This window comes from Pseudomonas sp. E6002 (assembly GCF_013385565.1).
Classification (GTDB): Bacteria; Pseudomonadota; Gammaproteobacteria; order Pseudomonadales; family Pseudomonadaceae; genus Aquipseudomonas.
In genome coordinates, this window is record NZ_JACAPT010000002.1 from 1 (window position 1) to 115,343 (window position 115,343).

A 115,343-nucleotide genomic window follows, 5' to 3' on the forward strand; every position below is an offset into this window, starting at 1 on the left:
TGTGCTTTTGCTTTTGATCTTAGGCACCCCGTCAACCACGATGGCCGGAGTGCGGGCATGCCGAGCCTAAGCGAGGCACCGAGTGGTGGGGCAAAGACCTTTTACTTTTGGCTGGGCCGGCATTCCGGGCGTTTGCCAAAAGTGACTCGCTGTAAGAGCGGAACCATAAGTCGCCGTTACCTAAATAACGGATATGCCCCCAAGCAACCGCTCAGCGCCCCCTAGCGAACAATCTTGTCCACCTGAATCCCCAGCTTCTTCAACCGATACCAAAAACTGCGCTCGGAAATCCCGATCTTCTGCGCCGCTGCAGCCTGCACCCCGTTGCTCTCCTGCAACGCAGCCATGATGTAAGCCTTCTCTACCTCAGCCAGCGCCGCATCCAGATCCTGCGGCACACCCGGCCCGTTGCTGAGTATTGCGCCCACCCCATCCTCAGCCGGCGTCGAAGCAAACAGATACGCCGGCAAATCAATATCCTCGATCACCGGCGTCGCCGCGACAATGGTCGCCCGCTCCACACAGTTCTGCAGCTCACGAATATTGCCCGGCCAGGAATACGCCGCCATGGCCTGCAACGCCTCGGGGCTGAAACCGGTGATGCGTTTGCCCGCCGTGGCACTCAAGGTCTGGGCAAAGTGCCGGGCCAGCGGCGCGATATCTTCCACCCGCTCACGCAAGGCCGGCAGCGGAATCGGAAATACGTTCAAGCGGTAGTAAAGGTCTTCACGAAACTCTTTGTTCGCCACCGCATCCAGCAAATTCTTGTTGGTGGCAGCGATCACTCGCACATCCACCTTGCGCTCGCGCGGGTCACCCACCGGCTCGATCACCCGCTCCTGCAAGGCCCGCAGGATTTTCGCCTGCAACGCCAACGGCATGTCACCCACTTCATCGAGAAACAACGTGCCCTTGTCGGCCTGCATGAAGCGCCCGACCCGATCCGCCACGGCGCCAGTGAAGGCGCCCTTGCGGTGGCCGAACATCTCGCTTTCCAGCAAGCCTTCGGGGATTGCCGCGCAGTTGACCGCCACAAACGGCTTGTCGGCGCGGTTGCCGTGTTTGTGGATGGCACGGGCGACCATCTCCTTGCCGGTGCCGCTTTCGCCCGTCAGCAGCACCGTAGCGTTGCTGTCGCGCACCGAGTCCACGGCGTGCAGCACGCGGCGGAACGCCGGGCTGTCACCCACCAGGCTGTCGAACTGCGCATGTTCATCCAACTCGGCACGCATGCGCGCGTTGTCGCGCATGATGTCGCGAAACTGCAGGGCCTTCGCCACCGTGATGTCCAGCTCGTCGATATCGAAGGGCTTGGCGATGTAGTCGTAGGCGCCGTTGCGCATCGACTGCACCGCGTTCTTCACGGTGCTGTAGGCGGTCATCACGATCACCGGCAGTTGCGGGTAGCGCACCTTGATTTCCGCCAGCAGCGCCGGCCCGTCCATGCCGGGCATGCGCCAGTCGCTGATCACCAGGTCGATGTCTTCCTGCTCCAGCACCTTGAGCGCGTGCAGGCCGTTGCCGGCGGTAAACACCTGGATCCCGCTCTGGCTCAAGGCCGACGAAAGCAAGTCACAGAGCTTGGGTTCGTCGTCAACTACCAATACGTTATGCGTCATCACCATCCTCATCATCGCCGTCGTCTGCACCCTGGGCCGGAATGTACAGGCTGAAGGTGGCGCCGGCATCTGTCTCGCTGACACATTCGATGCTGCCGTCATGACTTTCCATGATCGAGAACACTTTGGCCAGACCCAAGCCCGTGCCCGAGGCCTTGGTGGTGACGAATGGTGTGAAGATCCGCTCGATCATGTCCGGCGCAATGCCCTCGCCGGTATCGCCGATGCTGATCACCGTGTTGCCGCCCACGCTGTGGATGCCCAGGGTCAGGCGCCCGCCTCCGGGCATGGCGTCGATGGCGTTGAGAATCAGGTTCAGGCACGCCTGCTTGAGCTGCTTGGCATCGGCATAAATCGTCGCGCCGGGAGCCGCATCATCAATTTGCGCGTCGATGTTATGGGTCGCAAGCTCAGGCCCGCAGAAGCCGAGGATCTCCTCCACCACCGGGCGTGCCGCCTGCACAGTGCGCAGCGGTGCACTGGGTTTGGCGAAGTCGAGGAATTCGGTGATCAGGTCGTTGATCCGGCTGACTTCGCTGATCACGTATTCGAGGTGACGCTTGTCGGTTTCCGGCAAATCGGCGCGGCGGTGCAGCAACTGGGTGGCCGTCTTGATAATGCCCAGCGGGTTGCGAATTTCGTGGGCCAGGCCCATCGCGACTTCGCCCAGTGCATGCAGGCGGTCGCGGCGGCGCAGTTGCGCTTCCAGGTGATGCAACTCACCGAGGCGCTCGGTCATGTGGTTGAAGGTGCTGCTCAGTTGCGCCAGCTCGTCGCCGCCGCTGACCGCCACACGGTGCTGATAGTTACCCGAGATCACCGCGCTGACGCCTTCGGACAGATCCCGCAATGGCCGGGTCAGGCGCTGGGACACCAGCATGCCCGCACCAAGGGACAATGCCGAACTGAGCAGGAAGATCAACACGAACAGATTGCTCTGGTTCACCAGGCCCACCAGGCTGGTATGGCGCAGCAAGCCACTGAAGATCACCCCTTGCAGCTCGCCGGCATCGTTGAAGATCGGCCAGTACAAACCGCTGTAGTTGTTGGTGAATTGTTCGCTGGGTTGCTTGGTGCTGCGCAGCGCGGATTCGATACTCGAAGGAATCCGCGTGGGGTGATCGACGAAGCGCTGGGTGGAGAAAATCTCCGAAAACCCGGTGGGGTTGGCCAGGTACAAGCGCAGGTCGAGGGAATGCACATCGGCCACGCTGGTCAGGAAACTGCTGTCCAGATAAGTGGCCACCAGCAGTTGATAATCGACGCCGTCCTCGCTGGTCTCGAAGGTGGACACCACAACCCCGGTGGTCACGCCACCCACTTCGACCGTCTGCAACACCGCATTACTGGCCAGGTTGATTTGCTTGACGATGTCGTCGGCGGCGGTGGTAAACACGATTTTGTGGTCACTGCTGCGGATCAGCGCGACCACGTCGATGTCGGTGGCGGCGGCAATATCGGCGGTCAGCTTGTCGTGTTTCTCGGCCTGGCGCGACGACGGCGGCTTGGTGTAGCGCAGGAACAGTTGGGCGACCCGGGCGTTGTCGTGGAGGATGTCGCCGATCTCGTCCTTGACGATCTTGGTCGACTCCTGCAGCCAGATACGCACGTTACTGTCGAAGATCTGCGACAGCGTCGTCGCGGCCAGCTCCGCCGCGATCATCGTCGGGATCACCGTCACCAGCCAGAACGCCAACACCAGCTTGCGCTGGACGCTCCAACGCGAAATGGCAAAGGGGCGGGCTTTTTGGCGGGTCTTGTTGATCATCAGGTTTCGCTTATCGCAGCAGCCATGGCAGGGTCGGATCGATCCGGTCGGAGAAACACTTTTGCAACGAACAGCGCACGGTTGACCAGCCAGTTACGGTGGCGGAAAAACATGCTGTTGCCCTGGAACTCGCAGCCCAGCAGCAACTTGCTGGCATAGCCGGCCTGACCACATTCATATAACGCAATATCGTTGCGAATACAGTAGTCGATGTTGGTTAACCAACTGCGCACCGCCAGGCTGTATTCGCGACTGTAGTTACTGTCTTCGCCGAAAAACTTGTCAATCAGGCGATCCCGGTTAAGCAGGATCAGGTTGAACGCCACCAGTTGCTCGTCCACCCAATAAAGCACACAGACCGCACGTTCCTGCAGCTGTTCAAGGATACCGGTGAAATAGCCTGCCGGCAGTCGCTCGAACTGCAGGTCGGAGCGTTCCAGGGTGGCCTCATACAGCGCCATGATGCGCGGCAGTACGTCGTCGATGTTGCGTCGCCACTCGACACGCGGCCCCGGCGCACGCAGTTTGCGGCGCAGGTCCTTGCGGGTGGCTTTGTCCAGGGAACCGAGGTAGGCGTCAACTGAACCAAAAGGGATCGGCAACAAGGCCGTTGGCAGGCTGGGCATGCTCTGGAAACCCGCGCCAAGGCAGCTGTTTGACCAGCCTTCGTCCCTGGTCGGTGCATCCTTGACCGCCACCAGCCCGACGCCGAACGTATCGGCATCCTGGCGTGCGGCGGCGAGTAACTGCGCAAGCAACGCCTCGCGCCCGGATTCGACAACATGACTGGCGACACCCGCATTGCACTGTTCCGCCACCGGCGAGCCGATGGCATACAGGCCCAGCTTCAAAACACCCGGCCACAGTCGCTCCAGGCGCTCGGTAAAGCGCTTGCCTACGCCTGACACGGTGGTGTCCAGGCGATACCGCGTAATGAACGCCGGCGCGACCGCTACCAGCGTTGCCTCGTCAAACACCGCGAGGTAGCGCCACTGGAAATCATCAATAGCGGCGTTTTCCACGGCCACGTAATAGTCCCAATCCTCCAGGGCATCGGGAAAACAGTCGTTCCAGGCACTGCGTTCGATGGCCCGAATGGTCGAAAAGGCTTGGGCGGTGATCACGTCAAATCCTTAGGGTTCAAGCCAGCTGTCGATAATCTTCAGGTGCCTCTGTGGCGTGTGCGTGCTGCCCGACAAACTCGGCACTCAACTCGATCACCCGACGGTATTGCAGGTCGACGGTGATCATGTGGTAGCAGTTGTCCAGCAGGATCTTGGTCACGGGGCCGCCGAGATGGCGTTCCACGTAATCGGCGTTCCAACGGCTGGTGATGTCATCCTCGATGGAATGCAGCACCAGGGCCGGGGTCTTGATCGATGGCATGAGCTTCTTCACCACGGCATTCATCCAGTGCAACTCGCGCACCGTGACGCCCTCCATGGTCAAGAGACCCGCCTCGCTGCTCTCCCCTTCCTTCATCTGCCGCTCGACGATCGCCCGCAGGCGCTCGTTCTTGATGCCGTAGGGCGGCTTTTCAGTAAAGCGGAACAGGCGCACACCGAAGGGAATACGGATCAGCAAGGGCGTGATGAACGCCATCTTGTTGATGCTCCAGCCGTCGTACTTCAACGTCGTGGAGTACATCAGCAAGCCGGCAACCTGGCCGGGGAACTGCGACGCCACGTACATCGACATCACCGCGCCCATCGACAAGCCGCCGACGAATACCTGCTCGTGACGCTGTTTCACCGCGACGAAGGTCTTGCGCACGCCTTCGTACCAGTCCTGCCAGCCGGTGGCTTGCAGGTCGCTGTTGTCCCCGCAGTGGCCGGCCAGGGTCGGCACGTACACCGTGCAGTTACCGACCTTGGCCAACCCCTGGGCCACCCGACGGAGTTCCGTCGGGGTGCCCGTCAGGCCGTGGATCAACAAGATCCCAATCGGACCGCTACCGAGAACGAAGCCGGCATCACCTTCACCGAGGTCGATCTCGTGGCTGCTCACCGTTTGGTCGCTCGCACAAGCAGTTGCTCGAGCAGCTTCAGGCCCAGGTCGATTTCCGGGTAGCTGATTTCCAGGGACGGTGCCAGGGTGATCACGTTCTTGTAGTAGCCGCCCACGTCGAGGATCAGGCCGAGTTTCTGACCGTCAACCACCATGTCGCCCTTCATGCCTTCCTCGACCATGTAGTCCAGGGTCGCCTTGTCCGGAGTGAAGCCGTCCGGGCCGCAGATTTCGCAGCGCAGGGCCAGGCCCAGGCCATCGACGTCGCCGATGATCGGGAAGCGCTTTTGCAGCTCTTGCAGGCCGGCCAGGAAGTATTTGCCCTTGGCCATGACCATTGCGCCGTAATCGACTTCGCTGGTCATCTTGAACATTTCCAGGCCTACCGCGGTGCCCAACGGGTTGGACGCGAAGGTGGAGTGAGTGGAGCCTGGCGGGAAGATCTTAGGGTTGATCAACTCTTCCTTGGCCCAGATGCCGCCCAGCGGGTTCAGGCCGTTGGTCAGCGCCTTGCCGAAGACGATCACGTCCGGCTTGACGTCGAAGTGTTCGATCGACCACAGCTTGCCGGTACGCCAGAAGCCCATCTGGATTTCGTCGACGACCATCAGGATGCCGTGCTGGTCGAGGACCTGCTTGAGCTCGCTGTAGAAGTTCATCGGCGGGATCACGTAGCCGCCGGTGCCCTGGATCGGCTCGACGTAGAAGGCGGCGTATTCGCTCTGGCCGACTTTCGGGTCCCACACACCGTTGTATTCGGTTTCGAACAGACGGGCGAACTGCTGCACACAGTGGCTTCCGTATTCTTCCTTGGTCATGCCTTTAGGGCCGCGGAAGTGGTACGGGAACGGGATGAAGTTGGCGCGCTCGCCGAAGTGGCCATAGCGACGACGGTAGCGGTAGCTCGAAGTGATCGACGAAGCGCCAAGGGTACGGCCGTGGTAGCCGCCTTCGAAGGCGAACATCAGGCTCTTGCCGTTGGTGGCGTTACGCACCACTTTCAGGGAGTCTTCGATGGACTGCGAACCGCCCACGTTGAAGTGCACACGACCGTCGAGGCCGAATTTTTTCTTGGCGTCGACTGCAATCATTTCCGACAGCTCGATCTTGCCTTTGTGCAGGTACTGGCTGGCGATTTGCGGCAGGGTGTCGATCTGCTGTTTCAGCGCGTTGTTCAGGCGCGGGTTGGCGTAACCGAAGTTAACGGCCGAGTACCACATTTGCAGGTCGAGGTAAGCCTGGTCTTCGGTGTCCCACACGTAGGAGCCTTCGCAGCGGCTGAAAATGCGCGGCGGGTCGATGTAGTGAACGGTGTCGCCGTAGGAGCAGTACTTGGCTTCTTTATCCAGAAGAACCTGGTCTTCTGCGGTAGCGATGCGGATATCAGACATGGTGGAAGAGTTCCTGATTGTCGGAAGAGGTGCTGAAGGAGGTGGCGTTGGCGGCGATGCCCTGAGGCAGCTTGGCCAGCAATGCCGGCAGTTCGGCGAAGGTGTCGAACCGCGCGTAAGGGATGTTGTTGGTTTCGCAGTAGTCGGCCAGGCTGGCCTTGGCGAAGACGAAGTCGGCGGTGGAGGCCACGCACATGTCGGACTTGCCGTCGCCGATCACCAGCACGCGCTTGTTGCGCGGCGTGGACTTGCACTTGCAGTTGCCGGAGGCGGCACGGCAGGCGTCGCTGGCATACGGGAAGTCGATGCGCCAGCTGTTCTGGTCGACCTGGCGCAGGCGGTTGGCGAGGATCGGCAGCAAGGTCACGTAGTTGCGCGACAGAATCCGCGCGATGCCTTGTTCGATGCCATCGCTGACCACTTCAATGGAAGCGCCCAGGCCCATGACGTGGTCGACGAAGTCCGGGAAGTCCGGATCGATCTCGACGCTGTCGAAATACGCCAGCAACTCGGCCGGGGTCGCCTTGATCAGCGCCAGTTGACGGCTCAGGCATTCGCGCGAACCGATGTGCCCATCCAGCCATTCCTGCTCGATGGTTTCCCACTCGGGGCCGGCGAAGCGTTGGAGGACGTTGTCGATGACGTCGGTAGGAGTGATAGTCCCGTCGAAGTCACACACGATATGCCAGTGGATCATCTGCATTTACCTATGAAGTAGGAACGCGCTGTTGCGCTTGCAGGGGATAGAGCATGGAGTGTGCCAAGTGCCACCAACCCCTGTTTTCAAAGGGTTTGGCGGGTATCGGCGTGTGGTTGTGTCGGAACTTGCTACAATTTTTGTAGCTCGCTACAACCTAGATGAGTGCTTGCCTAAGGCAGGGCGTTTGCGCGTTCATGCGCGCATGTTCACAAAAGGAAATGGCTCCATGTTCAGGGTTACTTTTGCTGTATTCACCGGCTTGCTGGGGCTGTGGGGCGTTTGCGGCGCTGCGCTGGCGGACGGAATTACCGGTGAAGCCGGCGCAGGCGTCAGCTATCAGCCCCACGATCCGACGGGCAGCCGCTACGAAACGCGGCCGATCCCGTATTTCGACCTGGATTGGGGGAGTGTCAGCCTGGGTACCGACGATGGGCTGACCTGGAGTGCCCTGAATACCCATGGCTTTACTGCCGGGCCTTACATCAACTACTTGCCGGGGCGGACGGCCAATGGGTCGCTGCGGGGCTTGCGTGATGTTTCGGATATGGCCGAGATCGGCGGCTTCATCCAATACGCTCCGGCTGAGTTCTGGCGGGTGTATGCGCAGGTGGGTCAGGCCGTGGGCGGGGCGCGTGATCAAAGCGGCGTGGTGGGCAAGCTCGGCGGCGAGTTGGGTTATCCGTTGGGGAGCGGCATTATCGGCAGCACCGGCCTGATGGCGCACTTTGCCGATGCCCGCCAGGCGCAGACGTTTTTCGGGGTGGATGCCAATGAGGCTGCGGCCTCCGGGTTTCGGCCGTATAACGCCAGTGCCGGGTTTCAGAACCTGACGTTGACGCAGAGTTTTGAGTTTCCTTTGGATGCGAAGTGGTCGCTGTTGACCAGTGCCAGTTGGATACACCTGGTGGGGTCAGCGGCCAATAGCAGCATCGTCAAGGAGACCGGGGATGTGAATCAGGGGCAGGTGCAGACTGCCATCAGCTATAAGTTTGATTGAAGCAACAGCAAAATCAAAGGCGGGCACGGTCCAAATGTGGGAGCGGGCTTGCTCGCGAAGGTCGTTAACGATGACGTGGGCATCCTGATTCAACGCGGCGCTCTCAGGTTTTTCGCGAGCAAGCCCGCTCCCACATAAAGCGGCTCTGCTTTTGCTTCTAACACTCAGGTCGGCTGCTTTTGATTTTTATCTGACAGCCCCATTCAGCCCTTGGCCTCACTGATAATCTGCCGAATCGCCCCGACAAACGCCTCAGCCGGCTGCCCACCACTCACCGCGTACTGATCGTTGAACACGATGGTAGGCACAGAAGTCACCCCGCGAGATACCCACAACTGCTCCTGCTCCCGCACCTCGGCGGCATATTCGTCCGAAGCCAGAATTTCCTCTGCCCGCACACGATCCAGCCCAACACCCTCGGCAATCCCCGCCAACGTCCCGTGATCAGACGGATCCTGCTGGTCAGTGAAATACGCCTTGAACAATGCTTCCTTGAGGTTGTACTGCAACCCCTCAATCCCCGCCCAATGCAACAGACGATGCGCATCAAACGTGTTGTAGATACGACTCTGCCCGTCAGTACGAAACGCAAACCCCAACTCCGCACCCATATCACGAATCCGCGCCCGGTTAGCCTGGGACTGCTCAGCCGTGGAACCGTACTTTTCAGTGATGTGCTCGGTAATGTTCTGCCCTTCGGCAGCCATGTTGGGGTTCAGCTCAAACGGCTGGAAATGAATCTCGGCCTGCACCTCCGGACCCAGTTGGTCCAGGGCCTCGGTCAAGCCACGCAGGCCAATGATGCACCAGGGACACGACACGTCGCTGACGAAATCGATTTTCAGGGGAGTACTCATGACTAGGCAACCTCGCTGGCATTAAACGCCGGAAAGGTCCCACGATACACCCCGTCAAGCCCTTACAAAACCTTCGCAGGCACCACCGGGTCGATCTGCGCCCAATGCGCCGCATCCTGCCGATGCGCTTGCAAGTAGGGCAAGACCGCCGCCAGCAACGGCGCCTTGAACGCCTCCTGGAAACGATGGGCCAGCCCCGGAATCAGCCGCAACTGGCTGCCCTGGATATGCGCCGCCAGGTGCACACCATGCATCACCGGCAACAACGGATCGGCCGTGCCATGCACCACCAGCGTCGGCACCCGCAGTTGATTGAGCAACGGCACCCGGCTCGGTTCGGCAAGGATCGCCATGATCTGGCGCTTCACACCGTCAGGGTTGAACGCCCGGTCGTACGACTGCGCCGCCTGCTGCAACAGCACCTTGCGATCATCCTTCACATAAGGACTGCCCAGCGCCGCCAGCAGGTCGGCCTGTTGTTCCAGGGCCACTTCACGATTGGGCGCGCTGCGGCGCGACAACAGCTGCACCAGCGCCGCACTCGGTGCCGGCAGGCCTTCGGCGCCGGAGCTGGTCATGATCAGCGTGAGGCTTTCCACCCGTTGCGGCGCCATGGCCGCCAGGTGCTGGGCGATCATGCCGCCCATGCTCGCGCCCAGCACGTGGAACTGCTGAATGTGCAAGCCGTCCATCAAGCCCAGTGCGTCATTCGCCATGTCGGTCAGGGTGTAGGGCGCCGCCACCGGCAGACCGAGCTTGTAGCGCAGCACTTCAAAGGTCAGGTTGGCGCTGGCCGGTGCCTGGCGCCAGGTGGACAGCCCGACATCACGGTTGTCATAACGAATCACCCGAAAGCCCTGCTCACACAGGGCCACCACCACTTCGTCCGGCCAGTGGATCAACTGACCGCCCAGGCCCATCACCAGCAGCAAGGCCGGGTCGGAGGCACGACCAATGCTCTGGTAGGCCAGGCTCACCTGTTCCAGATCAACCCGTTCAGTCGGGACATTCACATCACATCGAGAAGCCGCAAAGGACGGCAGGCCGAATAACAGAGCGGCCATGAAAAACAACACGCGCATGAAAAACACCGAAACGCAGAACCCCAGTAGAGCGCGAGTCTGATGAACTTTGTACAAGCGCGCTGCCACAGTTCAGTGACAGTTTGATGAAGGGCGCCCAACGGTCATCCGCGTATCTATCTATCACCTCACGCCCTGGCCCCGCCTTTTTAATGGTGCATTCACCGGCAAGCCCGGTCTCACCAGAGCATGAACACACCATCATGAGTGACCTCACCCTACTTCCCCCGTCTGCCACCCTGAGCGACTTCGCCTCACCGTCGCTTCCAGGCCAGGCCCGCCTCCAGGACCAGAGCCTGTCCCTGCAAGCCTCAGCGCGCTGGCGCGAAAGCCAACAGGAGCTGCATCAACTGATTGCCCAGGCACCCGGCGTGCGCGACTCCATCGAACAACTGCTCACAGAGCATTGGCAACTGGGCGCCGCACCGGTCGGCCTGGGATTTCTCAAGACCGAAGATCACGACGAGCACTTCGTCAGCCTGGCGGATGCCTGGGGATTTATCTGCCAGTTTCCAGACATCTCCCCCACCCTGGATGCCCGCAGCACCGTGGTCGGCCTGGCGTCCCACCGCCTGTCAGCCCTCACGCCCGTGCAATTGCTCAAGCGGCTCCAGGCACTGGGCCTGGGGAAACTGCTCAGCGCCCGCTGGGAAAACTATTGGAGTACCCGGGCGCCGGGTACGCCGTTGTCCCGTCGCGAGCGGGCGGCACAACTGTACTGCCAGCATTTCGAGGCCTGCGGGCAATCGGCCTATGCCCAGGGAAGGCTGGGTGCCCAACAACTGATCTCGTTGCAGACAGTGCTCAACCCGGTCACCACCCCCAATGGCGTACGCCCCGTCGAGACCTGCCAGCTGGCGTTGCTGCTGCCCGACCAGAGCAAGGTCAAATTGGCTGGCGCCTGGGTCATCTCCGTGGGCCAGGAGCCGCTGTTGACACAAACCCTGTACCTGCCCTGCCGGCAACCCGGCGTGATGGTCTTCAGCCAACGCCGCGACATGGAGCAGTGGCTGGTCGCAGCGCATCAGCAACTGATCCCGCCGGACGTCGCGGCTGACGCTGTCACCGTCGAATACAGCTCGCGCACCGAACCCCTGGAGCACGGCATTCTGGACCTGCTGTCGCACCTGCACGCGGCTCAGCTGGAAAGCCTGCGCAACCGTCATCGCAATGGCAGTGACCTGGCCCGTTACGCCAACCATGCCCTGGATGATGCCGACCGCCTGGACAGCCAGCGCCGGGAAATCCCGATGCTTATCGCACCGCATCAACAGGCAGCTACGCCCGGCCCGGACGCTGACGACCTGCCTCCTGCCCTGCCCTTCGGCCACCTCAGCGCCGACATTGCCCTGGGCCAACGCTGGGCCGCGATCAGGCTGCAACGCAGCGCACTGGAGCGCTTCCTGGGCGATGGCCCTGAGCAAACCGCCCGACTGGCGCAGTTGAAGGGTTTGATGCAGGCGCTGAAAGACGCAGAGCAGGCCGGCAATGATGCCGCCAGCGGCCTGCTGGCAAAAAAAGCCGCCTTCGATCAACTTGAGCTGCGGCAAAAACCCAATCCGGACTATGACGCGCTCTACCAGGCGCGGCTCGCCGCCCTGCGCGCCGAGGGCGCCATCCAGCATGCGCTCCAGCAGATCAGCGATGAAGAACACGGCCTGCTCCTGGCCGTCACGGAACACCCCGCGGCCCCGGAACTTCGCCCGGCTGTCGCGGTGACCCGCCTGATCCTCTCCAGCCGTGACCCAAGGGAAGGTTCCGAGGAGCTGACAGGCCTGTTGCTCATCACCCAGACCAGCGCGCTGACCTCTTCGGCGCCCCACAGCCTGTTGCTGTACTGGCCCGGCAATGCAGGGGGCCTGCAGCGTTTCGAATCCCGCCAAGCCCTGGAACACTCGCTGTTCAAGCTGTCGAGCGAAGCGCAGGACGTCACCCTGCAATTGTCGCTGCTCACCGGCGACCCGATTGAATACTCGTTGCAACAGCAGCTGTACGCCAGCGAACAACAGGCGTATGCGCTGATCTCCCTCTTCCCGGTGCCTCCGTTCGGCCAGGAGCGAACCGAAGGCCTGGACAGACTCAAAGAGCAAACCCTGTTTACCCTGCAAACCCCGGTGTGCCCGGCGCGGGAACTGGCGTATGGACAACTGCTCGAGCAACAACGCAGCAGCACCCTGGCCGGGGCACTGCCTGGGGAGTTGAGTCAGTTGCCGGCAGATGAACGCCTGGCGCTCAAGCACCTGATACACGCGCAGATCAGCGCCCTGCATCGCTCGCAGCAACTGCTCGAGCGCGAGCTGGAACCCTTCGACGACTTCGGCCAGCGCCGCCTGGACCAACGCCTGCGCGAAGACTTCCAGCTTGAACACACCTGGTCGGTGCAACTGGACCTGCCCGATACGGTCAGCCAGGAGCGCGAATACCTGTCCGAATACGCGGGCCCGGGTACACCGTTCAAGTATGTGACGGTGCCCAGTGCCCGCCGCAGCACCCTGTCATTGTTGCAACTGGCCCAGCAAAACATCGACCCGACGCTGGCCCAGCGCCTGACCTACATGAAGCTCGATGTCTCCGGCCCCAATGCCCCTGAAACCACCCGGCTGACCACCGGCCTGTCCCTGGAATACCTGAAGACCCTGGTCAAGGAGCTGGACCTCGCCGGGGCCTACGAAAGCTTGATCACCCGCACCTTCCTCGGTGATCCCGCGGCGGCGCCTTTCACCACGCAGCACCGTCGCGAATGCCTGACCGAGCCCCTGCGCCTGATGCTCATGCTGCAAGGCAAACGCGCGCGGGCCCTGGGGCGAGTCGACGACAACGATCTGCGGCTGCTGAGCATAGCCATCGACGCCGACAACGCGGATGCCTGGCAGGTGGAAGACAAGAAAATCGTGCTGCTGCCGGCCACCCTGAGTGCGGGCGGTGAAGATACCGACTTCGGTCCGACCACCCTGTCAGGGGTCACCTTCATCCAGGAACAAATCTCCGGCACAACCCTGCTGTACCTGCCAAACAGCCCGGACAACCAGGACCTGCGGCGCTACGCGAGCCTGGAACTGGCCCGCAAGGCGCTCTACGACCTCAGCCTGGTCAGCGGCATGAGCGCCTACCTGGCCGGCCTGGCCATCAAGGGCGACACCGCCGCCCACCTCGCCCGGATCGCTCAGGCCCAGCAACGGAATTTTGATCCGGTCTTTGCCGTCGGAACCCCGTGGCCGGCCACCACATCGCTGGCCGCCCATTTGCTGAACGCCCATATGGGCCGCGTCATAGAAGCGCATCGCGCGACCTCACGCTCCAACGCGGCCTTGTTGCTGGAGCAGAATGCGCTGCGCGCCGGGCTGATCTTCAACTACCTGAAAATCGCCCTGGGGCTGGTGCCTTTCGTGGGTTCGGTCGTCGCGTTGTATGACGCCTGGTCCAGTGCCAACCTGGCCACTGCTGCGTTCCTGCGCGGGAACGTCGGCCATGGCCTGGCCGAGGTCGAGGCGGTGCTGTTGTCGCTGATCGACTGCGCCATGGACATTCTGCCGGGCAGCCTCGTCCTGCCGGTCAACGCCCGCGCCGCCACGCGCCAGCGTCAATTGCGCCATCTGGCCAGCAGCGCCGCCAGCCTGCACCTGCCCTCGGTCACCCAGGCTCGGCGGGCGGCACAGCGTTTCGCCGGTTATGAATATGAAGGAGTGATCTCGCTGGCCGGGCTGCAACCGCAGACCCACGGTTTTTATCGCAATGTGTACCGGCATACCGAAGGCGACTTCATCATGCGGCGCGGGCGCATCTATCAGGTTGAGCTGGCCGGCGATCCCCTGGACTGGCGCCTGAGCCCGACCCGCAGCAAAACCTACAAGCAGCCGATTGCCCTGGATGAAAACGGCGAATGGGACACTCACTACGGCGTCTACGGCAGCGCATTCAAGGGTGGCCTGGCGGGTGGCGGCAGCGTGCTCGGGCATATGGCCGAAGTGCTTGATCCGATCTGGCCCCAGTCGATCCGTGATTACTTGCCACGCTGGTGGACCGACCGCGCCCTGCGCCGCCAACAGGCGCTGGCCAACAGTATCAACAGCCGCGAAGACCTGATTGCGCTCTCCATTAACCGAACCGAAGAACTGATGGCCCGCACCGACAGCGCAGGCCCGGCGATCCGCAGATCCTTCGAGCAGGACATCGAACTGTACAGCCGCCAGCATCAGGAACTGACGGAGTTCGTGCCCTTTACCAGCGGCAACCGCCAGCGCGCGATCAGAGAGGACATGAGCCGCAATGCGGCGCGCCTGACCCTCACCACCCTGAACCGGGCGCGCTATCACTTCAAGCAGATCGAGGCACGGATCCTGGAGCTTGGAACCCATAACATGACCGCTATCTCCCCCGAGGTTTTCGACACCTTGGCAATCGTTCCCGCCATGCTGGAGATCCTGCGGCAGCGTAAAAGGATCAGCAGCGAGATTCTGCGTGACCTGGACCGGATCGATGCCGACTTTTCCCAGTTCAACCGCTGGTTCGATCAGGTTACCGATGCCGCCCACCGTACCCGGCTAAGCCCGATGCTGGAGCAATTCCGACGTACGCTCAATGACAGCTACCGCACGCACCTGAAATTTTTACACCGCTTCGATACCCTTGAGACTTACCCCGAAGTTGCCGAGCTGTCTTGGTTCTACTTGCGGGCCCAGGCCCGGGACAGCTACGCCAAAGTCAACCGCGCATGGGCTTCGCATTTTGAACTGCCCAACGCCAGCGCCAACATCACACAGCGGCGCAAGGTGCTGGAAGACTGCATACAGGCCTATGAACAATTCCGGCTGACCATCCGCACCTGGAACCTCGGTTACCCGCAGCATTTCGACCAGGCGCAACTCAGTGCGTTTTTCGTCGACATTGACCAGATGATCGAACTCGCCCGCCGGGCCATCAAGGAGTCGCCGGCAAGCCGCCCACCGGCCGGGCAACCCGTGCGGCGGGTATTCGACACCGAGGACAATATTTCCCTGGTGGGCACCGAGAGCATCGACCCACAAACCCAAGCCACCACTTACCAGGTTGAGAGCGCCAGCGGGCGCGTCGAGACCTGGGTGAAGGGCCCCGGCGGCAAATCCCGACTCAAGGACAGTGCTGCCTCGGAACCCGCGCCGCCGGAGTCCAACGTCAAGCCGTTCGTGGTAAGCGAAGCCAGGGCTCGCCTCGACAACGTCGCGCAGTACGAAAGCCGCGCCATCGCCTACACCGAGCAAAAAATGCTGCCGGTGGACCTCGAACACCTGCTGGTCAGCGAAGCGGCCGAGTTGAACCTGCGGGCCAATCGCCTGGAACGCCTGGACCCCACCGAAGACCTCGTGCGCCAGTTGCGGGCCAAGGCCGCGGAGCTGACCATCAAGGGCCGCAACCTGCGAATCCGCCAGACCCTCGCCAGCAAAACCCCTACCGAAGGCTATCTGGACTACCTTCGCGAACAACGGGTGGTGGAGATTCGCAAGGGCGAACCGGCCCGCAACCTCAATGAAGGCAAGAAAGGACGGGCGGATTATCTTCAGGAATACGTGGTTCAGGACCTGACACAAACGCCGCCCGCCACCCTGTGGTACGCGCACTTTCATTACGACAAGGCCGGGGCGCAGTTCGACGAGTTCACCAAGGCCCACTTGAAGATTCCCGAGCAGCGCAACCTGGGCCTGCAATGGCAAGTCGCCCAGGCGCAAGCCGGGGCCGCGGTGGACCCTATCTGGCGCGGCAATATCGGGCGAGCGCTGGCCACCCGGCACTTTGCCGGGGTGTGAGGCGGCGGGACTTGAGCACGACGGTCGACAGGCCTATCAACATGAGACAAACTCAACCGGTCCGAATTTGTCACAAGTTATATTCATGGAGACCCCGTGCTCGAAATCCGCCATCTCAAGACCCTGCACGCCTTGCGCGAAGCCGACAGCCTGGTGGAGGCCGCTGAGCGCCTGCACCTGACGCAATCAGCGCTCTCCCACCAGTTCAAGGAACTGGAAGAGCGCATGGGCATGCAGTTATTCGTGCGCAAGACCAAGCCGCTGCGCTTCACCAGCGCCGGCCTGCGCCTGCTGCAACTGGCGGACGCCACCCTGCCCTTGCTGCGCGGTGCCGAACGCGACATCGCGCGCCTGGCCGGCGGCACGGCCGGGCGTTTGCACATGGCCATCGAGTGCCACAGTTGCTTCCAGTGGTTGATGCCGACCATCGACCAGTTCCGCGATGCCTGGCCGGAAGTCGAGCTGGACCTGGCCTCCGGCTTCGCCTTCGCGCCGCTGCCGGCCTTGGCCCGTGGCGACCTGGACCTGGTGGTGACCTCGGACCCGCTGGAGCTGCCGGGCATCACCTATGTACCGCTGTTCACCTACGAAGCCATGCTCGCCGTGGCCAACCAGCACCCGCTGGCGAACAAGCCGTACATCGTGCCCGAAGACCTGATCAGCGAAACCCTGATCACCTACCCGGTGGAACGGGATCGCCTGGACATCTTCACCCGCTTCCTGGAACCGGCGGATGTAGAACCGGCCCAGGTGCGCACCTCGGAACTGACGGTGATGATGATGCAGTTGGTGGCCAGCGGTCGCGGCGTGTGCGGCATGCCCCATTGGGCGCTGCATGAATACAGCTCCCGGGGGTATGTGAAGGCCAAGCGGCTGGGGGAGAAAGGTTTGTTTGCCACGCTGTACGCCGGGATTCGCGCCGACATGCTGGACGCGCCGTACATGCGTGATTTTCTGCTGACGGCCAAGGACACCTCGTTTTCGACCCTGGACGGCGTCAGCGCCGTTCGCTGACCTGTAGCGGATACCTGTGGCGAGGGAGCTTGCTCCCGCCGGGCTGCGCAGCAGACCCAAAAATCCTGGGGCCGCTTCGCGCCCCAGCGGGAGCAAGCTCCCTCGCCACAAGATCAGGCAGGGATCAGAGAGGCGCGGTAGAACGGCAGAATCAAATCCCGGGTCAGCGGCGCAAGCTGCAAACCGCCGTCGCCCGCCGGGTCGATCCAGCACACCTCTTCAATCTCGGCAGCCGGCATCACCGCCACGTCGATGTGCACCTGGAACAATTCGGCCTGCACCACAAACCCCGGCTCATTCGCCGCCGGCGCCGAGAACTGCCCAAGGTACACAGCCGCCGCCGGATCAACTCGCAGGCCCAGTTCTTCGTGCAGCTCACGGGCCAAAGCCTCTGCGGGTTGCTCGCCGGCATCGATCTTGCCGCCCGGCTGCATGAAGGCCTGGGTGCCGCGCTTGCGTACCAGCAGGGTCTGGCCGTCGCTGCCGATCAGCAGGGCGGCGGCGATGCGAATGGTGGAGGTCATGAAAAGGTCGCCTTGAATACAAAGGCGCAAGGATCCCATGAACCGGTCTCACCCCGAAAGCAGTGCCTCATCCGGCTCCTTGATGAACACGCTGTACTTCGCCCCTTCCATGGCCTCGAACGCAATCAGCTTGTCCACCAGCGGCAGGTTCAACACCTTGCCGGCGTTGAGCAGCAGCATGCCGTTGTCGGCGTTGAGGTTGCGCGCCAGCACCATGCCTTCGGCCAGTTCGCGGGTGGTCAGGACCTTCACCGACGGGTCGCCCAGGGTCACGTCGCTGAGGAACGCGGCGCACGCCTGGACGAAGTCCTCGACCATGTCCGGGTCGTAAAGGCGCCCGGCGTATTTGCGGATGTAGAGCAGCGCTTCGTCGCTGTTCATCTGCCGCTCGAGGATCAAGCCGCGTTGCAGTTCGATGAAGTCCACCGCCAGTTTCAACAGGCGCGAACCCACAGGTATTGCTTCGCCCTTGAGGTGGTCGGGAAAGCCGCTGCCGTCCCAGCGTTCCTGGTGATGGCGGATCAAGCGTGCCGCGTCTTTCATCGGTTCCAGGGTCATCAGCAACGATTCGCTCTGGGCCGGATACGCCCGGTACCGCTCACGGTAGGTGCTGTGCAGCAGGTCGCTGGGAGAGACCATCATGTTGTCGCTCCAACTCAACTTGCCGATGTTGTAGAGCGCGGCGGCCATGGTCAGGTCGCGATTACTGGCCTCATCCAGGCCGCGGCCGTGGCACCAGGTGCGCACCAGCTCGATGATCTGCCGGTTGGTTTGCTTGGCTCGGGGCAAGCGCAGGTTGGCCAGCAGCGAGAACACTTCGGTGCCGGTGGCGTAGCTGTGTTTGAGTTCTTCGTAGGCCAGGTCGAGCATGTCGGCGGTTTGCTGCAGCTCGCTGGTGCGTGAGGCCACGCGTTTTTCCAGGCTGGCGTTGAGTTGCTTGAGTTCGTCGTTCTGCTGGCGGGTCAATTGCTCCAGGCGCAGGCGCTCACGCTCGGAGTGTTGATGGGCCAGGGATTGCCGCAACGCCAGCAGCAGTTCTTCGTCTTTCCAGGGTTTGCTCAGGTAGCGGTAGATCTGCCCTTCGTTGATGGCCTTGATGATCAGCGTCAGGTCGGTTTCACCGGTCAGCAGGATGCGCACGGTGTGCGGGTAATCATGGTGGATCTGCGCAAGCAGGGTGGCGCCGTCCATGTCCGGCAGGCGCGCGGCACTCATCACCAGGTCGACGGGTTGCTGCGCCAGAATCGCCAGCGCGTGAGCGGCGTCGGTGGCGCTGCATAATTCAAAGGGTTCCAGGCGCAGCAACTGCGTCAGGCGGTCCAGCACGTCCGGGTGTGCGTCAATCAACAGCACTACAGGGCGGTCGGGATTTGCGAAGGTCACTGACTCTCCCATGGGGCACCTCGTATAGCGTCGATGTGCGTGTCCTACGGTCAAGGTAACAGCCTCCTGGCCATTACCCAGCAGTTTAGTCGGTTTTTCTTTGCAGTGATGGCCTTGCGATATCACTTCGTCAGATAGGTATAAAAAAGGGCCACTTCATTGAATGAAGCGGCCCTGAGGTAACGCGCGGTGCATCACGCCTCGGCGGTTTTACCGGCCGAACCAAACGACGCAAATCGCTTGTTGAAGCCGGCGATGCGGCCTTCGGACTGGGTCTTGCGCTGTTGGCCGGTGTACACCGGGTGCGAGGCACTGGACACGTCCAGGAGTACGTAGGGGTAAGTGTTGCCGTCGCTGTGTTGTTGCGTACGGTCGGTTTCCACGGTGGAACCGATCAGGAAGAAAACGTCGGCGGCGGTGTCATGGAACAACACGGTGCGGTAGTCGGGGTGGATACCAGGTTTCATAAGGCCTCCGGGGCGTCTGGGTGAACATCAAGTGTTATACAGTAACACAAATGATGCACCCAAACGAGAACCGATTGCAATAAGAATAGACCCCGAGCTTCTATGCGGCTTCCTGGAAGTCCATTTCCGGGGGCTGCCGGGAGAAGCCCCGCGTCAGGAAACCCAGGTACAGCAGGCCAATCGCCAACCAGCTCAGGCCCAGGTAAATCGCCAGGTGATCAAGGCTGACCATCAACCACAAATCCGCCATCAGGCCGATGGTCGGGAACACCAGGAACAGCACCAACTCCCGCAAACCGCGCTGCTTGGCACCGATCCAGTAGTGGAAGATCACCGACAGGTTCACCAGGCTGAAAGCCAGGAACGCACCGAAGTTGATGAACGAGGTGGAGGTGGTGACGTCCAGTCTCAACGCCAGTAACGCAACCACCGCGCACAGCAGGATGCTGTTGACCGGCGTACCGAAGCGCGCGTGCAAGGTACCGAAGAACGACTTGGGCAACACCCCGTCGCGCCCCATCGCAAACAGCAACCGCGAACCACTGGCCTGCGCCGACAGCCCCGAGGCGAACTGGCCGACGATCAGGCCGATCAGGAAGATCGACACAAACAGGTCGCCGCCAATGTTGCGGGCAATCTCGTAGGCGGCAGAATCCACGTCGGTGAACTCGAACGATGGGTGGGCGATCTGCACGAAGTACGACACACCGACGAAGATCAGCCCGCCGATCAGGGTGATCAGCATGATCGCCCGGGGAATCGTGCGGCGCGGGTCGCGGGTTTCTTCGGTCAGGGTGCTGACCGCGTCAAAGCCCAGGAACGAATAGCAGGCGATCGCCGCGCCGCTCATGATCAACGGCATTTGCATCTGGCCGTTGAAGAACGGGGTGATGGTCCACAGCGGCTTGCTCGCATCACCGCCGATGTAGTGGATGCACAGCGCGACGAAGGCGACCAGCACCAGGAACTGCACCAGCATCAGCAAGGCGTTGATGCCGTTGGCGAGTTTCAGGCCGATGATGTTGATCACACTGGTGACCCCGATAAACGCCAGTACCCAGACCCATTGCGGCACGGCCGGGAAGGCCGAATGCAGGTAGGCCGCGCCGATCAGCCAGATGGCCATGGGCAGGAACAGGTAGTCGAGCAACACCGCCCAACCGGCGATAAACCCGAGCTTGGGGCTGATGGCCTTGCGCACATAGCTGTAGGCGGACCCAGCCACCGGAAACGCCGAGGCCATGCGGCCGTAGCTCATGGCGGTGAAGAACATCGCCACCAGGGCGGCCAGGTAAGCGGCCGGGACCATGCCGGCGGTGGATTGCGCCAGGATACCGAAGGTGCCCAGGACAATGATCGGTGTCATATAGGCGATGCCAAACAGCACCACCGACCCTAACGACAGGGTGCGTTGCAAACGAGCCATGAGCGATTCTCCGCGCAATTATTAGATTTATGGCAGAACTGAAGTCGGTGCAGCGAACGCAATAATTTTTATGGTTGAAGCAGCTTTTTGGTGAAATGCAGCTTCTGTGGCGAGGGGGCTTGTCCCCCGTTGGGCTGCGAAGCGGCCCCAGAAAAAGCGGGAGCGCTTCGCACTCCAACGGGGGACAAGCCCCCTCGCCACAACAGCATCCTTGCCACGAGACCCGTGTCAGGGTTTGGGGATCAACAATTCCCGCGTCCCGTCCTCGCGCTCAATCACCTCCCCCGGCAATTTCAAGCGCTGGTCATCCAGGTAGCGATAGTCCTGTCGCGCCGCCGCCAGTTGCCCCAGGTCCAGTTCAACGCTGAACTGCCCTTCCCCACGCCCGGCTTCAAACAGCAAGCTGCCGAACGGGTCGACCAGCGCACTGCCACCGGCGAACATCAGGCCGTCATCGCCCTCTTCCACTCGGTTGACCATCAGCGCGAACGCCTGGTTTTCCTGGGCGCGGGCCATGATCGCAGTGCGGTGGGTGGGGCCGTACGGGTCCATGTTGCCGTTGGTGACGATCAACACTTCAGCGCCCAACTGCGCCAGGGCCCGGGCGGTTTCCGGGAATTCGATGTCGTAGCAAATCAGCATGCCCACGCGCACGCCGTTCCACACGCAGGTGGCGTAGCGGTCACCCGGGGTGAAGACGCCGCGGTCCGAGGCCCACAGGTGGGTCTTGCGATAGCGCAGGGCGATGCCGTCCGGAGTGATCATCAAGGTGGTGTTATAGAATTGGCCCGCGTCGCTCTCGGCCATGCCGATCACCACGGCGATATTGCGCGCACGGGCGGCCTGGATAATCGCCTGCACGGTCGGGCCGTCCACCGGCTCGGCCACCTCGGCCACGGTGCCGGCGGTCGGGAAGCCCATCAGGTGGGTTTCCGGGAATACGACCAATTGGGTATCCGCCGCACACGCAGCAATTGCCGCCAACGCGCGCTCAAGGTTGTAAGCTGTGCCGTTATCGCGGCCTGCCAGCTGGGCAAATTCGACCTTCATGGTTATTCCTTGTTCTTTATCTGTGGCGCAGTATGCGCAGCCGCGAACACTCGGGAAATCACGCAGCCGGGTTAACCCTATGGGGGTAGATGCATGACATTGTCGCTGGAAGACATCGCCTGGCACCGTTCGGTGGGGCAGATGATAGACGCCCTGGACCAGCCGAATTTCTGGACGCAGCTGGTCCGGTTGCTGGACCAATATGTGCCGTTCGACAGTTGGGTGGTGTTGCTGTTCAGCAGCGAGCACAAACCCCTGGTGTTCGCCGAATGCCCGGGCCAGGACGGCGAACCCGACCATCTGTTCCAGGATTACCTCAACGGTCTATACCTGCTCGATCCCTTCTACATCGCCAGCCGCGAACACTCGCGCACCGGACTGTTTCGCCTGGCCGAAGTGGCCCCGGAGCATTTCGAGCTGACCGAGTATTACCAGCGCTACTTCCGGTTGAACGTGGTGGCCGATGAAATCCAGTTCAATTGCCAGCAACCGGACGGGCGAACGCTATGCCTGTCCCTGGGCTCCAAACAGCGCTTTGACCCACAGCAGATTGCCCTGCTGTCGCTGATTCAACCGTGGGTACTGGGCTTGCTGCGCCAGCGCCTGCCCCATGAACTCAACCAGGTGAGCGCTCCGGAGCAGCCGATCCACAACGATGGCTGGGGCGCGCAACTCACCGCGCGGGAGCTGGATGTGGGCCGTTTGATGCTCAGTGGTTGCTCCAGCAAGGAAATCGCTCGTAAGCTGGAAATCTCTGTTGAAACCGTGAAAGTCCATAAGAAACACATGTACAGCAAGCTAGGGATCAAATCCCAGTCGGAGCTGTTCTCGATTTTTCTGCAGGCGCAAAACGCCTGATCGAGCCCTGTAGGAGCGAGCTTGCTCGCGAAAAACGTCAATGCACCGCGGTCATCCAGACAACCGCGCTATCGTTAACGACCTTCGCGAGCAAGCTCGCTCCTACAGGATAAAAACTAAGGAACCCTGTATGAGCCTGTCCTTGTTAAGCCGTTACGCGTTCTTTGCCGTCTGCGTCATTTTCACCCTCGCCAGCATGCCGTTTATCGAACACGAATGGCTGTGGCCGATCGCCGTGGTCACCGGCATCCTTAGCCTGATCGGCATTTTCGACCTGCTGCAAAGCCCCCACGCGGTGCGCCGCAACTACCCGATTCTGGGCAATATCCGTTACCTGGTGGAAGGCATCCGTCCGGAAATCCGCCAGTACCTGCTGGAATCCGACAGCGACGCCCTGCCCTTCTCCCGGGCCCAGCGCTCGCTGGTCTATTCCCGCGCCAAGAATGAAAGTGCCGACAAACCCTTCGGCACGCTGATCGACGTTTACCAGTCGGGCTTTGAGTTTATCGGCCACTCCATGCGCCCCGCGCCGCTGAGCGATCCCAGCGCGTTTCGCGTGATCGTCGGCGGCCCGCAATGCAAGCAGCCCTACTCGGCCTCGGTGTTCAACATCTCGGCCATGAGCTTCGGTTCGCTGAGCGCCAACGCGATTCGCGCGCTCAACCAGGGGGCCAAGCTCGGCAACTTCGCCCATGACACCGGTGAAGGCAGCATCAGCCCCTATCACCGGGAAAACGGCGGCGACCTGACCTGGGAGCTCGGCAGCGGCTACTTCGGCTGCCGCACCAGCGCCGGCCTTTTCGACCCGGAACGCTTCGCCGTGCAGGCGCAGAACCCGCAAGTGCGGATGATCGAAATCAAGATGAGCCAGGGCGCCAAACCGGGCCACGGCGGGATCCTGCCCAAGCACAAGGTGACCCAGGAAATCGCCGACACCCGCGGCATCATGATGGGCGAGGACTGCATCTCGCCGTCGCGCCACAGCGCGTTTTCCACTCCCATCGAAATGATGCACTTCATCGCCCAGCTGCGTGAACTGTCGGGCGGCAAACCGGTGGGCTTCAAGTTCTGCCTGGGCCACCCGTGGGAATTCATGGGCATCGCCAAGGCCATGCTCGAAACCGGCATCCTCCCGGACTTTATCGTGGTGGACGGCAAGGAAGGCGGCACCGGCGCCGCGCCGGTGGAGTTCACCGACCACATCGGCGTGCCGCTGCGTGAAGGCTTGTTGTTCGTGCACAACACCCTGGTGGGCTTGAACCTGCGGGACAAGATCAAGCTCGGCGCCAGCGGCAAGATCGTCAGCGCGTTCGACATCGCCAGCGTCCTGGCCATCGGTGCCGACTGGGCCAACTCGGCGCGGGGCTTCATGTTCGCCATCGGCTGTATCCAGTCGCAAAGCTGCCACACCAACAAATGCCCCACCGGGGTAGCCACCCAGGACCCGTTGCGCCAGCGCGCACTGGTGGTGCCGGACAAGGCCCAGCGCGTGTTCAACTTCCACCGCAACACGTTGAAGGCCCTGGCAGAAATGCTCGCTGCCGCCGGTCTCGACCACCCTTCACAACTGTCGGCCAAGCACCTGGTGCGGCGCATGTCGGCCACCGAGATCAAGCTGTTCTCGCAGTTGCATGTATTCCTGAAACCTGGCGAATTGCTCACCGGCGAAGTGAACGGCGAGTTTTATTCGCGCATGTGGCAGATGGCACGGGCCGATAGTTTTGAGCCGAATGAAATCGCCGCGGCCTGAGCCCGCACTGAACAACCCCGCTGAACCGGACCACCGAACGGCATCGTTGAAACAAGGAGCTTCACCATGCCGTTACTCGACTTCACCGCCCTTGCCGCCCAACTGCCGGACACCTGGAAATCCACCCGCGTGGGCCAGGTCGGCCCGGCGCGGATCAAGGTGCTGCGCATGGATGCACAGGCTTATGAAGAAGAAACCCACGACTACAACGAAGGGCTGTTGGTGATCGACGGTCTTTTGCGCCTGTCTATTGGCGAGGAGGCCATCGACGTCGGCGCCGGTCAGATGTACCTGGTTGAAGCCGGCATCGCCCACGCGGTACTCGCCGGCAGCCAAGGCACGCTGGTGGTCATCGACGTTTAAACAAAGCGATGAGACATTCAGCAAAAAACTCAGCTTTGCAATTGCTTACAAATACCGCCAACCTGCGCCCGCCCGACGTACGGCTCGACTGAAGCCGTCGTCCACTTGTCATTACTAAACCCCTTGTTCAAGAGCCCGCTGCCATGTTGAACGGACGCGACCCGCGCATCGATTTTTTTCGGGGCCTGGCGTTGATCTTTATTTTCTGGGATCACGTGCCCCACAACCCTCTGGGCCAGATAACCTTGCGCAACTTCGGTTTCAGCGACGCGGCGGAAGTCTTCGTGTTCCTGGCCGGTTATGCGGCCGTGCTGGCCTACGGCAAGATCCTGCAGCGCGACGGTTATCTGATCGCCTGCGTGAAGATCTGGCGGCGCACCTGGGTGCTGTACGTGGTGCACATCTTCCTGCTGGCGATGCTGATGGGCATCGTGTTCTTCGCCAACAGCCATGTGGAAACCCGCGACCTCGTTGAAGAGATGGGCCTGACGCACTTCGTCACTCATCCCCAGCAAGCCCTGGTGGATGAACTGTTGCTGCGCTTCAAACCCAACCTGATGGACCCGTTGCCGCTGTACATCGTGCTGCTGGGTTGCCTGCCGCTGGTGTTGCCGCTGCTGTTGCGCAAGACCTCGGCGGTGGTGGCTGTTTCGCTGGCGGTGTACTTGCTGGCCCCGCACCTGGGCTGGAACCTGGCGGCGATTGCCGACGGCGTGTGGTACTTCAACCCGGTGACCTGGCAGTTGCTGTTTGTGCTGGGCGGCGCGGCGGCGATTCATGCCGGGCAACCCCGCCCTGTCGAGACTCGGCGCCTGTTGCGTCAGCCATTGTTCGTCGCTGCGGCGGTGTATGCGCTGGTGGCGGGGGTTCTCACGCTCTCGTGGCGCTGGCCGGAAATCCACGACGCGCTGATGCCGTCGGCGCTCAGTGACCTGCTGTACCCCATCAGCAAGACCGACCTGTCGCCCGTGCGTTTGCTGCACTTCCTGGCCCTGGCCTATGTCACCGCCAAGCTGCTGCCTGGCCGCGAATGGACGCAGAACTGGCTGGCCCGACAAACCTGCCGTATGGGGCGCTACTCCCTGGAAGTGTTCTGCCTGGGGGTGCTGCTGGCGCCACTGGCAGACATGATCAATGCGATCACCGGCGATGCCTTCGCCATGCAGATTTTCACCGCACTGGTAGGCGCCGGGTTGATGGCGTTGCTGGGGGCCTGGCTGGACTTGAACAAGCGGCTCACGCAACCGGCGCGCGTTGCCACCGCCTGAAAAACAAAAAGCCCCGTAAGGGGCTTTTTGTTGAGCGCAGGAAACTCAGCTCGCGGTGCGTGCCGCCGCTTGAGTCGGCTGCAACTTGAACACGTAGAACAACACCGTCAGCAGCACCAGGAACACCGGCCCCACGTAGAGCGCCACACGGGTGTCCGGGAAGTACGCCATCAGGCCCACCACCAGCACCAGGAACGCCAAGGCCAGGTAGGAGCTGACCGGGTACAGCCACATGCGGTATTTAAGGCCGTCACGTTCGGCCTGGGTCAGGTTCTTGCGGAACTTGAGCTGGGCCAGGAGGATCATCAGCCAGGTCCAGATCGCGCCGAAGGTGGCGATGGAAGTGACCCAGACGAAGACTTTTTCCGGAACCATGTAGTTGAGCAGCACGCCCAGCAACAGCACGAAGATCGACAGCAGCAGCGCCTTGCGCGGCACGCCGTTGCTTGAGGTGGTACCGAACGTGGCCGGGGCCTGGCCGTTCTGCGCCAGGCTGTAGAGCATGCGCCCGGTGCTGAAGATACCGCCGTTGCACGACGACAACGCTGCGGTGATCACCACGAAGTTGATGATGCCGGCGGCGGTCTTGATACCCAGGCGCTCGAAGGTCATCACGAACGGGCTGCCCTGGGTGCCGATTTCGTTCCACGGGTAGATCGACAGGATCACGAACAACGCACCGACGTAGAACAGCAGGATGCGCCAGAACACCGAGCCGATGGCACTCGGGATGGTCTTCTGCGGGTTCTTCGCTTCACCGGCGGTGAGGCCGATCATCTCCACGCCCAGGTAGGCGAACATCACCATCTGCAGGGACATCAACACACCCTGCACGCCATTGGGCATAAAGCCGCCGTGGGTCCACAGGTTGGAAATGCCCAGGGCCACGCCATCGTTGCCAAAGCCGAACGCGATGATGCCGACGCCGCCGATCACCATGGCGATGATGGTGACGATCTTGATCAGCGCGAACCAGAACTCGAACTCACCGAAGGCCTTGACCGCGATCAGGTTGATGGTGCCCATGCTGATCAGTGCTGCCAGGGCCCAGATCCAGCGGGGTGTATCGGGGAACCACACGCCCATGTACACGGCGACGGCCGTGATTTCTGCCACGCAGGTCACCAGCCACAGGAACCAATAGTTCCAGCCGGTGAGAAAGCCCGCCAGCGGGCCGAGGTAATCCTGGGCGTAGCGGCTGAACGAACCGGCCACCGGGTTGTGCACGGCCATCTCGCCGAGGGCGCGCATGATCACCAGGATCGCCAGGCCGCCGATGATGTACGACAGCATGATCGCCGGGCCGGCCATTTCAATGGCCTTGGCCGAGCCTAGGAACAGGCCGACGCCGATGCATGCACCGAGGGCCATCAGGCGAATATGCCGTTCGCCGAGTTCGCGTTTCAGCGGACCGCCCTGAGCGGTCTCGCCGTGGGGCAGATGATTGCCAGCTGGCATAGGGATACAACCTCGTCTTGTTATTGGATATGAGCCACCGAGTCCGGGGCGTCATGGCGGGTCTGCCATGGCGTACCGTTGCCGGATCACCTTTTGGGTAAAACGGTCTGGCCGGGCCAGATCAGCGGGGGTGCAGTATAAAAAGCTAAACCCAGGGGTTTTCACTCTATAAACGGCAAGATTCAGCGGGAACTCTCGGTAAAGGCGCCTTTTGCGGAGGAGCATCACCTGGTTAGCGTAGGAATCATCGCCACCAAACGGCGGCGAGTATTGCACGGTAATGGTGCAGCGTCATGCCCCTACCTTTGGCGGGTTTACGGGTGGGGGAGGCTCTAGCTCGACGGTTTGGGGTTATGTGGCGGGGTTATCTGTGACGAGCGGGCTTGTCTGTGGCGAGGGGGCTTGTCCCCCGTTGGGCTGCGTAGCAGCCCCAAAACCTGCCATAAGTTCTATCCAGAAAATGCGGTGTCTTTACTGGGGCTGCTGCGCAGCCCAACGGGGGACAAGCCCCCTCGCCACAGACAAGCCCGCTCGCCACAAATCTACCTTCGAGAAACACGCCGACACTGAACTGCAAGAGAGCACTCCACAGCAGCTGCTAACGTCAATTGACTACTTCCCCTCAAGGAGCAAAGGAATGCTTCATCAACCCAACTCTCATCTGTTACGCCGTGGTCGACATTCAGAATCTGGCCGTCCTTATCTGATTACCGCCGTGGTTCACAACCGGCAACCCCTGTTCAAAGACTTCCATTTGGGAAGACTACTGGTAGCAGAATTCAGGAAGACCCATGAATTGGGAATGGTCGACTCTCTGGCATGGGTCGTCATGCCTGATCACTTTCATTGGCTATTTGAGCTGCAAGGCACAACGTTGTCGCAGGCTGTGGGACGTACCAAATCCCGCAGCACCCTCACCATTAATCGCGCACGCGGCAGCAAAGAACGATTCTGGCAACTTGGCTACCATGACCGAGCAGTGCGTAGCGATGAAGACCTTCGCAAAATTGCCCGCTACATCATCGCCAATCCTCTGCGAGCGGGCCTGGTCGAACATATTGGTGACTACCCACTATGGGACGCAGCCTGGCTCTGATTTTTCCTGTGTGGAGAGGGCTTGTCTGTGGCGAGGGGGCTTGCCCCCCGTTGGGCTGCGCAGCAGCCCCAGTAAACACACCGCATTTCTTCAGGAAGATCTTCATGGCAGGTTTTGGGGCTGCTGCGCAGCCCAACGGGGGACAAGCCCCCTCGCCACAAACAGCATCACACTCACAAATCCCCCCCACTCGCCCACCACCGTCTAAGCTTCAACCAAGTCCGATCAATCTACGTAAATGGATCAATCGACTATGGGCGCTTTATGGCAAAACGCTTCGACCAAGGCTGCGGTATCCACCGATAGCCCGGATGAACAGCCGTTGCCACAAAGCCCTCCTCCCCGCCGACGGTTGTGGTGGCGGCTGTTCTGGCTGGTGCTGCTGATTGCGCTGATCGCCCTGGGCTTTGCCGCCCTGCGGGAAATGCGCACTTCAAGGTTGCAGGCCAAAACCTTCTCCGACATTGCCTCAACCCTCACCTACCAAATGCATTCGGGCCCCAGCGATGCGCGGGTTTACCCTGGCGCCGGGCCCTTTGACAAGCGCCTGGGCTACAGCGCCCTCGGCGAGTTCCTGCCGCGCTTGATCAAGCGTGACTACCTGATCCAGGCTCAAGCGCGCTTCTCCCCCGACCTGATGGCCTACGCCCAGCGCGGCCTGTTCGTGCCCTACCCGGAAAAGATCCAGGCCGGCCTGACCATCACCGATTGCCGCGCCGCGCCGCTGTATCAGTTCACGTATCCACAACAGTTCTACCCAAGCTTTGCGGCGATCCCGCCGGTGGTGGTCAGCAGCCTGCTGTTTATCGAAGACCGCGACCTGCTGGACCCGAAAAACCCGCAACTCAACCCGGCCGTGGATTGGCCGCGCTTTGCCAAGGCCGCCTGGTCCCAGGTGGCGAAGCTTTTGCACCTGCCCGGCCAGACGGCAGGCGGCAGTACCCTGGCCACGCAGCTGGAAAAATACCGCCACTCGCCCGACGGCCTGACCCTGTCCGGCGGCGAGAAAATCCGCCAGATGATTTCTGCCAGCGTGCGCGCATATCAGGACGGCCCGCAAACCCTTGCCGCTCGCCAGGACATCGTGCGCGACTACCTCAACAGCGTGCCCCTGTCGGCGGTACCCGGCCATGGCGAAGTGCACGGCATGGCCGAAGGCTTGCGCGTGTGGTACGGCGCCGACTTCAACCAGACAAACGCGCTGCTCATCGGCACCGACCCCAAACAGCTGCCGCAAAAGGGTCTGGCGTTGCGCGAGGTGCTGTCGCTGATGATCGCCCAGCGTCGCCCGTCTCACTATCTGTCCAAGGGCCACAAGGAACTGGCGGACCTCACCGACAGCCACATCCGCCTGCTCGCACAAAACAACGTGATCGACCCGGCGCTGGCCAGCGCAGCCCTCGCCAGCAAAGTCACCTACCGTGACTGGCAGCAACAACCGACGATCCAGCCAATCGAAACCAACAAGGGCATCAGCGTCGCCCGCACTCGCCTGGCCGCCCTGCTCAACCAGCCGCTGTACGACCTCGACCGACTCGATCTCTCTGCCACGAGCACCTTGCAAGCCGACCTGCAAAGCCAGGCCAGCACGTACCTCAAGCAACTCGCCGACCCCGCCTTCGCCGCGCAGATCGGCCTGCTCGGGCCCACGCTGCTGACGCCCGCCAGCACCGCTCAGGTTCGCTACAGTTTCAACCTCTACGAGATGACACCCGACGGTGCCCGCGTGCGCGTGCAAACCGACAGCACCGACCAGCCATTCGACATCAACGAAGGCAGCAAGCTGGAACTGGGTTCAACCGCCAAGCTGCGGGTGATGACCACCTACCTGCAAATCGTCAGCGAGCTGCACGACAAATACGGCGCGATGCCGGCTGCCCAGTTGCGCAAGATTCCGGTGGACGACCAGGACCGCATCACCCGCTGGGCCCTCGATTACCTGATCCAGAACAGCGACCGCAACCTGCCGGCCATGCTCGACGCCGCCCTCAATCGCCAATACTCGGCCAACACCGGCGAAGGTTTTTTCACCGGCGGCGGCATGCACCACTTCCACAACTTCCGCAGCCAGGACAACGGCCGCAATCCCACCTTGATCGAGGCCCTGCGCGAGTCCATCAACCTGCCGTTCATTCGCTTGATGCGCGACCTGGTGCGCTACACCACCTACCAGGGCCCGAACAACAGCGCCGAGTTGCTCAAGGACGACAACGACCCGCGCCGCCAGGAATACCTGGCCCAGTTTGCCGACCGCGAGGGCACTACGTTCCTGCTCAAGTTCTGGAAAAAGTACCGCAACAAAGATACCCAGGCGCGCCTCGATACTTTCCTCGATGGCATGCACCCCACCGCCATTCGCCTGGCCGCCGTACACCGCTACCTGCTGCCCAACGCCAGCCAGGCGAGTTTCAACAGCTTCGTCCGCTCGCACTTGAGCAGCGTCAAAAGCCCTGAAAAACTCACCGACGAGCGCCTCGAAAAGCTCTACCAGAATTACGGCCCCGGCGCCTACGACCTGCCTGACCAAGGCTATATCGCCAAGGTTCACCCGCTGGACCTGTGGCTGATGGGCTACCTGCTGAACAACCCCGACGCCACCTTCACCCAGGCCACCGCCGCCAGTGAACACGAGCGCCAGGAGGTTTACAGCTGGCTGTTCAAGAGCCGCCACAAGAGTGCCCGCGACAGCCGCATCCGCACCATGCTGGAGATCGAAGCGTTCCTCGATATTCACCAGCGCTGGCAAAAAGTCGGCTACCCCTTCGACCATCTGGTGCCGTCGCTTGCCACGGCCATCGGCAGCTCCGGCGACCGCCCGGCGGCCCTGGCGGAACTGGTGGGGATCATCCTCAACGATGGCGTGCGCCAGCCCACCCTGCGTATCGACAGCCTGCGCTTTGCCGCCGACACCCCGTACGAAACCCGCTTGGTCAACGACCCCAATCGCGGCAAGCGCGTGATGCCTTCCGAGGTGGCCACGGCACTCAAGGGGGCGCTGTCCCAGGTGGTGGACGCGGGCACTGCACGACGCGTGTCCGGCAGTTTCAAACTGGCGGACGGTACGCCTTTGGCCATGGGCGGCAAGACCGGTACCGGCGACAACCGGATCGAAGCCATCGGCGCCGGTGGGCGGATCCTCAGCTCCAAGGCGATCAACCGCACGGCGACCTTCGTGTTCTACATCGGCGAGCATCATTTCGGCACGCTGACCGCCTTCGTCCCCGGCGCTTCGGCCCAGGGTTTCAAGTTCACTTCGGCGTTGCCGGTACAGGTACTCAAGGGCATGGCGCCGATTCTTACGCCCTATCTGCAACCGGGCAACAACAGCTTATGCAGCGTGCGCTGATGGGCCTATCCCTGCGCTTTTCACTTGCGGATTACTGAGGGATCCGCCGCGGTTTCCACCCACTATTCAAACTTATCCGCAGCCGTGCCGGTGCATAGACTCAAGCCTTCTTTTTGAGCTCTACAGGTTGCCCCCATGGCCGACATACCCGACCAGTCCCTGCACCACGCGTTTATCGAAAACGCCCTGCCGCACTGGCTGAAAACCACCTCGCCACTCCGCCTGCGCGCACTCAACGACGTCGCCCACCAAGGCATCCGCCACTATCCCCATGCCAGCGCCAGCCAGCATCAAGCGCTCAAGCCCGCGATCGCCGCACACTGGCAGCAGCAGGCTGCGATGGACCAGCGATTCCAGGCATTGACCGACGTGTACGCCTTCGCCGAACCGCTGCTGAAAAATGCCTTGAAGGCCTATGGCGAGATCGACGTCAGAACCACCTGCCTGCGGCTGTATGCCAGCGCCAAAGTTGCCTGGTGGGTGCACGATTTCAATCGTGGGGAGCAAAGCAAAACCCTGTCGCTGCTGGACGTCGCGCTGGCCAACTTTGCCGCCTCGGACACCTTCGTCGACTACGCCTTCCTGTCCGCCGAAGACCCACGCGGGCAGCGGGATACACTGACCTTGCGCCACTCCATCACCGGCGCGGTATTGACCGCTGAACAGTTCAAGCACATCTGCCGCACCCTGGACCTGGGCGCCCGCTACCAGAAAAGCCTGCGCCAGGCTTTGGGATTCTATGACCCGGCGGTGACCCGGGCCGTGCGCCTGCAGATGATTGCCACTCAGAAGACTGCCCTGGGTACGGCGGCGCACCTGGCCTTGATCAACCGGGACATCGACGCCGATGCCCACGGCGCCGTGCTCGACCTGATCGCCGGCCGCGTCGCGCTGCTGGACGGTCAGGCGCTTGGATGCCATACCCTGAGCCTGATGAACACGGCATTGACCGGAATCCTGTTGCTGTTTGTCCCGCAGCCGACCCGACCCGTCGGCAAGGTGCTGGTGTACATCCCCGCAGACCCCGAACACCCTCTGAAGCAATACCCTTCGCCTGCGGCCTTCCTCAGCCACCTCACGGAAAAACTGCGGGACAGCCAGCGCTACCAGACCTTCTTCAGCCAGTTCATCGACCACGCCAGGCGCGGTGAATTCTTTGCCGGGCTCAATACACGCTTGAGCCGTGTGCGCTGGCATCAAACCGCCCACACCGACCCGCGTCCCAGCTGGCGCGACACCCCGACCACCCAGCCAAACCTGCAATTCAGCGTGCAGGCTATCGGTGACGATCACGTCAATCGCTCAACGCTCGCCGCCGAAAATGACCTGTGGAATTACCAGTACCGCCTCAAGTTGAACAAGATCGTCAACGATGCCCTGGACATCGCCGTGCCCACCGCCACCGCCGACCGCCACGCGCGCTGGGCCTGGTGGGACAACCTGGAAAAAATCCTCGGGGATATCTTCAATGCGGCGCTGCTGGTGCTGACGCCCTTCGTGCCGCTGCTGGGGGAAGCGATGCTCGCCTACAGCCTGTACCAGATCACCGACGAGGTGTTCGAGGGGATTGTCGATTGGGCCCAGGGGCGCGGTGCCGAGGCGGCGGAGCAAGTGGTCGCGGTGGCCGACAGCGTGATCCAGTTTGCCTTGTTCGGTGCTGCCAGCCAGTTGGGCCATGTCGCACGGCTCAAGCTCAGCCCCTTCGTCGAAGGCTTGCGCCCGGTGGTGCGGGCCGACGGCAGCACGCGTCTGTGGCACCCGGATATTGCGCCCTATGCTGTGAAAAACCTCGACCAGCCGCCCATTGTCGACGGCCTGCACACCCATCGGGGCAAGCAGATCCTCGCGCTGCAAGGTACTCACTTCGAAGTGCAGGCAGACCCTGAAACCGGCGACACACGTATCGCTCACCCGGAGCGCGCCAACGCCTATCAACCCCTGGTGCGGTTCAACGGCGACGGCGCCTTCGTACATGAAGCCGAGCAACCGCGCACCTGGGACAGCGCCACGCTGATGCGCCGCCTGGGGCCGCGCACGGCGCCCTTCAGCAACCAGCAACTGCAGCAGATGCAACGCATCAGCGGTGCCGACGACGGTGTGCTGCGCAACCTTTACATGCAAAACCGGCCGACCCCGCCGCTGCTGGAAGCGACCCTCAATCGCTATGAAGCCCAGCGCGCTGCCACACAGACCGTGCACACCATTCGCGCCGGCGCACCGCTGCCGCTGGATGCGACGTCCGCCTGGTTCGAGCAGACCATCACCGAGCTACCGGGCTGGCCCCAAACCAAGGCATTGGAAGTGTTCGTGCGCTCGGACAAGAGCGGTGACTCCCACAAGTACGCCAACCCGCAGGCATCGCCGGCCGACACGCTGCAATTGAGCCTGGCCGAGGTGATGTCCGGCGAGTTGCCGGCGCGGGTGCTGGAGTTTCTCGATGAGCCGTCGATCAGGCACCTGCTGGGCGGCGACGTTCCGCAAGCACTGCGCGTGCAAACCTTGCGCGATCAACTGGCGGACTCGGTGGCGCGCCAGACCGGTGACATCGCCGACTACATCCATCAAGCCCGCCAGGTCAGCGCCGATCCCCATGGACGCCGTTTGCGCGAACAGGTCAGCCCGCTGGACCGGCCGCTGGCCGACACCCTGCTGGCCGGCACAACCCCGGCCGAACGGCAAACCCTGGACCACCACGTACCGCTGCGCCTGCTCAATCAGGCCAGGGAACTGAGCTTCGCCCAGCACAGTGTCCAGGCCTACGCGGGGTTCTTCCCGCCCTGGGCGATCACCGAAGGTACCGAGCGCCTGGTGCTCAATACCCTCAAGCGCTACAGCGATGGCTTTGGCGACCTGCACCTGCAAATCCGCGATCGCCTGGTCAGCGGTACGCTGCGTTGTGAAGCCGGGCCGGCCGATGCCCGCCGGCGCCGGGTGCTGGTGCGCCAGAACGACGTGGGCTACGAACTGTTCGATCAGCAGGGCCAGCGCCTGCATGGGCCGGATACCCTGTATGAATGCCTGTTGCGCGCGCTGTCCGAAGCGCAGCAACGTGAACTGGGCTACCGGCCCGGCCAGGGCGCCGGGCTCAAGCATTGGCTGATGGAAACCCTCGAACCCCTGGCCGAACGGCGCCGGGTGCTGGCCGAGCCACCGCTGCGCAGTACGGCAGATGTGCAGACCACCACCCTGCTCGGCGGCGCGGCCCTCGGCGGGTTGCGCCGCGCCCAGGAGCACCTGGGCCAGGCCCGCGCCCGGGAGGTGCTGGCCAGTCTGTTCCCGACCCTGGAGGAGGAACGCCTGCAGCGGTTCCTCAATGAGATCGGCCCGGGGCTGAACAACGATGTCCTCAATCGCCTGGTCCTGCAGCGGCACAACCTGTACCGGGAGCTGGAGCAATGGAAGCGCCTGCCCGGCCCCCATCCCAAAAACAGCCGCATGGCCCGGGAGGAAAAACTGCGTAAAAATATCATTGCGCACAAACTCTATCGCTGCTGGGAAGACCGCCTCGCCGAGCACCGCGACGACTTGGGCCAGGTGCAGAGCGGCGCGAGCCTGGACCTCAGCGCCCTCGACCTGCCCGGCAGCCTGCCGCTGCTGGGCAATGGTTTCGAGCACGTCACCCAATTGAAGCTGGCCAACTGCATGTTCAACGACAGCCAGTGGCCCTTTCTGCAGGCATTCCCGTCCCTGCGGGAGCTGGACGTCAGTGCGAACGAACTGACGCGGCTGCCCGAGCCCATCGCCAACATGCGCTACCTGCGCGACCTCAACCTGGGGGAAAACCAGATCACGCTGCTCAACGGCGACGTTGCGCGCCTGAAAAACCTCAAGCACCTGCGCAACTTGAACCTGTACCGCAACCCGCTGACGCAGCCACCGAACATCTCGAAAATGCCGCACCTGCGCCGCCTGTTCCTGAGCCGCACCCCCATCACCCAATGGCCCACCGGGCTGTTTGCCCACCCACGGGAGGAGGGCTTTTTGCTCGACCTGAGCCAAACCAGGATTGACCATGTGCCAGCGCTCATGGCCGATAGCGCCGAGGCCCGGACCGTCGCCCATACCCGCCTGGACCGCAACACCCTGCTCAACGACCAGCGCCTGCTGTACGAGCAGTACCGCGAAGCCGCCGGACTGGACCCCAACCGCAGCTATGAACCCCGTGGAGAGAGCGGCCCGTGGCTGGAACGGGTCAGGCCGCCGTTACTGGGCAGGCGCCAGGAGCTGTGGCAAGCGGTGGAGCGCGAGCACGGCTCCCAGGGTTTGTTCGAGGTGATCAAGGCCCTTGAAGCGCCCGACTTCTTCCAGCGGCCCCAGGACATGGACACCTATTGGGACAATCTTGAAACGTTGCGCGAGCGCGTCTGGCGTTTGCTGGAGGCGGCCCACAACGATACGGCGCTGCGTGAAAAGCTGTTCAAGATGGCCAGTTTTCCCGGCCTGTGCGCCGACGGCAGTGCACAGATTTTCAATGACCTGGGCATCGAAGTGCTGGTCAGCGAAGCCCAGCGTTACTCCGCCTCGGCCAGCGAGCGCGAGGGCAAACTGGTGACGCTGGCAAAGGGCAATGCACGGCTCAAGCAATTGAACCGCATCGCCAGCGAGGACATTGCCCATCGGCTCAAACCCGAAGCCGAAGGCGGCCTCGGCCAATGGCTGCGTTCCCAACGACGGGAGGGCGTGATGGGTAACGTGGACGACGTGGAGGTCTACCTGAGCTACCAGACCTCCCTGGCCAAGCGCCTCGACCTGCCCTGGCTGTCGGAACACATGCTGTACCGCGACACCGGCGACGTAAAACCCACGCAGATCGAACAGGCCTACAGCACGGTGCTGGAGCTGGGCGAAGGCGATGGCCTGGTCAACCAGATGTTGCTGGAGCCCTATTGGGAACAGTACCTGCACGACCACCACCCGAACACCCTTGAGGCCAATGCCCGGCATTTCGACGAACAATGCGCACGCCTTGATGAACTGCAGGAAGCCCAGGCCAGGCTGGCCCAGGCCAACGGCTTACCCGCCGAGCAGAAGGAAGCGTTGAGGCTCACGCTGATCGGCCTCGCCGACGCCCTGGGTGTACCGCACCCGCAGGTGCTGACCGGGCAACCCATGACGGACGACAGCTACAACCTGCTGCTCAACGAACTGGGCTACCGCGAAAAACAATGGATGCGCGAGTTGACCCACCAGGCTTTGGAACGCCACAGCCAACAACGTAACCGCGTCACGCGCCAGGTCTGACCGTATGGGTGTGTCATGGCACCCCCATTACCAGTACGCCGCTGCCGTTCAACGGCCCCTCGACAGGCAGGGACCCCGCCTGCTTGACCAGGGCGAACGTTACAACGTCGCTCCCGGAACTGTTGGTGATACGGGTCAGGAACGAGCCATTGACTCGAACCGCAGTCCCCTGACGGACAAGGGCCGTGCCCACGTTCGGATTGCTCATCACCAGCGCATTGGCGTTGAACGAGGACGGCGTGCCTTTGTAGGTAATGGTGATCGGCGTGGTAATCCCCGGGTCCGGGCACCGGTAGGTGAGCGTGCGATCGGTACGAACGGTGGTTGATACGGGGTCGGTGCCTATCGCCCTCTGGTGCACGTTGCCGAAGTTGATTTCGATCGGTTGGTTATTGTTGATCGTGCACGACGACGGGGAGATGGTGAAGTCGTTGTTGGCGATGTACGTAAGCTGCAGGCTCGTGGAAAAGGAATCGTAGTTGTTGGTCTGGTCGAGACGTAACACGCCCAGAGTGTCACCTATTCGAATGTCGATCGGGTTGGTCGGGTTGTTGCGGATCAATATATAAGGGATGACATCGATCGGGATCGGAGACGTATTGTTAGGCATGGTCGCAATCCTGATACCCGCCTGGATAGGCGTGTTCCAATAACTGCCATTGATACGCAAGCCGGTCGTCTGGCTGACGAACTTCGGACCAGGCGACCAGGCCGGGCCGATCCTCGTCCCGGTGGCCCAGTAGTCCTGCCGTCCATCCGGGGTATAGCTGTCCGGTTCAAACCGGCATTCGATCCTCACCCCGGACAGGAGAATGCGCGGCTCATTCACCTCCAGCCGCACATTCACCGGAACCTGCAGGTTCAACGTCCCGCCAATGCTCACCCGTTGCCAATTGCCGCCATTGACCCGGCAATCAGCCGCTTTCACGGTCGTCGTGACGCCAGCCAGGGCAAGCAGCACAACGGCTCCAAATAGTCGTTTCATGTTGTTCTCTTTCATCCCATGCATAACGGTTTAGCGTTACGGATAATCCAGCGTAAACGTCGAAGTCACACGGTAGCTGCCGTGCCCGATGGTCTTGTCCCGCAGGGCATCCGGCTCACCCTGCACATAGGCCTTGAGCAGGATTACGTTGTTGCCGGGGCTCAATTTCTGTTCGTCGCCGACCTTGTTCACCGGCACCGGCTTGTCGCTCAGTGTCTCCAAACCCAGCCCGATACCAGAGGCACCGCTGCCACCGTCCAGCGCAAACAAACCGGGCAGCGCGCGGTTTTCCGCACCGTTGAACAGGATGGTCACCGAGTCGCTGATGGTGGTATTGCAGTCATCCAGGTGCAGGGTGAAACGTTTGCCCACTGAGCGTGTGTTGATGTAGAGGTGCTTGCTGGTCAGGTCCCACAGCTCCAGGGTGATGGCTTCATCGCCCGGGCGGATGGTGCAGGCCTGTTCCACCAGGTTGCCCTTGAACCTCAGGTTGTCCACCGCCTGCGCCGTGGCCGCCAGGCCGAAGGTCAGCAGCAGGACCAGGCCCTTATGAATCATTGCGTGTCGCATACACTCGACTCCTACTGGTATTCAGCCAACAGCGTGGCCACCGCCGTGAACCCTTGGGCCTTCAGGACCGAACCCGGCCGTTTGACCGGCACCACTTCCAAGGTCGGCGGTGCCGCCAGGCTGATGTCCAGCGGCGTGTTGAGGCGAAACGGCGCGTTGTTCTGGTACAGCCGAATGCCCAGGTCAGGCGCAGTGGTCTGCAGGGCCGCGTTATCAAAGCTTGTCTCTGCGCCCTTGACGCTCAACTTCAACAGCCACGGCAGCGTGGAGGCACCGCAGCGGATGGTGTAGCCGACGGCCCTGCGATATTTCACGCCATCGACACGCTTGGTGCCGACATCCCCGAAATCGACTTCAATCGTGCTGCCCGAATCAATCGTGCAGGGCGGCGGCTCGTTCAGCGTTCCGTTGAACGTCAGGTTGGCCGACGCAGCACTGAAAAAGCCGAAGCAACACAAGCCGAGCAACGTTCGCTGTGGCCAACATTTCATTGATCGTTTCCTCATTATTGGTACTCGATCACGAGGGTGGCGGCGGTCGCAAATGCCCCGCCCGTCAGCGTGCTGCCTGCGCGCTTGACCGGCACCGCCTGCACGACCGGAAAGGTCGGATGGGTAAACCTGAGCGGCGTGTTCAGCGGCCAGTCCGCCCCATTGGCGAAGAGCTTGACCCCCAGGTCGGTCTTGGGGGTCGAGAGCACTTTGTTATCAAACCCGGCTGCCGCGCCCTTGAGTTCCAGGGTCATCGCGTTGCTGTAAACGGGAGGACTGCAGGTGACGGTATACGGCACGTCCCGTCGATAATTCACGCCATCAATCCGTGACGTCAGCAGGTCATTGCCGAACGGCACATTCAGTGTGCCGCCGCTGTTAATCACGCACGGTGGAGGTGCAATGATGGTCGCGCGGATCGTCAGGTTGGTATCGGCCTGCACGCCCTGGCTGACCACCCACAGCAGTCCCGCACCGATAAAAATGGCCCACGGGCCGGTTAACCTGGTCATTGTTCTGCCCTTACTCATAATTGAGCCTGAAATCCACCACGGCCCGGAATGCACCGCTGGTCAGGGGTGCCGGGGTGCGCGTGGGCTGGACGTTCCAGGTCTGCGTGTTGCGGCCCAAGGGCAAGAACAATGGCTCCCCCCTTGAACCCAGCTGTACATCGCGCCCCTGGGAATCGGTCAGGCGCAGGCCCATCCCGGTGATGCCTTGCACCTTGACCAGCCGTGAATCGTCGGCATCGGCTGGTGCGATGAACGCTACCGAGAGCACCGGTTGATAAGCACTCCATGTCAGGTTCCCCGTGCGCTCACTGGCGATGCGGCCGGCGGTGCGCCGACAATCCTCGAACAGCAGTTGAAAGGCCACGGAGGTCGCCTGGTCACCCGGCCGTTGCAACTGGCTGGCCGATACCGGGCCCAGGTCGATCGTCTGGTGCAGGGATGCCATCTCCAGGCTGCAGGGAGTTTCATGCATGGACCCGAGAATGTTGAGCATCCCGACCATGCCCTCCACATCCTCGTCATCCGCGGCGTGCGCCGGCCCCATCAGGGCCAGCAACAGACCGCCCAAGACCTTCACTGTGTGCAACTTCATGACGTTCTCCGGCAGCAGGCACTACTGATTGGCCACAGACAGTTGCGTGTTCACCTTGCATGTCTCGCCACTGCAGGTGAACGCCAGCAGCGGACGGCCACCGTAATCATTCACGTAGGACAAATAGGGGGTGGTGCCGAGCTCCTTGGCAGTCGGCCCCAGGGCCTGCGTGCCTTTGGGCGGGACCATCACCGGCTCGAAGCCCGGTATGGTCTTGCCGTCCTTGCTGCTGCGCGCATCCACCAGGGTCACGTAGTAAGGCGTGGGGTTATTCACCCGGTAGTGATCGCCTTGCCGGGTAAGGGTCAGCTTTTCCTGCCATGGGTTGGACAGGTCCTGCTGGGTGGGGGTAATTGCCTGCGGCCGGTAAAACAATTTGATCCGGGTTTGCAGGGCGATTTGCAGGGTGTTGGGCTTGTCGCTGCGCGGCGGAATTTCCCGCAGGTTGAAGTAGTAGACCGTCTCCCGATCCTGGGGCAGCGATTTGGCGGCCGGCAACGCCTGGACTTTTACCTGGCTTTGCTTGCCGGGCTCCAGGCGTTGGACCGGTGGCAGCACGATCAACGGCGAGGTGATCTTGTTGCCCTCTTCATCCTCGATCCAGCCCTGGGCCAGATACGGCAACTGGGGGTTGTTGTTGGTGATGTTGACGCTGGTTGCGTCTTTGCCACCGTCGAAAATCACGCGGGTACGGTCCAGGCCGACAGCGGCGTTGGCGCTCTGGCTCAAGACCGCCAGCAGCAGTGCATAGGTAAAACGTGTGCTGTGTTTCATGAGGATGGGTTCTCCATAGTGTTTCGCTGGCCGGTCAGGGTGGCTGGCTCGGGTGAGGCTTGATCGACGGCTACCCTCTGGCAGCGCAGTTGCAGGGCATCGGTGAACGCATCCGTTGGCAACTCGACGGGCAGCGTCAGGACGCAGCGCTCGGTGCCGCCCCAACTGACGATCATCTGCTCGCCGGCCTGAATGCCGCTCAGGTAGACATCCCCGCCGTCATTCACCACCCCGGTGTCCTGCTGCTTGCGGTTTTTCACCGTGGCGCCGAAGGGCGGTGCGCTGCCATCCGGCAGGCGAAGAACCGCCATGGCTTTCTGGCCGGAAATCACTTCCAGGGATCGGTAGCCAATGGCCCCTTCGGTGAGGGTCAGTTGCGTCACGGATTGAGTGGCCTCGACATCGCTGGGCAATTTCTCCAGGTCAACACTGGCCGCCGTACGCTGGTAGCTGGTGATGTCGGAGATGACCGCCTTGCCGAACGCGTTGCTGCGGGTCGGCGTGCCGTAACCCCGCACGGGCACATCGGGCACACCGGCGGTATCGACCAGCAGCCGGGTTCCGCCGGTACTGGTGGTTCGATGCAGCGCCCCACCGTAAGGGGTGAGCGTGCCGCCGCCACGCACGGATGCGCTGAGGGTGCGGTTATTGCCTTGTTGCGTCGTGGCGCTGAGGTCGATGTCGGCCTGGTCACCAATATGGCTCAGGTAGCCGCTGGCCGAGGTGTCGCTGGCACTGACCTGGTAGCTGTTACGTTCATCCAGGCGATCGGCGTAGCGTGTGGTAAAGCTGTTTTTGCCGCCGGCCCTGTTGGCATCCATCGACAGGGTGCCGGTGGGTCCCAATGGCAGGCTGACCGTCAGCGCTGCTCCGTTGTCCTTATATTGGTATTCATGGGTGCGATATAAATTCAGCGACAGGCTCATGTTCCTGACAGAGCCCACGTTGAAGTAACGAGACGCCGACAGGTTCCAGCGCTGGGTGTCCGGCCGGTTCCAATAGGTTTGTTTGTTGTAGCTGGCATACACCGTGGTGTTCAGATCGCGGAACTGTTTGTTCACCGTGACCGTATACAGCGCCTTGTTACCGCCAATGGGTTTCCAGTGTTCAATGAAGTTACCGTCTTCATCGAACACGCCGCGCCCACCCAATTCACCGTTCAGCCCATAGTGCCGAGCATCCAGGTATTGGCTCATGCTCAAGTAGTTCTTCTCGGAGAACCGATAACCGGCGAAGGTGACCTGGCTGTCGTACTCTTCAAAGTTCTTGGAATATTGAAGGCGGTAGGATTTGCCCGAAAGTGTCTGGTTCCACAGGCTGGCGCGAGACTGGGTGACGTCCAGGGAAACGGCCCCGAACGCCAGCAAATCCCGCCCCGCCCCCACCGACAGCGCACGGTAGTTGTTATCCGTTATCGCACCGCCCAGCAGCGACCAACCATTGCTGATCCCCCAGGAAAACTCGCCGGTGCCGAAAAAGTCACCGTGGGAGTGGTACTGCAGATTGGACGGCCGCCCTGCAGACAGCTTGTAACGGACCTGCCCGGGACGCGTCAGGTAGGGAACGCCGGCCGTATCGAGCTGGAATTTCTGTACCGAACCGTCCTGCTCCTCGACCCGCACATCCAGCGTGCCGGACACGGCGTCGTTAAGGTCCTGGATCCGAAAAGGGCCTGCCGCCACCAGCGTTTCATAGAGCACACGCCCCTGCTGGCTGATGACAACCTTTGCATTGGTCTTGGCCACCCCGACCACTTCCGGTGCATAGCCCCGCAGGTTGGGCGGCAGCTGGCTTTCGTCTGACTTGAGCCCGGCACCGGTAAAGCGGAAGCTGTCGAACAGGTCCGAATACAGGTAGTCCTCGCCCAACACCAGGCGTGCCTTCAGCGCAGGAATGGCGCGATATGCGTAATAGCGACTCCACTCCAGTTTTTGCCGGCTGGCCTGCGCCTCGCGGTCTTTCTCGACACGCCCTTGCCAATCCGCCCGCAGGCGCCAGGCCCCGGCATTGGCCCCGAGTGTGCCGTTACCGCTGAGGTCATTGCGCGTACCGTCACCTTTGCGGTAGCTGGACTGCGCCGTCATGTTGTAGTCGACCAGCAGCCCCGGCACCCCCTCGTCCCAACGTGACGGCGGGTCCCAGTTGATGGCGCTGTATTCCAGGTAGGCCTGGGGAAGGTTGATGTCCAGGGTGGACGTGCCCAGGTCGGCACTGACCTCCATGCCGGGCAAGCCCATGACATCCAGGCACTGCCCGCCCTTCCACCACTTCAGCTGGTCAGCACCGGACGCCTTGAGGCCCAGTTGCTCGACAAGCTCGCGCGATAAACAGGGCACACTGCCTTTGGGATCATCATCGGGGGCAAAGAACGCCACCGATTGTTCAGATATAGGTTGGGTATTGAGCTGGACCACCATCGAGTAGGTGCCAGGCAAGATAAACCCACTGCGTGCAAACTGAGACAGGTCAATATTGGAGCGATCAATCAGATCAAGAACGTCGGTATTAAACTCAATATCCCCGGCGCCCATTGCAGTTCCAGCCAGTGATATCAACCCGCCAAAGAGGCTGGGGCGCAGCGTATTCATGACTTTCGACGTATTCAACATACACGCAACTCAATCTTCAAAAGTATTCCAACTTGAACCGCACTGCCGCGCGGTGAGCCCCTGCCAACAGCGGCACTCCGTTGCCCACCAGGCGGAGCCTGTAATGAAGTGTCATGTCGCCATCAACCACCGGCAGCAGCGCCATCGGCACTCCCGGCACACTCACCTGGCCAGCGGCGTCCTCAATATGGAAAGCAACCCCCTGCGAGGCCCCAAAGGCCGCAAAGGTGCGCCCGCCCATATCGCTGGGCCCGTCGAACGTCACGCGAAGATGCTCCCAGTCCGGCAGCGTTTCGCCGGGGCGCAGCGGGTCGGGACGCGTCACGGTGCAGTTGACCAGCCGTAGCTGGAACGGCTGCATTTGCCCCGCGCCCTCTCGCAACAAGCGGCCGATGGGTTCGGGAGGCATGTCGATGGTCTGATCGGCAGTGACCGCTTCCAGCCCGCAGGCCGAGTCGATGATCTCGCCTCCCAGCGTGACGAGCCCATCGCCTTGCACACGCGTCTGCGCGGCATCACAAGGGCTGATGAACAACGTCAATGAAGAGGCAATAGCGAGACTTATGAATGTTTTCACCTTGATCTCCCGCCAGTTTTCCCCCGCCACCAGTGGTGGCGGGGGAAACACTTACTGATAAGCCAAGGTGAAGTTGGTGACCGCGCTGAAATCACCAGGAACGATGTCGCCTGTCGCCTGGCCTTGTACGTAGGCGCCGAACTGCAGGGTGTTATTACCGGCAACAATGGCCTGCGGAGTGGTTGGCACGCCCAGCTCAATCGCTTTGCCGCCGTGGGTCATCATGATGCCGATGCCGCCCGCGCTGCCGACCGTGCCGATGCCGCCAGGCACAACGCTGGACGGTGCACCGGTGAAGGTAGTGGTCACGGTGTTATCGGTGAGGCCAGACAGGTCGCAACCTTCAAGCTCGATCGCCACGGGGCGGGCGGTGGACTTGCCGCCGGATTGCAACTGATGCTTTGCAATAGCGCCAAGTGCAACTGACTGATCCACAGACTCAGGCTTGATAGAGCAAGCACCCGAATGGACCGAACCGGTAAATGTAATCGTCCCGTCCGCCGCATTAGCAACAGAGATCGAACCTGCCAACAGGCCGACAGTCAACAGCGCAGCTTTTACTTTAGTCTTCATTTGCAGAGGCTCACATGTATTAAAAATCAAAACAAAATCCTGGCTAAGTTGCGCACAGGACTTAATTAACCCAGCGCCAGAACAATTTCCTGAAGCAATGGAAATCGGATGCTTTCCAATTACTTGTATTGCAATTCAGGAGTTCGTTCGAGGCCGGGCAATTATCCATTTCGATTTTGAATATGAAAGCCGGTCGATTCGCTTATTCACGTAGCCTTGTCACACCAAGACACATAGGAAAATTATGGCACTTCGCCAAAACTTTTGAATCAACCGTAAGAAACGGACTACATCAACTTAACGAGAATGATTTGGTGCAGAACAAGTCCGTAAGAATAGGATTACATATTATAAAAAACAACAGTAATTACTGGGGCACGCCAACTAACAAGTTGGCGAATATGTCGAAAGGGTCAGTGCGTTGATCGGCCCGTTTCGAGTCCCGTCTCACAAGACGCGAGATGACCGTTCGTCTGCCGGGGTTGCGGCGGCAATAAGATATATCTTAAGTTGTATCTAAACCAAACGAGAGCACCCGAAATGAGAGACCATCATTCACACCGCGACCCCGGTGACAGCCGCGACGGCTTCGACAAACGTCCAGGCCGCGAGCGCGGCGGCCGTGGCCCACGGGTCTTCGCGCCCGGCGACCTGAAACTGCTGCTGCCGGCGCTGATCGCCGAACAGCCGTGCCATGGCTACGACCTGATTCGCCGGATCGAGACCCTGTTCGACGGCGCCTACAGCCCCAGCCCCGGCGTGATCTACCCCACGCTGACCTTTCTCGAAGAAAGCGAATTGATTACCGGCGACGCCGAAGACGGAAAAAAACGCTACACAATCACCGACGCCGGTCGTCTCTTCTTAAGCGAACAGGCGGTTGCCCTCGAAGGCATTCGCATGCGCATGGATGTGAGCAAACGTTCGCTGCGGGGCCAGGACCGTCCGCCGGAAATCCACGAGGCGGTGCATAACCTGCGCCACGCCTTGCATTCGCACCACGGGCGCTGGAGCCCGGAAGAAATCGTTCGTGTCGCGGCGCTGCTCAACAGCACCGCCCAAGCCATTGCCGACGGGAAAGCTCAATGAATACCCAAGCCATCCACCGCGTGACCCACGAAATCAAACGCCGCCGCCTCGAAGTGCTGCGGGTGGTCGACATCACCCCGCGCATGCGCCGCATCACCCTGGGCGGGCCGGAACTGGCGGGCTTTATCAGCCTGGGCAGTGACGATCACATCAAGCTGCTGTTCCCACAGAACGCCGCCGAACAAGCGGCGCTGGACAGCCCCGACTTCAACCTGCGCGGCGACGGCCCGCAACCCGCCATGCGCGACTACACCCCACGCCGGTACGACCTGGACATCGGCGAGCTGGACATCGACTTCGTGCTGCATGGCGATGGCCCTGCCTCCACCTGGGCCGAGCAGGCCAAGGTCGGTCAGCACCTGCACATCGGCGGGCCGCGTGGCTCGATGATCGTGCCGGATATCTTCGACAGCTACCTGTTGATCGGCGATGAAACCGCGATTCCGGCGATTGCCCGGCGCCTGGACGAATTGCCGGCGGGGCGCAAGGTATTGGCGGTGATCGAGATCGCCAATGCGGCGGAACAGCAGCCGCTGGCCAGCGCTGCCGAAGTGGAAGTGATCTGGGTGGTGCGCGGCCAGGATGACCTGCTCGAGACGGTGCACAACCTGACGCTGCCGGGCGGTTCGCTGTACAGCTTTGTCGCCACCGAGAGCAAGCTCTCGCGCCAGGTACGGCGGGTGCTGCTGGACACGCACAACGTCAATGAGGCATTCCTCAAGGCCGTGGGTTACTGGCAACAGTGATCCCTGTAGGAGCGAGCTTGCTCGCGAAGAACCTGAGAGCGCCGCGTTAAACCAGACACACTGCGTTATCGTTAACGTTCTTCGCGAGCAAGCTCGCTCCTACAGATTTTATCCAGCCCCACCACCCCCAGAGCAATCAGCACAAACCCCACCAGAATCCCCCCGGCATTGATGAACACCTGTGGATAACCCAGGGTGTCCACGTTAATGAACGGATACTGATACAGCCCCCACACATACCCGCGCAACAACACATAGGCGAAGTACACCACCGGGTAAATCACCCACAGCCCGATGTGTTTGAGGCGCAGGCTGCCCTTGGGCACGCACCACCACCAATACGCGACAAACACCAACGGCATCACGTCGTGCAGCAGCTCGTCCGCCACAAACTGCACCCCCGCAGGCTGCCACATGTGGCGCAACAACAGGCTGTAGGCGAGGCTGACCACGACAATGCTCACGGCAATCCCGCTGCTGACTACGGGCCCGAGGAAGAACCGGCTCGCCGCGGTTGGCCGTTGCACCCACGCATGGGTCAACACCACCGCCACCAGGGTGTTGGTGAGCACGGTGAAGAAGCTGAAGAAATTCACCAGGCCCGGCAACAGGCTGGCGCCATCGACCCAGCGGAAGTAGAAAATGATGTACTGCTGCAGCGCCAGGCCGGCCCAACCGCCGAGGGCTGCGAGGCCGATAAGGTGACGTTTCACCTCAGTCCTCGACCGGTCGCTTGGTGCGCATCAACTTCACGTACAAACCTTCGACCTTCTCCCGCGCCCACGGGGTCTTGCGCAGGAACGACAGGCTCGACTTGATGCTCGGGTCACTGGAAAAACAGCGGATGTTGATGCGCTCGGCCAGGCCTTCCCATTGGTAATGCGCCACCAGCGCGGTGAGGACCTGTTCCAGGGTGACGCCGTGCAGTGGGTCTTTGTTTGTCGCGGTCATGCCGGGCCTTTTGTGCAGAAAAGAAGAAAACGAAGCCGCGCACCTTAGCGGACGGGCCGTGCGGGTGGAAGCGTTGCCTTCACTATAGGCCACTGTTCGATCGTTCCCACGCCCTGCATGGGAATGCCGAATTGGACGCTCTGCGTCCCTCGGTCGACGCAAGTTTTAACCCTGCGCAATGGTGACGCAGAGCGTCACGGCATGCATTTCCACGCAGAGCGTGGGAACGATCAGCGTGGGAGTGATCGAGCGGGGTTTGGGAAAGTTCCCCTTGGCAGGGAAAAAAGTGATGTTATATTGTAACGATAACTATCAAAGGGTATCGAATCCCTTACCGTTTTCAGCCTTCTCTTTTTGCCGTTTGCCAAGGAACGACCGATGTCCCTCTCTTCTCTCTGGCGCCTCACCCCGCTGGCCGCCGCCCTGTTCATCACCTCCCAGGCCAACGCCCTGGAACTGCAACCTCAAGTCATCACCGGCAACCCGCTGGGCAGCGAAACCCTCGCTTCTCCCACCACCGTGCTCGAAGGCGATGACCTGACCCTGCAACAAAAAGGCAGCCTGGGTGAAACCCTGAACAAGCAGCCCGGTGTGTCGTCGTCGTACTTCGGCCCGGGGGCCAGCCGGCCGATCATTCGTGGCCAGGATGGTGACCGCATTCGCCTACTGCGCAACGGAGTCGGCGCGCTGGATGCCTCGTCGTTGTCCTATGACCACGCCGTGCCGCTGGACCCGGTCAACGTCGACCGCATCGAAATCGTGCGTGGCCCGGCCGCCCTGCTCTATGGCGGCAGCGCCATCGGCGGCGTGGTCAATACCTTCGACAACCGCATCCCCACCGAAGCCATCGAAGGCATTCACGGGGCCGGTGAATTGCGCTACGGCGGCGCCGACACCACCCGCAGCAGCGCTGGCAAACTGGAAGCCGGCAACGGCACCTTCGCCTTGCACCTGGACGCCAGCGCGCGGGAATTCAACGACCTGAAAATCCCCGGCTTTGCCCGCAGCCGCCATGCACCGCCAAGCGACGACGGTGAAGGCAAGAACGGTCGCCTCGGCAACAGCGACGGACGCCAGGACGGTGGTGCAGTCGGCGGTTCCTACACTTGGGACGACGGTTACGCCGGGCTGTCCTACAGCAACTACGACAGCAACTACGGCTCCCCGGCCGAGCAGGACGTGCGCATCCGCATGAAGCAGGATCACTACGCCTTTGCGTCCGAAATCCGCAACCTGCAAGGCCCGTTCACCTCGGTCAAACTCGACGCCGGCTATACCGACTACAAGCACATGGAAATCGAAGGCGGCGAGACCGGCACCACCTTCAAGAACAAGGGCTATGAAGCCCGGGTGGAAGCGCGACACTTGCCGATCGGGCCCTTCAACGGCGTGGTGGGCGCCCAAGTCAGTCGTAATGAATTCTCGGCCCTGGGTGAAGAAGCCTTCGTGCCGCAGACCGATACCAACGCCGGCGCGCTGTTTATCCTCGAAGAAATGCAGGCCACCGAGCGCCTCAAGCTGAGCCTCGGCGGGCGCCTGGAACACACTAACGTCGACCCGGACGGCAAAGGCAACGCACGCTTCGCCAATGCCGACAAATCCGCCGACTTCACCGCCGGCAGCCTGTCGTCCGGCGCGGTGTACACCCTCACGCCGATCTGGTCCCTGGCCGCCACCCTCGGCTACACCGAACGTGCCCCGACCTTCTACGAGCTGTATGCCAACGGCGCTCACGTCGCCACCGGCACCTATGAACTGGGCGACGCCAACCTGTCGAAAGAAAAAGCCGTGTCCAGCGACCTGGCGCTGCGCTTCGACAACGGCACCCACAAGGGCAGCTTCGGCGTGTTCTACAGCCACTTCTCCAACTACATCGGCCTGCTGGGCAGCGGTCGCACCTTGAATGACGAAGGCGAGGAAGACGCCGGCGGCATCCCTGAGTACAAATATTCCGGTGTGCGTGCGCGTTTCGCAGGCTTTGAAGCCCAGGATCACATCAAGCTGGGGGAAGGTGCCTACGGCAAGTTTGCGCTGGAACTGTCGGGCGACTACACCCGTGCAACCAACCTGGACACGGGTGAAGCGTTGCCCCGCATTGCGCCGTTGCGTTTGAACAGCGGCCTCTTGTGGGAACTGGATCGCTGGCAGGCGCGGATTGACGTTGAACACGCGGCGGGCCAGGGGCGGGTGCCGGATAACGAAAGCGGTACCGACGGCTACACCACGTTGGGCGCCAGCGCCGGCTACCGCTTCAATGTCGGCGGCAGCCAGTGGCTGGCGTTCGTCAACGGCGAGAACCTGACGAACCAGACCGTGCGCTACGCCAGTTCGATCCTGCGGGACATCGCCCCTGCGCCGGGGCGGAGTGTGCAGGTCGGGTTGCGTACCACCTTTTAAAAGCTGATTGAAACCTCTGTGGCGAGGGAGCTTGCTCCCGCTGGAGTGCGTAGCGCTCCCACTATTTTGGGGCCGCTGCGCAGCCCAGCGGGAGCAAGCTCCCTCGCCACAATAAGCACTTTTGCTACAGTCCCGGTGTTAACGCTTAACTAGTACCGCGCATCCACGGGCTTACCCCCCTTCGGCCAGTCCTTCACCTTGTCCGGGAAATCCGGACGAGGTTGTTGGGAGAAGTACGCTGCCACATCCACCGCCTCCTGATCCGACAACCCGCCCTGCCCCAACGGGAATTTCTCGTGGAAACCGATCGGCATGTTGCGTTTGACGAACGCCGCCGCCGTGTACAGCCGCGCCATCCCCGCCCCGATATTGAACGACTGCTCGCCCCACAACGGCGGGTACACCAACTCGCCATCCGCCCGCGTCAACCCTTGGCCATTGTCGCCATGGCACACCGCGCATTGCCGGGCGTACACCTGCCTGCCATTCTGCATATCCGGCTTGATCGCCGGGTCGACCTTGCCCACCCCGCGCCCGGCGACCTTGTCTTCGGGCCTGGTGTTGTTTTTCATCCAGTCGAAGTACGCCACCATCGCCTGCATCTCCGCCGATTCCGCTGGCAACGGCTTGCCATTCATCGAGCGACGGAAGCAGCCGTTGATCCGCTCTTCCAGGCTCACCACCTTGCCCGCACGCGGCGCATAGCTCGGGAAAAATGCCGAGACGCCCACAAACGGCGAACCATCCGCCACGGTGCCGGCGTTGAGATGGCAGCTGGTGCAGTTCAGCGAGTTGCCCACGTTATTGGGCAGCAGTTCCTTGGTCTGCAGGTGCAGGCGCATGCCGCGTACCACCTGATCGGCATTCGGCGCCGCCAACAATTCGGCCAGGCGTGGGGTTTCAAACGCTGACGAATCGGTGGTGACCGGGTTGAGCTGCCCGCGCATTTTCTTCACTTGGGCAGCCGTGACAGGCGTGCCTTCGTTGCCCCAACTGCTGCGCACGAAACTGAGGATTTCAGCGATTTCCTGATCCGCCAACCGCGCAAACCCAGGCATGGTGTAGACCCGTGGATGGGCTGCGGTCTCGGCGGTTTCCCAACCGGTGAGGGTGATGTGCAGCAGTGACGTCGGGTTGTTCGAGGCAACGCTCGGGTTGCCGGCCAACGGCGGGAACAGCCCTTTCACCCCGCCGCCATCGCTGCGGTGGCAGTCACTGCAAAACTGCATGTAACCCAGGCCACCACGGCTGGTGAACAAGTCCTTGGGCGGTGCGGCGGGTTCGTGGGCCACGGCGGGCATCGGCAGGTCGTCCTTGCCCGGCGGCAGGGATTTGAGATACGTCGCGATGGCGGTCAAATCGGCATCGGTGAAGTGTTGGGTACTGTGATGAATCACATCCGCCATGTTGCCCGCGACCGTGGCAAAGCGGTTCTGCCCGGTCTTGAGCAATTGCACGGTGTCGTCCACCGTCCACAGGTTGCGCAGGCTCAAGGCGCGCCAGTGCTCGACAGTCTCACCGGCCAGGTAATGCCGGCCACTGCGGCCCGCGTCGCTCAGGGCTTTTTCCTGGAAGGCGATGCCGCGCGGGGTGTGGCACGAGCCGCAGTGGCCCAGGCCCTGGACGAGGTAGGCGCCACGGTTAAGCACGTCATCCTTCGCCGGGTCCGGCACGAATGGTTGCTTGTCGAGAAACGCCAAATTCCACAACGCCAGGCCCCAGCGCTGGTTGAACGGGAAGCCCATCTCGGCGTCCAGGTTGGGTTTGTTCACCGCCTCCACGCCCTGCATCAGGTAGGCGAACAAGGCGCGCATGTCGCCTTCGCTCATCTTCGCGTAGGACGGGTAAGGCATCGCCGGGTACAGGTTCTGCCCGGCCGGCGTCACGCCTTCACGCATCACCCGGTCGAACTGCTCGAAGGTGTACTGGCCGATGCCGGTGTCACGGTCCGGGGTGATGTTGCTCGAGTAGATCGTGCCCATTGGCGTGCCCAGTTCCAGCCCGCCGGCCATTTGCGCGCCTTGCCTGGCGGTGTGGCAGGCGATGCAGTCGCCCAGTTGGGCAACGTATTTGCCCTGTTCGATCAGCGTGGGGTCGGCTTCGTTGGCGTGCAGGGGAAGGGACAGGCACAGCACCACCCCCACAAGGCCCAGACGTGACAGGGGAAAAATCATCGCACTATTCCTTTAATAACCCGGCCTGGGGCGGTCCCCTCGGCGCAGGTCTGCAATCGTTTTTATTGGGTCATCAGGCAGATAACCGGGGCATGGCCAGCCCCAGCTTCGTTGTAGCGGATTTTTTGCGCGCGGCCCTTGATGTGGATCAGGCGCCATGTTCTACAGTGGAACTGAAATTGACTAATTGACGCGGGCATCGATGTCGGCGAGGAGAGCAAGGATGCGTTATTCACCCTTTGTGGGGCGCATTGGCGGCGAATCCGTCAGTGCCTGGGATATTCACTACGCCGCCGCCGAAGCCCAACTGCGTGGCGAAGACGTGATTGTGCTCAGTGTCGGCGACCCGGATTTCGCCACACACAGCGCGATCTGTGAAACCGCCGTGGACGCCCTGCGCGCCGGCGACACCCACTACACCCCTGTGCTCGGCCGCCCGAAACTGCGGGAAGCCATCGCAGCCCGGCAGAGCCTGCTGCAAGGGATTACGGTGCACGCCGACAATATCGCCCTGGTCGCCGGCGCGCAGAATGGCCTGTTCGCGGCCTGCTTGTGCCTGTTCAGCCACGGCGATGAAGTGCTGGTGCCGGAGCCGATGTACCTGACCTACGAGGCCTGTGTCCAAGCCTCGGGGGCACGCATTAGAACCGTCGAACAACCGGCCGCCAACGGCTTTCGCCTGACCCGTACCGCGCTGCAAGCCGCGATTACCGACAAGACCCGGGGCATCGCCCTCGCTACACCGTGCAACCCCACCGGCAATGTCTACTGCCGCGAAGAGCTGGAAGCCGTCGCCGAAGTGGCACGCGCCCACGACCTGTGGGTGATTTGCGATGAAGTGTATGGGCAGCTCATCTATGACGATCAACACCTGAGCATCAGCGCGTTACCCGGCATGGCCGAGCGCACGGTGGTGCTCAACAGCCTGTCGAAGAGCCACGCCATGACCGGCTGGCGGGTTGGCTGGGTGGCAGGCCCGCCCACATTGATCAACCATCTGGAAAACTTGCTGCTGTGCATGATTTACGGCCTGCCAGGGTTTATCCAGGCGGCGGCGCTCAAGGCACTGGAACTGGATGAGGCCTTGGTCAGCGATGCCCGTGCGGTGTATCGGCGCCGGCGTGACCTGGTGGTGAACGCGTTGAGTGCGATCAGCGAGCTGGACTGCCGAGTCCCCCAGGCGGGCATGTTCATGCTGGTGGACGTACGCCGCACCGGGCTCAGCGGCCGGGAATTCGCCTGGCAACTGTATCGCCAGACCGGCGTATCGGTGCTTGACGCCCAAGCGTTTGGCCCCAGCGCCGAAGGGTTTGTGCGGGTTTCGTTTACCGTCGCCGATGACACCCTCAGGGAGGCTTGCCAGCGCATTGCCGGCTTCGTCGAAGGGCTTGGGGCCGACGCCGCGCCTTTACGTGATCGCCGATAACAGGTAGCGGCTGTACCAGGAATTGGGCTACGAAAAACGCGGCTTCGAAATGGGCAAGCGCCTTGGTTAAATCAACCGTTGGTAAGATGCCCCTTGATGACCTGTACGTATTTCTGTACGTTTCAGCCATTAAGCGAGGACTCAATTATGGAAACTATCAACTACACCCATGCACGGGCCCATCTCTCGGACACGATGGATCGGGTAAACGAAGATCGTGCCCCTCTGTTGGTGACCCGGCAAAAAGGTGAACCGGTGGTCATGATCTCTCTCTCAGAGTTCAACGCTCTTGAAGAGACGGCCTATCTGCTGCGCTCTCCCAACAACGCGGAACGCTTGATCAAATCGATCAACAGCCTGCGAGCCGGAAAGGCCAAGCCGAGGCAGTTGATTGAAGAATGAAAATACTCTTTACGCCTGAAGGCTGGGACGACTACCTCTGGTTTCAACAAAACGACAAAGCTGGGCTCAAACGCATCAACTTACTGATCAAATCGATCCAGCGTGATCCTTTTGACGGCGTTGGCAAACCAGAACCACTCAAACATAACCTCAGTGGTTTCTGGTCCAGGCGAATCACAGCGGAACATCGTCTGGTGTACGGGATTGAGGAGGGTGAAATACAGATCCTCATGTGTCGCTATCACTATTGACGCCATTTACCGTCAGGATCCTGCCTTGACCTGATCCCCCTCCCCGCTGAAAATGCGCGACGCTTTTCCCGTCTCCCCGTTTACTGAAGTAGTGAAATTTCAATGTCTGATTCCCGCACCGAAGAATCCGTAGTCGCCTTGCAATCCAAAGCTGAATACGAAAACGCCATCAATCTTTCACAGCACGTGCCGGCGGCCAAGACCATCAGTGAAATGGTGCTGGACGCGTTCCACACCTCCAAGGAAAGCGACCAGATCCGCGAGCTGCGCGTGGCCATCCGCCAGGCCCACGACGCTTTCGACGACGACAAGGCCTACGACCTGATGGGCGAGCTCAAGCAGCTCAAGGACGCCGAAGCCGCCGACAACGCCGCCCTCGAAGACCTGAACAGCAAGTTCTCCATCAGCCGCATCCTGTCCAGCTTCAAGGACGACCCGGAGTTCCAGGAGCTGGTCTACGGCCTGGCCCTCAAGGTGCTGAACCAGACCCACCAGGCCATCAGCAACCCGAGCGCCGGCAAAGGCAAGGCTTCCCGCCCGAAGAAGGAAGTGGAAGTGTTCGCCATCAGCAAGGACGGCATCAGCGTCACCCTGCCGCTGCGTTCGCCGCGCTCCAAGCCGAACGTCGACCGTGAGGCGTTTGAATTCCTCGGCTTTACCTTTGTCGGTGAAGGTGACGAGGCGGAACTGGAAGTTGAAACCTTTGTGGATAACTCGGGCGCCGAGCAGCCACTGACGCGTAAAAGCATCATCACCGCGCTGCAGCAGCAGACGGCGTTTGAGGGCTACAGCATCGCCCAGCAGTAACTCGATCTAAATGTGGGAGCGGGCTTGCTCGCGAAGACGGTGGGTCAGTCACGTATGCATTGACTGACACTCCGCTTTCGCGAGCAAGCCCGCTCCCACATTTGACCTGCGTCGCAGCGAATTCAGCCTACGACTTGAGCCGCAAACACCTCGCGAAACCGCTGCATCTCATCAGCGTTGCCCACGGTGACCCGCACCCACTGCGGCCAGTTTTGCCACACGCGCCCAATCTTCACGCCCTGCTCGCCCAGCCGCTCGATGAACTGTTCCGCCGGACGGCGCACATCAATCATGAAGCAGTTGCTGTGAGACGCCGTGCAGGTGAATCCGCGGTTTTTTAGCCAGGCCACCGTCTCATCCCGCAATCGGGTATTGAGTGCCTTGCGCGCCGGCACCAGTTGCACATCTGCAAGGCTGGCGCGGGCGGCCAGCAGGCTGGCGGCCGCCGGCACGTTGTCCCCGCCAAACACCGCCAGTTGTTCCAGCAGCTGCGGATGACCGATCGCAAGCCCCAGGCGTGCGCCGGCCAGGCCGTAGATTTTCGAGAACGTGCGCAGCACCAGCAAGTCGTCATGGTCCTTGACCCACGCCACACAACTGGGTGCGTCACTGAAGTCGATGTAGGCCTCGTCCACCAGCAAAATGCTGCCTTGGGGTTTGCGCGCCAGTGCCTGTTCGATGGCCTTGGCGGGTGTGAGGGTGCCGGTGGGATTGTTCGGGTTGCAGAGGTAGATCAGGCCGGGCTGGCGGTCAACGGTGAGCATGGCGGGAAGGTCATGGGCGTGATCGGCGGTGAGGTCCACTTCATGCACCCTGGCCTTGCACGACTCGGCTGCCTGGCGCGGAACTTCGTAGGAAGGCGTGGCCATCACCAGGCTGCGGGTTTCGCTGGTAAACGCCAGCACCGCGTAGCGCAACGCAGCCATGGAGCCGGCGAACACCGCCACCTGTTCCTCCAGAATGCCCTGCTGTTTGGCAAACTGTTCGACCAGCGCGTACATGTCCGGGTACGGGTAGCGCCCCGAAACGGCAATACCGCGCTGCATGGCCTGCCGCGCAGCCGGCGAGGGCCCGTAGGGGCTTTCGTTGTAGTTGAGCAGCACCTCGGGCGCCGCCACGGCGGGGCTTGCCTCAGCCCAGTCCAGGCGACCCAGCAACGGCAAGGCCGCGCCCAGTGCGATCAGGGAACGACGACTCACGTTGACCATGAAGACCTCTCCTTGTCGGCTCGCAGCTTCAGGTGCGGGATTTGCCCCCGTTCCTGCAATTGGGTATGACGAGGAAAACAGCCGGTGATTTACCCAACCAACAAAAAGCCCCGCACTTCATACCGAAGGCGGGGCTTTTGCGTTTCCGGCTAGTTGGAATGAAAACGCCGGTTCAACGCGATCCGCTTGGCCTCCACTGCCCGCAGGTGTTTGTGGTGACGGCGCCACAGCAACAGCACGATGATCAGCACCAGCACCACCAGGCCACCGCCCCACAGCAGGTACGGCATGGCCGTGATCAACAACGGCGCATCCCCGCCACGACGCAGGCTGGTGACTTCTTCGGAACTGACGCTCAGCGCCGGGTTGCCGAAGGTCTGCAGGCTGTAGTTGGCGATGGCGGCGATTTGCGCGTCGTTCAGGTCACCGCCCAGGGCCGGCATGCTCACGGCGCCGTCGGCACCTTTGCGGTCGATGCCCGCGATGATCGCCATCACCAGGTTGTTGGCCTGGTTGCCGTTGAGCGCGGTGTTGAGGCTCAGGGACGGGTAGAACTTGTCAGCCGAGCCCTGGCCATCGCGGCCGTGGCAGCTGGAGCAGGCCGAGTTGTAGAGGCGTGCGCCATCCAGTCCGGTGGCGTCGGCCAGTGAGGCTTGATCGCCCTGGCCGGTTTCCAGGGTGCTCATGTCCACCGGCTTGACGTCACGCACCACCCGCTCGGTTTGCCCGGGATCGCGGATCGGCGGCACGCTGTGCAGGTAGGCGGCCATGGCATGCAGGTCGCTGTCGCTGAGGTAGCGGAAGCTGTTTTCCACGGCTTCGGCCATGCCGCCCGCCGCTTGGGCCTTGTCGGCGAGGTGACCGTTTTTCAGGAAATTGACCAGGTCATCTTCGCTCCAGTCCCCCAGCCCGCTGACCTTGTCGGAGGTGAGGTTGGGCGCGACCCAGCCACCCAGTTTCGCACCGGCCAGGTACTGGCTGTTGTCCTCGGCCATCAAGGCATTACGCGGGGTGTGGCAGGCGCCGCAGTGGGCGAGGTTGTCCACCAGGTACTGGCCACGGCTGGTCTGTTCGGTGGCGCCGGGCTTGGGCACGAAACCCTGGCTGTCGAGGAACACCAGGTTCCAGCCGAACATCAGTTGGCGGATGTTGAACGGGAACGCCAGGTGCGTTTCCGGCACTGGCTGGTCCACGGCTTTGACGCCCTGTTGCAGGTACACATACAAGGCGTGGATGTCGTCATCACTCATGCCTTGGTACGAGGTGTAGGGCATCGCCGGGTACAGGTGCTGGCCCTTGGCGTTGATGCCTTTGCGCAAGGCGTCCGCCAGTTGTTGCTCGGTGTAGTCGCCGATGCCGTAGGCCTTGGACGGGGTGATGTTGCTGGAGATGATCTTGCCCATGGGCGAGTCGATCACATACCCGCCGGCCAGCGGCGCGCCGCCATTCTCGGCGGTACGGTGGCAGGCTTCGCAGTCGCCGGCACGGGCGACATACGCACCTTTCTGGATCAGCGCGGCAGTGTCTTCAGCGGCAAACACCGGCAACGCGGTGAGCAGCAAGGCCAGCAATGGAAATTTAAGCAATCCCATGACCTAGACCTCCCGCGCAATGATGTCGGCCATACGGATACTCAGCGCCACGCCGGCCAGGGTCGGGTTGATGGTGCCGGAGGCCGGTATCACCCCGGTGGTGGCGAGAAACAGGTTGGCGTGGTCGTGGGTGCGGCACTCGTGGTTGACCACCGAATCCTTGGGGTTGGCGCCCATGATCACGGTGCCCATCAGGTGGTCGCGGTTCTGGTAGCCGGTGTTGTCTTCCACCACCGTGCCGCCCATCAGCTGCACGAAGTGCGCATAGTCTTCAGTGACGCCGGCCTTGGCCGCCTTCACGTAGTCGCCCACCTCGTAGTTGACCACCAGCATCGGAATGCCCAGGGCGTCCTTGCGGGTGCGGCTCGGGCGCACGGTGTTGGTCTGCAATGGCAGGGTTTCATACACGGTAGAGACGTCGACCCAACGCGCCGCATCGTGGCGGATGCGTTCGTCCAGCTCCTTGCCGTACACGCCCTGGGCGATCAGCCGCTTGGCCACGGCAATGTTCGGCACGTTGTTGGAGATCGAGTGTTTGACCGAGGCCCGCTCCTTGCGGAACTCGCCGTCGCGGCGGTTGAAAATCCCGCCCTGCTGCACCGCGCCGCGTCCCGGCCACAACGGCTCGTCGGCGATAAATTGCAGGCCCTGGCCGGTGTGGTCCATCAGGTTGCGACCGACCTGGTCGGAGGAGTTGGCCACCTCGGAAATCAGCAGCAGCTTGGGGGTTTCCAGGCCGTGGGCGGCAACGATGAAGTACTTGGCAGTGAGCCGCACATCAGCGCCGGTGGAGCTGCGGTAATGGATCGCGACGATCTTGTCGTCCGCGCCTTTTTCCAGCTTGTAGGCGGTGGCGTCGGTGATCAGCTTGGCGCCGGCCTGTTCCGCATGGCGGGCGTGCACGTCGCCGCTGTACATCGCGCCGATGGGGCAGACCGGCATGCAGTTGTTGTTGCCGCTGCACGCCGGGCGCCCGTCGTAGGGTTCAGTGGCACGGCCATTGGGCTCATGGATAAAGTGATACCCCGCCGGTGCCATGCGTTCGCGCAGGCGCTGGAACAGGTAGGTATCACCTTCCGGCGCCATCGGGTACGGGCTTGAGCGTGGCGGGAACGCGCCGTCGCCCTGCCCGCTCTGGTCCTGGGTGTCACTGCCGCATACGCCCAGGGCAATTTCCGCACGCACGTAATAGGGTTCCAGCTCGCTGTATTCCAGCGGCCAGTCGCGACCTACGCCGTAGAGCGTCTTGAGTTTCATATCGTTGGGCAAGTAACGCCAGCACGCTGCTGCCCAGTGCCAGGTGGTACCGCCCACCAGTTTCAACATGCCGGGGCGAAACTCGAAAGAACCGGTGTTCTCGATGTATTGCTCATCATAAGAATGATGGGCCCACGGCTCATTCGGATAGGGTGAGTTGTAATTGCCCTTGTTCGACGAATTACGGAAGTTCTCGACTATCTTCCAGCGGGGAATATGTTCACCCGCTTCCAGAATAATCACCGACTTGCCGAGTTTGGCCAATTCAAAGGCTGCGTTACTGCCTAATGCGCCGGAGCCAACCACAATGACATCGGCGTCAAAATCCTGATTCATAAAAGTGCCTTGTCTTAGTCTTAGTCGTTGGCCAGCGTGGCCGGAGGATTGACCCAGTAATTGGTTTTTCCCCGGGAGTACGTCGGGATCACCGTGGCGTCCGCGGTCGGCGCATAGGCCAGGGCGCCGGTGAAGGTGACCAGGCGCGTGCCGTCGGTGGCGCGCAGGGACACCGGCGTGCCGGTGTAGCCCAGGTACCAGGCGGAGACGATTTTCTGCGTCGTGTCCTTGATCACCGGGTCGGCGTAGAACGGGCTGCCGGACAACTGGCCGACGTTGCGCAAGTGATGCTGGCCAACCTTGCTCCACAAGGCTTTGATCTTCTCGGGGAATGCAGGGTCGTTCCGGGTGCACTGAGCCAGGATGCGCAAGGACAAGGCGGCATCCAGGTTCGAGCGTTCGAGGAGGAACATCGACAGTTGGCGGAAGGATTCAATGTCGTCGCTGGCGGCGCTGCTGACTTCCTGCGCCAGCGCGGCACCTGCCCACAGCGGGGCAAACAGGCCAGCACCGGTCAAGGCTGCGCCTGAATACAGGAGTTTTCTTCGGGTTATCACGGGATATCTCCTCATGAGTCGAACAACTATCGGCGCACGGGCCTAGTTCGACTTCACTGCAAAAGGCTGAGTACTTCGTTCACGGAGGTTGAACGGACTTTAAGAGCCCTTTTTATAACTGCCAGGAGAACGCCAAGCTGTCGTGCAGCTTGTTAATGATGAGAATGAGCAACAACGCGACCGTCTATAACAGCCGCTTAAACACCGTACAGCAATTTATCCTGCAATAACATGAAACATCCATTTGGATGTTTGCTCAGTTGTGCAGGTAATCCGCGAGGGGATACTTCGCGCACAAGGCTTGAGCCTGCAAGCGCAGGGATTCGTGTGCATTCGGATCCAGGGTGAACTTGTGCTCGTTGAGGGGCGTGACCGCATCGAGTACCCGGCACACCAGTTCGACGACCTGCCGACATCCATCGGCGTCGAGCTGGCGTTGCGCCAGGGAGCCGGTGCCGATACACAACCCGCCAGCGACGAATGATGGTCGCGTCTCTCCCGGTGCGCGATGCTTGTCCACGATGATGCCGCACTGCTCCAGCGCCGCCTGGGCGATGGCGCCGGTGATGCCGCCACGCAAGCGAATCAGCACCGAGTGGTTTTCACTGCGCCCGCCCACCACCTCGTAGTCACAGGCCTGGAACGCGCTGGCCAGTTCGTCGGCCGTGGTGCGAATACGCGCCATCCAGGCGTCGAAATCCGCGGACATGGCGTAGCCGAACGCCGCCGCCTTTGCCGCGATCATGTTGAAGGCCGGTGCGCCCTGCATTCGTGGGAACACGGCTTGATCGAGGAGCCGGCTGAAGCTGGTCTTAAGGCCCGGCACCTTGGTTTCGGCGTCGCGACCGGAAAGGATCAGGCCGCCACGCGGGCCGCCCAGTTGTTTATGGGTGCACAGCGTAGTGACGTGGGCTGCGTCGATCGGGCTCGGATGGCGCCCGGTGGCGACCAGGCCGGCGATGGTCGAAATGTCCGCCAGCAGGATCGACCCGGCTTCGTCGGCAATCGCACGCAAGCGCGCGAAATCAATGGTGTGCGAGTAGGCCGTCGCCCCGCAGATGATCACGCGCGGGCGATGGGCCAGCGCCAGTGTGCGCACCTGGTCGTAGTCGATAACACCCTTGGAGGTAGTGCCGTACCTGAGCGCCTTGTAGTTCGCGCCGGTGAACGCGACGGGGCTGGCGTGGCTCAGATGCCCGCCGTGATCGGGGGCCATGCCGAGCACGGTGTCTCCCGGCTCCAGCAAGGCCGCCAGTACCTGATAGTTGGCAGTCGACCCCGAGTGTGATTGCACGCCGGCGTATTGCGCACCGAACAGCTCACGCGCTCGGCGCACAGCCAGGGCTTCGACCCGGTCGGCATTCTCGCAGCCGGCGTGATGACGCCAGCCGGGCGTGCCCTCGGCGGTCACGTTGACCAGCAGCGAGGCGGACGCCGCCAGGATATTCGGCCTCACTGCGCAGGACGAAGCGGCCAGCGACAGCGTCTGGTGTTGGCGCGTGACTTCCGCATCCAGCAACGCTGCCAGCTCCGCGTCTTCTGCCCGTAGATCCGCCAGCCCTCGTTGCAGCAGGTCGGCCTGGTGGGTAAGTGGTTGCGTGTCGACTGCCATTGTCCTGTGTTCCTTCCCTGAAAATCCCGTGCGCCTTTCCGTTGGGCGCAGGGCAATTAAGCAGAAAAATGAACATTTTCCAAATTAAATGATTCTTTTTGGCCGCACACAGGGGGACAAGACGCGGTTTTTCCTGGCTGAATGCTGGCCAATCGCCAAAAAACTGATCACGGTCTTTATTCTTGTGGCAGGCGCATGCAACACTTCGCGCCGCGGCGAAGCACGCACCCCCAGCGCAACATGGACGCTCTGTGTAGAACATAAGGAAGTGGTGGGCATTTGATTCACAGAAAAGAACGCACCGAGTATTTGAAGAGCAATATCAAATACCTGATCAAAAGCCGCGGAGAGACGCAGCTGTCGTTGTGCAACGCGGCCGGCCTGACCAGAACCACGATCTACAACATTCTGGAAGGCAAGGTCGTTAACGTACAGCAGTCCACCATCCGCAAGATCTCGGATTTCTTCGGCGTTTCCTATGAAGAAATCGAGACCCTCGACTTCGAAGAAAAAGAGATCATCGACAGCAGTATTTCCCCCCAGGGCAACATGAACCCTGCTGCCGTGCCGATCATCAAGCAAAGCCAGGTCATGGCGAGCATGGACAAGCGCATTGGCGAACTCGCCACGCTGTACCCGCTGACCTACTACTTCGGCACTTCCTACAACTTGATAGCCGTGCTGCTGGAACATGCGATTGCCGGCGTCAACGAGCCGGGCGATTTGTTGATCGTGCAGAAAGGGACGTCGAGCGACGACAAGGAAAAGTTGGTGTACGACAGGCTCAGCAAAAAACTATTTATCACGGATCAAGCGTGTGTCAGCTCGGATCGTATCTGTGTGGTGGGAGATATCATCGAGGAGCGCTTCAATGACAACGTATGAGCACGAAGTCGAAAACAGCAAATACAAGTTGCTGGGGTTCGAGAATGACAAGAGCCTGGCGGTGATCATGGTGATCGCCACGGGCAAGATCATTCGGATAAAGCTGAGCGAAGTGCTGAACAGCGAAATCATGGACAATTTAAACAAAATGGAAGTGAAGAACATGTACAAGAAGTTCTACTCACAGGGCGGAGCGCTGACCGCGTACGACCTCAACGACCGCAACGAGAACTCATGGATGATTTACATCATCCTGAACCTGCTGCTCTTTACGTTCTATATCTTCACCAGCATCGCCGCGACCAAACCTATTTACCTGGAGTCGCTGGGCATTATCGTCACGCCCGGCACGTTCCTTTACCCGCTGACGTTTCTGATCGTGGACTTGCTCAACGAACAGTTCGGCCTGCGGCTGGCGAGACGGGCCATCCTGTTTGCGTTTGCCAGTAACGCGATGATCATCATCCTGCTCTACGGCTCGACCTTCCTCCCCGGTTTGCCAGGCTGGAAGCTCGACGGGCCTTACAACGACGTGATCATCCAGGTGTCGTCGGTGCTCATCGCCTCTTCGGTTTCGTTCCTGGTGTCGGAGAACATCAACTCGTACCTGCTGTGCAAGATCAAGGAGCTGACCAATTCCAGGTACCTGTTCCTGCGGATTTTCCTGAGTACGTTCTTCGCGGTGATCATCGACAGTTTCCTGTTCTGCTTCATCGCGTTCTACGGCGCCATGCAGACCAGCGACATCCTGAACATGATCTACGTGCAGATCGCGATCAAGGTTTGCTTTGCCTTCTTCAACATCCTGCCGGCCTATGGCGCCCGCTCGCTGTTCAAGCGCTACATCACGGGCGATACCCAGGCCCAACCGCACGCCAGCTGATGATCGTTCCCACGCTCTGCGTGGGAATGCCGCGTTGGACGTTCCGCGTCCGCCTTTGTGACGCGGAGCGTCACGGGATGCGTTCCCACGCGGAGCGTGGGAACGATCGACATCACGCCAGTTTGCTTTTCAGGCTCTGCATGACGGCTGCCTTGTTTTCGAGGTAGTCGTTCAGGCCACGTGCGCGAAGGTTGCACGCGTCGCAGTTGCCACAACCCGTACCGATAATGCCGTTGTAGCAGGTCAGGGTCTGGTTGCGGATCAGGTCCAGCTGCTGGTGATCGTCCGCCAGGGCCCAGGTCTCGGCCTTGTTCAGCCACATCAACGGCGTTTCCAGGCGCACGTCGTATTCCATGCCCAGTTGCAGCGCTTTGTTCAGCGCCTTGACGAACTCGTCCCGGCAATCGGGATAGCCGGAGAAGTCGGTTTCACACACCCCGGTGATCACCGTTTCCGCCTTGACCTGGTAGGCGTAGATCGCCGCGAGGGTCAAAAACAGAATGTTCCTGCCAGGCACGAATGTGCTCGGCAAACTCTCGCCTGAGCTGTTCACCGTAGGTACCGGAATGTTGTCGCGGGTCAGGCTGCTGATGGCCAGCTCGTTCAACAGCGACACGTCCATCACTTTGTGAACGGTGGCGCCCAGCTGTTTGGCGAGTTTCTGTGCGACTTCGATTTCCGCCACATGGCGCTGGCCATAATCGAAGGTAATGCAGTGCACCTCGTCATACAGCGCCAGTGCCTGGATCAGGCAGGTGGTCGAATCCTGCCCACCACTGAATACGATAACGGCTTTTTTACTCATCACGCTGCTTCCTGCATTTGTAAGATTTGGCATAGTTTAAAGGCCCCTCAATAAAAAACCCCGCGCTTCTTTCGAAGGCGGGGTTTTTTACTGCTCGATCACTCAGTGAGCGTACGTCAGCAGCAACTCTTTCGGCACCTGGAAATCCAGGGACATCATCACGCTCAAGGCGGTGATGGTAAAGATCGAGAAGACGAACAGCTTGCGTGCCCAGACGGTGTCATCCACCGCCTTGTAGCCGGTCCAGGCCATGTACAACCAGTACATGCCCATGGCGGCGGCAACGGCGAGGTAGCTCATGCCGGCGTAGCCACTGAAGGTCAACATCAAGGTCGCCACGAGGAAGGCCAGGATGTAGAGCAGGATGTGTTTCTTGGCGACCTTGATGCCACGCTTGACCGGAAGAACCGGAATCGAGGCAGCCAGGTAGTCGTTGAAGCGGAAGATCGCGATGGCATAGGAGTGCGGCATCTGCCACAGGCTGAACATCACCAGTAGCACCAACGCGGCCATGTCGAAGCTATTGGTCACAGCCACATAACCAATCACCGGCGGCATCGCCCCCGACAGACTGCCCACCAGCGTGCCGTGAACCGACTTGCGCTTGAGGTACAGGCTGTAGAAGCCGACGTAGATGACGAAGCCGATCACGGCAAACAGCGCCGCCAGCGGGTTGGCCACCTTGTACAGCAACACCACGCCAGCGATACCCAGGATGGTCGCGAAGATCAGTGCCAGTTTCAGGGAGATAAGGCCCTGGACCAGCACACGATTCTTGGTGCGTTCCATCTTGATGTCGATATCGCGGTCGATGCAGTTGTTGAATACACAACCGGAAGCTACCACCAGGGACGTGCCGATCATCGCAGCCAGGAAAATGGCCAGATCGACATGCCCCTTGGAGGCCAGGAAGAAACCGCCTGCCACAGAAAGCACGTTACCGAAAATGATCCCCGGTTTGGTGATTTGGATAAAGTGCTTAAGCGACATCGGGTCTTACCTCACTTCGCCATCATGAACGTATGGATGCTGAACATGATCCATACCGACAGGCCAACCAGCAGGAGGATCACCAAACCTGCGAACACGAACGCAATCACGTTATCGCGCTGAGCCTTCGAGCGGTCCAGGTGCAGGAAGTACACCAGGTGAACCAGGACCTGGATCACCGCGAACGCCAGGACGATCATCAAGGTGATCGACTTCGGCAAGGTTGGGTACATCACCAGGCCGAACGGGATCAGCGTCAGGATGACCGACAGGATGAAGCCAATGGCGTACGACTTGACGCTGCCGTGGCTGTCATCATGGCTGTCATGGGAATGTGCATTAGCCATTACAGAGTCCCCATCAGGTAGACAACGGTGAAGACGCAGATCCAGACCACGTCCAGGAAGTGCCAGAACAGGCTCAGGCAGCTCAGGCGAGTCTTGTTGGTGTTGGTCAGGCCATGTTTGTTGACCTGATACATCATGGTCGCCATCCAGATCAGACCGGCAGTCACGTGCAGACCGTGGGTGCCTACCAGCGTAAAGAACGCCGACAGGAAGCCGCTACGGTGCGGGCCGTAACCTTCGGAGATCAGCAGGTGGAACTCGTTGACCTCCATGCCGATGAAGCCCAGGCCGAACAGGAAGGTCAGTGCCAACCAGCTCAGGACGCCTTTCTTGCTGCCCTTGTAGAAGGCCAGCATGGCGAAGCCGTAGGTGATCGAGCTGAACAACAGCAAGGCGGTTTCGCCGAGCACGTAAGGCAGTTCGAAGATGTCGTGGCCCGACGGGCCACCCGCTACGTTGTTTACCAGTACCGCGTACACCGCGAAGATCGACGCAAACAAGATGCAGTCGGTCATCAGGTAGAGCCAGAAACCGAATACGGTCATTGGCCCCGAGTCGTGGTGATGGTCATCGTGCCCATGGTCATCGACATGGGCGTGTCCAGCATTGGTCACTAAGTTCGACATGGTTTAAGCCTGTTCCAACGAGGTTTCAACACGGTTGGCCGGGATCTTCTTCTCGGCAACCAGGCGAGCGTGTTGCTCGGCTTCGATGCGTTCGATCACGTCGACCGGCACCATGTAGCCTTGGTCATCACGGGCAGCGTGAACGATGAAGTAGCCGATGGTGCCCACCAGGCTCACGATGGCCAGCCACCAGATGTGCCAGATCATCGCGAAACCGAACACGGTCAACAGCGCGCCCATCACAACGCCGGTAGCGGTGTTGTTAGGCATGTGGATCGGTTCGTAACGCGCAGGCTTCTGGTACGCAGTACCGTCTTCCTTGGCTTCGGTGAACGGATCGATGCTGTCAGCCTTCGGCAGTACGGCAAAGTTGTAGAACGGCGGTGGCGACGAAGTCGACCATTCCAGGGTGTGTGCATTCCATGGGTCGCCGGATTCGCACATGTTCTGCTTGCGATCACGCACGCTGACATACAGCTGGATCAGCTGGCAGGCGATACCCACAGCGATCATCAGTGCACCCACCATGGCAACGTACAGGTACGGTACCCACTCAGGGTTGGTCGTGGCGTTCAGACGACGGGTCATGCCCATGAAGCCCAGAGCGTAGAGCGGCATGAACGCGACGAAGAAGCCCGAGATCCAGAACCAGAATGCAGCCTTGCCCCAGCCTTCGTGCAGCTTGAAGCCGAACGCTTTCGGGAAGTAGAAGCTGAAACCTGCGATGTAGCCGAATACTGCGCCGCCGATGATCACGTTATGGAAGTGAGCAATTACGAACAGGCTGTTGTGCAGTACGAAGTCAGCACCCGGGATGGCCAGCAGTACGCCGGTCATGCCGCCGATCGCGAAGGTCACCATGAAGCCCAGGGTCCACAGAACCTGGCTGGTGATACGCAGACGACCGTGATAGATGGTGAATAGCCAGTTAAATAGCTTCACCCCCGTCGGGATGGAAATCAGCATCGTCGCCAGTCCGAAGAACGCGTTGACGCTGGCCCCCGAACCCATGGTGAAGAAGTGGTGCAGCCAAACCATGAAGCCCAGTACCGAGATCGCGCCCGAGGCGTAGATCATCGAGTGGTGACCGAACAGGCGCTTGCCCGAGAAGGTCGAGATCACTTCAGAGAAGATACCGAACGCTGGCAGGATCAGGATGTACACCTCAGGGTGACCCCATGCCCAGAACAGGTTCACGTACATCATTGGATTGCCACCAAGTTCATTGGTGAAAATGTGGAAATCCAGGTAACGGTCAAGCGACAGCAACGCCATGGTTGCAGCCAGGATCGGGAACGATGCAACGATCAGTACGTTGGCCCAGGTGCAGGTCCAGGTGAAGATCGGCATGTCCATCAGCTTCATGCCAGGGGCGCGCATTTTCAAGACGGTGGCCAGGAAGTTGACCCCCGTCAGTGTCGTCCCGAGTCCTGATAACTGTAGCGCCCAGATGTAGTAATCCACACCCACGCCCGGACTGTAGGCCAGGCCCGACAATGGCGGATACGCAACCCAACCGGTCTTGGCGAATTCGCCGACGCCCAGGGACAGGTTGATCAGCACTACGCCGGATACCAGCAGCCAGAAGCTCAGGGAGTTCAGGAACGGGAACGCAACGTCACGCGCACCGATCTGCAGCGGCAAGGCAAGGTTCATCAGGCCGGTGAAGAAAGGCATCGCCATGAAGATGATCATGATCACACCGTGGGCGGTGAAGATCTGGTCATAGTGTTCAGGAGGCAGGTAGCCAGGCGAACCCTCGGTGGCCATGGCCAACTGGGTACGCATCATGATGGCGTCGGCAAAACCACGCAGCAGCATGACCATGGCAACGATGACGTACATGACGCCGATTTTCTTGTGGTCGACCGAAGTCAGCCACTCGGTCCACAGGTAGGTCCACTTCTTGAAGTAAGTGATACCTGCAAACAGTGCCAGACCACCCAGCGCGATCATGGCGATGGTCACCATCACGATCGGCTCGTGGAACGGGACCGCATCCCAACTTAATTTACCAAACATCGTTTACTCCTCTGCCCCAGCAGTTGAATGCGAGCCCGTGTCAGAACCTTCAACCGCGGCCACTTCTTTCTTCTCGTGCTCGATCGGCTTGCCTGGCTTCATACCTTCGTACTTGTCGACGATTTTCTGAAACAGGTCCGGCTCGTACGTGGAGTACAGGGCGACTGGGTTGTTCTGGCTTGGTTTGGCAAGGGCGTCGTATTCAGCTTGATCAAGCTGTTTAGGTGCGGCCTTGACTTCGGCTACCCAGGCGTTGAAATCTTCCTGGCTCGTCGAGATCGCTTTGAATTTCATGCCGGTGAAGCCAGCACCGCTGTAGTTGGCGGAGATGCCTTCCATTTCAGCTTTCTCGTTCGCGATCAGGTGCAGACGGGTCTGCATGCCTGCCATCGCGTAGATCTGGCCACCCAGTGCAGGGATGAAGAACGAGTTCATCACGGCGTCGGAGGTGATCCGGAAATTAAGCGGGGTGTTCTCCGGGAACCGGATCTGGTTCACAGTGGCGATACCCAGGTCCGGGTAGATGAACAGCCACTTCCAGTCCAGCGCGACCACTTCGATGTTGATCGGCTTGACGTCGGAGTCCAGCGGACGGTACGGGTCCAGCTCATGGGTCGACTTATAGGTGATGTAACCCAGGGCGATGATGATGAGGATCGGCACCAGCCACACCGCGATTTCAATCTTGGTGGAGTGCGACCACTTCGGCGCGTAGGTGGCGCTGGTGTTCGACGCGCGGTATTTCCAGGCGAACGCGAACGTCATGATGATCACGGGCACCACGACCAACAGCATCAGCAGGGTGGCGGTGATGATCAGGTTGCGTTGATCCAGACCGACCTGACCTTTAGGGTCGAGCAAGGTCCACTTGCAGCCTCCCAGCATTAACATCATGCCAAGCAGCGGCAAAAAGCCTAGTAATCGGGGGTACCTGTTTTTACTCATCTCACGACCTCTAAAGCAGCTTGCGCAATGCAGTTGGGTTTTGATCGCCAACACTTCACCCTGCCAAGGGTTGGCATTTCTCTTCGATTGAATAAGGGCCTGCCCGTCGCACCTTGCGCGAATCGACACGTCCCGGGCTAGCGGTGAGTTCTTATTCGAATTCGTTGGTCAAAGGCCTTGTTACAGACCAATTCCATTTGGTGCGGATAGTTGAAAGGCTGCCGGCACCTGGGGTCGCATGAAACGTTACATCCGCTTCTCGACCGCCCTAGTTTGCTCAGGGGTGAGCAGCACCGGACATTCAGTGCGGGCGATTGTAGTTAGCTAGCGATGTATAAACCATGTCTTATCCAGAAATAATTTTTATCGTTTCCAGCAATAATCCTTCACCATTATTGCAAAGGTCCGCGATCGTATCGCGTTTGATTCTCGACAAAAACCACAAAAAATGCCGTGTTATTGGGCAATCTGCCACATCCCTTACAGCCTGTAAGGGCATCGAAAACGGATCCAAGTCCCCTAAAAACAAGGCATTCGGACATCGGGCAATGTCGCCGACCGCACGCCACTCGCGGCGTCGGCCAGACGACGAACTGACAGCCATAAAACGCCGCTTCATGCAAATTTATGGCGCGTTTACGAGCGTCAGAAACGTCCTGCGGCAGCTTCCGTGTGACAACATGTCGCACGCTGCGCACACCCAAACTTGCCCCGCGTCACGGCCTCTTCACAAATGCCTACAAACAAAAACGCCCCAGCCTTCTTTAGAGGAAGGCCGGGGCGTTGAGTTGTAACCGCTTAGGCTTTGCCCTGGCGATTACGGTAAATGCCCAGTGGCACCAGGATCACCGTCAGCACAAAGGCCACCAGCGCCCACTGGGCCAGGGACAGGCCGAGCACGGGCGGGTACGGCGTCTCGCAGAAGCCGTCGACCTGGAACCCCAGGGGAAACACCGAGGCCAGCGGCAAGCCATCGACAATCGGTTGCAGCACGTCGATGCCGCAGCTGACCTTCGGAAAGAACTGGATGTACACGTGATAGCCGGCAGCGGCGACGCCCCCCAGGGCGCTGAGGGTCACCAGTGCTTCAAACACCGTGACACTGCGGGTGGTGCGCATGGCGGCACCGATGAAGGCGAAGATCGCGATCAGCAGCAAGGCATAACGTTGCAGGATGCACAGCGGGCAAGGGGCCTCGCCCAGCACCACCTGCATGTACAGCGCCCCGCCGATCAGCGCCAGGCAGATGATGCCCAGCAGTACCAGAAAGCGTCGCTCCCTGCCCAAACGCAATTCGTCGATCATCCCCGTTTCCCTTTAGCCAATGATGGTTGTGCCAATGGCCGCAAGTTTACACGCGGACGGTGAAAGTTGAGCAGTTGGCGTGTGGAGGTTTAAACAGGAGGCATTAACAGGAGATTAATCAGGGAAAATGGAGATCAAAATGTGGGAGCGGGCTTGCTCGCGAAGGCGGTGTATCAGACACACATTCAGTGACTGACACTCCGCTTTCGCGAGCAAGCCCGCTCCCACATTTTTGACCGAGTAAGTTATTCCAGAGCCGACGCCGGCCCAAAGAACTCATACCGGCTCTGCGCTTCCGGCACACCCAGGGCCTTCAAGTGACGCTTGATCGCCGCCATGAAGCCTTTAGGCCCCAGGAAGTACGCATCCACATCGCGCTCCTGCGGCAGCCACGCCGCCAGTTGCTCCTGGCTCAGCATCCCGACCTTGTCCGCCGCCGGGCTCACGCCATCATCCTCGGCGTAGCAATAGAAGCGCTTGAGCTGTGGATGCTGCGCGGCCAGGCCGTCCACCCATTCGCGGAACGCATGCACGCCGCCATTACGCGCGCAGTGGATAAAGTGAATCGGACGCTCGGTGGCCAGCGCCGCTTCGAGCATCGGCAATGTTGGCGTGATGCCCACGCCGCCGCTGATCAGCACCAATGGCTTGTCGCTGGCCGCCAGGGTGAACTCCCCCGAAGGCGGGAACAGATCGATGGTCGCACCCACCTGGAACTGGTCATGCAGGTAGTTCGACACCCGCCCACCGGCTTCGCGCTTGACGCTGATGCGGTACTGGCCCGAATCGCCACGCGCCGACAGGGAATAGTTGCGGCGCACTTCCTCGCCCTCCAGCACCAGCTTCATGCCGATGTACTGCCCAGGCTCGGCGGCCAGGATCGGGCCGTTATCCACAGGCGCGAAGTAAAACGAGATAATTTCCGCGCTCTCCTCCACACGCTTGACCAAGGTGAACGGCCGCGCGCCACGCCAGCCGCCCGGTGCTTGTTCCTTCTCTTTATAGATAGCCGCCTCGGCACCGATCAGGATGTCGGCCAATTGGCCATAGGCGGCGCCCCAGGCACTCATCACTTCAGGGGTGGCGATTTCGCTGCCCAGCACTTCGGAAATTGCCCGCAGCAGGCAGGTACCGACAATCGGGTAATGCTCCGGCAGGATCTGCAGGGCCACGTGCTTGTTGATGATCTTTGCCACCAGATCGCCCAACTGGTCGAGTTGGTCGATATGCCGGGCGTACATCAGCACGCCGTTGGCCAAGGCCCGGGGCTGGTCGCCGCTGGCCTGGTGGGCCTGGTTGAACAGCGGGCGTACTTCTGGGTATTCGGACAGCATCATCCGGTAGAAATGGGTGATCAGGGCTTCGCCGCCACTTTCCAGCAGGGGCACGGTGGATTTGACGATGGCACGGTCTTGGGCACTAAGCATGGCAGACTCCTGAGTCTTCTTACTGAATACCCTTTACTACTCAGTATTCATGCCAACTAATAAATCCTTATAAATCAAATACTTAATATTAATGTAGTCAGTATGACTTCCTACGCTATATAGTCACTATGACTACAAGGAGTCATTATGACTGCGAAGCCGCTGCTCACCACCCTGCTGCCCCTGGTCGCCGACCTGTCCCGCGAGTTGCCCGAAGGCGAGCGTTACCGGCGCCTGCTCCAGGCCATGCGCGCCCTGCTACCCTGCGACGCGGCCGCCCTGCTGCGCCTCGACGGCGAATGGCTGGTGCCGCTGGCGGTGGATGGCTTGAGCACCGACACCCTCGGCCGGCGCTTCAAGGTCAGCGAACATCCGCGTTTCGCCGTGCTGCTCAGCAGCCCCGGCCCTACCCGCTTTGACAGCGACAGCGAACTGCCCGACCCCTATGACGGCCTGGTGGATGGCCTGCACGGCCACTTGGAGGTTCACGACTGCATGGGCTGCCCACTGTTTGTCGACGACCAGCCCTGGGGCCTGCTGACCCTCGACGCCCTGGATACCGAGCGCTTCGAACGGGTGGAACTGGACGCCCTGCAAGCCTTTGCCAGCCTCGCCGCCGCCACCGTCAATGTCGCTGAACGCATTGAACGCCTGGCCCTGCGTGCCGAAGACGAACACCAGCGCGCCGAAATCTACCGCCAGGCCAGCGGCCAGCAGCACAAGGAAATGATCGGCCAGAGCAAGAGCCACAAACGCCTGGTGGAAGAAATCAACCTGGTGGGTGGCAGTGACCTGACGGTATTGATCACCGGCGAGACCGGCGTGGGCAAGGAGCTGGTGGCCCAGGCGATCCATGCTGCATCAAACCGCGCCGAGAAACCGCTGATCAGCCTCAACTGCGCCGCCCTGCCGGAAACCCTGGTGGAAAGCGAACTGTTCGGCCACGTGCGCGGGGCGTTTACCGGCGCGCTCAACGAACGCCGGGGCAAGTTCGAGCTGGCGAATGGCGGCACGCTGTTTCTTGATGAAGTGGGCGAGTTGTCCCTCACCGTGCAGGCCAAGCTGCTGCGGGTGCTGCAAAGTGGCCAGTTGCAGCGCCTGGGGTCTGACAAGGAGCACCAGGTGGATGTGCGCCTGATCGCCGCTACCAACCGGGACCTGGCCGAAGAAGTACGCAGCGGCCGCTATCGTGCCGACTTCTATCACCGTTTAAGCGTGTATCCCCTGCAAGTGCCAGCCCTGCGTGAGCGCGGTCGCGATGTGCTGTTGCTGGCGGGCTTTTTCCTTGAACAAAACCGCTCACGCATGGGCCTGGGCAGCCTGCGCCTGACCAGCGATGCCCAGGCGGCACTGCTGGCTTATACCTGGCCTGGGAATGTGCGCGAACTGGAACACTTGATCGGCCGCAGCGCCTTGAAAGCCCTGGGTAACTGCCGGGAGCGCCCGAAGATTCTCAGCCTCAGCGCGGCGGATCTGGACTTGCCGAACGCCACCGCGCCACCGCTCGAAGCGCAGCCCGACCCCGTGCCGGACGTCACCGGCGACCTGCGCCTGGCCACCGAGAACTACCAGCGCCAGGTCATCAGCGCCTGCCTGGAACGCCACCAGCACAACTGGGCCAGTGCCGCCCGCGAGCTGGGCCTGGACCGGGCCAACCTGGGACGAATGGCCAAGCGCCTGGGCCTGAAGTAATGAACGGTGATTCTCGGGTAAAGGAGATCAAATGTGGGAGCTGTCGAGCCCCCACACTAAACCTGCTTCGCCTTGTAGATTGGATTGATCGGCGCGCCAGCCTTGGGCTTGCGAAACACCAACACATTCCCCAGCATCACCAGCACCAACCCCGCCAACGCCGGCGCCGTCCACTGATAGCCCTCGGCAAACGCCGAGACGTTTAACGCCACCACCGGGAACAGCACGGTGCAATACGCCGCCCGCTCCGGCCCCATGCGCCCGACCAGGGTCAGGTAGGCGGTAAAGCCAATCACCGAACCCGGGATCACCAGGTACAGCAGCGAACCGATGTACCGGCTGTTCCATTCCATGTCGAACGGAATGCCCTGCACCGCGCAGTACATCGCCAGCATCGACGCACCATAGGCCATGCCCCAGGCATTGGTGGTCAGTGGCTTGAGGCCCGCCTTCTGCTGCAGGCTCGACAGCATATTGCCCGCCGAGAAACACATGGTGCCGAGCAATGCCAAACCCAGGCCGAGCAAGGTTTGCGGGCTGGCGGTGTGCCCCACCAGTTCCGGCCAGAACAACAGCCCCAGGCCCAGCAAGCCAAGGCCGCCGCCCATCAACACATTGCGTGCGACCTTCTGCCCGAAGAACACCCGGGCGTTCAGCGCGTTCCACAAGGTGGCCGTCGAGAACACCACCGCCACCAGGCCGCTGGGAATCCACTGGCTGGCGGTCAGGAAGCACATGAAGTTGACGCAAAACAGGCACAGGCCCTGGGCCAGGCAGATCAGATGCCCGCGCCGGTTCATCACCTGCAGCTTGCGGCTGAGCAGCAGCATCACGAACAGCACCAGCGCCGCGAGGCCAAAGCGATAGACGATGGACACCGGAATCGCCACCACGCCCAGTTGCCACTTGAGGGCAATCCAGGTGGTGCCCCAGATCAATACGGTGAGTAAATACAGGAAAAGGTTCATGGCGGGCTCCGAGGGTTGAGCCACAGTTTCGCCCCTGGCGGCACCAGGTCTCTTGCACATTCTTGCGCTTTTGTCGGCTGCCGGGATCACAGCCGCCGCCGCGGGGAGTAGGATGCAAGCCGTCAGAGAGTACGAATATGCCGCCACTGGAAACCCTGCAAGTCTTTCAATCCCTCAACCGCTCGCCCAACGCTCGCCTCGAGCTGTGCGCCGAGCTCGGTGACGGCTTGTCTGCAGCCTTGTGGAGCAACCATCACGACGCCCAGGATTACGAAGCCCCCGACCACCACACCTTGTCCTGCTACATCGGCGGCGGCACCGGCACCTTTCGCCGCGACCAGCCCGGCACCAAGGGCGGCCCGGACAAGCTGTGCATCTTGCCGGCCGAGCATCAGTCGGCCTGGGTGATCAACGGCGAAATCCGCCTGGCCCACGTGTATTTCAGCCCCGAGCAATTCGCCTTGGGCTGCGTCACCTTGCTGGACCGCGAACCCCGCGAGTTGCAACTGCGCGAGAGCACCTTCCTCGACGATGCGCGGCAGGCCCGGCGTTTTCACCAGTTGATCAGCCTGAACTGGAAAGAGCCCGGCGAACGCCTGCTGACCAGCAGCCTGGCCCATGAGATGCTCAGCCATACCTTGCTCAGCCAGGTGGGGATGCGCGAGGGTTTGCGTTTGAAAGGCGGGCTGGCCGCCCACCAGCGCCGGCAACTGGTGGAGCACATCGACCAGCAACTGGCCGAGCCGATCAGCCTGGGGCAGTTGGCAGGCTTGTGTGCGTTGTCGGAGTACCACTTTGCGCGGATGTTTCGCGAGAGTTTTGGACTGCCGCCCCATCAATATCTGCTGGCGCGGCGCCTGGCCCGCGCCCGGGAGTTGTTGCGGGGTGGGTCGTTGCCGCTGGGCGAGATTGCCCTGGCGTGCGGATTTTCCAGCGCGAGCCATTTTACCAACCGGTTCCGCCAGGCGATGGGCGCCACCCCTGGTGAATACCGGCAGGCGTTCCTGCCTTGAAATGCAATCTGCCTGACGGCACAGGTCCAATGTGGGAGCGGGCTTGCTCGCGAAAGCGGTGTGACAGTCAACACATGTACTGACTGAACCAGCGCATTCGCGAGCAAGCCCGCTCCCACCTTTGAACTTCAGTGCTCAATAGTCCGTGCTGTTGGCCAGTGCCGTGGCCAGGCGGTTTTCCAGCGCCTTGACCCGCGCGCCTGCGACCACGTAATTGTTGGTCACCATCGAAAACACCAGCTTGCGCCCATTGGCATCGGTGACATACCCGGTCAACGACGACACGCCGCTCATGGAGCCGGTCTTGCCGTGCAGGTTGTTTTCCGCAGCGGTGCCCCGCAGGCGGTAACGCAGGCTGCCGCCCACCAGTCGCTGCGGATTACCGGCAACCGGCAACGCGTTGTACCAGGCGTTGAACCAGGGCTGTTTGCTGGCGGCCAGCAGCACATCCGTGAGGTTCTGCGACGACACCAGGTTACGCCTGGACAACCCTGAACCGTCCACCTGGTTCAACGTCGCCGTATCAATCCCCTGACGCTTCAGGAACCCGGCCACCGCCGCCACACCGGCAGGCGCCGTACCGGCATTCACGGTCTTGCGCCCCATGCTCTTGAGCAAGGCTTCAGACATGTTGTTATTGGAAAGCTTGAGCAACGGCGTGATCAGTTCCTGCAACGGCGCCGACTCATGCAGCGCGAGCACCATCGCCGTGGTCGGCGTCACACCCCCGATCATCCGACGCCCCTGCACGACAATCCCCTGCTGCGCCAAGGCCTGTTCAAACAGGTTGGCCACCAGTTGCGTCGGCTCCCACACACTGACCAGTTGCGGGCTCTGCCTGCCCGGCGCCAGCGCGCCACTGAGGCGCAACAGGTTGGTGCCGTGCTGGCGATTGATTCCATAGCTGTTGCCTGTGCCGCTGACCGCACGGTTGCTGAGCTGCACGTAATCGGTAGCCGGGCTGATCTCCACCGTCACCGGGCGCCCTGCCACGACCGGCGCCCTGGCCGTGACCAGCAGGGAGCCCGCATCAAAGTCGTCATTGGGCGACACCGTCAGCGCCGAAATCTGCGCGCCGTAGTAGGTGCTTTCATCGTCCTGGGACCAGTCGGTGCCCAGGCGCTCGGCGTCGAAGAACGTGTCGTCGAACACCAGGTCGCCCCGCACCTGCCGGATGCCCTGCTGCGCCAGGTTGGCCGCCAGCGCCTGGTAATCCGCCCACTGGATCGTCGGGTCGCCCAGGCCGCGCAGGTAGAGGTTACCGTCAAGCACCGCGCCCTGGCGGATGCCGTCGCTCAACAGTTGCGTGGAAAACCGATACTGCGGCCCCAGCACATCCATCGCCGCCGCGGTGGTCAGCAGCTTGAGGCTCGAAGCCGGGGTCAGCCGTGTGCGTGGGTTGTGTTGATAGAGCGTGTTGCCACTGCGGGCATCGCGCACCATCAGCGACACGCTGGCACCGTGCAGTGCCGGGTCGGCCAGCAACTGGTCGAGGCTGGCGCTGGTGGAGGTTTTCGGCGCCGTGGCGCAACCGCCCAGCAACAAGCTCAAGCCCAGCAGCAGCCCGCCGGTGTGTATCCATCGTCCCAACTGCATCGCTATCGTGTTCCCGCAAAGTCATTAATGGCGGCCACGCTAGCAGCTCGACAACCGTATGGCGAGGCAGCCGGCTACCGCGCCATACGGTGTAGCCGAATTTAGAACGTCAGGGTGCTGGACACCGACACCTGCCGCGCATCGCCGATGGACACGAACTGGGTGTTCACGGCCGAGGTGTAATAGGTACGGTCAAACAGGTTCTTCACGTTGAGCTGGAACTTGACCTTCTGCCCCTCGATTTTAGTGTCATAGGTGGCGAACGCATCGGCCACGGTGTAGCCCGGCAGGTCGAAGCTGTTGGCCGCGTCCCCTGCTCGCTCGCCGACATAACGTGCCCCGGCGCCGACCCGCAGTTGGTCGCCACCGAGAATGCTGCCGAAGTCATACACCGCCGACAGCGAGCCGGTGTTCTTCGCCACGTTTTGCAGGCGATTACCTTTGTATTCGGGGTCTTCGGTGACTTCGGCATCGGTGTAGGCATAGCTGCCGATCACGCTCCACTTATCCGTCAGTTGGCCGCTGGCATCCAGTTCCAGGCCTCGGGAGCGCACTTTGCCGGCGACGCTGTAGACCGAGGTCAGGCCATCGCCGACCTGCACCAGCACGTTGCGTTTTTCGATGTTGAACAGGGCGGCGCTGGCGGTGATGCGCCCCGGTATATCGAGCTTGGTCCCCAACTCCCAGGACTTCGACTGCTCCGGCTCAAGGCTGCCATCCAGCACACTTTTGTTCGCCAGCGGTGCGATGGTGGAGTTGGGCTTGAACGACTCGGTGTAGCTGCCATAGAACGACAGCTCGTCAGTGTAGCGGTACACCAGGCCCGCGCGTGGCACCCACTTCTGGCCATTGCCGTCGGTGTTGGCGGTGAACGGGACACCCTTGCCGGCGTATTGGTCGTACATCTGATAACGCGCGCCACCCACCAGGATCCACTGGTCGGTGAGGTGGATCGCATCCTGCAGGAACAGCGAGTCGCTGCGCAGCAGGTCCATCTGGTTGCTGTCCGGCGCGCTGACGGTGGTGCCCGCCACTTCATTGCCATAGACCGGATCGTTGTAGTTGAACGTGCCACGGGGCGCCTGGCGGATCAGGTCGGCCCGGTAGATCTTGCGGTATTCGTCATCCAGGCCGAAGGTCAGGTCGTGCTGCATGCCTGCGACGTTGACCTTGCCTTCAAGGCTGGCGGTGGCGAAGCGGTCGGTGGTCAGTGCGCCCTGGGTGCCGTCCATGCTGCGGGTCAGGGTGCCATTGGCGTTGACCTTGACCACACGCACCTGGCTGGCGTCGTAGGTCTCGCGGTTCCAGCTGTAGCCGAAGTGGGCTTTCCAGTCGTCATTCAAATCGTGGTCGGCCTCGAAGCGGTACAGGTCGGAGCGGCCTTCCATGTTGTTGAAGGGCTCGTCCAGGCGGCGAGTCGACGGGATGTTGAGCGGGTGGTTGGTCTTGGGGTCGATGGCGGTGCCCCGGTCGAACGGCGAGAGAAACTCCCGGTGCTCATAGGCAAACAACAGCTTGGTGTTGTCGCCGTACCAGGCCAGCGACGGTGCGATCAGGCTCTCGCGGTGAGTGCCGTAGTTGCGCCAGTAATCTTCGTCTTCGTGATCGACGATCAAGCGGTACGCCAACCCGCTGTCACCGATGGGCCCTGTGGTGTCGAGGTTGCCGCCGCTGCCGTTCTTGCCGTCGCCAAAGGTCGAGCCGCGCACGGTCAGCGAGGTGGATTGGATCAGCTCGGGTTTCTTGCTGACGATATTGACCACGCCGCCCGGATCCTGGATGCCATACAGCAACGACGACGGGCCCTTGAGCACTTCGACGCGCTCGGCGGTGGAATTCAGCGCGCGGCCCTGCACCAGCGGCATGCCGTCCTGCATGATCGAACCGTTTCGGTTGTCACCAAAACCCCGCAGCATCACCGCGTCCTGGGTGCTGCCCAAGGTGTTGGCCTGGGTGATGCCACTGATGTTGGTCAGGGCATCGTCGAGGTTGCGCGGCTGTTGATCGCGCATCACCTGGGCCGGTACAACGTTGACAGTCTGTGGGGTTTCCAGCAGCAGGCCGTGGGAACGCATCACCGAACTGGTAGGCGGCGGTTGATAGCTGGTGGTATCCGAGGCCAGGGCGGCACCGTTGATGGTGGTGGCGCCGAGGTTCAGCGCGCCGTCGGTGGGCAGCGGTTCCAGGGCCAGGGTGCGGGCGTCGATCTGGCGGAAGGTGAAGCCGGAATTACCCAGCAGGCGTTGCATGGCCTGGGCCGCACTCATCTGCCCGGTGATGGCCGGGGCCTTGATGGCGTACGGCGCTTCGTCGGTGTAGACCACGCTGATGCCGGTCACCCGGGTGAAGTCGCTCAAGGCCTGGGGCAGCGGCTTGGCGGCCAGGGCAAAGTTGAACAGCGTGCTCTGCTGCTGCGCCTCGGCCGCCTGCGCCACGCCCAGGGGCAACAGCGCCAGCCCCGAAACTGCCAATACCGAGGCTCCCAGCCAATGTTTAACCGAACCCGCCGACGTTGCCCTGGACTTCATGCTTGAGAACCCGTGTGTAAAAACGCTGTTAATGCGAATTAATCGCAGTTTCAAGCACTACACGGATGGCCGACAGGTTTACCTCACACCGATTTGAAAATAATTTCAGTCACGCCGGTTGGATCCGAAATCCGAAGCGCGGAACGTGCACATGCACGGTGCCGGCGCGGTCATCGGTGCGCCGCAGAATCAGCTCTTCGCGGCCGGCAAACAGCAACTCCCCGGCCACCGGATCGGTGCCGTAGTCGGTGGCGCTGATGGTCACTTGCTGGCCGGGCTTGAAGCCGTTCGGGTCTTCGAAGATTTCTTCCGGCAGGTTGGCCGGCGTGGCATTGCGCGCGACTTCCAGGGCTTGCTCGGCACTCATCTGGCTCGACGTGCCATGCCCGAAACCCAACACCCGGGCGAGCCAGGCGGCCACCGCAGGATAGGTTTCCACCAGCGGCGAGGTGACCGACGATCCCATGAGGAACCACAGCGGGTGCGCCAGGGCGAAGTCGGCAATCGACGGCTCGCCGAACAGGAAGTCGCCCTGCTGGTGCTGCAACTGCTGATTGATACGACCGATGATCACCGGCCATTGATGCTTGGCCTGATCCAGTTGCACACGGGTGGCCGTGCCGCCACTGAACAATTTGCTGCGGTCGGCCACCAGCACCTGGAGCATTTCCGGCGGCACTTTGGCGAACTTGACCGCCAGGGATTCCGGCTGGAACACCAGGCTCACGGCATGGGAGAACACCGTCGAATCAGCCCAGGCGGCGAAGCTTTGGCTGACCAGTTCCAGGCCTTGGGGAAACAGCGCCGGCGCGGACTTTTCCTGCTCCAGACGGCGGGCGATCAGTGCGGTGTCGCAGTAGATATCGGCGCCCACCTGCAACACCGGGGTCTTGCGATAACCACCGGTGAGGGCCGTCAAGTCAGGCTTGGGCATCACCGGCGAGATGTGCACCGAACGCCAGGACAAGCCCTTGAAGCCCAGCAACAGGCGGGCTTTTTCGGCAAATGGGGATTGCGGGTAGTGGTGGAGGATCAACTCAGTCATGCCAGGCTCCGCTCAATGAGTGAGCGTCCAGCTTAGCCTGCAAACCCGGCAAAGGCGCGCATGGGAACCTATCAGTCAAACTGATGGGCCGATCGCCGCCAGGCACTCCTTGGCGCTTTTCTTGAGTTTCTTGATCAGCCGTTCCTGGCGCAGCGCCTCGGCCTTGCTGATGCATGCCTCGGTGTACACCAGCGCCACGGCGGGGCTCGAGAGGAAAAACCGTGCGCCCTTGCCACTCTGGTGCATGGCAAAGCGGCGCACCGGGTCATTGCTGATACCGCAATAGAGCGAGCCATTGGCGGCGCGCACCAGGTAGACAAACCACGGTTTGGCTTCAGAAGGAGTCGTCACGGATCAATTCGGCAAACCATAGGAACGCCAATCTTATCAACGACTGGCCTGGAACGCCTTCAACCCTTTCAGCGCCTGGGCCCGCACGGCGTTTTTCACCAGCGGCGTCCAGCCCAGCAACAGGCCTTTGGTGCCCAACGCCTGCCGCGACCAGCGCCACAGGTCAAAGTGGTCGTGATGCTCGCAGATCTTGCCGTCACGAAACACAAAGCGCGCCCGGATATCGTTGACCACGGTGTTACCCGTCGCGCTGAACAGGTAGGTCGCCACCCAATGGGCGCTGCCGGTGATTTCATCGCTGCGCACACTGTCGAAGGTCAGGGAAAAGTCCTTGGCCCGGGTGGTCAGCATGCGCCACATGTCGCCGGCATCACGGCCACGCAGTTCACCGAATGCCGGGTCGCTGAACACCACGTCGTCGCTGTAGCAGGCGCTCATGGCCTCGGCATCCAGGCGCTGGAAGGCACTGTAGAACTCGGTGATCAAGGCGTTATGGGCGTCGCTCATGGGCAGGTTCCGCAAAAGAAGTTGGGATGGCCGGTACGATAATCCCCAAGGCCGGGGAACACTACTGGCATCAACGCCAGGAATACCTCATCCCGTCCCTTCAGGGCACCATTCCGCTGCTGCGAGCATAGTGGAACAAATCCACATCGGTGGAGATACACAGCCGGTTCATCGCGGTACTTTTCTGTTTGCTGATGGTGGAGATGCTGCGATTGACCCGCGCGGCAATCTGGCTGACGGTCATGCCGCTGGCCAGCATGCGCACCACTTCGCGTTCCTTGCCCGACAGTTGCGGCGGTTGTGATTGATCGCCCGTGCCGGCCTGCACCAACTGGGTCCGCAGGGACTCGCTGACGAAGGTCTTGCCCTCGCAGACTTCCTTGATGGCCGTGGGCAACTCCTTGGCCGACGCACTCTTGGCGACAATGCCTCGGGCGCCCTCGGCGAACGAGGCACGCAGGGTGGCGATATTGGCGAACATCGTCACCAGGATCACCGGCACCCCGGGGTATTGGCGTTGCAACAAGCCCAACAACACATAGCCGTCAGCCTGCTGCCCGCCCGGCATGGCGAAGTCCGTCACCAGCACATCGCAAGGGGTGCTGCCCAGTACCCGCAGCAACTCATCCGGGCCGTTGGCCTCACCGACCACCTTGCACTTGCCGTTGGCCTCGATCACCACCTTCTGCCCGATCCGAACAATGGGATGATCGTCAGCAATAATTACGCGAAGCATAGAAATCCATGAGTGATGGCAAATTGATTTGCGCAAAATAACCCTGTCCGTCCCGGGCAACAACCGCCCACCTGGGAGCGGTTTTCAATGGCGTCCCGTGTTCTTAAGCGGGTGATTTTTTACTTACAACAAAAAAGGAAACCACCTACAAACTAAGCCCACAGACAGAGGTAATACCCCCTACAGAATCGCTGAAAATGTCATAAATCTGTCAAATAGCGCAGATACACCAGCAGGTCCTGGTCGAACCGCTGCAATGCCCGCCTGTTGCACCGGATCCCGTGCTTGCGCACCTGTTCGATCAACTTCCCCGCACAGCGATCCAGCTCCGTCTCGCCAAAAAACGCCAGGCTTCCCGCCAGGCGATGCAGGCAGTCGACCAATGCATGCGGGTCGACGATGCGGCAAGCCTGTACCAGGCCGGCGTAATCAGCCTCGGCCTCGCGCACCAGGGTGCGCAACATCTGGTTCACCACCTGTTCATCACCAAATGTCCTGATCAGTTCGGCACGAGTCGGCCAGTGCGCCGTGGCGCAGGCTGTGGCAGGCGGGTTCGTACTGGCGCCCGGCGGCTGTGGCAGCCACTGCTCCAGCACCCCGCGCAATTGTTCCAGGGTCAGCGGCTTGAGCAGCCAGGCATCCATGCCGGCCTCAAGGCAGCGGCGCGCATCGTCCGCAGAGAGTTTGGCGGTCAAGGCAATGATCGGCACACGCGGGCGGCTGTGTACGGCCTCTCGCCGCCTGATCTCACGAGCCATGCTATAGCCATCCAGCACCGGCATGCGGCAATCGCTGATCACCAGGTCGAAATGCCGCAGGGCGATGGCGGTCAACGCGGCCTGCCCGTTGCACACCAGTTCGTGATCGACTTCGAATTTTTGCAGGAACCAGCCCATCAAGGCGCGATAGGCCTGATGGTCCTCGACGATCAGCACGCTCAGGTGCTTCCAGTGAACAGGAGGACTGCGCCATGGCACCGTTTGCTGCCTGGGGGCGTCGTCAGCAAACACGCTTGGCATCATGGCCACCTCGATATCGGCGCCGACCTGCCAGGGCCATCAGACGGCCCTGGCATATCGTCTAGTGAGGGTGCGCTTGACGGTGATCCTTAACCCATCCGCCTGGCACCCATTACCGAATCAAGCTATCCACATGAATACCACTCTTGCGATACAAGAACTACGAAAAGACAGTTTTTCCTACAGCTCCGCCCACCTATTCCGACTTGACGCAGGCGAGCTAGAGGGATAGCGGATTGTCGTAATTCTTGTATTTCCCCTCCTCCCCCCCGGCGCTAAATTGCGCCCCACCCCAAGAGGGCAATCCGCCAACTCACCTGGCGGCCAACTATCCGAACTGACCCGACGCCCAACCGCGCCTCTTTCTGCGCTGCGGTGAGCTGCACCCGTCAGTTGATCCAACACCGAGACAATACAACCATGAACAAGCACCTGATCGCCGTCGCCAGCGCCCTGCTGATCACTGGCACCGCCCCCGCCTTCGCCGCCAGCACCGTGGACCTGACAGTCAAGGGCATCATCACCCCGAATGCCTGCACGCCGAGCCTGTCCAGTGGCGGGGTCATCGACCACGGCAAGATGTCGGCCAAGGACTTGAACGCCACCCAGATCACCCTGTTGCCGAAAGTCACGCTGCAAATGACCGTGACCTGCGATGCGCCGGTGATCTTCGCCCTCAAGGCGACCGACAACCGTATTGGCTCCGGCAGCGGCAGCGGCTTCGGGCTGGGCTTTATCAACGGCACGCAAAAGCTGGGTTCCTATAGCTTGACCCTTGGCGCCAACGGTAGCCCGCCCCAGGCCGACGGCGAAACCGTGCAAGCCATCGGGTCTTTCGACAATGGCGTCACCTGGGAGCGTTGGAACAGCTTTGAAACCGGCACCTATCTCTCGGTCGCCACCCTGGCAGACGCCAGCACCCCGCGTGCCACCCAGCAACTGGTCACCCCCGTGGCCTACAGCGGCTACATCAACCGCACCGACGGCCTGGACCTGAGCAACGAAGTCAATATCGACGGCTCGGCCACCATTGAAGTGCTCTACCTGTAACCCACCTTCGCCCCTGACCTGCAACCAAAAGGTGCTGCTCGATGATGAATTCCTCACCCGCTGTCTTTCTCGCCACGTTGCTGCTGGCCCCCACCGTCCTGGCCGCCAGCAGTACCGACTTCGCCGTCACGGGCACCATCACACCCAATGCCTGTGAACCCATGCTCTCCGGCGGAGGCGTGGTGGATTACGGAAAAATGCCGGCCAAGGAACTCAACACCGACAGCCCGACCTCACTGCAGCCGCAGACCATGCAAATGGAAGTCCTGTGTGAAGCGCCAACGTTCATCGCGCTGAGCACGATCGATAACCGCGCCGGCACTTCGGCAATTAACGACTACTGGCATGGCCTGGGGCTGACGGACAGTGGCGAAAAACTTGGCGCCACCGCATTCGGTCTGCTCAACCCGGTCGCGGACGGCGTCACGGTCAAGACGATCAACTCGACCGATGGCGGGGTGACCTGGCTCCCGTCGATTTACCTGGGCCACTACACCCAGACCTCGGTCGCCACCAACGGCGGTGCGAACACCCCGATTGCGATACGGCAATTCAGTGCCGACCTGCGCGTGTACACGATGGTCGACGGCACCGACCGCCTGACCGTGCTCGACGAAGTGCCGCTGGACGGCCATGCCACCGTGCAACTGAAGTACCTGTAACCCTTTATTCAACCGGCCCCACTCGAAAGGAAACGTGTGCCCCATGAAACTTACGCTCAATGCCCTGGCCACCGCGCTGTTGCTCAGCACCAGCGCCTCTGCCCTGGCGGCGTCCACCGTCGACCTGACTGTCAAAGGGGTGATTACCCCCAACGCCTGCACACCTGGCCTGTCCGGCGGAGGGATGGTGGACTACGGCAAGATCTCCGCCAAAGACCTGAACCTCACGACCCCCAAACAACTGCCACGCACCACCTTGCAACTGACCATCACCTGCGACGGCGGCACCCTGTTTGCCGTCAAGGGCACCGACAACCGCGCCGGGTCCAACTCCAGCGGCGGCACCTACGGCCTGGGGTTGATCAACGGTACGCAGAAGCTGGGGGCCTACGACCTGATGCTGAATAACGCAGTCGCAGACTCTGTCGCCGTCACGGTGCTGGAATCCGGGGATAACGGCACGACCTGGGCAGAGTCGGCGGACGCGATCCTGCCACCCAGCGCATTGGCGGCTTTCGGCGATAGAACCTCGGGCACCTGGCTGCCGGTGCCGATCCAGCAAGTCGTCAGCGACCTGGTGGTGTACGCGCAGATCGCCCGGGCCGACAGCCTGGACCTGAGCGATGAACACCCGATCGACGGCTCGGCCACGCTGGAAGTGAAGTACCTGTAAACCCGCGGCCTCGTCGTTCGCGGCGAGGCGCCTTACTTGCACCGAACACATTGAAGACCGAATGATGAACAGAACCCTACGCCTGTGCACGGCGCTGTTATTGCTCAACACCGGCTCTAGCGTGTTTGCCAGCACCGCCACCGAGATGACCCTGTCGGGCCTGGTCACCCCCAGTTCCTGCACCATCGCGCTCTCCGGCAGCGGCATCATCGACCACGGCACCATCCCTGCCCATCTCCTCAACCAGGTGGCTCCCACCCCGTTGCCCACCCAATGGCTGGAGGTAGAGATCCACTGCAGCGGCCCCTTGTTGTTTGGCCTGATTGGCCTGGACAGCCGCGAAGATTCGTCCGCCGCACCGGACACTACCTACGGCCTGGGGAGAAACCCCATCGCGCCCGCGGAGCAGTTGGGTTACGTCGACCTGGCGTTCGAAGCGGCGCAAGGAGACGGCCAGGCCATGCAGTCACTTGTGTCAAACCCCGAAGGCGGCCTCTGGGCTCCCCAACCGGCCATCCACCCCAAGACACTCATGGGCTTTGCCCGTCCCGGCCGACCGTTTCCGGAACCCATCGTCACCCTGACCACCCGGATCCGCGCACAGACCACCATCCACCCGGCGAACCGTCTGACCCTCAGGCAAGACGTTCCCCTCGATGGCTCACTGGTCCTGGATTTGCGTTACCTCTAAGCCCTGTGATCATTTTAGGAGCTGCGTCATGAAGACCTATCCAACCTTGCTGGCCCTGGGCTGGCTGCTGAGCACCCAGGCGTTTGCCGACGGCATGGTGCCCGACACCTCGGTGGTGATCGTCAACGAGGCCGACGGCGAAGCTTCGGTGTCGGTGACCAACACCGACGGCAAACTGGCCCTGCTGCACGTCACCCTGGAAGACATTCCGGAGGACACCGAATCGCTGCTGTTCGTCACCCCGCCCCTGTCCCGGGTCGAGGCCGACAAAAGCCAGCTGGTGCGCTTTATCCTGCGCAACCCCACGCCCCTGAAAACCCAACGCCTGAAGCGGGTGATCTTCGAAGGCATGCCCAAGGACCGTGACGCCGCCCAGGCTGGCCATGCGCGGGTGGGCGTGACCGTGCGCCAGAACCTGCCGGTGATCATTCATCCCAAGGGCCTGGCGCCGAACCGCACACCCTGGACCGGGCTGACCTGGTCGTTGAACGCCGGTCACCTGAACGTCGCCAACCCCACGCCTTACGTGGTGCGCCTGGCCCAGGAGCTGCAATTGCTGCCCGGCAAGCAGAGCCTGGTGCTGCCGCGCACTTATGTGTTGCCCGGCGAAACCCTGCGGCTCAGCACGCCCCACACCGCCACGGCCGTACGCCTGCAACCGGCCACCGTGTACGGCTTTGCCGTCGCCGCCTATGAAGCACCGATAACCGCCGCAAACGCTGAATAACGAAGTGACAGCCCTGTGACTGTCACCGGGAAGCCCGCCAACCGTTGCAGGCTTCCATAACCTGAGTGCCTTTACGTGAACACAGTAACCACTGACCCGGCTGGCGAAGCCGTGCCCGACTGTCCTTTACGCCCCGCCCGGATGCGGGCCGCGCTGCCACTGACCATGGCGTTGCTGTCGGCCGATGCCTGGGCCGATGCCTTCGACGCGCAAACCCTGCACCAGCGCGGTATCGACCCGGAGCTGGCCTACCTGCTGCTCGACGCACCGCGCTACACCAGCGGCCGCCATGCCGTGAGCCTGACGGTGAACGGCCAGCGCCGTGGCCGCCTCGATGTGCAGTTCGACAGCCAGGGCGCGCTGTGCTTCGACCGCCCGCTGCTGGACGCCGCCGACCTGGTGATACCGGCCCCGCTGGCCGACAGCCGCTGCCATGACTTCCTCGGCGAATACCCGCAAACGGTGGTGGAGCAAGACCCCGCCAGCCTGAGCGTGAGCCTGATGGTGCCCACCGATGCTCTGCGCCCGCGCCAACGTGAGCTGTCCGGTTATGAAACCGGAGGGTTCGCCGGCTTGCTCAACTACGACCTCACCGGTTTGTACAACCGTTATGGCGACGACGCCAGCCGCTTCGGCTCGGCCAATACCGAGCTGGGCTTCAACGCGGGCGACTGGATCGTGCGCAGCCGCCAGGTCCAGACCTGGCAAGACTCCCGGTCCCGCAGTACCCACCTGGAAGCCTATGCCCAGCGCACCTTCGCCGAGCAGCAGGCGGTGTTGCAGGCCGGGCAGATCAACCTCTACAACCCGGTGCTGTCATCCGCGCAGATCACCGGTATGCAGCTGTTTACCGAACAGGCCCTGCAGGACCAGGAACAGGGCTCGACCATCAGCGGCATCGCCAACAGCCCGGCCCAGGTGGAGGTGCGCCAGAACGGCGCGCTGATTCACTCCACGGTGGTGCCGGCCGGGCCGTTCTCGCTGACCGACGTGAGGCGCCTGAACACACGCTCCGACGTTGAAGTGACGGTCAAGGAAAGCACCGGCGAAGAGCGACGCTTCACCGTGCCGGCGGCGATGCTCGGCATCGGCTTGCCAGCCCCGGGTTACTCGTTGGGGGCGGGCCGGGTGCGCAATATCGGCGATACGCGCGGCGACGATCCGTGGGTGATCAGTGGCGGCTGGAGCGGCGCCTTGAACCCGCGCCTGAGCCTGGGAGCCGGCGCGCTTGCCGCCGAAGACTACCGTGCCACGGGTGCCAGCCTCGGCCTGTTGCCGTGGCCAGACGGCCAGGTACAACTGTCGACCCAGATTGCCGATGCCCAACGCCTGGGTGAACGCGGCGTACAGACCGACCTGAGCCTGTCCCAGCGCCTGGGCCGGCAATGGTCGATCACCGCCGGCGCCTCCCACCGCACCATGGGCTACCGGGAGCTGGAAGACGCCGCCTACTACGACTCACGGGACGACGAGGGTCGCCTCACCCGCTATCGCGACCAGCAGAGCCTGGCCCTGGGCTGGGCCCATCCATGGCTGGGTGCCTTCAATGCCGGCCTGTCGCGCACCACCACGTTCAACGGCGAAAACAGCAGCCGTGCCCTGGCCTCATGGGGCACCAGCGTGCGCGGCGTGTCGCTGTCGGCCAGTGCCGAGTGGCAGGTCAGCGGCCGGCAGAATAACGAGAACGCGGTGTACCTGAACCTGAGCGTGCCACTGGGTGAGAACCGGCGTGGGCGCTCCTGGGTGCGCAACTCCGGTGGCGAGCATCGCATCGGCCTGGGGGTGAACGAGCAGGTCAACGATCAACTCAGTTACCGGGTCAGTGCCGAGCACGACAGCCGCGACCAACAAGTGGAATCCACCCTCGGCGTGTCCTATCTGCCGCGCTATGCACAACTGGACATGAACTACAGCCGCTCTGACGCCGAGCGCTCCAGCTACCAGGGCGGTGTGCGCGGTGCGGTGGTGGCCCACAGCAGTGGCGTGACCTTCTCGCCTTATCCGGTGCGCGAGACCTTTGCGCTGGTGTCTGTCGGCGATATGGCCGGGGTCAAGCTCACCACGCCCAGCGGCCCGGTATGGACCGACTTCCAGGGTCAGGCCGTGGTACCGCAGGTGTCCGCCTACGGGCGCAGCCCCGTGGAAGTGCAAACCCAGTCGCTGCCACGCAACGCCGATATCAGCAACGGCCTGGCCGTCATCAGCGCCGGGCGCGGCGCCGTGGATCGGGTGGAGTTCGGCGTGGCCCTGACCCGCCGCGCCTTGCTCACGGTGGCAACCGACCACGGCACGCCATTGCCCCGTGGCGCCACGGTGAGTACCGCCGATGGCGAGTTCGTGACCCTGGTGCAGGAAGGCAGCCAAGTGTTCTTGCCGAACGTGCTGGACCCACGCCCCCTGTGGGTCAAGGCACCGGGCATGAGCCGCTGTGAACTGCAGGTTGAACTCGCGGAAAAAGCCGACCCGCAGGTGTATTTCGAAACCGCCCCGGCGCGTTGTGTGACGCCATGAGGAAGAGTGTAATGAAGCGATTGTTACTGCTGGGATTGGCCCTGGGCGCCATCGTACAGAGCCGGGCGCACGCCGACGAATGCCAACTGACCCTAAGCCAGTCGCGCCTGGATTTCGGCGTGATGAACCGCGCCGTGCAGCGCAACCCCGGCGCAGAAATCCTGCTGGGAGAACGCCGCCTGAGCCTCAACCTGAACTGCCCGACGCCCACCGATATGCACGTGTTCTACCGAGCCCTGGCCGCGACCGCCGAGCGCTACCGCTTTACCGAGCGTGGCAGTTACCGCGTGCACATCAGCGATGCGGTACTCGACGGCCAGGCTGTTGAACTGGGGTTGACCAGCGGGCAAGGCCAGGCGCCCAGTGCCAGGGGCAGGACACTCGACTGGCGGCCCGACCAGGCCATCGTACCGTTGCGCGACGGTGCGCCGACCACCGGCAGCAGCTTCTCGGCGCAATTGCTGGTCAATGCCTGGGCGCAGGCCGACGCCCTGCAAGTGCGCGACGCGGTGACCTGGGAAGCCAGCGGCTTGATCGACGCCGTCGCCAGCGGCCGCGCACGGGAGTTGTCGCTGCAAGCCGGCTTCGCTCCGGCGGGCTGCGAGACCACGCTGTCCAACGGCGGCATCATCGACTTTGGCCGTATGTGGTCCAGGAGCCTTAACACCGACAAGGAAACCGGGCTGGTCTCCCGCAGCCTGCTGCTGAGTATCGGCTGCGACGGCCCGACTCATTTCGCCTTGCGCATGCATGACAACCGCAAAGGCTCGGCCACCGGCGGCATCGACGAAACCGCCTACGGCCTGGGAGTGGACGACAGCCGTAATAAAATCGGCCGGTACTTCCTCTATTTCGACCCCTTCGACCTGCGCGCCGATGCCCTGCCCCAGGTATATCGCACCGACTCCACCACTGGCGGCGTGGCCTGGAGCAGTTCCAGCGCCTACCCCATTCCCATCGGCAGCAGCAGTTTGCTCGGCTTTACCGCTCTACCCGGCAGCAATGCCGGCCCGACCGCGATCCAGAACCTGAGTGGGCAGATCAGCGTGCGCGCCGTCCTGTCCCCCATGAACAGCCTGGACCTGCGTACGGAAGTACTGCTCGACGGTTCGGGCACGATTGAAATCATCTACCTCTGATCAAGGAGTATGGTCATGCACCTACGCCAGCGTTCTCTCGCAACACTTGCCCTGCTGACCCTCAGCAGCGGTGCCACGGCAGCCTCCAGTGTCGAACTCGGCGTCACCGGGGTGCTCACTCCCAGTGCCTGTACACCGGCGCTGTCGAGCAACGGGCTGATCGACTACGGCAAGATTTCCCAACAGGAGTTGAACATTGATCGCGGCAAACGCCTGCCGGTGCGTTACCTGAGCGTGACCATCAACTGCGAGGCAGCGACTCGCTACGCCCTGCGCATGAGCGACAACCGCGACGGCACCGCCAACGTCAACAGCGAAATCTACTACGGGCTGGGACTGGACCCGAGCGGCAACAAGATCGGGCTGTACTCCCTGACCTTCGACCCCAAACAGACGGTGATCGACAGCCTGCCGGAGGTTTACGGCACCGAGTCCACCAGCGGCGGGATCGCCTGGCGCACCGCCAACAGCAACCCGATCGACATCGGTTCGCGCAGCTTTCTCGGCTTTACCGACACCGTCGGCAGCACCAGCGGGCCGACGGCCTTCCAGACGCTGAGCAGCCTGGTCAGGGTCGATACGGTGATCGCTGCCAAGAACAATCTCGACCTCAGCAGCGACGTGCATATCGATGGTTCCAGCACTATGGAAGTGCTGTACCTCTAGACCTTTTCGCTGGTCACGCCGACATACCGCGCACGCCCGGCGCCCAACCCCGCGATGATCGCGCCCAGGCCGATCACCGCGAAAATCCAGCCGGTGGCGTTCCAGCCACCGGTCCAGTCATGCACCAGCCCGACCGCGAACGGCCCCATGGACGCCAGGGTGTAGCCGATGCCCTGGGCCATGCTCGACAGGTTGGCGGCTACATGGGCGTCCCGTGAACGCAGCACGATCAAGGTCAGCGCCAGGCTGAAAGTGCCACCCTGGCCCAGGCCCAGCAGAATCGCCCAGCCCCACAAGCCGTCCAACGGTGCATACAGGCAACCGAACAGGCCGCCCAGGGTCAGCACCATCACCACCACGATGGCCAGGCGCTGGTCCTTGCCGCGGGTGGCCAGCCAGGGCGCAGCCAGGGAACTGGCCAGTTGCACAATCACCGAACCGGAAAGCACCAGGCCCGCCTGGGTGGCGCTCAGGCCACGGCCGATCAGGATCGACGGCAGCCAGCCAAACACAATGTACGCCAGGGAGGATTGCAGGCCCATGTACAGGGTCACCTGCCAGGCCAGCGGATCACGCAACAAGCCCTTCACGCGATAGGCCACCTGGTGCGCGCCGTGTTTCTGGCCGACCTGTGGCAACCAGAACAACGCCGCGACCAACGCCGGGAGAATCCAGAACCCCAGGCCGATGTTCCAGCTGTCGCCGAAGTAATGACTCAGGGGCACCGTGGATCCCGCCGCCAGCGCTGCACCCAGGCACAGGGCCATGGTGTACACGCCGGTCATGGTGCCGGCCTGTTTGGCGAAATCGCGCTTGACGATACCGGGCAACAGCACCCCGATGATGCCGATACTCGCGCCCGCCAGCAGGCTGCCGGCGAACAGCCCGGCCTCACCGAATGAACTGCGCAGGATGATGCCGCCGGCCAGGGTCAGCAGAATGCCCAGCACCACCCGCTCAGCGCCAAAACGCCGGGCCAGGATCGGAGCCAACGGTGCGAACAGGCCCAGGCACAAGACGGGCAGCGTCGTCAGCAGTCCAGCCTTGGCCGCCGAGAGCCCCAGGCTATGGGAGACCTCAGCGAGCAGCGGCGCCATGCTCGACAACGCCGGGCGCAGGTTCAGCGCCACCAGGATCAGGCCCAGCAGCAACAACCACGGACGGCTTACCACCGGCGGGCTGTGCTGGACCTCATCGTCATCGGCTTCGGCGTCGATCAGCAGTTCATCAAGGGCATTTTCTGAACGGGGCATGGTGGTCTCGGGTTCAAGGTTCATTGATCAACTGCCGGGACAGGGCCTTGGCGCGTTCCGGGTCCTGTTGCTCCACGGCATCGAGCAAGGCGCCGTGCAGGTCGAATACCGCTTGCCGGCGCGGCTGGATGTTCAGGGTCTGGCGCAGTTGCGCGCCGACAATGCTCGAGAAGTACTGATACAGCTCGCTCAAGGCCGGGTTGTGGGCCGCGTCCACCAGGCGTTTGTGGAACACCAGGTCGCAGCTGATGTAGTGCTCAAGATCACCGTGGTAATGGTCGCCGCTGGCGTTGAGGGCCGCGCGCAAAGCGACCAGGTCTTCATCGGTGCGGCGCAACGCGGCCAAGCCGACTGCCTCGACTTCAAGAATCTGCCGCGTCTCCTGCGCCTGAGCCAGGGTGCAGTGGGACAAGGCTTTCATCGCTCCCAGCGGGTCGGTCATGGAGCGCAAATAGCTGCCGTCGCCCTGGCGGATCTCGATCAACCCGGAGAATGCCAATACGCGCATGGCTTCACGCACGGTGTTGCGGCTGATCCCCAACTCGGCAGACAACTCGGGCTCGGTGGGCAGGCGTTCGCCGATGGCCCATACGCCTTGGGTGATGCGCTGGCGCAACTGTTCGAGGGCTTGATCGACGAGGGAGCGTTTGATCAGGGGGGCGATGTCTGTCATGGGTTTCGTCCTTTCATCCAATCATAGGATGAATTTTCCCACAGCCTATTCGGAGTTGCCTACAAAGGCAACGCACTAGGGTTCTTGGGCAGGCAAAGGAGCAGTATTTTCGATTGGTAAAATTACCCTCAGAGGGTAATTATTGGACTCAGGTGTCTTATGGAAAAGTACACACCTCATTACGATCTGGCGGTGATAAAGGCGGATGTCAGGCGGCTTGGAAAGCAAGCATTTACTCAAAGCGCACGCCGTTGCGGCGAGGATCTTGATTTAAGCATCGAACAAATGCAGGCGGTCATTTTCGAGTTGAAAAACACGATGTTGTACAAGTCGATGACCACTCATGACGACCATCGAGTTTGGCAAGATGTGTATCACATTCACTCACATGATCTGGAGATCTACATCAAGGTGACCTACCGCACGGATGGTAAACCTCCGGTGATCTCCTTCAAGGAGAAAAACCCATGAAAACAGAGCAATGCTTCAGCTGCGGCAGGCATGACGGAATGCATCACTTCTCAGGACGTAGCGAAACATCGGAAGTCAAAGGTTTGCATCGCCGTATAGACGATCTGTCTGGATGGGAGTGCCAGGCATGTGGAGAGGTGATCCTGGACCCCGAAGACGCGGAACGCTATTCAGACCACTGCGATGAAATCGTTCACAGTTTCAGGCAGATGGTCGGCACCGAGATGAAGCGCATACGCCGCAAACTGCACCTTTCACAAAAAGAAACGGTACAACTGCTATCGGGTGGCGGCCACAACGCCTTATCTCGTTACGAGCGCGGTGAGGTATTGCCCCCCAAATCCCTGGTAGTCCTGATGCGTTTGCTTGAGCGTCACCCCCACTTGCTGGTCGAAGCAAAAATCCTGAGTGAAGGCGCAGATCTTCGCAATTCCGTGCATACGGTACATAAAGAGCACGAGACCCTGACGACAACTTGATTGATGGCAAAAATAAACCCGGCACCAGGCCGGGTTTATTGTTTCAAGCATCACTCATCGATCAATGCAGAATCTGGCTCAAGAACAACTTGGTCCGATCATTCTGCGGGTTGTCGAAGAAGTCATTCGGCGCCGCCTGTTCAACGATCTCGCCCTTGTCCATGAAGATCACGCGGTTGGCCACGGTGCGCGCAAAGCCCATTTCGTGGGTCACGCAGAGCATGGTCATGCCGTCTTCCGCCAGGCCGATCATGGTGTCCAGTACCTCTTTCACCATTTCCGGATCGAGCGCCGAGGTCGGCTCATCGAACAGCATGATTTTCGGCTTCATGCACAGCGCACGGGCAATCGCCACGCGCTGTTGCTGGCCGCCGGACAACTGCCCCGGAAACTTGTGGGCCTGCTCCGGAATACGCACGCGCTCAAGGTAGTGCATGGCAATTTCTTCAGCCTTGCGCTTGGGCATCTTGCGTACCCACATCGGGGCCAGCGTGCAGTTCTGCAGGATGGTCAGGTGCGGGAACAGGTTGAAGTGCTGGAACACCATGCCGACTTCGCGGCGGATCGCTTCGATCTGCTTGAGGTCGTTGGTCAGTTCCACGCCATCGACCACGATGCGGCCCTGCTGGTGCTCTTCCAGGCGGTTGAGGCAGCGGATGGTGGTGGACTTGCCGGAACCCGACGGGCCGCACAGCACGATACGTTCGCCCTGCTTGACGTTCAGGTTGATGTCTTTCAACACGTGGAACTGGCCGTACCACTTGTTGACGCCCTGCATCTGAATAATGCCTTCAGGGCTCACAGGCTGTTTGATCGCTTCACTCATCACAAAACTCCTAACGCTTGTGGCCTGTGTCCAGCTTGTGTTCCAAATGAATGGAATAGCGGGACATACCAAAACAGAAAATCCAGAACACCAGGGCGGCGAACACGTAGCCTTCAGTGGCCATGCCCAACCATTTCGGGTCGGCGGCGGCTTGCTTGACGCTGTTGAGCAGGTCGAACAGGCCGATGATGATCACCAGGCTAGTGTCCTTGAACAACGCGATAAACGTGTTGACGATGCCCGGGATCACCATCTTCAGTGCCTGGGGCAAAATCACCAGGCCCATGCTGCGCCAGTAACCCAGGCCCATCGCGGCCGCAGCCTCGTATTGGCCCTTGGGAATCGCCTGCAAGCCACCGCGCACCACTTCGGCTACATAGGCCGACTGGAACAGGATCACGCCGATCAAGGCCCGCAGCAATTTGTCGATGCCCATGCCTTCCGGCAGGAACAGCGGCAACATTACCGACGACATGAACAGCACCGTGATCAACGGCACGCCGCGCCAGAACTCGATGAAGGTCACGCAGACCACACGAATCGCCGGCATGTTCGAACGCCGACCCAACGCCAGCACGATGCCCAGCGGCAAGGCCCCGGCAATGCCGACGGTGGCGATCACCAGGGTCAGCATCAAGCCGCCCCACTGGCTGGTGGCCACGTTGGTCATGCCGAAGATCCCGCCGTGCAGCAGGAAGTAGGCAACGATCGGGTACACCACCAAAAAGCTCAGGCCGTAGACCGCCTTGCGCGTGAAGCGCGAGATGAACAACGGCGCCACACCCACGATGGCCAACCACACGGTCAGGTCGACACGCCAGCGCAGGTCGCCGGGGTAGTAGCCGTACATGAACTGCCCGAAGCGCTGTTGGATAAACACCCAGCAGGCGCCCTCCTTGGTGCAGTCGGCGCGGGTGGTACCGACCCAGTTTGCATCGAGGATCGCCCAGTGCAGGATCGGCGGCACGACCAGGTAGATCAGGTAGAACGCCAGCAATGTCAGCAGGGTGTTGAGCCAGCTGGAAAACAGGTTGGCGCGCATCCATGCCATCGGCCCGAACACTTTGTTCGGTGGCGGCATATCAGGTTTGAAAGTATGCGTACTCATGCAGGTTTCCTCACCGCTCGATCAGCGCAATGCGCTTGTTGTACCAGTTCATCAGCAGGGAAATGCTGATGCTGATCGCCAGGTACACGCTCATGGTGATGGCAATAACCTCGATGGCCTGGCCGGTCTGGTTGAGCACCGTGCCGGCAAACAGCGAAACCATTTCCGGGTAACCGATACCGGCGGCCAGTGACGAGTTTTTCGCCAGGTTCAGGTATTGGCTGGTCAGCGGCGGAATGATCACGCGCAGGGCTTGCGGGATGATCACCTTGCGCAGGGTCGGACCGTTGCGCAGCCCGAGGGAACGCGCCGCTTCGGTCTGGCCGTGGCTGACGGACTTGATGCCTGAACGCACGATCTCGGCGATAAACGCCGCGGTATACACGGTCAGGGCCAGGGTCAGCGCCAGCAACTCGGGAATCAGTACCCAGCCGCCGACGAAGTTGAAGCCTTGCAGCTTGGGCATTTCCCAGTGCAGCGGCGCGCCGAACACCAAAGCGCACAGCGCAGGGATCACCACCAACAGCGCCAGCCCGGCCCAGAACTTGTGGAACGGAACACCGGTGGCTTCAAAGCGTTTATTTGCCCAACGGGCCATCAGCACAATGGCGATGATTGCCACCACGACGCTGATCACAAACGGCCAGAAACCCTCCGCCATCAACGCGGCGGGCATGTTCAGGCCACGGCTGCTGACAAAGAACGTGTCGCCGAAGTTGTGGCTGTTGCGCGGCCCCGGCATCGTCAGGAATACCGCGAAGTACCAGAACAGGATTTGCAGCAGCGGTGGAATGTTGCGGAACACTTCCACATACACCGTGGCCAGCTTGTTGATCATCCAGTTGGGCGACAAGCGCGCCACACCGATGATGAACCCGAGGATGGTCGCCAGGACCACACCGATCACCGTCACCAGCAGGGTGTTGAGCAGACCGATCACAAAGACCCGGGCATAGCTGTCCGATTCGGTGTAGTCGATCAGGTGCTGAGCGATGCCGAAGCCGGCACTGCGCTCAAGAAAGTCGAAACCCGAGGTAATGCCCCGGTGTTGAAGGTTGGTTTGCGTGTTGTTGAACAGGTACCAGCCCAACGAGACCACCGCCACAATCGTGATGATCTGGAATAGCCACGCACGCACTTTTGGATCACTGAAGCTGAGCTTCTGTTTTGGTGCGCCGATTTGATTTTGCATTAAGTGCCCCAGAAATAATGGAACAGAACATCACCCGGCGGTTGGCCCACCGGGTGATAGAACCATCAGCGATCAGCGCACAGGTGGTGCGTATTGAATGCCACCGTTGGTCCACAGAGCGTTCAGGCCACGATCGATTTCCAGAGGCGTGCTCTTGCCGAGGTTTTTCTCGAACACTTCGCCGTAGTTACCGACCTGCTTGACGATCTGTACGACCCAGTCCTTCTTCACTTTCAGGTCTTTGCCGTATTCGCCGTCAGCACCCAGCAGACGGGCAACGTCCGGGTTCTTGGTGGACTTGGCTTCAGCTTCGACGTTTTTGGAGGTGATACCGGCTTCTTCGGCGTTGAGCATGGCGTAGCCAACCCAGCGCACGATGGCCAGCCACTCGTCGTCGCCGTTACGCACGACAGGGCCCAGTGGTTCTTTGGAAATGGTTTCCGGCAATACCACGTAGTCTTTCGGCGAAGCCAGCTTGCTGCGCTGTGCGTAGAGCTGGGACTTGTCGGAGGTCAGTACGTCGCAACGACCGGATTCCAGCGACTTGGCGCTTTCATCGGAGGTGTCGAACGTGATCGGGGTGTACTTCAGGTTGTTGGCGCGGAAGTAGTCGGAGACGTTCAGCTCAGTGGTGGTACCGGCCTGGATGCAAATGGTTGCACCGTCCAGTTCCTTGGCACTTTTCACGCCCAGCTTGTTGTTCACCAGGAAACCAACACCGTCGTAGTAGGTGATGAAGCCCGGGAATTTCAGGCCCATGCCGGCATCGCGGGAGCTGGTCATGGTGGTGTTGCGCGACAGGATGTCGACTTCGCCAGACTGAAGCGCGGTGAAACGCTCCTTGGCATTCAACTGGCTGAATTTGACCTTGGTTGCGTCGCCGAATACGGCAGCGGCAACAGCACGGCACACGTCAGCGTCGATCCCAAGGATCTTGCCGCTGGCGTCCGGCACCGAGAAGCCCGGCAGACCGTCGCTCACGCCACACTGCACAAAGCCTTTCTTCTGCACGGCATCCAGAGTGGCGCCAGCCTGGGCGAAACCACTGACACCCAGTACGGTAGCCGCGGTCACGATGGCCAGGGTGGATTTCAATACCTTCATTCAAACCTCCAGTTTTGCTCTTGTTGTGTCGGAGCTCAAACCCCACCGCACCCTTATGAGGCGACATCGACCCGTGTTGGCTTTTTTTGGGGTCAAACAGCATGAGGTTTTTGCTTTAAGTCCAGTTGCTATCCCACAGGCGCCAGTCACTGATAGTGTTACCGCCTGGGGTGAGCCTTGACATCGGGTTTCATATAGCAAGCCCCGTACCAGACTGATGGCTGAGTCGTTTCAGCCCATGGTCAAGAGCAAAAGATTCAACCTTGCGACATTCTCTTAACAGATCAACCCGTCGCGCACCGTTCCGACGCACTCAATCGGAGCGCACGCACATATATGGAGCAGACATGACCGAACCCTTGATTCTTCAGCCCGCCAAGCCCGCAGACGCCTGCGTAATCTGGTTGCATGGCCTGGGTGCCGATCGCTACGACTTCCTGCCCGTGGCCGAAGCCCTGCAGGAAAAACTCCTGTCGACGCGCTTTGTCCTGCCCCAGGCGCCGACACGCCCGGTGACCATCAATGGCGGCTACGAGATGCCGAGCTGGTACGACATCAAGGCCATGAGCCCGGCGCGTTCCATCAGTGTTGAAGAGCTGGAAGCCTCGGCAAAAATGGTTACCGACCTGATCAAGGAACAAAAAAGCAGCGGGATAGACGCCTCGCGGATTTTCCTTGCCGGTTTTTCCCAGGGTGGCGCCGTGGTGTTCCACACCGCGTTCCTGAAATGGCAGGGCGCATTGGGTGGCGTGATTGCCCTTTCCACCTACGCTCCCACCTTCGGTGACGAACTTGAATTATCGGCCAGCCAGCAACGGATTCCGGCGCTGTGCCTGCATGGCCAATACGACGACGTGGTGCAGAACGCCATGGGTCGCAGCGCCTATGAGCATTTGAAGTCGCGCGGTGTCACCGTGGCATGGCAGGAATACCCAATGGGCCACGAAGTGTTACCCCAGGAGATACACGATATCGGTGACTGGTTGGCCGCCCGCCTGGGCTGAAAACCACCCATTGTGTAGCCGCATGACCAACGCACTACGCCGCGCCCGATTCTTGCATTACACTGGCCGGCGTACATTCCTTAACCAATTGATGAGATGACCGTGCTCAAAGCACTCAAGAAGATGTTCGGTAAAAGCGAGGCTGAGCAGCTCGCGCCAGGTTCCAGTGCCCCCGCCCACGTTCAAGGCAGCCGCAATGACGGCCAGCAGCCTGGCCGGACCGCACCTGTAGCCTCGCCAAAAAAAGAGCCGGTGACCACACCCGCCACGGTTAACGTCGCTGAAGAGCCAGCCGCCGACCAACCACGCCAGGAGCCACGCCAGGAAAAGCCGCGCCGTGAACGCGCGCCCAAACCTGTGGTTATTCCCTGGAAACTGGAAGACTTCGTTGTCGAACCCCAGGAAGGCAAAACCCGCTTTCATGATTTCAAACTCGCCCCGGAACTGATGCACGCTATCCAGGACCTGGGTTTCCCGTACTGCACGCCGATCCAGGCGCAAGTATTGGGCTTCACCCTCGCCGGCAAAGACGCCATCGGTCGCGCCCAGACCGGTACCGGCAAGACCGCTGCGTTCCTGATCTCGATCATTACGCAGTTGTTGCAGACCCCACCGCCAAAAGAGCGCTACATGGGTGAACCCCGCGCACTGATCATCGCCCCGACCCGGGAGCTGGTGGTACAGATCGCCAAGGACGCCGCCGACCTGACCAAGTACACCGGCCTCAACGTGATGACGTTTGTTGGCGGGATGGACTTCGACAAGCAGCTCAAGCACCTGGAAGCGCGCCACTGCGACATCCTGGTGGCCACGCCGGGGCGCTTGCTGGACTTCAACCAGCGCGGCGACGTGCACCTGGACATGGTCGAAGTGATGGTGCTGGACGAAGCCGACCGCATGCTCGACATGGGTTTCATCCCGCAAGTGCGTCAGATCATTCGCCAGACGCCGCCGAAAAACGAGCGCCAGACCCTGCTGTTCTCCGCGACCTTCACCGAAGACGTGATGAACCTCGCCAAGCAGTGGACCACCGACCCGTCCATCGTCGAGATCGAGGCACTCAACGTCGCCAGCGAGAACGTCGAACAGCATATCTATGCCGTGGCCGGTGCCGACAAATACAAGCTGCTCTACAACCTGGTCAACGACAACGGTTGGGAGCGGGTCATGGTGTTTGCCAACCGCAAGGACGAAGTGCGCCGCATCGAAGAACGCCTGGTGCGTGATGGCGTGAATGCCGCGCAACTGTCCGGCGACGTGCCGCAGCACAAGCGCATCAAGACCCTGGAAGGTTTCCGCGAAGGCAAGATTCGCGTGCTGGTGGCCACCGACGTGGCCGGACGCGGGATTCACATCGATGGCATCAGCCACGTGATCAACTTCACCCTGCCGGAAGTGCCGGACGACTACGTGCACCGGATTGGCCGTACCGGCCGCGCGGGCGCGGCGGGCGTGTCCATCAGCTTTGCCGGTGAAGACGACTCGTATCAGTTGCCGTCGATCGAAACCTTGCTGGGCCGCAAGATCAGCTGCGAAACGCCGCCGACGCATTTGTTGCGTCCGGTGGAGCGCAAACGCCCTTAAGCTGGAAGACCTCAGGCCGAATTCCATTCGGCCAGGATGGGTTGGCGAACACGCGAGGCCTCCTGCGAAAAGGCCTCATGGAAAGTGAAGCTGCTGCCCGACATATCGACAAGGCGATGGGCCTGAGGCTGGGGTTGCGGCTGCCCCAGTGGCTGCTGCAAGTTCTCGGCATCGCCCCCGATAGGCGCTGCCGGCTGGCGCTTTCTGATCCGACCGTCGACCGAGCGGTACAGATTGACCACGCGCAAGCCAAAACGCGTCACCCCCCAGGCTTGGCTTGGCAGCGTAATGTCATTGAAGAACTTGTAAGAAGCACCGGTCAGCAACTTGCCAGCGGCCTGCAATCCGGCCCTTGTTTGGGAACTCAATAGACTGAAGCTTCGGACCGCCGGGCTTGCGGCGACTTCAACCGCCCGGGAAGCGCCCGTCGCCGCTATGCCTGCGCCCCCTAAACTGGCCGCGACACCCACCGCTGCAAAGGTCAGCGATGCCCAGTTCAGGACGTTGATTTGACTGGAGCGATCCCAGCCCATCTGATTGTCGACCGCCTCAACGCTCAGTGCGGCAATCCCCAACGTCCCACCTACCGAGGCCGCGCCTGAGGCTACCAACAGCGCGCTCTTGCCGGCAATGGTCAGTGCAGCGGCTTGAGCGCCGATGGCAGCGAGCAAGCCCGCAGTTGCAAGCCCAGCGGTGACCACCGACATGCCCAGTGCAACACCGGTCAGTGCCCACCTGGCCCATGTTGGAAAACTGAAGAGGCCGCTGGGGTCCGACCAATTCACCGGGTCACCGCCACAATAGGCGTAGCTGTTGATCCCGCCCTCGTCAAAAGGACTGAGGGGATCAGGAGAGAGAAACACCATGAGTTCGGGATCATAGGCACGGCGCCCATTACCCAGGTGATAGAGGTTGACCGGTACGTCCAGCCGTTCGCCGTTGTATGCGGGCAGTTGCAGATGGACCATCGAAGGAGGCGTGCCATCTGCCAAGGCGATCCTGGCGTCACCGTAGGGCGCGTACTGCCGGCGCACCTGCTCCATGCCCGGCGCCACCACACCGCGGACACTGCCAGCGCCGTCATTGACCAGTAGTTGCTCGCGATTACCGTGATCACGGTAGGCCAGCACCTGGTCGCCGTCGCGCACGTAATGCACCCGTTTACTGCCCTCCACCAGCGTGTCGAGCCGATCCCCGGCATAGGCCAGCATCACGGGGGCTTCGTTGCCTCGCGCAGCAAGCACCTGGCGTGCCTCGCCGTCGTATTGATAGCTGTACCTGAGGGCGTCGACCTGCACACCAGTGAGCTGGTCAAAACCGTTGTACGCAAAGCTGCGGCTGGAGGTGCCCTGCTGCAAATTACCGGAGGCGTCATAGCTCAGGGTCAGGTTTTGCACCGGGTTAGTGTGGGTTACGCGCGTCAGGCAAGCAGGATCTTGACCCTGGAAAAAACGCTCGCTACGGTCGCTACCGCCATCGGTAAATGTCGTCTGCACTTCGGTCATATTATCGAGACCGTCGTAACTGAAATGCTGCTGCTTGATCGCCCGACCCAATCGATCCATCGGGAATTGCGTGCCGTCGCACACATAGGATTTGAGCCGCGAATAACCATCGTAAGTGAACGTCTCGCCCGTGACCACGGCGTCATTCGCATCTTTCAACGTGCGAGTGGCCAGCAGGCCATCGTCGTAATAGGTGCTGACGATGTTCTGCAGTAGCGCACCGAACTGATCCAGCTTACGTTCTGACTCACGCCCCCATGCGTCATAGACCACCGAGTCGGTAAGACGCATGAATTGGTAACTGAGGGTTCGCGCCGATGGGCGCCCCAGGCTGTCGTAAGCCTGGATCGTGCCGATAAAACCGGTGGTTGTCTGTTGGAGGCGTCCGAACAGGTCATATTTCAGGTCACTGCGCTGCCCATCCGCCGAGGTATGCCGCAACAGCCGCCCACCCGGTGAGTAGCTGGTCAGGCTAGTCAATGCCTGACTGCCCAGCGTCTGAACTTCCTTGGCGAGATAGCCGTTCTCGTCGTAACTCATCTCATGCTTGAGCCCGGCTGTAAGGGATTGTCGCATCGCGCCACTGATGGGGTCGTACTCAAGGTCTATCGGCGCATGTCCTGCCATCTGGACGCCCGTCAATGTTTCCAGCTCGAGGTCATACCGGTACTCCTGGCGGTCACCGCGCGGCGAAGTCACCGCCACTGGCGCAACCTGGTTGGGCTTGTACTCCCAGGTCGTGGCTGTTGCGTTGCCACGCGCTTGGGAAATGACGCGGCCCAGGCTGTCGTATTCACGCGTGCCAAGCAGCTTGCTGTCTACGGTGAGGGTGCGCACCATTGGCTCACTGGTGCCAAGCGCATACGTCGTCAACCGCTCACGGGGCGGCGTTCCGTCGGATGGGGTTTCCAGGCTGCGCACCACACGATCAAAAATGTCATAGGCGTATTCAGTCTTGGTCTTCCTGGCATCGATGCGCTCCGTGCAGCGGCCCAGCCCGTCATAAGTACGGGTTTCCACCACAATGCGCGCACCGCCAACGCTCACCCGCTCAACCCGTGCCGGTTGATTGTGTTCGTTGAACCAGGTTTCCAGTTGCGCGTCACCTTGCACCCCCGTCACCCGGCGGTTGAGGAGCGGGTCATATTCATCGATCAATACCCGACCATCGGGTTGAGTTACCGTCCACGGGTTGCCCCAGATGTTATAGGCGTGGCTGGTTTTCAATGTACGCGGCCCATCACCCAGATAATCCAGACGGGTTTGCTTCACGAGCCGCCCGAGTGCGTCGTACGCCCAGGAACCCAGGAGCCTGTCATTGTCCGCGATGCCATCAAGCGATTGCGCAGCAGAGAGCTGGCGTCCCATGCCATCGAAATACGTGAAGAGCACGGTGCCTTGTGCATCCGTGGTGACCAAATGGGCCATCTTGGCCCCGGCCGAAAAGTGATAGGCATAACGACGTCGGGCCATCTGGAGCGTGCCTGGCGCGGCGGTTTCCGATGTCAGCCGCCCACTGACATCGTACGTCATCGCCAGGCTGCCGACGGCATCACGTGTCATGTCGAGCAGACGCTGATTGGTCAGTGACCACGTGCGCGCGGACTCGAGCCATTGACCAGGCTCACGCCCCTTCAAGCTCCGGACTTCGGTGATCGAGTCGCCATTGAAGGTGCAGGTGAAATCGGAGACCAGAGAGAGTTTGTCGATCGTCGTCGTGGAGCTTTTCAAGCGACCATGCAGGGCGGGGTTGGCGGCCACAGAATGATAGGTATAAGACGTATGGGTGCCCCCTTCAAGGTTGATGGCAAGCGGCATGACGAAGTAGCCGCCCCCCGTTATCGAGACGTCGGTGTGGGAATGTTCAGTGGTCCGAGCCGCAGTGGTCGATCTGGCCGGGAAAAGCTTTTCCAGCTTCAGGTAACGTTGAAAGAGTCCATGGGGGTCGGCAGGGCATCTTCGGGGCTCGCCGGTCACCGGGTAATAAGTGTATTCGGTGCGTACGCCGGAGGCCTCGGTGCGGCTTAGTTCGTTGCCGAAGTCATCGGTGGTAATACTGACCACTTCCGCCCTTGGGGGGTTGCCACCCTGGGGATACAGCTCAAAGGTCTTGGTGATGCGGCTCGGAAGTTGGAGATTGGCGGGCTGATTTGGAAACTGGATGCCCAGAACTTCATTGTAGACAGTCTCGGTTTTGACCTGGCTGCCATTGGCTAGCATTAATTCCTCAGTCATCAGGTGAAAACGATTATAAGTGGCGCGGGTCGACCGCAGGGGCTTGCCATTATTATCAACGTAAGTTTCTTCCGCCCAATAAGCGTACTCGCTATCCACCCGATACAAATTATCCTGGCCCTGGCGAAATCCGCCATTAAGAGGATATCCCGTGAAGTTACGGTTGGGACTGTAGTTATAAGAGCGGACGACTGAGGGCTGCCCGCGTCCGGGGTTTTGCTCCCAGTAGGTGACGACCGGAATATACAAACGGGCATCGTATTGATGCCCATTTGAGTTATACCGAATTATCTCCTGCCCCCCCATGGGTGTCATAACCTGCGAAATAGCTACCATTGCATCAGGCAACCTGAGGTACTGAAACGAATAGGCCTCACTTGCGACTGGCCCGGCCAAGTCATAAGGAACCGTGACCTTGGTCAGTTGATTGTCGATATGAGTATATTCAAATCGCGTACGGGCATAACGATTACCATCAATTAGTGTATCGGCGGTTACCAGCGATCCGGCGGAATACTTCAACATCAACAGGTCGGTTTCTTTATCGTCAACAATGCTCTGCAATAAGTTATTACCGCCATACCGGAAGGTCAGCCGCTCGCCATTTTCGAACTGGATGGCACTGATCTTATAGGGACCGGGAATGCTGAGGGGACGCAGGATTTCGACAGTGCTATCCTTGTAAATTACGTGCAGCGTATTTTGCGCAACCCGTTTTATGGTGAGGTCCTTCAACTTATGGTCGGTAATAACAGCATTGTCCCCTACGGAGGGCAGCCCTTGGGTTAGATATTGTTCACCGTTGAGTAGCGTAAGCTTGAAGCTGTTCGGGTCAAATTCGGTATTCGACAAGCTCCAGCCTTTACCGTAGCCACTGTTGCGGGTATCCATCATCGAGAACGCCAAGGCAATCTCTCGACTGACCTCTAACGGCCCTTTTGGGCTCAAGACTGCCAAACGAATCAGACACCCATACTGCCCGGTACGCAGGTCAACCGAACCGCCGAGGTGGGCACTGAAATTAAACGCGTTCGAATAGATGTCCATAGGTCCACCGCTTCGCACTTGGAGAGGGGATGAAATGCCTGGAACGTCAGGGTTTTGAAGTGGCGCGCAGCACCATCACATTGTAATTGTCGGTCTCGGTCAGGTAATAGTGATGCGAGCAGCCATAACTATCGACCATTGTCCAAATACTGGCCCCTTGTTGATCGGTGTTGGGGTTATCCAACCAGGCCTTGACTCGCGCAGCACGCATGATGGTATTGCGCTTGTTCGCAGGAATTGGGTCATTTCCCCCTGAAGATTTTTTCAGCAGGCTATTCATTGTGATGTTTCCAACAGTATTACCCCGTATGACACCGCCGATCTGTCTAATACCGTGCCCAATGTCCCGAGTGTAGTAAATATCAAAGTGATCCCCCTGAACAGATGAATCTTTTAATTTTACGGGATCAGTCGGAGGTATATTCTCGACAAATCTCAACCCAAGGGGGGGCGTCCAATAATAAATATCCACATCCACACCCTGCACTGAAAAGGCGTCAGTATCAGCCCAATGATCGAGCCGCTCAGCAGACAATGTATAGGGCTCTTGACACTTAACAGTGACAGATGATTGATAATTAACATTATCTCTCTCCATATTAGTTGTATATGTTTTACGTCCCACCGTAATTTTTGCCATAAACTGCTGATTACCAGCTGATCTCAGATCACACCTCAGGTATCGCTTCTCATTTTCGAGCGGACCAATACCGGGCATCGGCTGAATAATAGGGTTAGAAGGGGCTGTAGCCATGCTGGGTTCCTCAAGCACCCCCGACCACCGACCCATGTTAAATTCGTTCCTTTTTGTATCACAATACCATCCGACCGGAATTGTCGCTTCTGGGTTTGTGGAATACTCAACCACCGTGGCACTTTCAAGCTCCGTCGCCTCAAAGGCTGCCAGCTCCCATATACCTTCAGCGTTTCTCCTCTCCTTTTGGACAATTATATTGACTTGACATTGCTGTTTGCCACCCAGATACACCTCATTATTAACTACATTGCCACCATCGCGAGGGAATTCAATATCAAACGTTTTTAAACGAACATTGGGATCTTCCGCTTTCATTTCCTTCTCCTTATCCAACATAGGGAACAGTTATCATCAACGCCACATCTTGTACCGGCCTGATGCAAGTAAGCGCTTTATAGAAGGGACCGCCTACTGTTAGAAATAACAGTTTTTCCGGAATTTTCAGGTCAAAAGGAAATAGCGATTTCCTGCTTTATCGCCAGGCTGAATATAAATGTGAAAGCGGGCTTGTGGAGGAGCAAGCAAGCCTGCACATTTGGTTTCAGCATTTTCAAATCCAGGAGGAACACATGAACCAGGCCGACTACCTCATCATCGGCGGTGGCATCGCCGGCGCATCCGCCGGCTACTGGCTGTCACACCATGCCCGCGTCATCGTGCTGGAACGCGAGTCGATGCCGGGTTACCACTCCACCGGCCGTTCCGCCGCCCTGTACATCGCCGCCTATGGCACGCCCCAGGTCCGCGCACTGACGCTGGGCAGCCGCGCCTTCTTCGATCAGCCGCCCGCAGGCTTTGCCGAACACCCCTTGCTCACCCCACGGGGCGAATTGCTGGTGGACTTGATTGGCGACCCCGGTGAGTTGCAGCGCCAGTACCTGAGTGCCAAAGCCCTTGTGCCAGAAACGCGACTGCTCGACGTCGAGGAGTCGATGGCCATGATGCCGATCCTGCGCCGGGAAAAAGTCCATGGCGGGATCTACGACCCGACCGTGTGTGACATCGATACCGATGCGCTCTATCAAGGTTACCTGCGCGGCATTCGGCGCAATGGCGGAGAAATCCACACCGACAGTGAGGTGCAGAAACTAACCCGTGACGGTCAGGGACTGTGGCAAGTGCGCACGGCCCAACAACACTTCAGCGCCCCGGTGATCATCAACGCCGCCGGCGCCTGGGCCGACCATATCGGCGAGTTGGCCGGTGCACAGAAAATCGGCCTGCAACCCAAACGTCGCAGCGCGTTCGTCTTCTCTCCACCCGCCGAGCTGAACATCCACGCATGGCCGGAGCTGGCGGCCCTCGACGGTTCGTTCTATATGAAACCCGACGCCGGCATGTTCCTCGGCTCACCGGCCAATGCCGACCCGGTGGAGCCCCACGATGTGCAACCGGAAGAGCTGGACATCGCCACGGGCATCTATCACATCGAGGAAGCCACCACCCTGAGCATCCGCCGGCCTGCGCGGACCTGGGCCGGGCTGCGCAGTTTCGTCAGCGATGGTGATCTGGTCTGCGGGTTCGATCCACAGGTGGAGGGATTATTCTGGATTGCGGCTCAGGGCGGCTACGGGATCCAGACGTCTCCGGCGATGGGCCAGGCCAGTGCGGCGCTGGTGCGCGGCAAGCCTTTGCCGGATGCATTGGCGGCGTTCGGGTTGACCGAAGCGATGCTTTCTCCACACCGGCTGCACGCCTCGACCTGACCTGTGTGGCGGGGGAGCTTGCTGTGGGGAGGGAGCTCCCTCGCCACACGTTATTTCCAGCGGTCAGCGGCTGCGTGATCGCTGTCGCGCCCTTCCACCCAGCGTGGCCCTTCGCTGGTGTTTTCCTTCTTCCAGAACGGAGCGCGCGTCTTCAGGTAGTCCATCACAAAGGCGCAGGCATCGAACGCGGCCTGACGATGGGCGCTGGCCGCCGCAACAAACACGATCGGCTCACCCGGCTCCAGGGCGCCAATGCGATGCAACACTTCCAGCTTGAGCAGCGGCCAGCGTTGCTCGGCCTCCACGGCGATTTTGCCGAGGGCCTTTTCAGTCATGCCCGGGTAGTGTTCGAGGAACATCCCTGCCACATCCAGGCCATCATTGAAGTCGCGCACATAGCCGACAAAACTCACCACCGCGCCTACGCCCACATTGGCCGCATGCATCGCATTGACCTCGGCGCCGGGATCAAACGCCTCGGCCTGCACCCGAATCGCCATGGTCAGCCTCCGGTCACGGGCGGGAAGAATGCCACTTCGTCGCCAGCCTGCAGCGGCTCATCAAGGTCGCACAGTTCCTGGTTGCGAGCGCACATCAGGCTGGTCTCATTGAGCACCGCGAATTTCGGGTCACCGGCCAATGCCTGGCGTACAGCGTCGACCGTCGCGAAATCGCCTTCCATCTCCAGGGAGTCCAGACCAATCGCTTCGCTGTAGCGCGCAAAAAACAGTACGTTGATGCTCATGCCTGGTCCGCCTTGAAATGCCCGCTCTTGCCGCCGAGTTTCTCCAGCAGCCGAATCGTTTCGATGGTCATGCCACGGTCCACGGCCTTGCACATGTCGTAGATCGTCAGGGCGGCAACACTGGCCGCGGTCAGCGCTTCCATCTCCACGCCGGTCTGCCCGGAGAGTTTGCAGCGGGCGACGATGCGCACCGCGTCCAGGCCATCGGCACTGAGCTCGACCTTGACCCCGGTGAGCATCAACGGGTGGCACAGGGGAATGAGATCACTGGTTTTTTTTGCGGCCTGGATCCCGGCGATACGGGCCACGGCAAACACGTCGCCCTTGGGGTGGGCGCCGTCGACAATCATTTTCAGGGTCTCGGGCAACATGCGCACCCGCGCTTCGGCCACGGCTTCACGGAACGTCACGGCTTTTTCAGTGACGTCGACCATGTGGGCGCGACCTTGGGAATCGAGATGAGTCAGCACAGGGATACTCCTGATCAGGAGCCCCGATTGTAAACCCAACGCCGATCAAATGTGGGAGCTGGCTTGCTCGCGAAGGCGGTGTGTCAGCCTATAAATGCATCGACTGAACCACCGCTTTCGCGAGCAAGCCCGCTCCCACATGGGTTGATGGGTTACAGGTGAGATTCGGCGTATTCGGCCAGAATCGAGCGAGGGACGCCTTGCAGCGCAATGTGCACGCCGTTCGGGAAGTCCTTGAAGCGTTCCGTCAGGTAAGTCAGCCCGGAGCTGGTCGCGGACAGGTAAGGGGTGTCGATCTGTGCCAGGTTGCCCAGGCACACCACTTTGGAACCGGCGCCGGCACGGGTGATGATGGTTTTCATCTGGTGCGGCGTCAGGTTCTGGCATTCATCGATCAAAATCAGGCTTTGCTGGAAGCTGCGACCCCGTATGTAGTTGAGGGATTTGAACTGCAACGGCACTTTGCTGAGGATGTAATCGACGCTGCCATGGGTGTTTTCGTCATCCATGTGCAAGGCTTCGAGGTTGTCGGTGATCGCCCCCAGCCACGGCTCCATTTTTTCCGCTTCGGTGCCGGGCAGGAAACCGATTTCCTGGTCCAGGCCCTGCACGCTGCGGGTGGCGATGATGCGGCGATAGCGTTTGGTAACCATGGTCTGTTCGATGGCGGCGGCCAGGGCGAGGATGGTTTTCCCCGAACCTGCGGCGCCGGTCAGGTTGACCAGGTGGATGTCCGGATCAAGCAAGGCATACAGCGCCAGGCTCTGGTAGATATCACGCGGTTTCAGGCCCCAGGCTTCCTGGTGCAACAGGGGTTCCTGATGCAGGTCGAGGATCAGCAGCTTGTCGACCTGGATCTCTTTGATCCAGCCCACAAAACCCTGTTCGTCGATGATGAATTCGTTGATGTGCACAGCCGGCAGGTTGTCGATCAGCTGTACCTGGTGCCAGGTGCGGCCATGGTCCTGACGGGTTTCGACCTTGCTGACGCGATCCCAGAACGAGCCGGTCATGGTGTGATAACCACGAGACAGCATCGACACGTCGTCAACCAGTTGGTCAGTACTGTAGTCCTCGGCAGCGATCCCACACGCTCGTGCCTTGAGGCGCATATTGATGTCTTTGGTCACCAGCACCAGGCGCAGGTCCTTGTCGCGTGCGTGCAGGTCGATCAATTGGTTGATGATTTTGTTGTCGTTCAGATTTTCCGGCAGCAGGCTGTTGGGCTCGCTGCGCTTGCTCATCAGAATCGACAGCAAGCCCTTGGGCCCGCCTTTGCCACGCTGGATCGGTACGCCCACCTCGACGTCGTCGGGGGAGGCTTCGCCGAGGGTCTTGTCGATCAGGCGGATGGCCTGGCGGCATTCGGCGGCAACGCTGTGGTGCCCGCTTTTGAGTTTGTCGAGCTCCTCAAGCACGATCATCGGGATGGCGACGTGGTGTTCTTCGAAGTTGAGCAGTGCGTTTGGATCGTGAATCAGTACATTGGTATCAAGCACATAAAGGATTGGCTGGTCGGAAGAAGGGTTACGTCCATGATCATCCATACTCGGTCACCTTTGTGGGAGCCAGTCGACGCAATACCGCGACAGTGCTGCGCCTCGATTCGACCGTCGAACGCACTTGAGGGGCGTCAAGTGCGGTGCACACAAGAGGTGTCTTGGAAGACGCCACCTGTGTTGCAGGTTTCGGCTGTCTGTCTTCGTAATACCGCAAAACACATGACAGGAAAAAGCACTTTGACGCTTTTTTGAAGTTTATTTTTCAGGATGACGAATAGCACTAGGCGCGCCGGCATTGCACCGTTAAAGTCGGAAGTCCGCCTGTATCGAAATACCTCTCAAATTCCCCCCTGAAAAACCTCAGCCCCAACAGGGCCGGGCTTTTCGTGCTTTTTCAGCGAAACGCTTCGCGGCAATCCTGCCAGCCGAGTCCACTTTCTGCCGTGGCGTGTAAAAGCCAGGGTAAAGCGATGCGCGCCTTGTCCTGGGTGTCGTGGAAGACGATCACCCCGCGCCGCCACAACAGCATCAGTGTGAGCACGCGGTTCGCCGACTCATCAGCCTTGAGCTTGCCGGGTTCGTCTTCCGAGTCGATGTCCCACAAGGCCACTTGCAGCCCTTGTGACTGGAAAAATCCCTGGCTGTCGGACCGGCGCTGACCGTACGGCGGGCGGAACAGCGGCAAGTAGTTTTCCGGCATCAGGTTTTGCGCCAGGGAGGCGCTGCGGGTGATGGACGACTGCCAGTCGACCCAGTGGCTATGGGAGCGGTACTGCCAGCCCTGGATGCCGACGCACTGGCCCTGGTACAGCGCCTGCACATCGGTGGCCGAGCTTTTCTCGACGCGGGTTTGCAGGCTGTTGCCCAGCACGAAGAAGAGGCTGTGCATTTTCTGTTTGCGCAGGTAGTCGGCGAGCCAGTCGGTATTGCCGCTGACCGGGGACGGTCCGCTGTCGAAGGTCAGCAGGAACATCCGGTCGTTGAGTTCGTCGCCGTTGCGTTCGTGATCGCCGAAGCGCGCGATTTCGCTGCTGATCTGGGGGAACAGGGCGGCCTTGCGCAACTGTTCATCCAGGTAGCGTTCGTGGAATGCGCGGCTGGGGCCGGCCCAGCCTATATAGAAGGAGTTGTCGCTGACTTCGAATTTGGCGGCTTGTTCGCGCAGGTCGTCCATGTTTTCCACCAGGTAGCAGAAGGAGGCGTCCTGTTCGCAGCTCTGTTGGGCGAAGGTGTAGTTTTCCAGTAGCCGTTGCCAGAGTTGACGGCGCAGGTCGTCGATCGAGGCCTGGTTGATGATCTTCAGGCCCAGGCGCTGCTTGAGGGCGGGTTCGTCGAGGGATTCGCTGGCGAGCAGGGTGTGGGCGAACATCAGGATTTCTGCGCGTGAGGCGACGTCGAACAGGGCGGGGCTGCTGAGGCGTTCGGGCCAGGTGCCGCGGTCCAGGGTTGCGACATCCACGGGGGCGGCTTGGGCGCCCAGGCAGATGAGCCAGGCTGACAGTAAAAGCGCAATTCGCACGAAGGGTCTCCCTTTCCAGAGTCGTCGGGCACTATAGCCGATCGTGTGGGGGCGCTATTGGGTTGGTGTGTATATGCGTTATTTGAGTGATGGCTTGTATTGGTTCCGCCTTACAGCGGCTCACTTTTGAACGCTTTTGCAAAGTGACTCGCTGTAAGAGCGAAACCATAAGCCGCCGTAACCGCAGAAACGGATATGCCCCCCCAACGACCGCACAGCTATCTATCACCATCATAGGTGGAGTCAAACCGCCCTACCCCCTAGAATCCCCCCACGATTAAAGGAGACGACTTCATGCTGACGGTGATTTCCCCCGCCAAAACCCTCGATTTCGAGTCAAAGCCGGTCACCCCGCGCTTCACCCAGCCGCAATACCTCGACCACTCCCAGGAGCTGATCGAACAACTGCGCGAACTCAGCCCGGCGCAAATCAGCGAACTGATGCACGTCTCCGACAAAATCGGCGGCCTCAACGCCGCACGCTTCGGCAGCTGGACCCCCGCCTTCACCCCCGCCAACGCCAAACAAGCCCTGCTGGCATTCAAGGGCGACGTCTACACCGGCCTCAACGCCGAAACCCTCAAGGACGCCGACTTCACCTACGCCCAGGACCACCTGCGCATGCTCTCCGGCCTGTACGGCCTGCTGCGGCCGCTGGACCTGATGATGCCGTACCGCCTCGAAATGGGCACCAAACTGCCCAACGCCCGTGGCAAGGACCTGTACGCTTTCTGGGGCACCCGCATCAGCGAGTGGCTCAACGAAGCCCTGGCCGAACAAGGCGATGACGTGCTGCTCAACCTCGCGTCCAACGAGTACTTCTCGGCAGTCAAACGCCCGGCATTGAATGCGCGAATCATCAACACCGAGTTCAAGGACCTGAAAAACGGCCAGTACAAGATCATCAGCTTCTACGCCAAGAAGGCCCGGGGCATGATGAGCCGCTTTGTGATTGAAGAACGCATCAACGACCCGGCCCGACTCAAGGAGTTTGACGTGCAGGGTTATCGCTTCAATGCGGAGCAGTCGAAGCCGGATAACCTGGTGTTCCTGCGGGATCACGCACCGGAATAACCTGACAACGAAGATCCAAATGTGGGAGCGGGCTTGCTCGCGAAAGCGGTGGTTCAGTCGATGCCTTTATTGCCTGACACGCCGCTTTCGCGAGCAAGCCCGCTCCCACATTTTGTTTGCATCCAATTCCGAATTCGTCATTTATTTGGCGTCAAAAATAATTCTTCAGATTCCCTAACATTTATTTCACTCGACATTCGTCAATTTTTTTCGTAGTGGCACCACTTTTTTAAAACAGTAGTGGCACAAAACTATTCACCCCTCGCAACTCCCCGCAACTACTGGCCTAAATAGCAAGTGCTATCAGAATAGTACTAGTGCCATCTTTCCTAATATTTCAAGAAATTTCCGGAAACAGGATGAGTGGACAGGAACTATGTCCTAAAGCACCGCTCATACCACCGGTAACGATTATCTCTGAAGATGTAAGAGATGACTTACGTGGCGACCAAGGGAAGTAGCAAAGTTGTCATATAACTTTGACTCAATGGTCAAATCATCAACTGATTAGTTGAAGGCGGACGCAAAGGTTTCACTACTTTCTCCGACAAGGCCAAGGCTGAGCTCACCTGTATGGGTCAGTGAGACAACCCAAGCCGTTGATATATAAGGGCTCAAAGCCCCTGTCAACGCCTTGCGGCACTGGCGCCAGGCCCTTCCCCAGGAAGGCTGGCTGCATTTCAGGGCAAGCCCCAACAATAAGGCCAAGTTGCGCACAACTTGAGTGCATTAGTTAGTCACTCGACTTTTAGTATGCCTGCACTGGATATACCGACGTTTATTCGTCGCACTTCCCAGTGCCTGGGTGACGCTTCAAAACATGAACTCCGGCCATCTAGTGGCACGATTAACAATGAGGTAAATGCGATGCGCATCAGCATATTTGGTTTGGGTTACGTCGGCGCGGTATGTGCCGGTTGCCTGTCTGCACGGGGCCATGAGGTCGTTGGCGTAGACATCTCCAAGGAAAAGATCGACCTGATCAACGCGGGTAAATCCCCCATCGTTGAACCGGGTCTGGGCGAGCTGTTAAGCCAGGGCGTTCAAACCGGCCGACTGCGCGGCACCACCAATTTCGCCGAGGCAATCCGTGATACCGACCTGTCGATGATTTGCGTCGGCACGCCGAGCAAGAAGAACGGCGACCTGGAACTCAACTACATCGAATCGGTGTGCCGCGAGATCGGTTTTGTCCTGCGTGACAAGACCTCCCGTCACACCATCGTGGTCCGCAGCACCGTGCTGCCAGGTACCGTGGCCAATGTGGTGATTCCGATTCTCGAAGACTGCTCGGGCAAGAAAGCCGGCGTCGACTTCGGCGTCGCCGTAAACCCTGAGTTCCTGCGT

96 protein-coding genes (1 of these 96 running past the window's edge) are annotated in these 115,343 nt (G+C 60.9%); 36 read left to right on the top strand and 60 right to left on the bottom strand.

What is annotated here, in order from left to right; translation table 11 throughout:
• Window positions 1–221 precede the first annotated feature (221 nt).
• The 6 genes from HX815_RS02115 to HX815_RS02140 are packed head-to-tail and all read right to left on the bottom strand — an operon-like array spanning window position 222 to window position 7,482.
• Window positions 222–1,619: a sigma-54 dependent transcriptional regulator gene (locus HX815_RS02115; RefSeq protein ID WP_003216481.1), complete on the bottom strand. Its 1,398-nt coding sequence runs from the start codon at window positions 1,617–1,619 to the stop codon at window positions 222–224.
• Window positions 1,609–3,387, bottom strand: coding sequence for a HAMP domain-containing sensor histidine kinase (locus tag HX815_RS02120; protein WP_177027747.1), 1,779 nt, complete (start codon window positions 3,385–3,387; stop codon window positions 1,609–1,611). The genes HX815_RS02115 and HX815_RS02120 overlap by 11 nt, the downstream gene beginning before the upstream one ends.
• Window positions 3,387–4,511: a GNAT family N-acetyltransferase gene (locus tag HX815_RS02125; RefSeq protein WP_177027748.1), complete on the bottom strand. Its 1,125-nt coding sequence runs from the start codon at window positions 4,509–4,511 to the stop codon at window positions 3,387–3,389. The genes HX815_RS02120 and HX815_RS02125 overlap by 1 nt, the downstream gene beginning before the upstream one ends.
• A gap of 16 nt (window positions 4,512–4,527) precedes the next feature.
• Window positions 4,528–5,394 carry a carboxylesterase gene (locus tag HX815_RS02130; RefSeq protein WP_003216475.1) on the bottom strand — a complete coding sequence of 289 codons (867 nt, stop codon included), beginning with the start codon at window positions 5,392–5,394 and terminating at the stop codon, window positions 4,528–4,530.
• Window positions 5,391–6,785: an aspartate aminotransferase family protein gene (locus HX815_RS02135; protein ID WP_003216473.1), complete on the bottom strand. Its 1,395-nt coding sequence runs from the start codon at window positions 6,783–6,785 to the stop codon at window positions 5,391–5,393. Before HX815_RS02135 ends, HX815_RS02130 begins: the two co-directional genes overlap by 4 nt.
• Window positions 6,778–7,482: an MtnX-like HAD-IB family phosphatase gene (locus tag HX815_RS02140; RefSeq protein WP_008435530.1), complete on the bottom strand. Its 705-nt coding sequence runs from the start codon at window positions 7,480–7,482 to the stop codon at window positions 6,778–6,780. Before HX815_RS02140 ends, HX815_RS02135 begins: the two co-directional genes overlap by 8 nt.
• Window positions 7,483–7,711: 229 nt before the next feature.
• Between HX815_RS02140 and HX815_RS02145 the strand changes: the two genes are divergently transcribed.
• A complete protein-coding gene (locus tag HX815_RS02145) occupies window positions 7,712–8,482 on the top strand; it encodes a MipA/OmpV family protein (RefSeq protein ID WP_102369842.1) in 771 nt (256 codons plus the stop codon).
• 203 nt (window positions 8,483–8,685) lie between these two features.
• Here the strand turns inward: HX815_RS02145 and HX815_RS02150 are convergent, their stop codons facing one another.
• Both HX815_RS02150 and HX815_RS02155 read right to left on the bottom strand, forming a co-directional pair.
• Window positions 8,686–9,339 carry a DsbA family oxidoreductase gene (locus HX815_RS02150; RefSeq protein ID WP_177027749.1) on the bottom strand — a complete coding sequence of 218 codons (654 nt, stop codon included), beginning with the start codon at window positions 9,337–9,339 and terminating at the stop codon, window positions 8,686–8,688.
• A 62-nt stretch (window positions 9,340–9,401) separates the two neighbouring features.
• Window positions 9,402–10,421, bottom strand: coding sequence for an alpha/beta fold hydrolase (locus HX815_RS02155; RefSeq protein ID WP_177027750.1), 1,020 nt, complete (start codon window positions 10,419–10,421; stop codon window positions 9,402–9,404).
• Window positions 10,422–10,624: 203 nt separating this feature from the next.
• Here HX815_RS02155 and HX815_RS02160 point away from each other — a divergent pair, with 203 nt between their 5' ends.
• Both HX815_RS02160 and metR read left to right on the top strand, forming a co-directional pair.
• A complete protein-coding gene (locus tag HX815_RS02160) occupies window positions 10,625–16,201 on the top strand; it encodes a dermonecrotic toxin domain-containing protein (RefSeq protein ID WP_177027751.1) in 5,577 nt (1,858 codons plus the stop codon).
• 96 nt (window positions 16,202–16,297) lie between these two features.
• Entirely contained in the window at window positions 16,298–17,215 is a 918-nt protein-coding gene (gene metR / locus HX815_RS02165) for a transcriptional regulator MetR (protein WP_003216460.1), read from the top strand.
• 113 nt (window positions 17,216–17,328) lie between these two features.
• Here metR and HX815_RS02170 read toward each other — a convergent pair whose 3' ends face one another.
• The 5 genes from HX815_RS02170 to HX815_RS02190 form a co-directional block, all read right to left on the bottom strand.
• Window positions 17,329–17,739 (bottom strand): NUDIX domain-containing protein, encoded by a 411-nt coding sequence (locus HX815_RS02170; RefSeq protein WP_102606051.1) that lies wholly within the window; start codon window positions 17,737–17,739, stop codon window positions 17,329–17,331.
• Between the two features lie 48 nt (window positions 17,740–17,787).
• Entirely contained in the window at window positions 17,788–19,134 is a 1,347-nt protein-coding gene (locus HX815_RS02175) for an HD domain-containing phosphohydrolase (RefSeq protein ID WP_177027752.1), read from the bottom strand.
• A 182-nt stretch (window positions 19,135–19,316) separates the two neighbouring features.
• Window positions 19,317–19,589: a type B 50S ribosomal protein L31 gene (locus HX815_RS02180; RefSeq protein WP_003216453.1), complete on the bottom strand. Its 273-nt coding sequence runs from the start codon at window positions 19,587–19,589 to the stop codon at window positions 19,317–19,319.
• 100 nt (window positions 19,590–19,689) lie between these two features.
• Window positions 19,690–21,015: an APC family permease gene (locus HX815_RS02185; protein WP_177027753.1), complete on the bottom strand. Its 1,326-nt coding sequence runs from the start codon at window positions 21,013–21,015 to the stop codon at window positions 19,690–19,692.
• A gap of 228 nt (window positions 21,016–21,243) precedes the next feature.
• On the bottom strand, window positions 21,244–22,065 hold the full coding sequence (locus tag HX815_RS02190) for a carbon-nitrogen hydrolase family protein (RefSeq protein ID WP_177027754.1): 822 nt from the start codon (window positions 22,063–22,065) through the stop codon (window positions 21,244–21,246).
• A gap of 93 nt (window positions 22,066–22,158) precedes the next feature.
• Between HX815_RS02190 and HX815_RS02195 the strand changes: the two genes are divergently transcribed.
• The 4 genes from HX815_RS02195 (at window position 22,159) to HX815_RS02210 (ending at window position 26,304) form a co-directional block, all read left to right on the top strand.
• Window positions 22,159–22,923: a LuxR C-terminal-related transcriptional regulator gene (locus HX815_RS02195; RefSeq protein WP_003216446.1), complete on the top strand. Its 765-nt coding sequence runs from the start codon at window positions 22,159–22,161 to the stop codon at window positions 22,921–22,923.
• A gap of 130 nt (window positions 22,924–23,053) precedes the next feature.
• Window positions 23,054–24,673 (top strand): FMN-binding glutamate synthase family protein, encoded by a 1,620-nt coding sequence (locus HX815_RS02200; RefSeq protein ID WP_003216444.1) that lies wholly within the window; start codon window positions 23,054–23,056, stop codon window positions 24,671–24,673.
• Between the two features lie 66 nt (window positions 24,674–24,739).
• Complete coding sequence (locus HX815_RS02205) at window positions 24,740–25,036, top strand: cupin domain-containing protein (protein WP_177027755.1); 297 nt, start codon at window positions 24,740–24,742, stop codon at window positions 25,034–25,036.
• A 143-nt stretch (window positions 25,037–25,179) separates the two neighbouring features.
• Window positions 25,180–26,304, top strand: a complete 1,125-nt coding sequence (locus HX815_RS02210; RefSeq protein ID WP_177027756.1) for an OpgC family protein — start codon at window positions 25,180–25,182, stop codon at window positions 26,302–26,304.
• Between the two features lie 45 nt (window positions 26,305–26,349).
• On the opposite strand, the gene HX815_RS02215 is transcribed toward HX815_RS02210, so the two are convergent.
• A complete protein-coding gene (locus HX815_RS02215) occupies window positions 26,350–27,762 on the bottom strand; it encodes an amino acid permease (RefSeq protein ID WP_177027757.1) in 1,413 nt (470 codons plus the stop codon).
• Between the two features lie 637 nt (window positions 27,763–28,399).
• Between HX815_RS02215 and HX815_RS02220 the strand changes: the two genes are divergently transcribed.
• The 3 genes from HX815_RS02220 (at window position 28,400) to HX815_RS02230 (ending at window position 37,445) form a co-directional block, all read left to right on the top strand.
• On the top strand, window positions 28,400–28,858 hold the full coding sequence (locus HX815_RS02220; protein WP_032899435.1) for a transposase: 459 nt from the start codon (window positions 28,400–28,402) through the stop codon (window positions 28,856–28,858).
• A gap of 253 nt (window positions 28,859–29,111) precedes the next feature.
• On the top strand, window positions 29,112–32,204 hold the full coding sequence (locus HX815_RS02225) for a transglycosylase domain-containing protein (protein ID WP_177027758.1): 3,093 nt from the start codon (window positions 29,112–29,114) through the stop codon (window positions 32,202–32,204).
• A 135-nt stretch (window positions 32,205–32,339) separates the two neighbouring features.
• Complete coding sequence (locus tag HX815_RS02230; protein WP_177027759.1) at window positions 32,340–37,445, top strand: NEL-type E3 ubiquitin ligase domain-containing protein; 5,106 nt, start codon at window positions 32,340–32,342, stop codon at window positions 37,443–37,445.
• 13 nt (window positions 37,446–37,458) lie between these two features.
• On the opposite strand, the gene HX815_RS02235 is transcribed toward HX815_RS02230, so the two are convergent.
• Genes HX815_RS02235 through HX815_RS02275 form a run of 9 tightly spaced genes read right to left on the bottom strand, consistent with a single transcriptional unit; the run spans window position 37,459 to window position 45,128 of the window.
• Window positions 37,459–38,430: a fimbrial protein gene (locus tag HX815_RS02235; RefSeq protein ID WP_008435561.1), complete on the bottom strand. Its 972-nt coding sequence runs from the start codon at window positions 38,428–38,430 to the stop codon at window positions 37,459–37,461.
• A gap of 36 nt (window positions 38,431–38,466) precedes the next feature.
• A complete protein-coding gene (locus tag HX815_RS02240; RefSeq protein ID WP_087692798.1) occupies window positions 38,467–39,000 on the bottom strand; it encodes a fimbrial protein in 534 nt (177 codons plus the stop codon).
• A gap of 11 nt (window positions 39,001–39,011) precedes the next feature.
• Window positions 39,012–39,491, bottom strand: coding sequence for a fimbrial protein (locus HX815_RS02245; RefSeq protein ID WP_003216426.1), 480 nt, complete (start codon window positions 39,489–39,491; stop codon window positions 39,012–39,014).
• Window positions 39,492–39,505: 14 nt separating this feature from the next.
• Window positions 39,506–40,003 (bottom strand): fimbrial protein, encoded by a 498-nt coding sequence (locus tag HX815_RS02250; protein ID WP_134327277.1) that lies wholly within the window; start codon window positions 40,001–40,003, stop codon window positions 39,506–39,508.
• A gap of 10 nt (window positions 40,004–40,013) precedes the next feature.
• Window positions 40,014–40,595, bottom strand: coding sequence for a fimbrial protein (locus HX815_RS02255; protein WP_003216422.1), 582 nt, complete (start codon window positions 40,593–40,595; stop codon window positions 40,014–40,016).
• Window positions 40,596–40,616: 21 nt separating this feature from the next.
• Window positions 40,617–41,369, bottom strand: a complete 753-nt coding sequence (locus tag HX815_RS02260; RefSeq protein ID WP_177027760.1) for a fimbria/pilus periplasmic chaperone — start codon at window positions 41,367–41,369, stop codon at window positions 40,617–40,619.
• Window positions 41,366–43,978, bottom strand: coding sequence for an outer membrane usher protein (locus HX815_RS02265; protein ID WP_177027761.1), 2,613 nt, complete (start codon window positions 43,976–43,978; stop codon window positions 41,366–41,368). The genes HX815_RS02260 and HX815_RS02265 overlap by 4 nt, the downstream gene beginning before the upstream one ends.
• A gap of 16 nt (window positions 43,979–43,994) precedes the next feature.
• Window positions 43,995–44,555, bottom strand: coding sequence for a fimbrial protein (locus tag HX815_RS02270; RefSeq protein ID WP_023659209.1), 561 nt, complete (start codon window positions 44,553–44,555; stop codon window positions 43,995–43,997).
• A gap of 51 nt (window positions 44,556–44,606) precedes the next feature.
• Complete coding sequence (locus HX815_RS02275) at window positions 44,607–45,128, bottom strand: fimbrial protein (protein ID WP_023659208.1); 522 nt, start codon at window positions 45,126–45,128, stop codon at window positions 44,607–44,609.
• 540 nt (window positions 45,129–45,668) lie between these two features.
• Between HX815_RS02275 and HX815_RS02280 the strand changes: the two genes are divergently transcribed.
• Together HX815_RS02280 and HX815_RS02285 are read left to right on the top strand one after the other, a co-directional pair.
• Complete coding sequence (locus tag HX815_RS02280; RefSeq protein ID WP_003216412.1) at window positions 45,669–46,217, top strand: PadR family transcriptional regulator; 549 nt, start codon at window positions 45,669–45,671, stop codon at window positions 46,215–46,217.
• On the top strand, window positions 46,214–46,963 hold the full coding sequence (locus tag HX815_RS02285; RefSeq protein ID WP_177008775.1) for a siderophore-interacting protein: 750 nt from the start codon (window positions 46,214–46,216) through the stop codon (window positions 46,961–46,963). The genes HX815_RS02280 and HX815_RS02285 overlap by 4 nt, the downstream gene beginning before the upstream one ends.
• Before the next feature lie 71 nt (window positions 46,964–47,034).
• Here HX815_RS02285 and HX815_RS02290 read toward each other — a convergent pair whose 3' ends face one another.
• Window positions 47,035–47,676, bottom strand: a complete 642-nt coding sequence (locus HX815_RS02290) for a Pr6Pr family membrane protein (protein ID WP_177021802.1) — start codon at window positions 47,674–47,676, stop codon at window positions 47,035–47,037.
• A 1-nt stretch (window position 47,677) separates the two neighbouring features.
• Window positions 47,678–47,914 (bottom strand): VF530 family DNA-binding protein, encoded by a 237-nt coding sequence (locus HX815_RS02295; protein ID WP_003216406.1) that lies wholly within the window; start codon window positions 47,912–47,914, stop codon window positions 47,678–47,680.
• 378 nt (window positions 47,915–48,292) lie between these two features.
• On the opposite strand from HX815_RS02295, the gene HX815_RS02300 reads away from it, so the two are divergent.
• Window positions 48,293–50,311: a TonB-dependent receptor gene (locus HX815_RS02300; protein ID WP_177027762.1), complete on the top strand. Its 2,019-nt coding sequence runs from the start codon at window positions 48,293–48,295 to the stop codon at window positions 50,309–50,311.
• A 149-nt stretch (window positions 50,312–50,460) separates the two neighbouring features.
• On the opposite strand, the gene HX815_RS02305 is transcribed toward HX815_RS02300, so the two are convergent.
• Window positions 50,461–52,485 (bottom strand): c-type cytochrome, encoded by a 2,025-nt coding sequence (locus HX815_RS02305; RefSeq protein WP_177027763.1) that lies wholly within the window; start codon window positions 52,483–52,485, stop codon window positions 50,461–50,463.
• A gap of 223 nt (window positions 52,486–52,708) precedes the next feature.
• Here HX815_RS02305 and HX815_RS02310 point away from each other — a divergent pair, with 223 nt between their 5' ends.
• The 4 genes from HX815_RS02310 (at window position 52,709) to HX815_RS02325 (ending at window position 55,371) form a co-directional block, all read left to right on the top strand.
• The gene (locus HX815_RS02310; RefSeq protein ID WP_177027764.1) at window positions 52,709–53,911 is read left to right on the top strand and encodes a pyridoxal phosphate-dependent aminotransferase; all 1,203 of its coding nucleotides are present in this window, start codon (window positions 52,709–52,711) and stop codon (window positions 53,909–53,911) included.
• A gap of 147 nt (window positions 53,912–54,058) precedes the next feature.
• Window positions 54,059–54,313, top strand: a complete 255-nt coding sequence (locus tag HX815_RS02315) for a type II toxin-antitoxin system prevent-host-death family antitoxin (protein ID WP_087692805.1) — start codon at window positions 54,059–54,061, stop codon at window positions 54,311–54,313.
• Window positions 54,310–54,564 (top strand): Txe/YoeB family addiction module toxin, encoded by a 255-nt coding sequence (locus tag HX815_RS02320; RefSeq protein ID WP_087692806.1) that lies wholly within the window; start codon window positions 54,310–54,312, stop codon window positions 54,562–54,564. The genes HX815_RS02315 and HX815_RS02320 overlap by 4 nt, the downstream gene beginning before the upstream one ends.
• 102 nt (window positions 54,565–54,666) lie before the next feature.
• A complete protein-coding gene (locus tag HX815_RS02325; RefSeq protein ID WP_003216395.1) occupies window positions 54,667–55,371 on the top strand; it encodes a hypothetical protein in 705 nt (234 codons plus the stop codon).
• A gap of 122 nt (window positions 55,372–55,493) precedes the next feature.
• Here HX815_RS02325 and HX815_RS02330 read toward each other — a convergent pair whose 3' ends face one another.
• From HX815_RS02330 to glyA, 5 genes are all read right to left on the bottom strand, one after another.
• Complete coding sequence (locus HX815_RS02330; RefSeq protein ID WP_177027765.1) at window positions 55,494–56,579, bottom strand: pyridoxal phosphate-dependent aminotransferase; 1,086 nt, start codon at window positions 56,577–56,579, stop codon at window positions 55,494–55,496.
• Window positions 56,580–56,728: 149 nt separating this feature from the next.
• Window positions 56,729–58,171, bottom strand: coding sequence for a cytochrome c (locus tag HX815_RS02335; protein ID WP_177027766.1), 1,443 nt, complete (start codon window positions 58,169–58,171; stop codon window positions 56,729–56,731).
• A 3-nt stretch (window positions 58,172–58,174) separates the two neighbouring features.
• Window positions 58,175–59,764 carry a GMC family oxidoreductase gene (locus HX815_RS02340; protein ID WP_177027767.1) on the bottom strand — a complete coding sequence of 530 codons (1,590 nt, stop codon included), beginning with the start codon at window positions 59,762–59,764 and terminating at the stop codon, window positions 58,175–58,177.
• Window positions 59,765–59,784: 20 nt separating this feature from the next.
• Window positions 59,785–60,321, bottom strand: coding sequence for a sugar dehydrogenase complex small subunit (locus HX815_RS02345; protein WP_023659207.1), 537 nt, complete (start codon window positions 60,319–60,321; stop codon window positions 59,785–59,787).
• Window positions 60,322–60,577: 256 nt separating this feature from the next.
• Window positions 60,578–61,933, bottom strand: a complete 1,356-nt coding sequence (gene glyA / locus HX815_RS02350; protein WP_177027768.1) for a serine hydroxymethyltransferase — start codon at window positions 61,931–61,933, stop codon at window positions 60,578–60,580.
• Window positions 61,934–62,212: 279 nt separating this feature from the next.
• Here glyA and HX815_RS02355 point away from each other — a divergent pair, with 279 nt between their 5' ends.
• On the top strand, window positions 62,213–62,818 hold the full coding sequence (locus HX815_RS02355) for a helix-turn-helix transcriptional regulator (protein WP_003216382.1): 606 nt from the start codon (window positions 62,213–62,215) through the stop codon (window positions 62,816–62,818).
• Window positions 62,805–63,701 (top strand): queuosine precursor transporter, encoded by an 897-nt coding sequence (locus HX815_RS02360; protein ID WP_003216380.1) that lies wholly within the window; start codon window positions 62,805–62,807, stop codon window positions 63,699–63,701. The genes HX815_RS02355 and HX815_RS02360 overlap by 14 nt, the downstream gene beginning before the upstream one ends.
• 112 nt (window positions 63,702–63,813) lie before the next feature.
• Here HX815_RS02360 and queC read toward each other — a convergent pair whose 3' ends face one another.
• From queC to hmpA, 8 genes are all read right to left on the bottom strand, one after another.
• Window positions 63,814–64,506: a 7-cyano-7-deazaguanine synthase QueC gene (queC, locus tag HX815_RS02365; protein ID WP_003216378.1), complete on the bottom strand. Its 693-nt coding sequence runs from the start codon at window positions 64,504–64,506 to the stop codon at window positions 63,814–63,816.
• Window positions 64,507–64,608: 102 nt separating this feature from the next.
• A complete protein-coding gene (gene cyoE / locus HX815_RS02370; RefSeq protein ID WP_003216376.1) occupies window positions 64,609–65,496 on the bottom strand; it encodes a heme o synthase in 888 nt (295 codons plus the stop codon).
• Window positions 65,497–65,507: 11 nt separating this feature from the next.
• Window positions 65,508–65,843, bottom strand: coding sequence for a cytochrome o ubiquinol oxidase subunit IV (gene cyoD / locus HX815_RS02375; RefSeq protein WP_003216374.1), 336 nt, complete (start codon window positions 65,841–65,843; stop codon window positions 65,508–65,510).
• Window positions 65,843–66,469, bottom strand: a complete 627-nt coding sequence (locus tag HX815_RS02380; RefSeq protein ID WP_008435616.1) for a cytochrome o ubiquinol oxidase subunit III — start codon at window positions 66,467–66,469, stop codon at window positions 65,843–65,845. Before HX815_RS02380 ends, cyoD begins: the two co-directional genes overlap by 1 nt.
• 3 nt (window positions 66,470–66,472) lie before the next feature.
• Window positions 66,473–68,491, bottom strand: a complete 2,019-nt coding sequence (gene cyoB, locus HX815_RS02385; protein WP_003216371.1) for a cytochrome o ubiquinol oxidase subunit I — start codon at window positions 68,489–68,491, stop codon at window positions 66,473–66,475.
• A 3-nt stretch (window positions 68,492–68,494) separates the two neighbouring features.
• The gene (gene cyoA / locus HX815_RS02390; RefSeq protein WP_008435619.1) at window positions 68,495–69,436 is read right to left on the bottom strand and encodes a ubiquinol oxidase subunit II; all 942 of its coding nucleotides are present in this window, start codon (window positions 69,434–69,436) and stop codon (window positions 68,495–68,497) included.
• A gap of 798 nt (window positions 69,437–70,234) precedes the next feature.
• Window positions 70,235–70,741 (bottom strand): disulfide bond formation protein B, encoded by a 507-nt coding sequence (locus HX815_RS02395; protein WP_008435621.1) that lies wholly within the window; start codon window positions 70,739–70,741, stop codon window positions 70,235–70,237.
• Between the two features lie 245 nt (window positions 70,742–70,986).
• Window positions 70,987–72,168 carry an NO-inducible flavohemoprotein gene (gene hmpA / locus HX815_RS02400; RefSeq protein WP_177021811.1) on the bottom strand — a complete coding sequence of 394 codons (1,182 nt, stop codon included), beginning with the start codon at window positions 72,166–72,168 and terminating at the stop codon, window positions 70,987–70,989.
• A 147-nt stretch (window positions 72,169–72,315) separates the two neighbouring features.
• Between hmpA and norR the strand changes: the two genes are divergently transcribed.
• Window positions 72,316–73,860, top strand: coding sequence for a nitric oxide reductase transcriptional regulator NorR (gene norR / locus HX815_RS02405; protein WP_008435623.1), 1,545 nt, complete (start codon window positions 72,316–72,318; stop codon window positions 73,858–73,860).
• 56 nt (window positions 73,861–73,916) lie between these two features.
• On the opposite strand, the gene HX815_RS02410 is transcribed toward norR, so the two are convergent.
• Entirely contained in the window at window positions 73,917–74,828 is a 912-nt protein-coding gene (locus tag HX815_RS02410) for a DMT family transporter (protein ID WP_008435625.1), read from the bottom strand.
• Between the two features lie 137 nt (window positions 74,829–74,965).
• Between HX815_RS02410 and HX815_RS02415 the strand changes: the two genes are divergently transcribed.
• Window positions 74,966–75,841 (top strand): helix-turn-helix domain-containing protein, encoded by an 876-nt coding sequence (locus HX815_RS02415; RefSeq protein WP_177008766.1) that lies wholly within the window; start codon window positions 74,966–74,968, stop codon window positions 75,839–75,841.
• 135 nt (window positions 75,842–75,976) lie between these two features.
• Here HX815_RS02415 and dacB read toward each other — a convergent pair whose 3' ends face one another.
• The 7 genes from dacB to HX815_RS02450 form a co-directional block, all read right to left on the bottom strand.
• On the bottom strand, window positions 75,977–77,437 hold the full coding sequence (gene dacB / locus HX815_RS02420; protein ID WP_177027769.1) for a D-alanyl-D-alanine carboxypeptidase/D-alanyl-D-alanine-endopeptidase: 1,461 nt from the start codon (window positions 77,435–77,437) through the stop codon (window positions 75,977–75,979).
• A 101-nt stretch (window positions 77,438–77,538) separates the two neighbouring features.
• Window positions 77,539–79,965: a TonB-dependent receptor gene (locus HX815_RS02425; protein WP_052024257.1), complete on the bottom strand. Its 2,427-nt coding sequence runs from the start codon at window positions 79,963–79,965 to the stop codon at window positions 77,539–77,541.
• Between the two features lie 109 nt (window positions 79,966–80,074).
• The gene (locus HX815_RS02430; RefSeq protein ID WP_008435631.1) at window positions 80,075–81,010 is read right to left on the bottom strand and encodes a glutathione S-transferase family protein; all 936 of its coding nucleotides are present in this window, start codon (window positions 81,008–81,010) and stop codon (window positions 80,075–80,077) included.
• A gap of 75 nt (window positions 81,011–81,085) precedes the next feature.
• On the bottom strand, window positions 81,086–81,361 hold the full coding sequence (locus tag HX815_RS02435; RefSeq protein ID WP_003216354.1) for a GIY-YIG nuclease family protein: 276 nt from the start codon (window positions 81,359–81,361) through the stop codon (window positions 81,086–81,088).
• Between the two features lie 36 nt (window positions 81,362–81,397).
• Window positions 81,398–81,868, bottom strand: coding sequence for a nuclear transport factor 2 family protein (locus HX815_RS02440; protein ID WP_008435632.1), 471 nt, complete (start codon window positions 81,866–81,868; stop codon window positions 81,398–81,400).
• Between the two features lie 100 nt (window positions 81,869–81,968).
• Window positions 81,969–82,604, bottom strand: coding sequence for a response regulator transcription factor (locus HX815_RS02445; protein WP_003216351.1), 636 nt, complete (start codon window positions 82,602–82,604; stop codon window positions 81,969–81,971).
• 200 nt (window positions 82,605–82,804) lie between these two features.
• Entirely contained in the window at window positions 82,805–83,539 is a 735-nt protein-coding gene (locus tag HX815_RS02450) for a response regulator (protein WP_177027824.1), read from the bottom strand.
• A gap of 504 nt (window positions 83,540–84,043) precedes the next feature.
• Here HX815_RS02450 and HX815_RS02455 point away from each other — a divergent pair.
• The 8 genes from HX815_RS02455 to HX815_RS02490 all read left to right on the top strand — a co-directional run bounded on the left by HX815_RS02455 (window position 84,044) and on the right by HX815_RS02490 (window position 91,742).
• Entirely contained in the window at window positions 84,044–84,673 is a 630-nt protein-coding gene (locus HX815_RS02455; protein ID WP_087692818.1) for a DUF1120 domain-containing protein, read from the top strand.
• Between the two features lie 44 nt (window positions 84,674–84,717).
• The gene (locus HX815_RS02460; RefSeq protein WP_166742204.1) at window positions 84,718–85,335 is read left to right on the top strand and encodes a DUF1120 domain-containing protein; all 618 of its coding nucleotides are present in this window, start codon (window positions 84,718–84,720) and stop codon (window positions 85,333–85,335) included.
• Between the two features lie 43 nt (window positions 85,336–85,378).
• Entirely contained in the window at window positions 85,379–86,008 is a 630-nt protein-coding gene (locus HX815_RS02465) for a DUF1120 domain-containing protein (protein ID WP_008435636.1), read from the top strand.
• A gap of 64 nt (window positions 86,009–86,072) precedes the next feature.
• On the top strand, window positions 86,073–86,699 hold the full coding sequence (locus HX815_RS02470; protein WP_250884758.1) for a DUF1120 domain-containing protein: 627 nt from the start codon (window positions 86,073–86,075) through the stop codon (window positions 86,697–86,699).
• A gap of 28 nt (window positions 86,700–86,727) precedes the next feature.
• Window positions 86,728–87,426, top strand: a complete 699-nt coding sequence (locus HX815_RS02475) for a fimbria/pilus chaperone family protein (RefSeq protein ID WP_008435638.1) — start codon at window positions 86,728–86,730, stop codon at window positions 87,424–87,426.
• A gap of 141 nt (window positions 87,427–87,567) precedes the next feature.
• A complete protein-coding gene (locus HX815_RS02480; protein WP_177027825.1) occupies window positions 87,568–89,937 on the top strand; it encodes a fimbria/pilus outer membrane usher protein in 2,370 nt (789 codons plus the stop codon).
• An 11-nt stretch (window positions 89,938–89,948) separates the two neighbouring features.
• The gene (locus tag HX815_RS02485) at window positions 89,949–91,076 is read left to right on the top strand and encodes a DUF1120 domain-containing protein (protein ID WP_177027770.1); all 1,128 of its coding nucleotides are present in this window, start codon (window positions 89,949–89,951) and stop codon (window positions 91,074–91,076) included.
• Window positions 91,077–91,091: 15 nt separating this feature from the next.
• Window positions 91,092–91,742, top strand: coding sequence for a DUF1120 domain-containing protein (locus HX815_RS02490; protein WP_177027771.1), 651 nt, complete (start codon window positions 91,092–91,094; stop codon window positions 91,740–91,742).
• Here the strand turns inward: HX815_RS02490 and HX815_RS02495 are convergent.
• Both HX815_RS02495 and HX815_RS02500 read right to left on the bottom strand, forming a co-directional pair.
• Window positions 91,739–93,019 (bottom strand): CynX/NimT family MFS transporter, encoded by a 1,281-nt coding sequence (locus HX815_RS02495; protein ID WP_087692825.1) that lies wholly within the window; start codon window positions 93,017–93,019, stop codon window positions 91,739–91,741. The genes HX815_RS02490 and HX815_RS02495 overlap by 4 nt on opposite strands.
• Window positions 93,009–93,668, bottom strand: a complete 660-nt coding sequence (locus tag HX815_RS02500; RefSeq protein WP_003216331.1) for a FadR/GntR family transcriptional regulator — start codon at window positions 93,666–93,668, stop codon at window positions 93,009–93,011. The genes HX815_RS02495 and HX815_RS02500 overlap by 11 nt, the downstream gene beginning before the upstream one ends.
• A gap of 159 nt (window positions 93,669–93,827) precedes the next feature.
• Here HX815_RS02500 and HX815_RS02505 point away from each other — a divergent pair, with 159 nt between their 5' ends.
• Both HX815_RS02505 and HX815_RS02510 read left to right on the top strand, forming a co-directional pair.
• Complete coding sequence (locus tag HX815_RS02505) at window positions 93,828–94,139, top strand: type II toxin-antitoxin system MqsR family toxin (RefSeq protein ID WP_003216329.1); 312 nt, start codon at window positions 93,828–93,830, stop codon at window positions 94,137–94,139.
• Window positions 94,136–94,618: a type II toxin-antitoxin system MqsA family antitoxin gene (locus HX815_RS02510; protein ID WP_003216327.1), complete on the top strand. Its 483-nt coding sequence runs from the start codon at window positions 94,136–94,138 to the stop codon at window positions 94,616–94,618. The genes HX815_RS02505 and HX815_RS02510 overlap by 4 nt, the downstream gene beginning before the upstream one ends.
• Window positions 94,619–94,679: 61 nt before the next feature.
• On the opposite strand, the gene HX815_RS02515 is transcribed toward HX815_RS02510, so the two are convergent.
• From HX815_RS02515 to HX815_RS02530, 4 genes are all read right to left on the bottom strand, one after another.
• The gene (locus tag HX815_RS02515; RefSeq protein ID WP_003171943.1) at window positions 94,680–95,444 is read right to left on the bottom strand and encodes an amino acid ABC transporter ATP-binding protein; all 765 of its coding nucleotides are present in this window, start codon (window positions 95,442–95,444) and stop codon (window positions 94,680–94,682) included.
• A 10-nt stretch (window positions 95,445–95,454) separates the two neighbouring features.
• A complete protein-coding gene (locus HX815_RS02520) occupies window positions 95,455–96,552 on the bottom strand; it encodes an amino acid ABC transporter permease (RefSeq protein WP_003216325.1) in 1,098 nt (365 codons plus the stop codon).
• Window positions 96,553–96,562: 10 nt separating this feature from the next.
• Window positions 96,563–97,744, bottom strand: a complete 1,182-nt coding sequence (locus HX815_RS02525) for an amino acid ABC transporter permease (protein ID WP_003216323.1) — start codon at window positions 97,742–97,744, stop codon at window positions 96,563–96,565.
• Between the two features lie 72 nt (window positions 97,745–97,816).
• Window positions 97,817–98,848: an amino acid ABC transporter substrate-binding protein gene (locus HX815_RS02530; protein ID WP_003216321.1), complete on the bottom strand. Its 1,032-nt coding sequence runs from the start codon at window positions 98,846–98,848 to the stop codon at window positions 97,817–97,819.
• Between the two features lie 347 nt (window positions 98,849–99,195).
• Here HX815_RS02530 and HX815_RS02535 point away from each other — a divergent pair, with 347 nt between their 5' ends.
• On the top strand, window positions 99,196–99,852 hold the full coding sequence (locus tag HX815_RS02535) for an alpha/beta hydrolase (RefSeq protein WP_003216319.1): 657 nt from the start codon (window positions 99,196–99,198) through the stop codon (window positions 99,850–99,852).
• Between the two features lie 96 nt (window positions 99,853–99,948).
• Window positions 99,949–101,436 (top strand): ATP-dependent RNA helicase RhlB, encoded by a 1,488-nt coding sequence (gene rhlB / locus HX815_RS02540; protein ID WP_023659203.1) that lies wholly within the window; start codon window positions 99,949–99,951, stop codon window positions 101,434–101,436.
• 11 nt (window positions 101,437–101,447) lie between these two features.
• On the opposite strand, the gene HX815_RS02545 is transcribed toward rhlB, so the two are convergent.
• Window positions 101,448–106,223, bottom strand: a complete 4,776-nt coding sequence (locus HX815_RS02545) for an RHS repeat domain-containing protein (protein WP_177027772.1) — start codon at window positions 106,221–106,223, stop codon at window positions 101,448–101,450.
• A 46-nt stretch (window positions 106,224–106,269) separates the two neighbouring features.
• Window positions 106,270–107,295, bottom strand: coding sequence for a hypothetical protein (locus HX815_RS02550; RefSeq protein ID WP_177027773.1), 1,026 nt, complete (start codon window positions 107,293–107,295; stop codon window positions 106,270–106,272).
• A gap of 254 nt (window positions 107,296–107,549) precedes the next feature.
• Between HX815_RS02550 and HX815_RS02555 the strand changes: the two genes are divergently transcribed.
• On the top strand, window positions 107,550–108,686 hold the full coding sequence (locus HX815_RS02555; protein WP_102369871.1) for an FAD-binding oxidoreductase: 1,137 nt from the start codon (window positions 107,550–107,552) through the stop codon (window positions 108,684–108,686).
• 50 nt (window positions 108,687–108,736) lie between these two features.
• Here the strand turns inward: HX815_RS02555 and moaE are convergent, their stop codons facing one another.
• The 5 genes from moaE to HX815_RS02580 all read right to left on the bottom strand — a co-directional run bounded on the left by moaE (window position 108,737) and on the right by HX815_RS02580 (window position 112,922).
• A complete protein-coding gene (moaE, locus tag HX815_RS02560; RefSeq protein ID WP_087692831.1) occupies window positions 108,737–109,186 on the bottom strand; it encodes a molybdopterin synthase catalytic subunit MoaE in 450 nt (149 codons plus the stop codon).
• 2 nt (window positions 109,187–109,188) lie between these two features.
• Window positions 109,189–109,431, bottom strand: a complete 243-nt coding sequence (gene moaD / locus HX815_RS02565; RefSeq protein WP_177027774.1) for a molybdopterin converting factor subunit 1 — start codon at window positions 109,429–109,431, stop codon at window positions 109,189–109,191.
• The gene (gene moaC, locus HX815_RS02570) at window positions 109,428–109,901 is read right to left on the bottom strand and encodes a cyclic pyranopterin monophosphate synthase MoaC (protein ID WP_008435663.1); all 474 of its coding nucleotides are present in this window, start codon (window positions 109,899–109,901) and stop codon (window positions 109,428–109,430) included. The genes moaD and moaC overlap by 4 nt, the downstream gene beginning before the upstream one ends.
• A gap of 152 nt (window positions 109,902–110,053) precedes the next feature.
• Window positions 110,054–111,448: a PhoH family protein gene (locus tag HX815_RS02575; protein ID WP_003216302.1), complete on the bottom strand. Its 1,395-nt coding sequence runs from the start codon at window positions 111,446–111,448 to the stop codon at window positions 110,054–110,056.
• 349 nt (window positions 111,449–111,797) lie between these two features.
• On the bottom strand, window positions 111,798–112,922 hold the full coding sequence (locus tag HX815_RS02580) for a polysaccharide deacetylase family protein (protein ID WP_003216300.1): 1,125 nt from the start codon (window positions 112,920–112,922) through the stop codon (window positions 111,798–111,800).
• Window positions 112,923–113,216: 294 nt separating this feature from the next.
• On the opposite strand from HX815_RS02580, the gene yaaA reads away from it, so the two are divergent.
• Both yaaA and HX815_RS02590 read left to right on the top strand, forming a co-directional pair.
• Entirely contained in the window at window positions 113,217–113,996 is a 780-nt protein-coding gene (gene yaaA, locus HX815_RS02585; RefSeq protein WP_008435666.1) for a peroxide stress protein YaaA, read from the top strand.
• Window positions 113,997–114,863: 867 nt separating this feature from the next.
• Window positions 114,864–115,343 carry the 5' end (the start) of a nucleotide sugar dehydrogenase gene (locus tag HX815_RS02590; RefSeq protein WP_003216295.1) on the top strand. 837 nt of this gene lie beyond the right edge of the window, so only the first 480 of its 1,317 coding nucleotides appear in the window; its start codon is at window positions 114,864–114,866; its stop codon lies beyond the right edge, outside the window.

What these genes read in the sequence shown, in the direction of transcription:
- HX815_RS02115 (WP_003216481.1), bottom strand. Translation starts at nt 1,619, where the DNA reads ATGACGCATAACGTATTGGTAGTTGACGACGAACCCAAGCTCTGTGAC.
- HX815_RS02120 (WP_177027747.1), bottom strand. Translation starts at nt 3,387, where the DNA reads ATGATCAACAAGACCCGCCAAAAAGCCCGCCCCTTTGCCATTTCGCGT.
- HX815_RS02135 (WP_003216473.1), bottom strand. Translation starts at nt 6,785, where the DNA reads ATGTCTGATATCCGCATCGCTACCGCAGAAGACCAGGTTCTTCTGGAT.
- HX815_RS02140 (WP_008435530.1), bottom strand. Translation starts at nt 7,482, where the DNA reads ATGATCCACTGGCATATCGTGTGTGACTTCGACGGGACTATCACTCCT.
- HX815_RS02145 (WP_102369842.1), top strand. Translation starts at nt 7,712, where the DNA reads ATGTTCAGGGTTACTTTTGCTGTATTCACCGGCTTGCTGGGGCTGTGG.
- HX815_RS02150 (WP_177027749.1), bottom strand. Translation starts at nt 9,339, where the DNA reads ATGAGTACTCCCCTGAAAATCGATTTCGTCAGCGACGTGTCGTGTCCC.
- HX815_RS02155 (WP_177027750.1), bottom strand. Translation starts at nt 10,421, where the DNA reads ATGCGCGTGTTGTTTTTCATGGCCGCTCTGTTATTCGGCCTGCCGTCC.
- HX815_RS02160 (WP_177027751.1), top strand. Translation starts at nt 10,625, where the DNA reads ATGAGTGACCTCACCCTACTTCCCCCGTCTGCCACCCTGAGCGACTTC.
- HX815_RS02170 (WP_102606051.1), bottom strand. Translation starts at nt 17,739, where the DNA reads ATGACCTCCACCATTCGCATCGCCGCCGCCCTGCTGATCGGCAGCGAC.
- HX815_RS02175 (WP_177027752.1), bottom strand. Translation starts at nt 19,134, where the DNA reads ATGGGAGAGTCAGTGACCTTCGCAAATCCCGACCGCCCTGTAGTGCTG.
- HX815_RS02180 (WP_003216453.1), bottom strand. Translation starts at nt 19,589, where the DNA reads ATGAAACCTGGTATCCACCCCGACTACCGCACCGTGTTGTTCCATGAC.
- HX815_RS02185 (WP_177027753.1), bottom strand. Translation starts at nt 21,015, where the DNA reads ATGGCTCGTTTGCAACGCACCCTGTCGTTAGGGTCGGTGGTGCTGTTT.
- HX815_RS02190 (WP_177027754.1), bottom strand. Translation starts at nt 22,065, where the DNA reads ATGAAGGTCGAATTTGCCCAGCTGGCAGGCCGCGATAACGGCACAGCT.
- HX815_RS02195 (WP_003216446.1), top strand. Translation starts at nt 22,159, where the DNA reads ATGACATTGTCGCTGGAAGACATCGCCTGGCACCGTTCGGTGGGGCAG.
- HX815_RS02200 (WP_003216444.1), top strand. Translation starts at nt 23,054, where the DNA reads ATGAGCCTGTCCTTGTTAAGCCGTTACGCGTTCTTTGCCGTCTGCGTC.
- HX815_RS02205 (WP_177027755.1), top strand. Translation starts at nt 24,740, where the DNA reads ATGCCGTTACTCGACTTCACCGCCCTTGCCGCCCAACTGCCGGACACC.
- HX815_RS02210 (WP_177027756.1), top strand. Translation starts at nt 25,180, where the DNA reads ATGTTGAACGGACGCGACCCGCGCATCGATTTTTTTCGGGGCCTGGCG.
- HX815_RS02215 (WP_177027757.1), bottom strand. Translation starts at nt 27,762, where the DNA reads ATGCCAGCTGGCAATCATCTGCCCCACGGCGAGACCGCTCAGGGCGGT.
- HX815_RS02220 (WP_032899435.1), top strand. Translation starts at nt 28,400, where the DNA reads ATGCTTCATCAACCCAACTCTCATCTGTTACGCCGTGGTCGACATTCA.
- HX815_RS02225 (WP_177027758.1), top strand. Translation starts at nt 29,112, where the DNA reads ATGGGCGCTTTATGGCAAAACGCTTCGACCAAGGCTGCGGTATCCACC.
- HX815_RS02230 (WP_177027759.1), top strand. Translation starts at nt 32,340, where the DNA reads ATGGCCGACATACCCGACCAGTCCCTGCACCACGCGTTTATCGAAAAC.
- HX815_RS02235 (WP_008435561.1), bottom strand. Translation starts at nt 38,430, where the DNA reads ATGAAACGACTATTTGGAGCCGTTGTGCTGCTTGCCCTGGCTGGCGTC.
- HX815_RS02240 (WP_087692798.1), bottom strand. Translation starts at nt 39,000, where the DNA reads ATGCGACACGCAATGATTCATAAGGGCCTGGTCCTGCTGCTGACCTTC.
- HX815_RS02245 (WP_003216426.1), bottom strand. Translation starts at nt 39,491, where the DNA reads ATGAAATGTTGGCCACAGCGAACGTTGCTCGGCTTGTGTTGCTTCGGC.
- HX815_RS02250 (WP_134327277.1), bottom strand. Translation starts at nt 40,003, where the DNA reads ATGACCAGGTTAACCGGCCCGTGGGCCATTTTTATCGGTGCGGGACTG.
- HX815_RS02255 (WP_003216422.1), bottom strand. Translation starts at nt 40,595, where the DNA reads ATGAAGTTGCACACAGTGAAGGTCTTGGGCGGTCTGTTGCTGGCCCTG.
- HX815_RS02260 (WP_177027760.1), bottom strand. Translation starts at nt 41,369, where the DNA reads ATGAAACACAGCACACGTTTTACCTATGCACTGCTGCTGGCGGTCTTG.
- HX815_RS02265 (WP_177027761.1), bottom strand. Translation starts at nt 43,978, where the DNA reads ATGTTGAATACGTCGAAAGTCATGAATACGCTGCGCCCCAGCCTCTTT.
- HX815_RS02275 (WP_023659208.1), bottom strand. Translation starts at nt 45,128, where the DNA reads ATGAAGACTAAAGTAAAAGCTGCGCTGTTGACTGTCGGCCTGTTGGCA.
- HX815_RS02280 (WP_003216412.1), top strand. Translation starts at nt 45,669, where the DNA reads ATGAGAGACCATCATTCACACCGCGACCCCGGTGACAGCCGCGACGGC.
- HX815_RS02285 (WP_177008775.1), top strand. Translation starts at nt 46,214, where the DNA reads ATGAATACCCAAGCCATCCACCGCGTGACCCACGAAATCAAACGCCGC.
- HX815_RS02295 (WP_003216406.1), bottom strand. Translation starts at nt 47,914, where the DNA reads ATGACCGCGACAAACAAAGACCCACTGCACGGCGTCACCCTGGAACAG.
- HX815_RS02300 (WP_177027762.1), top strand. Translation starts at nt 48,293, where the DNA reads ATGTCCCTCTCTTCTCTCTGGCGCCTCACCCCGCTGGCCGCCGCCCTG.
- HX815_RS02305 (WP_177027763.1), bottom strand. Translation starts at nt 52,485, where the DNA reads ATGATTTTTCCCCTGTCACGTCTGGGCCTTGTGGGGGTGGTGCTGTGC.
- HX815_RS02310 (WP_177027764.1), top strand. Translation starts at nt 52,709, where the DNA reads ATGCGTTATTCACCCTTTGTGGGGCGCATTGGCGGCGAATCCGTCAGT.
- HX815_RS02315 (WP_087692805.1), top strand. Translation starts at nt 54,059, where the DNA reads ATGGAAACTATCAACTACACCCATGCACGGGCCCATCTCTCGGACACG.
- HX815_RS02320 (WP_087692806.1), top strand. Translation starts at nt 54,310, where the DNA reads ATGAAAATACTCTTTACGCCTGAAGGCTGGGACGACTACCTCTGGTTT.
- HX815_RS02325 (WP_003216395.1), top strand. Translation starts at nt 54,667, where the DNA reads ATGTCTGATTCCCGCACCGAAGAATCCGTAGTCGCCTTGCAATCCAAA.
- HX815_RS02330 (WP_177027765.1), bottom strand. Translation starts at nt 56,579, where the DNA reads ATGGTCAACGTGAGTCGTCGTTCCCTGATCGCACTGGGCGCGGCCTTG.
- HX815_RS02335 (WP_177027766.1), bottom strand. Translation starts at nt 58,171, where the DNA reads ATGGGATTGCTTAAATTTCCATTGCTGGCCTTGCTGCTCACCGCGTTG.
- HX815_RS02340 (WP_177027767.1), bottom strand. Translation starts at nt 59,764, where the DNA reads ATGAATCAGGATTTTGACGCCGATGTCATTGTGGTTGGCTCCGGCGCA.
- glyA (WP_177027768.1), bottom strand. Translation starts at nt 61,933, where the DNA reads ATGGCAGTCGACACGCAACCACTTACCCACCAGGCCGACCTGCTGCAA.
- HX815_RS02360 (WP_003216380.1), top strand. Translation starts at nt 62,805, where the DNA reads ATGACAACGTATGAGCACGAAGTCGAAAACAGCAAATACAAGTTGCTG.
- queC (WP_003216378.1), bottom strand. Translation starts at nt 64,506, where the DNA reads ATGAGTAAAAAAGCCGTTATCGTATTCAGTGGTGGGCAGGATTCGACC.
- cyoE (WP_003216376.1), bottom strand. Translation starts at nt 65,496, where the DNA reads ATGTCGCTTAAGCACTTTATCCAAATCACCAAACCGGGGATCATTTTC.
- cyoD (WP_003216374.1), bottom strand. Translation starts at nt 65,843, where the DNA reads ATGGCTAATGCACATTCCCATGACAGCCATGATGACAGCCACGGCAGC.
- HX815_RS02380 (WP_008435616.1), bottom strand. Translation starts at nt 66,469, where the DNA reads ATGTCGAACTTAGTGACCAATGCTGGACACGCCCATGTCGATGACCAT.
- cyoB (WP_003216371.1), bottom strand. Translation starts at nt 68,491, where the DNA reads ATGTTTGGTAAATTAAGTTGGGATGCGGTCCCGTTCCACGAGCCGATC.
- cyoA (WP_008435619.1), bottom strand. Translation starts at nt 69,436, where the DNA reads ATGAGTAAAAACAGGTACCCCCGATTACTAGGCTTTTTGCCGCTGCTT.
- HX815_RS02395 (WP_008435621.1), bottom strand. Translation starts at nt 70,741, where the DNA reads ATGATCGACGAATTGCGTTTGGGCAGGGAGCGACGCTTTCTGGTACTG.
- hmpA (WP_177021811.1), bottom strand. Translation starts at nt 72,168, where the DNA reads ATGCTTAGTGCCCAAGACCGTGCCATCGTCAAATCCACCGTGCCCCTG.
- norR (WP_008435623.1), top strand. Translation starts at nt 72,316, where the DNA reads ATGACTGCGAAGCCGCTGCTCACCACCCTGCTGCCCCTGGTCGCCGAC.
- HX815_RS02410 (WP_008435625.1), bottom strand. Translation starts at nt 74,828, where the DNA reads ATGAACCTTTTCCTGTATTTACTCACCGTATTGATCTGGGGCACCACC.
- HX815_RS02415 (WP_177008766.1), top strand. Translation starts at nt 74,966, where the DNA reads ATGCCGCCACTGGAAACCCTGCAAGTCTTTCAATCCCTCAACCGCTCG.
- dacB (WP_177027769.1), bottom strand. Translation starts at nt 77,437, where the DNA reads ATGCAGTTGGGACGATGGATACACACCGGCGGGCTGCTGCTGGGCTTG.
- HX815_RS02425 (WP_052024257.1), bottom strand. Translation starts at nt 79,965, where the DNA reads ATGAAGTCCAGGGCAACGTCGGCGGGTTCGGTTAAACATTGGCTGGGA.
- HX815_RS02430 (WP_008435631.1), bottom strand. Translation starts at nt 81,010, where the DNA reads ATGACTGAGTTGATCCTCCACCACTACCCGCAATCCCCATTTGCCGAA.
- HX815_RS02440 (WP_008435632.1), bottom strand. Translation starts at nt 81,868, where the DNA reads ATGAGCGACGCCCATAACGCCTTGATCACCGAGTTCTACAGTGCCTTC.
- HX815_RS02445 (WP_003216351.1), bottom strand. Translation starts at nt 82,604, where the DNA reads ATGCTTCGCGTAATTATTGCTGACGATCATCCCATTGTTCGGATCGGG.
- HX815_RS02455 (WP_087692818.1), top strand. Translation starts at nt 84,044, where the DNA reads ATGAACAAGCACCTGATCGCCGTCGCCAGCGCCCTGCTGATCACTGGC.
- HX815_RS02460 (WP_166742204.1), top strand. Translation starts at nt 84,718, where the DNA reads ATGAATTCCTCACCCGCTGTCTTTCTCGCCACGTTGCTGCTGGCCCCC.
- HX815_RS02465 (WP_008435636.1), top strand. Translation starts at nt 85,379, where the DNA reads ATGAAACTTACGCTCAATGCCCTGGCCACCGCGCTGTTGCTCAGCACC.
- HX815_RS02470 (WP_250884758.1), top strand. Translation starts at nt 86,073, where the DNA reads ATGAACAGAACCCTACGCCTGTGCACGGCGCTGTTATTGCTCAACACC.
- HX815_RS02475 (WP_008435638.1), top strand. Translation starts at nt 86,728, where the DNA reads ATGAAGACCTATCCAACCTTGCTGGCCCTGGGCTGGCTGCTGAGCACC.
- HX815_RS02480 (WP_177027825.1), top strand. Translation starts at nt 87,568, where the DNA reads ATGCGGGCCGCGCTGCCACTGACCATGGCGTTGCTGTCGGCCGATGCC.
- HX815_RS02485 (WP_177027770.1), top strand. Translation starts at nt 89,949, where the DNA reads ATGAAGCGATTGTTACTGCTGGGATTGGCCCTGGGCGCCATCGTACAG.
- HX815_RS02490 (WP_177027771.1), top strand. Translation starts at nt 91,092, where the DNA reads ATGCACCTACGCCAGCGTTCTCTCGCAACACTTGCCCTGCTGACCCTC.
- HX815_RS02495 (WP_087692825.1), bottom strand. Translation starts at nt 93,019, where the DNA reads ATGAACCTTGAACCCGAGACCACCATGCCCCGTTCAGAAAATGCCCTT.
- HX815_RS02500 (WP_003216331.1), bottom strand. Translation starts at nt 93,668, where the DNA reads ATGACAGACATCGCCCCCCTGATCAAACGCTCCCTCGTCGATCAAGCC.
- HX815_RS02505 (WP_003216329.1), top strand. Translation starts at nt 93,828, where the DNA reads ATGGAAAAGTACACACCTCATTACGATCTGGCGGTGATAAAGGCGGAT.
- HX815_RS02510 (WP_003216327.1), top strand. Translation starts at nt 94,136, where the DNA reads ATGAAAACAGAGCAATGCTTCAGCTGCGGCAGGCATGACGGAATGCAT.
- HX815_RS02515 (WP_003171943.1), bottom strand. Translation starts at nt 95,444, where the DNA reads ATGAGTGAAGCGATCAAACAGCCTGTGAGCCCTGAAGGCATTATTCAG.
- HX815_RS02520 (WP_003216325.1), bottom strand. Translation starts at nt 96,552, where the DNA reads ATGAGTACGCATACTTTCAAACCTGATATGCCGCCACCGAACAAAGTG.
- HX815_RS02525 (WP_003216323.1), bottom strand. Translation starts at nt 97,744, where the DNA reads ATGCAAAATCAAATCGGCGCACCAAAACAGAAGCTCAGCTTCAGTGAT.
- HX815_RS02530 (WP_003216321.1), bottom strand. Translation starts at nt 98,848, where the DNA reads ATGAAGGTATTGAAATCCACCCTGGCCATCGTGACCGCGGCTACCGTA.
- HX815_RS02535 (WP_003216319.1), top strand. Translation starts at nt 99,196, where the DNA reads ATGACCGAACCCTTGATTCTTCAGCCCGCCAAGCCCGCAGACGCCTGC.
- rhlB (WP_023659203.1), top strand. Translation starts at nt 99,949, where the DNA reads ATGACCGTGCTCAAAGCACTCAAGAAGATGTTCGGTAAAAGCGAGGCT.
- HX815_RS02545 (WP_177027772.1), bottom strand. Translation starts at nt 106,223, where the DNA reads ATGGACATCTATTCGAACGCGTTTAATTTCAGTGCCCACCTCGGCGGT.
- HX815_RS02550 (WP_177027773.1), bottom strand. Translation starts at nt 107,295, where the DNA reads ATGAAAGCGGAAGATCCCAATGTTCGTTTAAAAACGTTTGATATTGAA.
- HX815_RS02555 (WP_102369871.1), top strand. Translation starts at nt 107,550, where the DNA reads ATGAACCAGGCCGACTACCTCATCATCGGCGGTGGCATCGCCGGCGCA.
- moaE (WP_087692831.1), bottom strand. Translation starts at nt 109,186, where the DNA reads ATGGCGATTCGGGTGCAGGCCGAGGCGTTTGATCCCGGCGCCGAGGTC.
- moaD (WP_177027774.1), bottom strand. Translation starts at nt 109,431, where the DNA reads ATGAGCATCAACGTACTGTTTTTTGCGCGCTACAGCGAAGCGATTGGT.
- HX815_RS02575 (WP_003216302.1), bottom strand. Translation starts at nt 111,448, where the DNA reads ATGGATGATCATGGACGTAACCCTTCTTCCGACCAGCCAATCCTTTAT.
- yaaA (WP_008435666.1), top strand. Translation starts at nt 113,217, where the DNA reads ATGCTGACGGTGATTTCCCCCGCCAAAACCCTCGATTTCGAGTCAAAG.